At 54.0% G+C, this 115,343-nt stretch carries 95 protein-coding genes (2 of these 95 cut by a window edge); 57 read left to right on the forward strand and 38 right to left on the reverse strand.

All coding sequences use genetic code 11. From position 1 onward, the window contains the following. Positions 1 to 377: the final stretch of a succinate--CoA ligase subunit alpha gene (sucD, locus tag HNQ64_RS17345; protein ID WP_184211330.1), read on the forward strand. The gene continues 529 nt to the left of window position 1, outside the view; only the last 377 of its 906 coding nucleotides appear in the window; the start codon falls outside the window, past its left edge; its stop codon occupies positions 375 to 377. Positions 378 to 467: 90 nt separating this feature from the next. Here the strand turns inward: sucD and HNQ64_RS17350 are convergent, their stop codons facing one another. Both HNQ64_RS17350 and HNQ64_RS17355 read right to left on the reverse strand, forming a co-directional pair. Further along, on the reverse strand, positions 468 to 3,380 hold the full coding sequence (locus HNQ64_RS17350) for a PAS domain S-box protein (protein WP_184210968.1): 2,913 nt from the start codon (positions 3,378 to 3,380) through the stop codon (positions 468 to 470). A gap of 137 nt (positions 3,381 to 3,517) precedes the next feature. Next, positions 3,518 to 7,300 carry a PAS domain-containing protein gene (locus HNQ64_RS17355; RefSeq protein ID WP_184210976.1) on the reverse strand — a complete coding sequence of 1,261 codons (3,783 nt, stop codon included), beginning with the start codon at positions 7,298 to 7,300 and terminating at the stop codon, positions 3,518 to 3,520. Positions 7,301 to 7,752: 452 nt separating this feature from the next. Here HNQ64_RS17355 and rplM point away from each other — a divergent pair, with 452 nt between their 5' ends. From rplM to HNQ64_RS17375, 4 genes are all read left to right on the forward strand, one after another. Continuing rightward, positions 7,753 to 8,187 carry a 50S ribosomal protein L13 gene (rplM, locus tag HNQ64_RS17360; RefSeq protein WP_184210978.1) on the forward strand — a complete coding sequence of 145 codons (435 nt, stop codon included), beginning with the start codon at positions 7,753 to 7,755 and terminating at the stop codon, positions 8,185 to 8,187. A gap of 22 nt (positions 8,188 to 8,209) precedes the next feature. Next, positions 8,210 to 8,602, forward strand: coding sequence for a 30S ribosomal protein S9 (gene rpsI, locus HNQ64_RS17365; protein ID WP_184210980.1), 393 nt, complete (start codon positions 8,210 to 8,212; stop codon positions 8,600 to 8,602). Positions 8,603 to 8,735: 133 nt separating this feature from the next. Beyond that, the gene (locus tag HNQ64_RS17370; protein ID WP_184210982.1) at positions 8,736 to 9,941 is read left to right on the forward strand and encodes a PQQ-like beta-propeller repeat protein; all 1,206 of its coding nucleotides are present in this window, start codon (positions 8,736 to 8,738) and stop codon (positions 9,939 to 9,941) included. 117 nt (positions 9,942 to 10,058) lie between these two features. Then, positions 10,059 to 10,538 (forward strand): glycine cleavage system protein H, encoded by a 480-nt coding sequence (locus HNQ64_RS17375; protein WP_184210984.1) that lies wholly within the window; start codon positions 10,059 to 10,061, stop codon positions 10,536 to 10,538. Between the two features lie 10 nt (positions 10,539 to 10,548). Here the strand turns inward: HNQ64_RS17375 and argA are convergent, their stop codons facing one another. Together argA and HNQ64_RS17385 are read right to left on the reverse strand one after the other, a co-directional pair. After that, the gene (gene argA / locus HNQ64_RS17380; protein WP_184210986.1) at positions 10,549 to 11,865 is read right to left on the reverse strand and encodes an amino-acid N-acetyltransferase; all 1,317 of its coding nucleotides are present in this window, start codon (positions 11,863 to 11,865) and stop codon (positions 10,549 to 10,551) included. Positions 11,866 to 11,937: 72 nt separating this feature from the next. Continuing rightward, complete coding sequence (locus HNQ64_RS17385) at positions 11,938 to 14,067, reverse strand: SGNH/GDSL hydrolase family protein (protein ID WP_221305485.1); 2,130 nt, start codon at positions 14,065 to 14,067, stop codon at positions 11,938 to 11,940. Positions 14,068 to 14,241: 174 nt separating this feature from the next. Here HNQ64_RS17385 and HNQ64_RS17390 point away from each other — a divergent pair, with 174 nt between their 5' ends. After that, positions 14,242 to 14,826, forward strand: a complete 585-nt coding sequence (locus tag HNQ64_RS17390) for a sugar O-acetyltransferase (RefSeq protein WP_184210990.1) — start codon at positions 14,242 to 14,244, stop codon at positions 14,824 to 14,826. Positions 14,827 to 14,941: 115 nt separating this feature from the next. Here HNQ64_RS17390 and HNQ64_RS17395 read toward each other — a convergent pair whose 3' ends face one another. The 3 genes from HNQ64_RS17395 to HNQ64_RS17405 are packed head-to-tail and all read right to left on the reverse strand — an operon-like array spanning position 14,942 to position 16,851. Then, positions 14,942 to 15,535: a polysaccharide deacetylase family protein gene (locus HNQ64_RS17395; RefSeq protein ID WP_184210992.1), complete on the reverse strand. Its 594-nt coding sequence runs from the start codon at positions 15,533 to 15,535 to the stop codon at positions 14,942 to 14,944. A gap of 6 nt (positions 15,536 to 15,541) precedes the next feature. Continuing rightward, on the reverse strand, positions 15,542 to 16,210 hold the full coding sequence (locus HNQ64_RS17400; RefSeq protein ID WP_184210995.1) for a hypothetical protein: 669 nt from the start codon (positions 16,208 to 16,210) through the stop codon (positions 15,542 to 15,544). Continuing rightward, positions 16,207 to 16,851: a transglycosylase domain-containing protein gene (locus tag HNQ64_RS17405; protein ID WP_184211003.1), complete on the reverse strand. Its 645-nt coding sequence runs from the start codon at positions 16,849 to 16,851 to the stop codon at positions 16,207 to 16,209. The genes HNQ64_RS17400 and HNQ64_RS17405 overlap by 4 nt, the downstream gene beginning before the upstream one ends. Before the next feature lie 256 nt (positions 16,852 to 17,107). Between HNQ64_RS17405 and HNQ64_RS17410 the strand changes: the two genes are divergently transcribed. After that, a complete protein-coding gene (locus HNQ64_RS17410) occupies positions 17,108 to 19,123 on the forward strand; it encodes an ATP-dependent helicase (protein WP_184211005.1) in 2,016 nt (671 codons plus the stop codon). Between the two features lie 30 nt (positions 19,124 to 19,153). Here the strand turns inward: HNQ64_RS17410 and HNQ64_RS17415 are convergent, their stop codons facing one another. After that, a complete protein-coding gene (locus HNQ64_RS17415; protein ID WP_184211007.1) occupies positions 19,154 to 19,879 on the reverse strand; it encodes a YebC/PmpR family DNA-binding transcriptional regulator in 726 nt (241 codons plus the stop codon). 177 nt (positions 19,880 to 20,056) lie between these two features. Between HNQ64_RS17415 and wecB the strand changes: the two genes are divergently transcribed. The 7 genes from wecB to HNQ64_RS17450 all read left to right on the forward strand — a co-directional run bounded on the left by wecB (position 20,057) and on the right by HNQ64_RS17450 (position 27,595). Beyond that, positions 20,057 to 21,178, forward strand: coding sequence for a non-hydrolyzing UDP-N-acetylglucosamine 2-epimerase (gene wecB / locus HNQ64_RS17420; RefSeq protein ID WP_184211010.1), 1,122 nt, complete (start codon positions 20,057 to 20,059; stop codon positions 21,176 to 21,178). A gap of 27 nt (positions 21,179 to 21,205) precedes the next feature. Continuing rightward, positions 21,206 to 22,156 carry a polysaccharide deacetylase family protein gene (locus HNQ64_RS17425; RefSeq protein ID WP_184211012.1) on the forward strand — a complete coding sequence of 317 codons (951 nt, stop codon included), beginning with the start codon at positions 21,206 to 21,208 and terminating at the stop codon, positions 22,154 to 22,156. Positions 22,157 to 22,175: 19 nt separating this feature from the next. Beyond that, the gene (locus HNQ64_RS17430) at positions 22,176 to 22,961 is read left to right on the forward strand and encodes a glycosyltransferase family 2 protein (RefSeq protein ID WP_184211014.1); all 786 of its coding nucleotides are present in this window, start codon (positions 22,176 to 22,178) and stop codon (positions 22,959 to 22,961) included. An 18-nt stretch (positions 22,962 to 22,979) separates the two neighbouring features. Beyond that, positions 22,980 to 24,296: an FAD-dependent oxidoreductase gene (locus HNQ64_RS17435; RefSeq protein ID WP_184211016.1), complete on the forward strand. Its 1,317-nt coding sequence runs from the start codon at positions 22,980 to 22,982 to the stop codon at positions 24,294 to 24,296. A 78-nt stretch (positions 24,297 to 24,374) separates the two neighbouring features. Next, positions 24,375 to 24,890 carry a hypothetical protein gene (locus tag HNQ64_RS17440; protein ID WP_184211018.1) on the forward strand — a complete coding sequence of 172 codons (516 nt, stop codon included), beginning with the start codon at positions 24,375 to 24,377 and terminating at the stop codon, positions 24,888 to 24,890. A 63-nt stretch (positions 24,891 to 24,953) separates the two neighbouring features. Beyond that, positions 24,954 to 26,381: an adenylosuccinate lyase gene (purB, locus tag HNQ64_RS17445; RefSeq protein WP_184211020.1), complete on the forward strand. Its 1,428-nt coding sequence runs from the start codon at positions 24,954 to 24,956 to the stop codon at positions 26,379 to 26,381. Between the two features lie 182 nt (positions 26,382 to 26,563). Then, positions 26,564 to 27,595 carry a methionine synthase gene (locus HNQ64_RS17450; protein ID WP_184211022.1) on the forward strand — a complete coding sequence of 344 codons (1,032 nt, stop codon included), beginning with the start codon at positions 26,564 to 26,566 and terminating at the stop codon, positions 27,593 to 27,595. A gap of 295 nt (positions 27,596 to 27,890) precedes the next feature. Here HNQ64_RS17450 and HNQ64_RS17455 read toward each other — a convergent pair whose 3' ends face one another. After that, a complete protein-coding gene (locus HNQ64_RS17455) occupies positions 27,891 to 32,030 on the reverse strand; it encodes a S8 family serine peptidase (RefSeq protein ID WP_184211024.1) in 4,140 nt (1,379 codons plus the stop codon). Between the two features lie 215 nt (positions 32,031 to 32,245). Here HNQ64_RS17455 and HNQ64_RS17460 point away from each other — a divergent pair, with 215 nt between their 5' ends. From HNQ64_RS17460 to HNQ64_RS17470, 3 genes are all read left to right on the forward strand, one after another. Next, entirely contained in the window at positions 32,246 to 33,832 is a 1,587-nt protein-coding gene (locus HNQ64_RS17460; RefSeq protein ID WP_184211026.1) for an ArnT family glycosyltransferase, read from the forward strand. Between the two features lie 112 nt (positions 33,833 to 33,944). After that, positions 33,945 to 36,413 (forward strand): DUF1592 domain-containing protein, encoded by a 2,469-nt coding sequence (locus HNQ64_RS17465; protein WP_184211028.1) that lies wholly within the window; start codon positions 33,945 to 33,947, stop codon positions 36,411 to 36,413. 87 nt (positions 36,414 to 36,500) lie between these two features. Continuing rightward, positions 36,501 to 37,820, forward strand: coding sequence for a DUF1552 domain-containing protein (locus HNQ64_RS17470; protein ID WP_184211030.1), 1,320 nt, complete (start codon positions 36,501 to 36,503; stop codon positions 37,818 to 37,820). A 33-nt stretch (positions 37,821 to 37,853) separates the two neighbouring features. On the opposite strand, the gene HNQ64_RS24495 is transcribed toward HNQ64_RS17470, so the two are convergent. Genes HNQ64_RS24495 through HNQ64_RS17485 form a run of 3 tightly spaced genes read right to left on the reverse strand, consistent with a single transcriptional unit; the run spans position 37,854 to position 40,472 of the window. Beyond that, entirely contained in the window at positions 37,854 to 38,009 is a 156-nt protein-coding gene (locus tag HNQ64_RS24495) for a FeoB-associated Cys-rich membrane protein (protein ID WP_184211032.1), read from the reverse strand. Between the two features lie 49 nt (positions 38,010 to 38,058). Next, positions 38,059 to 40,239, reverse strand: coding sequence for a ferrous iron transport protein B (gene feoB / locus HNQ64_RS17480; protein WP_184211034.1), 2,181 nt, complete (start codon positions 40,237 to 40,239; stop codon positions 38,059 to 38,061). Next, complete coding sequence (locus HNQ64_RS17485) at positions 40,236 to 40,472, reverse strand: FeoA family protein (RefSeq protein WP_184211036.1); 237 nt, start codon at positions 40,470 to 40,472, stop codon at positions 40,236 to 40,238. Before HNQ64_RS17485 ends, feoB begins: the two co-directional genes overlap by 4 nt. 379 nt (positions 40,473 to 40,851) lie before the next feature. Between HNQ64_RS17485 and HNQ64_RS17490 the strand changes: the two genes are divergently transcribed. The 3 genes from HNQ64_RS17490 to HNQ64_RS17500 all read left to right on the forward strand — a co-directional run bounded on the left by HNQ64_RS17490 (position 40,852) and on the right by HNQ64_RS17500 (position 42,880). Continuing rightward, positions 40,852 to 41,397 (forward strand): ABC transporter permease, encoded by a 546-nt coding sequence (locus HNQ64_RS17490; RefSeq protein WP_221305486.1) that lies wholly within the window; start codon positions 40,852 to 40,854, stop codon positions 41,395 to 41,397. Positions 41,398 to 41,490: 93 nt separating this feature from the next. Further along, positions 41,491 to 42,018, forward strand: coding sequence for a DUF5069 domain-containing protein (locus HNQ64_RS17495; RefSeq protein ID WP_184211040.1), 528 nt, complete (start codon positions 41,491 to 41,493; stop codon positions 42,016 to 42,018). Between the two features lie 19 nt (positions 42,019 to 42,037). After that, positions 42,038 to 42,880: a sterol desaturase family protein gene (locus tag HNQ64_RS17500; RefSeq protein WP_184211042.1), complete on the forward strand. Its 843-nt coding sequence runs from the start codon at positions 42,038 to 42,040 to the stop codon at positions 42,878 to 42,880. A 12-nt stretch (positions 42,881 to 42,892) separates the two neighbouring features. Here HNQ64_RS17500 and HNQ64_RS17505 read toward each other — a convergent pair whose 3' ends face one another. Next, the gene (locus tag HNQ64_RS17505) at positions 42,893 to 43,090 is read right to left on the reverse strand and encodes a Trm112 family protein (RefSeq protein ID WP_184211044.1); all 198 of its coding nucleotides are present in this window, start codon (positions 43,088 to 43,090) and stop codon (positions 42,893 to 42,895) included. A 10-nt stretch (positions 43,091 to 43,100) separates the two neighbouring features. Continuing rightward, complete coding sequence (gene moeB / locus HNQ64_RS17510; RefSeq protein WP_184211046.1) at positions 43,101 to 44,234, reverse strand: molybdopterin-synthase adenylyltransferase MoeB; 1,134 nt, start codon at positions 44,232 to 44,234, stop codon at positions 43,101 to 43,103. 126 nt (positions 44,235 to 44,360) lie between these two features. On the opposite strand from moeB, the gene HNQ64_RS17515 reads away from it, so the two are divergent. Continuing rightward, positions 44,361 to 44,813: a cupin domain-containing protein gene (locus HNQ64_RS17515; RefSeq protein ID WP_184211048.1), complete on the forward strand. Its 453-nt coding sequence runs from the start codon at positions 44,361 to 44,363 to the stop codon at positions 44,811 to 44,813. 67 nt (positions 44,814 to 44,880) lie between these two features. Here the strand turns inward: HNQ64_RS17515 and HNQ64_RS17520 are convergent, their stop codons facing one another. From HNQ64_RS17520 to HNQ64_RS17535, 4 genes are all read right to left on the reverse strand, one after another. After that, on the reverse strand, positions 44,881 to 46,857 hold the full coding sequence (locus HNQ64_RS17520) for an amidophosphoribosyltransferase (protein WP_184211050.1): 1,977 nt from the start codon (positions 46,855 to 46,857) through the stop codon (positions 44,881 to 44,883). Between the two features lie 224 nt (positions 46,858 to 47,081). After that, positions 47,082 to 47,993: a DUF502 domain-containing protein gene (locus HNQ64_RS17525; RefSeq protein ID WP_184211052.1), complete on the reverse strand. Its 912-nt coding sequence runs from the start codon at positions 47,991 to 47,993 to the stop codon at positions 47,082 to 47,084. Between the two features lie 97 nt (positions 47,994 to 48,090). Beyond that, on the reverse strand, positions 48,091 to 49,194 hold the full coding sequence (sucB, locus tag HNQ64_RS17530; RefSeq protein ID WP_184211054.1) for a dihydrolipoyllysine-residue succinyltransferase: 1,104 nt from the start codon (positions 49,192 to 49,194) through the stop codon (positions 48,091 to 48,093). A 42-nt stretch (positions 49,195 to 49,236) separates the two neighbouring features. Then, on the reverse strand, positions 49,237 to 52,008 hold the full coding sequence (locus tag HNQ64_RS17535) for a 2-oxoglutarate dehydrogenase E1 component (protein WP_184211056.1): 2,772 nt from the start codon (positions 52,006 to 52,008) through the stop codon (positions 49,237 to 49,239). A gap of 182 nt (positions 52,009 to 52,190) precedes the next feature. On the opposite strand from HNQ64_RS17535, the gene HNQ64_RS17540 reads away from it, so the two are divergent. Then, positions 52,191 to 53,441, forward strand: coding sequence for a competence/damage-inducible protein A (locus tag HNQ64_RS17540; protein WP_184211059.1), 1,251 nt, complete (start codon positions 52,191 to 52,193; stop codon positions 53,439 to 53,441). Positions 53,442 to 53,450: 9 nt separating this feature from the next. Here HNQ64_RS17540 and sugE read toward each other — a convergent pair whose 3' ends face one another. Beyond that, positions 53,451 to 53,774 carry a quaternary ammonium compound efflux SMR transporter SugE gene (gene sugE, locus HNQ64_RS17545; RefSeq protein WP_184211061.1) on the reverse strand — a complete coding sequence of 108 codons (324 nt, stop codon included), beginning with the start codon at positions 53,772 to 53,774 and terminating at the stop codon, positions 53,451 to 53,453. Positions 53,775 to 53,901: 127 nt separating this feature from the next. Here sugE and HNQ64_RS17550 point away from each other — a divergent pair, with 127 nt between their 5' ends. Further along, the gene (locus tag HNQ64_RS17550) at positions 53,902 to 54,876 is read left to right on the forward strand and encodes a ThuA domain-containing protein (RefSeq protein WP_184211063.1); all 975 of its coding nucleotides are present in this window, start codon (positions 53,902 to 53,904) and stop codon (positions 54,874 to 54,876) included. A 132-nt stretch (positions 54,877 to 55,008) separates the two neighbouring features. On the opposite strand, the gene trxA is transcribed toward HNQ64_RS17550, so the two are convergent. After that, on the reverse strand, positions 55,009 to 55,389 hold the full coding sequence (trxA, locus tag HNQ64_RS17555) for a thioredoxin (RefSeq protein WP_343075907.1): 381 nt from the start codon (positions 55,387 to 55,389) through the stop codon (positions 55,009 to 55,011). 75 nt (positions 55,390 to 55,464) lie between these two features. Between trxA and mazG the strand changes: the two genes are divergently transcribed. Next, positions 55,465 to 56,253, forward strand: a complete 789-nt coding sequence (gene mazG, locus HNQ64_RS17560; RefSeq protein ID WP_184211067.1) for a nucleoside triphosphate pyrophosphohydrolase — start codon at positions 55,465 to 55,467, stop codon at positions 56,251 to 56,253. Between the two features lies 1 nt (position 56,254). Continuing rightward, positions 56,255 to 57,031, forward strand: coding sequence for a YdcF family protein (locus tag HNQ64_RS17565; RefSeq protein WP_184211069.1), 777 nt, complete (start codon positions 56,255 to 56,257; stop codon positions 57,029 to 57,031). A 25-nt stretch (positions 57,032 to 57,056) separates the two neighbouring features. Here HNQ64_RS17565 and menD read toward each other — a convergent pair whose 3' ends face one another. Continuing rightward, entirely contained in the window at positions 57,057 to 58,598 is a 1,542-nt protein-coding gene (menD, locus tag HNQ64_RS17570) for a 2-succinyl-5-enolpyruvyl-6-hydroxy-3-cyclohexene-1-carboxylic-acid synthase (protein WP_184211071.1), read from the reverse strand. 22 nt (positions 58,599 to 58,620) lie between these two features. Beyond that, entirely contained in the window at positions 58,621 to 59,640 is a 1,020-nt protein-coding gene (locus tag HNQ64_RS17575; RefSeq protein ID WP_184211073.1) for a chorismate-binding protein, read from the reverse strand. Between the two features lie 88 nt (positions 59,641 to 59,728). On the opposite strand from HNQ64_RS17575, the gene HNQ64_RS17580 reads away from it, so the two are divergent. Beyond that, complete coding sequence (locus tag HNQ64_RS17580) at positions 59,729 to 60,361, forward strand: hypothetical protein (RefSeq protein ID WP_184211075.1); 633 nt, start codon at positions 59,729 to 59,731, stop codon at positions 60,359 to 60,361. Next, positions 60,361 to 61,107 (forward strand): TlyA family RNA methyltransferase, encoded by a 747-nt coding sequence (locus tag HNQ64_RS17585; RefSeq protein ID WP_184211077.1) that lies wholly within the window; start codon positions 60,361 to 60,363, stop codon positions 61,105 to 61,107. The genes HNQ64_RS17580 and HNQ64_RS17585 overlap by 1 nt, the downstream gene beginning before the upstream one ends. On the opposite strand, the gene HNQ64_RS17590 is transcribed toward HNQ64_RS17585, so the two are convergent. Both HNQ64_RS17590 and HNQ64_RS17595 read right to left on the reverse strand, forming a co-directional pair. Further along, positions 61,096 to 61,530 (reverse strand): hypothetical protein, encoded by a 435-nt coding sequence (locus tag HNQ64_RS17590; RefSeq protein WP_184211079.1) that lies wholly within the window; start codon positions 61,528 to 61,530, stop codon positions 61,096 to 61,098. The genes HNQ64_RS17585 and HNQ64_RS17590 overlap by 12 nt on opposite strands. Positions 61,531 to 61,721: 191 nt before the next feature. Next, positions 61,722 to 62,921 carry a right-handed parallel beta-helix repeat-containing protein gene (locus tag HNQ64_RS17595; RefSeq protein WP_184211081.1) on the reverse strand — a complete coding sequence of 400 codons (1,200 nt, stop codon included), beginning with the start codon at positions 62,919 to 62,921 and terminating at the stop codon, positions 61,722 to 61,724. A 77-nt stretch (positions 62,922 to 62,998) separates the two neighbouring features. Between HNQ64_RS17595 and HNQ64_RS17600 the strand changes: the two genes are divergently transcribed. The 3 genes from HNQ64_RS17600 (at position 62,999) to HNQ64_RS17610 (ending at position 65,877) form a co-directional block, all read left to right on the forward strand. Then, the gene (locus HNQ64_RS17600) at positions 62,999 to 65,002 is read left to right on the forward strand and encodes a sulfatase (RefSeq protein ID WP_184211083.1); all 2,004 of its coding nucleotides are present in this window, start codon (positions 62,999 to 63,001) and stop codon (positions 65,000 to 65,002) included. A 42-nt stretch (positions 65,003 to 65,044) separates the two neighbouring features. Further along, positions 65,045 to 65,410, forward strand: a complete 366-nt coding sequence (gene queD, locus HNQ64_RS17605; RefSeq protein WP_184211085.1) for a 6-carboxytetrahydropterin synthase QueD — start codon at positions 65,045 to 65,047, stop codon at positions 65,408 to 65,410. A 125-nt stretch (positions 65,411 to 65,535) separates the two neighbouring features. Further along, a complete protein-coding gene (locus HNQ64_RS17610; RefSeq protein ID WP_184211087.1) occupies positions 65,536 to 65,877 on the forward strand; it encodes a hypothetical protein in 342 nt (113 codons plus the stop codon). On the opposite strand, the gene HNQ64_RS17615 is transcribed toward HNQ64_RS17610, so the two are convergent. Together HNQ64_RS17615 and HNQ64_RS17620 are read right to left on the reverse strand one after the other, a co-directional pair. Continuing rightward, positions 65,874 to 66,371 carry a hypothetical protein gene (locus HNQ64_RS17615; protein WP_184211089.1) on the reverse strand — a complete coding sequence of 166 codons (498 nt, stop codon included), beginning with the start codon at positions 66,369 to 66,371 and terminating at the stop codon, positions 65,874 to 65,876. The genes HNQ64_RS17610 and HNQ64_RS17615 overlap by 4 nt on opposite strands. Before the next feature lie 166 nt (positions 66,372 to 66,537). Continuing rightward, positions 66,538 to 67,311: a ParA family protein gene (locus HNQ64_RS17620; protein WP_184211091.1), complete on the reverse strand. Its 774-nt coding sequence runs from the start codon at positions 67,309 to 67,311 to the stop codon at positions 66,538 to 66,540. Between the two features lie 54 nt (positions 67,312 to 67,365). Here HNQ64_RS17620 and HNQ64_RS17625 point away from each other — a divergent pair, with 54 nt between their 5' ends. After that, positions 67,366 to 70,500 (forward strand): DEAD/DEAH box helicase, encoded by a 3,135-nt coding sequence (locus tag HNQ64_RS17625; protein WP_184211093.1) that lies wholly within the window; start codon positions 67,366 to 67,368, stop codon positions 70,498 to 70,500. Between the two features lie 146 nt (positions 70,501 to 70,646). Next, positions 70,647 to 70,970, forward strand: coding sequence for an H-type lectin domain-containing protein (locus HNQ64_RS24180; RefSeq protein WP_281382957.1), 324 nt, complete (start codon positions 70,647 to 70,649; stop codon positions 70,968 to 70,970). A 90-nt stretch (positions 70,971 to 71,060) separates the two neighbouring features. On the opposite strand, the gene HNQ64_RS17635 is transcribed toward HNQ64_RS24180, so the two are convergent. Both HNQ64_RS17635 and HNQ64_RS17640 read right to left on the reverse strand, forming a co-directional pair. Beyond that, positions 71,061 to 73,136 carry a DUF6600 domain-containing protein gene (locus HNQ64_RS17635; protein ID WP_184211097.1) on the reverse strand — a complete coding sequence of 692 codons (2,076 nt, stop codon included), beginning with the start codon at positions 73,134 to 73,136 and terminating at the stop codon, positions 71,061 to 71,063. Positions 73,137 to 73,423: 287 nt separating this feature from the next. Further along, a complete protein-coding gene (locus HNQ64_RS17640) occupies positions 73,424 to 74,098 on the reverse strand; it encodes a spermine/spermidine synthase domain-containing protein (protein WP_246431097.1) in 675 nt (224 codons plus the stop codon). 163 nt (positions 74,099 to 74,261) lie between these two features. Between HNQ64_RS17640 and HNQ64_RS17645 the strand changes: the two genes are divergently transcribed. After that, the gene (locus HNQ64_RS17645) at positions 74,262 to 75,482 is read left to right on the forward strand and encodes a hypothetical protein (RefSeq protein ID WP_221305487.1); all 1,221 of its coding nucleotides are present in this window, start codon (positions 74,262 to 74,264) and stop codon (positions 75,480 to 75,482) included. Between the two features lie 29 nt (positions 75,483 to 75,511). On the opposite strand, the gene HNQ64_RS17650 is transcribed toward HNQ64_RS17645, so the two are convergent. Both HNQ64_RS17650 and HNQ64_RS17655 read right to left on the reverse strand, forming a co-directional pair. Continuing rightward, a complete protein-coding gene (locus HNQ64_RS17650; protein WP_184211101.1) occupies positions 75,512 to 76,258 on the reverse strand; it encodes a LamG domain-containing protein in 747 nt (248 codons plus the stop codon). A gap of 112 nt (positions 76,259 to 76,370) precedes the next feature. Further along, a complete protein-coding gene (locus HNQ64_RS17655) occupies positions 76,371 to 77,738 on the reverse strand; it encodes a cytochrome-c peroxidase (RefSeq protein WP_184211103.1) in 1,368 nt (455 codons plus the stop codon). 103 nt (positions 77,739 to 77,841) lie between these two features. Here HNQ64_RS17655 and HNQ64_RS17660 point away from each other — a divergent pair, with 103 nt between their 5' ends. Further along, positions 77,842 to 78,234, forward strand: a complete 393-nt coding sequence (locus HNQ64_RS17660) for a YciI family protein (RefSeq protein ID WP_184211105.1) — start codon at positions 77,842 to 77,844, stop codon at positions 78,232 to 78,234. A gap of 52 nt (positions 78,235 to 78,286) precedes the next feature. Next, positions 78,287 to 78,862: a hypothetical protein gene (locus tag HNQ64_RS17665; protein WP_184211107.1), complete on the forward strand. Its 576-nt coding sequence runs from the start codon at positions 78,287 to 78,289 to the stop codon at positions 78,860 to 78,862. A 124-nt stretch (positions 78,863 to 78,986) separates the two neighbouring features. On the opposite strand, the gene HNQ64_RS17670 is transcribed toward HNQ64_RS17665, so the two are convergent. Next, positions 78,987 to 80,993, reverse strand: a complete 2,007-nt coding sequence (locus HNQ64_RS17670) for an ATP-dependent helicase (RefSeq protein WP_184211108.1) — start codon at positions 80,991 to 80,993, stop codon at positions 78,987 to 78,989. 186 nt (positions 80,994 to 81,179) lie between these two features. Here HNQ64_RS17670 and HNQ64_RS17675 point away from each other — a divergent pair, with 186 nt between their 5' ends. Both HNQ64_RS17675 and HNQ64_RS17680 read left to right on the forward strand, forming a co-directional pair. Continuing rightward, a complete protein-coding gene (locus HNQ64_RS17675) occupies positions 81,180 to 82,094 on the forward strand; it encodes a DUF58 domain-containing protein (protein WP_184211110.1) in 915 nt (304 codons plus the stop codon). A 13-nt stretch (positions 82,095 to 82,107) separates the two neighbouring features. Next, a complete protein-coding gene (locus HNQ64_RS17680; protein ID WP_184211112.1) occupies positions 82,108 to 83,949 on the forward strand; it encodes a vWA domain-containing protein in 1,842 nt (613 codons plus the stop codon). Between the two features lie 6 nt (positions 83,950 to 83,955). Here HNQ64_RS17680 and HNQ64_RS17685 read toward each other — a convergent pair whose 3' ends face one another. Beyond that, positions 83,956 to 85,083, reverse strand: coding sequence for an Lrp/AsnC family transcriptional regulator (locus HNQ64_RS17685; protein ID WP_184211114.1), 1,128 nt, complete (start codon positions 85,081 to 85,083; stop codon positions 83,956 to 83,958). A gap of 206 nt (positions 85,084 to 85,289) precedes the next feature. Between HNQ64_RS17685 and HNQ64_RS17690 the strand changes: the two genes are divergently transcribed. From HNQ64_RS17690 to HNQ64_RS17740, 11 genes are all read left to right on the forward strand, one after another. Then, on the forward strand, positions 85,290 to 86,528 hold the full coding sequence (locus HNQ64_RS17690; protein WP_184211116.1) for a nucleoside permease: 1,239 nt from the start codon (positions 85,290 to 85,292) through the stop codon (positions 86,526 to 86,528). A 135-nt stretch (positions 86,529 to 86,663) separates the two neighbouring features. After that, positions 86,664 to 87,620: an inorganic phosphate transporter gene (locus HNQ64_RS17695; protein WP_184211118.1), complete on the forward strand. Its 957-nt coding sequence runs from the start codon at positions 86,664 to 86,666 to the stop codon at positions 87,618 to 87,620. A 26-nt stretch (positions 87,621 to 87,646) separates the two neighbouring features. Then, the gene (locus HNQ64_RS17700; protein ID WP_184211120.1) at positions 87,647 to 88,321 is read left to right on the forward strand and encodes a hypothetical protein; all 675 of its coding nucleotides are present in this window, start codon (positions 87,647 to 87,649) and stop codon (positions 88,319 to 88,321) included. 21 nt (positions 88,322 to 88,342) lie between these two features. Further along, on the forward strand, positions 88,343 to 89,266 hold the full coding sequence (locus HNQ64_RS17705) for a sulfurtransferase (protein ID WP_184211122.1): 924 nt from the start codon (positions 88,343 to 88,345) through the stop codon (positions 89,264 to 89,266). A gap of 176 nt (positions 89,267 to 89,442) precedes the next feature. After that, a complete protein-coding gene (locus HNQ64_RS17710; protein ID WP_184211124.1) occupies positions 89,443 to 91,236 on the forward strand; it encodes an arylsulfatase in 1,794 nt (597 codons plus the stop codon). Between the two features lie 74 nt (positions 91,237 to 91,310). Continuing rightward, complete coding sequence (locus HNQ64_RS17715) at positions 91,311 to 92,309, forward strand: tetratricopeptide repeat protein (protein ID WP_184211126.1); 999 nt, start codon at positions 91,311 to 91,313, stop codon at positions 92,307 to 92,309. A gap of 92 nt (positions 92,310 to 92,401) precedes the next feature. Continuing rightward, complete coding sequence (locus HNQ64_RS17720; RefSeq protein WP_184211128.1) at positions 92,402 to 94,135, forward strand: arylsulfatase; 1,734 nt, start codon at positions 92,402 to 92,404, stop codon at positions 94,133 to 94,135. Between the two features lie 2 nt (positions 94,136 to 94,137). Continuing rightward, positions 94,138 to 95,637, forward strand: coding sequence for a sulfatase (locus HNQ64_RS17725; protein WP_184211130.1), 1,500 nt, complete (start codon positions 94,138 to 94,140; stop codon positions 95,635 to 95,637). Between the two features lie 13 nt (positions 95,638 to 95,650). Continuing rightward, entirely contained in the window at positions 95,651 to 97,051 is a 1,401-nt protein-coding gene (locus tag HNQ64_RS17730) for a sulfatase-like hydrolase/transferase (RefSeq protein ID WP_184211334.1), read from the forward strand. Positions 97,052 to 97,122: 71 nt separating this feature from the next. Beyond that, entirely contained in the window at positions 97,123 to 97,515 is a 393-nt protein-coding gene (gene bamE, locus HNQ64_RS17735) for an outer membrane protein assembly factor BamE domain-containing protein (RefSeq protein ID WP_184211132.1), read from the forward strand. Between the two features lie 202 nt (positions 97,516 to 97,717). Beyond that, positions 97,718 to 98,062 carry a LysM peptidoglycan-binding domain-containing protein gene (locus tag HNQ64_RS17740; protein ID WP_221305489.1) on the forward strand — a complete coding sequence of 115 codons (345 nt, stop codon included), beginning with the start codon at positions 97,718 to 97,720 and terminating at the stop codon, positions 98,060 to 98,062. A 54-nt stretch (positions 98,063 to 98,116) separates the two neighbouring features. Here the strand turns inward: HNQ64_RS17740 and HNQ64_RS17745 are convergent, their stop codons facing one another. Next, on the reverse strand, positions 98,117 to 98,797 hold the full coding sequence (locus HNQ64_RS17745; protein ID WP_184211136.1) for an ABC transporter ATP-binding protein: 681 nt from the start codon (positions 98,795 to 98,797) through the stop codon (positions 98,117 to 98,119). 84 nt (positions 98,798 to 98,881) lie between these two features. Beyond that, positions 98,882 to 99,763 (reverse strand): AraC family transcriptional regulator, encoded by an 882-nt coding sequence (locus HNQ64_RS17750; RefSeq protein WP_184211138.1) that lies wholly within the window; start codon positions 99,761 to 99,763, stop codon positions 98,882 to 98,884. Positions 99,764 to 99,912: 149 nt separating this feature from the next. On the opposite strand from HNQ64_RS17750, the gene HNQ64_RS17755 reads away from it, so the two are divergent. Continuing rightward, positions 99,913 to 102,366: a hypothetical protein gene (locus HNQ64_RS17755; RefSeq protein WP_184211141.1), complete on the forward strand. Its 2,454-nt coding sequence runs from the start codon at positions 99,913 to 99,915 to the stop codon at positions 102,364 to 102,366. A gap of 11 nt (positions 102,367 to 102,377) precedes the next feature. Here HNQ64_RS17755 and HNQ64_RS17760 read toward each other — a convergent pair whose 3' ends face one another. From HNQ64_RS17760 to HNQ64_RS17770, 3 genes are all read right to left on the reverse strand, one after another. Further along, a complete protein-coding gene (locus HNQ64_RS17760; RefSeq protein WP_221305490.1) occupies positions 102,378 to 102,947 on the reverse strand; it encodes a DUF4112 domain-containing protein in 570 nt (189 codons plus the stop codon). Positions 102,948 to 102,986: 39 nt separating this feature from the next. Continuing rightward, positions 102,987 to 103,652 (reverse strand): RNA polymerase sigma factor, encoded by a 666-nt coding sequence (locus HNQ64_RS17765; RefSeq protein ID WP_184211145.1) that lies wholly within the window; start codon positions 103,650 to 103,652, stop codon positions 102,987 to 102,989. A gap of 108 nt (positions 103,653 to 103,760) precedes the next feature. Continuing rightward, positions 103,761 to 105,440: a ribulokinase gene (locus tag HNQ64_RS17770; protein WP_184211147.1), complete on the reverse strand. Its 1,680-nt coding sequence runs from the start codon at positions 105,438 to 105,440 to the stop codon at positions 103,761 to 103,763. A 127-nt stretch (positions 105,441 to 105,567) separates the two neighbouring features. Here HNQ64_RS17770 and HNQ64_RS17775 point away from each other — a divergent pair, with 127 nt between their 5' ends. After that, entirely contained in the window at positions 105,568 to 106,326 is a 759-nt protein-coding gene (locus HNQ64_RS17775) for a HesA/MoeB/ThiF family protein (RefSeq protein ID WP_184211149.1), read from the forward strand. Between the two features lie 12 nt (positions 106,327 to 106,338). Here HNQ64_RS17775 and HNQ64_RS17780 read toward each other — a convergent pair whose 3' ends face one another. Beyond that, positions 106,339 to 107,628 (reverse strand): hypothetical protein, encoded by a 1,290-nt coding sequence (locus HNQ64_RS17780; protein WP_184211151.1) that lies wholly within the window; start codon positions 107,626 to 107,628, stop codon positions 106,339 to 106,341. Positions 107,629 to 108,707: 1,079 nt separating this feature from the next. Between HNQ64_RS17780 and HNQ64_RS17785 the strand changes: the two genes are divergently transcribed. The 7 genes from HNQ64_RS17785 to atpE all read left to right on the forward strand — a co-directional run. Then, positions 108,708 to 109,538 carry a hypothetical protein gene (locus HNQ64_RS17785; RefSeq protein WP_184211153.1) on the forward strand — a complete coding sequence of 277 codons (831 nt, stop codon included), beginning with the start codon at positions 108,708 to 108,710 and terminating at the stop codon, positions 109,536 to 109,538. Between the two features lie 48 nt (positions 109,539 to 109,586). After that, positions 109,587 to 110,918 carry an exodeoxyribonuclease VII large subunit gene (xseA, locus tag HNQ64_RS17790; protein WP_184211155.1) on the forward strand — a complete coding sequence of 444 codons (1,332 nt, stop codon included), beginning with the start codon at positions 109,587 to 109,589 and terminating at the stop codon, positions 110,916 to 110,918. 89 nt (positions 110,919 to 111,007) lie between these two features. Continuing rightward, entirely contained in the window at positions 111,008 to 111,841 is an 834-nt protein-coding gene (locus HNQ64_RS17795) for an EF-hand domain-containing protein (protein ID WP_184211157.1), read from the forward strand. A gap of 135 nt (positions 111,842 to 111,976) precedes the next feature. Further along, a complete protein-coding gene (locus HNQ64_RS17800; RefSeq protein ID WP_184211159.1) occupies positions 111,977 to 113,266 on the forward strand; it encodes a polysaccharide lyase 6 family protein in 1,290 nt (429 codons plus the stop codon). 58 nt (positions 113,267 to 113,324) lie between these two features. Then, positions 113,325 to 114,113 carry an SDR family oxidoreductase gene (locus HNQ64_RS17805; RefSeq protein WP_184211161.1) on the forward strand — a complete coding sequence of 263 codons (789 nt, stop codon included), beginning with the start codon at positions 113,325 to 113,327 and terminating at the stop codon, positions 114,111 to 114,113. A gap of 155 nt (positions 114,114 to 114,268) precedes the next feature. Continuing rightward, a complete protein-coding gene (gene atpB, locus HNQ64_RS17810; protein WP_184211163.1) occupies positions 114,269 to 115,174 on the forward strand; it encodes a F0F1 ATP synthase subunit A in 906 nt (301 codons plus the stop codon). Between the two features lie 92 nt (positions 115,175 to 115,266). After that, positions 115,267 to 115,343 carry the 5' portion of an ATP synthase F0 subunit C gene (atpE, locus tag HNQ64_RS17815; protein ID WP_221305491.1) on the forward strand. 172 nt of this gene lie beyond the right edge of the window, so only the first 77 of its 249 coding nucleotides appear in the window; it begins with the start codon at positions 115,267 to 115,269; its stop codon lies beyond the right edge, outside the window.

Genomic DNA, 115,343 nt, shown 5'->3' on the forward strand with positions numbered 1-115,343 from the left:
CCACCCGTGGTTACGGCCAGAGCACCTGTGTCGGCATCGGCGGAGATCCGGTAAATGGCACCAACCATTTGGACATCCTGAAGATGTTCAATGAAGATCCTGAGACCGAGGCCATCATCATGATTGGCGAGATCGGTGGCAATGCTGAAGTCGAAGCCGGCCTCTGGGCAAAAGAAAACGTGAAGAAGCCTATCGCGGCCTTCATCGCTGGTGCCACCGCTCCTCCAGGACGTCGTATGGGCCACGCTGGTGCCATCATCGGTGGGGCAGATGATACGGCAGAGGCCAAAAAGCGTATCTTGGCTGAGTGTGGAATTTCCGTGGCTGATTCCCCGGCCGATATGGCTGCGGCTCTGCTCAAAGTGTGGGGCAAATAAGCTCCATTTCGGCAGCCTCAATGCCATGTTTTCAAGGCGCATCCTGGTTTTCAGGATGCGCTTTTTAGTTAGGGTTAGGTCATCAGATCATCAACTGGGAGATTCTGTGAGAACTTGCCGCAGCTTTGTCAGTAAAGTCTCGGCAGTGTAGGGTTTTGGGATGAAATGTTTGACACCTGCATTCATGGCATTGGCCACCATGTCGCTCACATTAAGTCCACTCGCGGCAATGATCTGTGCGTGAGGATTGATGCGTAGCAAAACGGGGATGGTCGTCGGGCCATCCATGACGGGCATCATCATGTCCGTCAGGATGGCGGAGATGGCGTCTTTCTGCATCGCATAATAGGCTGTGGCTTCGGCCCCGTCATTGGCTAGCAAGACACGGTAGCCGAAAGCTTCCAGTGTCTGCCGGGTGATCTGGCGCACGGCATCTTCATCATCCACCACCAGGATCAGCTCTCCCTGGCCACGGGGGAGATCTACAGGTTGGGCCTCGCTCAGTTCAGGGGGGGGATCCGTCTGAGCTGGGAGATAAACATGGAACTGGCTACCGATGCCCAGCTCACTGTGCACACGTATGAAACCGCCGTGGCTTTTGATGATAGCCAGTGTGGTAGAAAGGCCCAGACCGGTGCCTTTACCGAGTTCCTTGGTCGTGTAAAAGGGCTCGAAGATGCGCTCGATGGTTTTGGTGGTCATCCCTGTTCCTGTATCCATCACCTTCAACACGATGTAGGGGCCGGGCTCAGCCTGCAGGTTCATTCCCGCAGAAGTCTTTTCTAAAACTTCGTTATGGGCCGAAAGGGTTAGCGTTCCGCCATCCGGCATCGCATCGCGTGCATTGACACAGAGATTCACCAAGACTTGGTGCAGTTGAGTCGGGTCTCCTTGGACGATCCATAAATCATCTGGCACATGAGTCTTGACCTGGATGCTTTTGAAGAAGGTTTCGTTCGCGATTTTTTCGACTTCCTGAATTAGGTGTCCGATGCGCACGTCAAGTTGTTGGCTTTCAACTCCACGAGCAAAGGAAAGAACTTGGCTGACCATGTCAGCTCCTCTTTTGGCACTGCCTTCGATGGTCGAAAGAATGTTGAGGCGATTGCTGTCAGACTCATGAAGCTTCAACAGCTCGATGGCCATCATGATGGGAGCTAGCACATTATTGAGATCATGCGCGATGCCGCCCGCCAGTGTGCCGATACTTTCCATTCGTTGGGCACGTAGGAATTGTTGCTCCAGTTTTTTGCGTTCAGTGATGTCCGTATTGATGGCCAGGATCGCCTTCGGTTCGCCACTCTCACTACGCACGAGCGTCCAGCGTGCTTCGACGATGATGTCCTGCCCATCTTTATTTGTCTGCTGAAGTTCGCCATGCCACTCGCCTTTTTTGATCGTGGCAGCAGTGGCTTCCTGAAAGGCTGAAGGGTCTTTATACAGCATTTCTTGGATGGACTTGCCCAGGGCTTCCTCCTTCGTCCAGCCATAGAGTCGTTCGGCACTGTGGTTCCAGTAGAGGATATGGTGTTCCAAACTGCGCATCAGGATGGCATCTTGGGCCTTGTCCAGCAGCGTGGCCTGTTCTCGCAACTTGATCTCCGCCGCTTTGCTGTCGGTGACATCGCGGGAAATACCGATGAGGCCGATAACGTTGCCTTGATTATCCCGGTAGGGGGCCTTGGTGGCACTGTAGGTACGTGTCACCCCTGCGGCCGTCAGGATTTCTTCGGTGATGAGCACTTGATTCGTGGACATGACTTGACGGTCACTGTCCCTGACCACACGGGCTCCCTCCGGCCCAAAGAGGAAGAGGTCATCTTGGCCTAGCACTTCTTCGACAGATCTTCCTACGAGCTTGCAGGCTCCTTCATTGAAAAGGAGATAACGACCTTCGAGATCTTTTACGAAAACAGCATCGGGCGTTCCTTCTGCCACTGCCCTTAGAAGGTCGGTGGTCAGTTGCATCTTGGTTTCTGTTTCCACCTGTTCCGTGATGTCCCGGCAGGTGCCGAGGGCGCGCTGGGGCTGCTCATTTTCATCCTGGAATACTTGCCAGCGCTCCTGGATGTATTTAATCCTCCCATCTGGCATCCGTAGCCGGTGCTTCAACTCACATGGCGTTTCAAGGTGCAACGAATTTAAGAAGGCTGCATTCACGGCCTCGCGGTCATCTGGATGGACGATCTGAAGAAAGGCCTCATGGGTCGGGTGGAAAGTCGCTTCATCAGTCTCATGAATGCGGTGAGCTTCTGCGGACCATTGCACCTCGAAAGTCTGGAGATTGGTTTCCCAACTTCCGACCTTGGCTACTGCTTGGGCGGTCACCAGCCTCAGCCGCTCCTTATCGAGCTCTTTGGCGAGCAGTCGCAGTTCTTGTTCGCTCTTTTCAAACGCTACCTGAGATCTGTGCTTGTCCGTGATGTCGTGGGTGGTGCCAATCATTTTCAGAGGTGCGCCCGTGGACTCATCGAATAAAAGGTGAGCAATCTCCTGCACGATGCGTTCTTCACCATCTGGGCGGATGAGCCGATGAACGACAGAGTAGGGTTTTTTCTCTCGAAGGGCTTCAGCGACAGCCTCACGAATAGCCTCATGGTCATCAGGATGCACGAGGCGGAAAAAGAGCTCATTGGTCACCTCAATGCTTCCAGGTTCATACCCGGCGAGGCGGAACATTTCATCGGACCAACGCATCGGATTGGCCGCGCGATCTTCGAGGTCTTTCAAATCCTGCTCCCAACTCCCAAAGTGACCGATTCTCTGCGCTGCGGCTAGGCTGGCCTCATTCGCACGCAGAGCTACTTCTGTTTCGCAGTGTTGCTGAAGGGTCTGTTTGAGCTCTAAGTTCTCCTGCTGAAGTTTGAGCCATGCCTCATCCTGCTCGAGGCCAGATGCTGAGGTGTTGTTCACCCATTTCACTGTATGACCCTTTTCCCTCAGCAGAGCCGCCACCTCGTGGAGGTTGGTTTTCTTATCATCAACGATCAAGACAGGAGTCATGGGCGGTGGGGTGATGGTCAAATCTACTGTTCCGTGGATCAGGCAGACTGGCGGTGTGGCTGGGGCTGCTTACTGAATGGAAGTCATGGCAAGGAGGATCCACCGGTCTTGATCGTGCCAAACTAGGTCGAAGGGACTCATGAAAGGGGGGGAGATAAAGGTTCCTCAAGCACTTTCTTCAGCATCTTCAGCAGAGTGTCCGCCGTGTAGGGTTTGGGTAAAAAGTGCCGGATACCAGCACTCATGGCCTTGGCTACCATGCCGTTCGCATTGAGACCACTGGCGGCAATGATGCGCACTTGAGGATTCATGCGGATGAGGACAGGAATGGTCGAAGGGCCATCCATCACTGGCATCATCATGTCTGTGATGACTGCGGCGATGTTTTGCTTTTGCACGGCAAAAAGTGCCGTTGCTTCAGCTCCGTCAGCGGCGGTGATGACTTTATACCCAAAGGCCTCCAGTGTCTGAGTGGTAATATTGCGCACAGAAGCTTCGTCATCCACGACGAGGATTAACTCTCCTTGGCCTCGCGGCAGTTCGACCCGTTCCTCTGCGTCTTCTATGCCAGCACTGTGATCTAGGGCGGGTAGATAAACTCGAAAGCGCGTGCCCATGCCGACTTCGCTGTAAACCCGGATAAAGCCACCGTGGCTTTTGATGATGGCTTGGGTTGTGGAGAGCCCTAGACCTGTGCCTTTACCCAGCTCTTTGGTGGTGAAAAAGGGCTCAAAGATTCTTTCGAGAATTTGTGGGGTCATACCCACACCTGTATCCTCTACCTGGATCACGACATAAGGCCCGGGAGTTGCATCCAAATTCATGGCGGCGTAGTGCTCATCCATTCTCTGATTGCAGGCAGAGAGCATTAACTTACCGCCTTGAGGCATCGCATCTCGCGCATTCACACAAAGGTTGATCAAGACCTGATGCAGTTGAGTGGGGTCTCCCTGCACTTGCCATAATTCGTTTGGAAAGTCCGTCTCCACCGTGATGCTTTTGAAGAACGTCTCGTTGGCAATTTTTTCCACTTCATGAAGTAGGCTGCCGATCTCAAGATCCAGGTGCTGGCCTTCCACTCCACGGGCGAAAGAAAGCACCTGCTTGACCATTTCAGATCCTCTGCGTGCACTCGCTTCGATGGTTGAAAGGATGCTAAGCCGGCGACTATCCGTCTCATCCATCTGTAGGAGTTCGATGGACATCATGATGGGCGCGAGCACATTGTTTAAATCGTGAGAGATCCCTCCGGCCAGAGTTCCAATGCTTTCCATGCGCTGAGCCCGGAGGAATTGCTGCTCGAGTTTTTTGCGATCACTCTGGTCTGTCATTCCCCCGATCATCCGGATTGCTTTGCCCTGAGTATCGTAAATGATGTGGCCACGATCCATCACGTCAGCATACTGTTCATCCTGCCGCCGAAAGCGATACTCTGCCGTCCAGGATTCTTCGCCGCTATCAATGGCGTGGTGGATGCTGGCGATCGTGGCTTCTTTTTCCTCAGGGTGGATACGATCGTACCAGGACTGAATGGTGGGATCAATCTGGTCACGCTGGTAACCAAAAAGGGTTTCAAATCCCTCATTCCACCAAATCATGTTTGTTTGGAGATTCCAATCCCAGATGGCGTCATTCGTGGCTTTAGAAAGCATGCGAAACCGCTCTTCACTTTCCCGGATTTGTTCGTCTGCCAGTTTGCGTTCCGTGATGTCACGCATGGTTCCCACGATGCGCTCCACGCGCCCGCTTTCATCTAAAACGGGCACGCCATGCTCATGTACCCAGCACTGGCTGCCGTCTGGGCGTGTGACACGGAACTCGACATTGGTGGCTTGGCCTGCAAGCTGAAGTTCAAAGGCCTTTTCCGCGAAAGGCAGGTCTTCAGGGTGGATGTATTTGAGGTAAGAGAGTGGGTCGGCATACACGCTTTCACAGGATCTTCCCCAGAGCTGAGCATACGCTTGATTCGTGTAGAGTAGGCGTTTTTGAATGACATCGTAATTGTAAAAGATCTCTCCGATGTTTTCTGCCATCTCATGAAAGCTCCGTTGGGTTTCTTGCAGCGATGTCTCCGCTTGCAGGCGGTGTTCCTCTTGCATGCGGGCCTCAATCGCAAAGGAGATGTTGCTGGCGAGGGCCCCCAGTAGAGCCAGTTCTTCTTCCTGAAAGCACTCAGCGTGGTCTCCATACACTGTGTAAACCCCGGAGATTTTCCCACCAATTCTCAAAGGGAAAGCCGCACATGAGCGATAACCGCGTCGCAGCGCTTCTTGGTGCCACGGCTTCGTCCCTGCTTCATGGGCAAGGTCATTGCTATATACGATGCGGTCTTCATGAAAGGCCTGAGTGGAGAGGCCCCCGCAAAGGACATCATCGCCTATGATCGTTCGATCAACGCTGTCTAAAAAACCTGCATCATGCCCATGTCTAGCTCGCACATCCAGGCGGGTGCCATCGATATTGACCATTCCGACCCAGGCCATTCGTAAGCCTCCTAACTCCGCCGCGATACGGCAGGCTTGCTCATAAAGTTCCTGGGTGCTCTGCAGGCGTACGATGGCTTGGTTGATACTGCTAGAAACTGCGTACAAGCGATTGAGCCGACGAATCTTATCCTCTGCTTGCTGGCGCTCAGTGATATCTTGAACGATTCCGACCATTTTGGTGGGGCAGCCCGTCTTTTCATCATAAGAAACCTGGGCGGTTTCATAGAGGATTCGCATTTGCCCATCTGCGCGGCGAAAGCGATGAACAATGGAGTAGGGCATTTTCTCCTGGATGGCTTTGGCCACAGCCAGGCGAATCGGTTCGTGGTCTTCTTCGGGGACCAAACTGAAGAATAGTTGGTTAGTCGGCTGGACTTCACCCAGAGAAAATCCCGCCATTCGGAACACCTCGTCAGACCATTTCAGGGTTCTCAATTCTTCATTTCCAATCGGGGTAAGATCCATCTCCCAACTGCCAAATTGAGCGATACGCTGAGCCGTGGCCAGAGTGGCCTCGCTGGCACGTAGAGCCTGCTCGGCACGTTTATGTTCGGTGATGTCAGTATGGGTACCTACCACTCTCAGAGGATGACCCTGTGCATTTCTGGAGACCACTTTACCACGATCAAGAATCCATCGGTAACTGCCATCTTTGGCACGTAAGCGGTGCTCTGACACATAATGTGGAGTCGCACCCTCAAAATGCTTTTGCACTAATGCTAAAGTGGCTGCCCGATCTTCTGGATGCAGTCTGCTGGACCATTCTTCGAGCCGGTTGCCAATTTCTGCCTGTGCATACCCGAGCATGCTACACCACAGGTCCGAGTAATACACCTCATCCGTTTCTGCATTCCAGTCCCAGACTCCGAGATCGCTCCCCAAAAGAGCAAACTGCCAGCGTTCTTCACTCTCTTGCAGGGCGATTTCCGTTCGTTCTTGTTGGCGCTGTTGTCGCCGCAGTTGCAGTCGGGTCATCACATGCTCTCCCAGAACGGTTAAGATGTGTTTTTGAGACTCCGTCAATTCACGAGGGACCCAATCCACCACGCAAAGTGTTCCTAGTGTCTCACCTTCCGGGGTGATGAGTGGCGTGCCTGCATAGAAGCGAATTTTGGGTTCATTTAAAACCAGTGGATTATTGGAAAAGCGAGAATCTTTGAGGGTATCTGGAACCAGCAGCAACCCTTCATTTTCTAAAGCATAAGCGCAGATCTTGGCGGCACGGGGGATATGGTCCACGGCCAAGCCTACCTTCGATTTAAACCACTGCCGGGTGCCATCCACCAGGGTGATGGTGGAGACGGGTGTCTGGCACAGATTGGCAGCCAGAGCTGTCAGCGCATCAAATTCAGGTTCTGCAGGGGTATCGAGAATCGCATAATCATGGAGAACTTTTAGGCGCTGGGCTTCATTAACGGGATATTGAGCCTTCATGAGAGCGATGGGGGGAGCTGGAAAACGAAGCGATAAATGGAGTGTCCGAGCGTGGAAACTTCGCAAAACCATTGGGCCAAGTCCGTGGCAAAAGGGCCTGAATCGCTTCCGTTTCTCTCAGCATTGAGAGACTTAGCCAGTTTAACCCGCTTTTTGCATCCTTTTTCGGTATCTAAAAAGTATGATTTTTTTCAGCTCCTAAGATTTTGAAGTGCGTTTAAAGCTTAGCAAAAGGACGCGAAACCGTGCTTCAGCCCACATAAAACCAAGATCCCTCTTGCTTCACCGACTGCTTACAGTCATAGAAAGAGACCGGAAGGCGACTTCATTTGCGATTCTTTGTGAATAAGACCGAGTTTCCGTTTGACACTTCGCGGGAAACTTTTACTCTCGCGGCCCTCATTTTAACGCGGCGGCTCGTTGCCACTCACCGCGCTTTTCTCAAGAACCTTATGAAGACATTCTCTGCCAAAGCCGAAGACATGAACCGCCAATGGTGGGTCATTGATGCCAAGGACAAAGTCCTGGGCCAGGTCGCCGTGGCTGCCGCTAACCTCATTCGCGGCAAGACCCGCCCTACCTTCACCCCCCACGTGGACACGGGTGATTTCGTCGTCGTCATCAATGCAGATAAAGTCCGCGTGACTGGCAAAAAAGAGCAGCAGAAGACCTACACCAGCAAGCGTGGTGGCTTCATCGGTAACCAGAAAGTGGAGACCGTGGAAAAAGTCCGTCAGCGTCGCCCTGAGCTTCTCGTTCACCGCGCTGTGAAAGGCATGGTTCCTCATAACCGCCTGGGCAATGCCATCATCACCAAGCTCAAAGTGTACGCTGGTGAAGAGCATCCTCACGTGGCACAGAACCCGAAGGCTTTCTCCGTCGCCTAATTTTTTCTTTAGATCACGTTTCATGAGCAAGCCCATCACCAATGCCACTGGCCGCCGCAAGACCGCCATCGCCCGCGTGCACATCCTGGCCGGTTCCGGTTCTATCACCGTCAACGGTCGCGACTTTGAGGAGTATTTCCCAACCGTCGCCCTTCAGAACCAGATTCTGACCCCTCTGGCCCTGACGAATACCCGTCAGCAGTATGATTTCAATGTCAATGCCTGTGGTGGTGGTATCACCGGTCAGGTCGGTGCTGTAAAGCTTGGCATTTCCCGTGCTCTGATCACCGTGAATCCTGAACATCGCGGTGTTCTCAAAAAAGCAGGCCTGCTGACCCGTGATTCCCGCGCTAAAGAGCGTAAGAAGCCAGGTCGCCCAGGTGCCCGCAAGCGTTTCCAGTTCTCCAAGCGTTAATCGCTGGTTATTCTTGGTTCCGTTGGTTGTTTTCAAAAGCCCCGCTTCTCGGCGGGGCTTTTTTTCGGTATCTGCCTACCCTTTACAAAGCTCTGTTGCCAGATGTCCTCGGTCGAACGTTAATCATTCTTATATGAAGGCTCCCTCGCTTTTCCCTCGCCTGTTTTTGATTGCCAGTGTTTCCACGGCTGCTTGGGCGGCTGATTGGCCTATCTGGCGTGGCCCTACCTTTGATGGGATCACTGCTGAAAAGGAGTGGCAATTGAAGGCGGATCCCAAAGTCGTTTGGGAGGCTGAGGTGGGCTTAGGATTTTCCTCTTTCGTGGTTTCACAGGGGAAAGTGCTCACCACTGGCCATGCCGAGGAACAAGACACGATTTATTGTTTTGACGCGAAGACTGGCAAAGAACTTTGGAAACACAGCTACGCAGCTGATTTGGGTGATAAGTATTATGAAGGTGGAACCTCAGCGACTCCCACCTTCGATGGCGATAAAATTTATCACCTCAGCCGTTGGGGAGATCTCTTTTGCTTGGAGGCCGTGACTGGTAAAGTGGTCTGGGAAAAAAACGTCCAGAAAGAGACCGATGCCAATATTCCTGACTGGGGTTTTGCAGGTGCGCCGCTGGTGCAGGACAATCTGCTCCTTCTGAATGTGGGTAAAGCTGGCATGGCGGTCGAAAAAGCGACGGGCAAGACCCTCTGGAAAAGTGAAGTGGACAATGCAGGATACTCGACCCCGTATCCCATCTCCCATGCAGGCAAAAAACTGGCCGTGATTGGCTCTGGAGATGTCTACATCGCCGTGGATGTAAAAAGTGGCCAGCAGGTCTGGTCCTTCAAATGGAACACCCGTTATGGTGTGAATGCAGCGGATCCCATTCTTGTCGGAGATAATCTTTTCATTTCCACGGGGTATAACAAAGGATGTGCTCTTTTGAAACTGGGGGAAGGGGAGCCGCAGAAAGTTTGGGAGAATAAGGCTCTCAAAAACATGTTTAATTCCAGCATCATCCTGGATGGCCATATTTACGGCATTGATGGAGACCACAACAGTCGCTGCGCCATGAAGTGTGTGCGCCTCAGCGATGGGCAGGAAATGTGGGCAGAGAAGGAAGTTGGTTTTGCCTCGCTCACCGCCAGTGTAGATGGCCGCCTGCTCGTTCTTACTGCCAAGGGTGAACTCATTGAAGTCAAAGCAAGTCCTGGGAAGTACATCGAGAACTCTCGCGCTCAAATCCTCAACGGGAAGTGCTGGAGCACGCCTGTCTTAGCCAATGGCCTCCTTTATGCTCGTAATTCTGAAGGTCATGTGGTCTGCCTAGAGCTCGGAAAATAAAGGGTACTAGTGGGATGTTCGCCTTGGAAATCTCATCGCGATTTCGCTCCGTTTTTCTGAAATACTTTTGACCGCTACCATAGACGGCACGCTTTCGTTCCGTTTTCTGCCGCTCGCATGTCTCTCCCGACCGTTCGATTCAAACACGCCCGTTTCTCAGCACGTTTTCCTGAGAGTTATCGTTATTCGAGATCGCATTATTGGATGGCTCCCGTCGAGGGCGAATCTGGTCTTTGGCGCGTAGGATTCACCAAGTTCGCCACTCGCATGTTGGGTGAGCTGGTGGACTGTGAATGGCCCACCCAGGAGGGGGATTTCATCGAGCCGGGGAAAAATATCGGCTGGGTCGAAGGATTCAAGGCTGCCTCAGATGTTTATGCCGTTATGCAGGGGCAATTTGCAGGCGGAAATCCCTACTTGAAGCAGGATGCTTGTGTGGTGCGCACGGATCCTTATGAAGTGGGTTGGCTATATGCTGTGCGGGGTGAGCCGGAGGCGGATCATCTGGATGTGCATGGGTACATCGAGTACCTCTCCGGCATCATTCAGCGGATGGCTGAAGAAGGCCACGGAGAGGAAGGCGCTGCGGAGGACTGAACTCCTGAAATCACTTCAGGGACTTCATTAACACTTTAGAATTACGACCGCTTTTGTCATACTTCATGCGCCTTGGGGCAGGGAGTGAGTCGGGTGTGGTGACCTCAAAGCCCATCTTTTCTTCAAAAAAGCGAAAGGCTTGAGTGCTCAGCGCGACCAAAACATCGCAACCACGCTGGCGGGCGATCTCTTCGGCGTAGGCTACCAGTTTCTGCCCATGACCGCGGTTCTTATGGCTGCGCCGCACAAAGAGGCAGGCCAGTTCGGCGATCTTTTTGCCCCCTTCATCGTAGCTATGAACGGCTACAGAACCGATGGGGTTCTCATCCACTTCGAGGACAAAGAAGTCCTGGATCTTGGCTAAGATTTCTTCCCGAGTACGTGGCACCAGGGCTGCATCATCCATGGACTGTTGCATTAGAGATAATAGCGCGGGCACGTCTTGAGCATAGGCCTTGCGGATCTGTTGGTAGTCATCGGCATGGATCATGGTGCCCACCCCTTCATTGCTGAAAAGCTCGGACAACAAGGCTTCATCCTGGCTGCCGTCCACGATGTGAACGCGGGGCACACCTTCCTGGCAGGCTAGGGCCGCGTAACGCAGTTTGGAAAGGAGATTTACATCATGACGTGGGTCTTTGCTGCGGTAGATCTCCCTTGCGTCGGCCACGGAAATTTGGGCTAGGCGAGTGCCATCGGGTGCTGTCAGGCCGGCTTCAGAAACAAAAATGACCTTGGCGGCCCGGAGGGCGATGGCTACCTCCACGGCCACGGCATCGGAGTTTAGGCGCAGGGTGGTGCCTCGGCTATCATAACCTAACGGAGGCAGAACGGGGATGATATCTGCTTTCAGCAAGGCGGTCAGTGTTTCCGTATCCACGCGCTCGATTCGTCCCGTGAATTCCTGATCGATTCCATTGATGACGCCGGCGGGATGGACGGCGAGTGCATTGGAAACGGCCACGGGCATTTCCAGTGCGGTGAGGTCTGCCATCAGTGCGCTGGTCTGGCGGGTGATGGAGTCCACAGCCACTTCGAGAGTGGCTGCATCAGTGCGGCCCATGCCATCGTCACTGCTTAGGGTCACTCCTCTCAGGTTGGCTAGATAGCGCAATTGCGCACGCGCGCCAAAAATGAGTACCACTTCAATGTTCAGTGACTGCAACACAGCCACATCCTGAAGCAGACTGGCAAAGCCGGGTTGATGCATCAGAGCACCATCAATCGCGATCACAAAGACTCTCTGCCGGAACTGCGGCACATAACGGAGGATGCCGCGCAAATCTTCAAAGCGCGGGGCGGGTTTGGTCTGGTCGTTCTCTGCCACCCAACAGTCTCGCGCAAACGCACGTCTCTGCAAGGATCAAGGGGCCACAGCGATGGCTCCAAGGTTTTTTTCTCAGTCCACGCAGACCGTTGCGCGTGCCGTAGGCTTGGGTGTTAGCTCCAAGACCACGAGGGCTTCCACATCGTTGGGGGATTTCGTCGTCAGCGGCAGATGATAAGTGACGTAGCCTTCCGCTCCGCGCAGGGTTAGCCGGACGGCGAGGCCTAACTGGCTGTTACCATTATCCAGCGCCCACTCATGGAGATAAAGGTAAGTGCGCGGAACCGTCAGTGTGATCTGGCGGGAGTCTCCTCGGGTGATGAGTGCAGCCTGAAACTCTTTAGGATCAAACGCTGCTGCATAGCCATTGCCAAAGGCCCAAGCTGCCAGTGGATGGACTTTGCCAGGACCATCCAGGGCTTTGCCTGTCGCACGCACCGGGGAGGTGCTGCCTTGTTCCAGGCGTTTTCCATAACTGCGGGCATCCAGATTCATCTCGACTTGCCAGGAGGGGCCACTGCCATCTGGCGCATCTTGCAGGACTTCACCCGTGGGTAAGTTAAAAGTTAGCGTCAGGGACTTTGCCGTCGCTTGCGGTGTCAGAGTCACCAGAGCGGGGGATTTGACCTGTGCTGAGGTCTGGAGCGGCACACTTTGACCCAGGCCCAGATTGCGGGTCAAGGTCACTTGCCGTGTGGTCTTCACCGTCTCGCCTCCGGCTGTGACGGTCAGATTCAGCGGCACTCGGTTGACTTGAAGGCCCTCTTTGGGCAAATCAAAACGCAGATTCAGAGGCAGTGTTCCTTCTGGAGGCAGATCCATTCGCCCTTCTAATTTTTGACCGGCGAACTCTGCCTGCCAGCTTCCTTGAATGGCTGAAGAGCCGGGGTTCACCACTTGGCAACCCGCCAGAAATCCCGTTTCCTGATTAAACTGCGTTTCCAGTCCCCAGACGATCCCCACGGGTTCCATCTTAGCACGCAGGGTTTCCACCTGTGCCAGTGTGCCATCACACATTAAAACAGGCAGGCGAAGGAGGGCTTCTTGCAAGGGTGGAGCCTCGCCTTGAGATGCATAGCTCACTGTCATTGTTTGGGAGGCTCCTGGTTCCAATACCACGTTGGCTTTGGCCTCCACGGGTTTCCAGCCGTTGGCAGTGAGGGGGAGGGCGGTTAGCTCCAGTGCCTTGGCCCCGGTATTTTTTAAGGTGTAAGTCAGTGTGAGCTGGGTTGCAGCCTGGACTTTCACTTTCGCCTCAAGGGTTTCCCAGGGCAGCTTAATGGGCGCATCCAAGAGATCCTGATAAATCCGTCCGCCCAAAGCTCGGTGCAGACTGGCTCGTGGAGTGAATTGACCACCTTCGTCCAGGTAGAAAAACTCTCGATAACTCCGTTCAATTCTCTCAAACAACTGTGCTTCATCTTGAGTCTGAGGAGTTGGGATGGCTAGCAGGCGAGAAAGATCCCCCAGGTCCACATGCAGCACTCCCAATTCTTGCGCTGACTCTTGCAAAGCATCTGCTAGGGGTTTCGTCACGCCTAAGACGCTCTCAGATTGCCCTGCAACGGGTAACCAGGGGCTGCATAAAATGACTTCGGCACCCAGAGTCTGGGCCCCTGCCAGCGCGGCCTGGATCGCCCTTGTGAAAACGGGGGCCTGCATGCCTGCATCTGCCTGCCCGTAACAGATCAGGACCACATCCACGGGGGCCTGGCGTGCCGTGGATTCCAGAATCGCGGCGGCATCCAAAACACTCCCCTCTGGCTGGGCGAGCACTCTGAGGTTGATGGTGGGCACGCCCGTGGCGCGACTAGAGGGGTTCATTTGAAGACCCCCGGGGTAAAAAAACTGGGTGGCCAGGGCTTCAGCAAACATTCCAGGGAAGGTCTCAGCCTGTTTGCCTTCGTGGATCTTGAGCGCACTCGCATCGCCTAGAACCAACAGATGGACCGACTCACGCTGGGAGAGTTTGCGAAACAGTTTGGGCAGGAATTTTTTGAATCGTTCTTCTCGCGCCGGGCTCAGGTCAAAACTAGCTCGAGGGGTCAAGGCGGGCACGGGCAGCCGCTTTTCCAGCGCTTTGGCCTGGGCGTGTTTCTCTGTCAGATCCGCTGCCGTTTGGCCCTGGGCTACCGTCGCCAAAAAGCCTAGCCACCCCAATGCTCGCGCTGCGTTCCAGATCTGACGTTTACCTGCAATCATCATCCGTTCACTTCAGCGAGTTGAGCCAGCTTTTCCAGTGCGAAGATAAGCTTGCTCGACTGAAGGTCCGCAGCTTTGAGAAAAGTCTTGCGGGACTTCGGTTTGGCCCGCTGTCAGCAGCCGGACTCTCCTTGAAAAACGATCTGGGAGTACCTTGTTTCCTTTCGCCCCATCATGACCCTCGAAGACCAGCGCCAGCATATCCTTACCGGAGCGATGTACAACGACCTCACGCCTGAACTCATCCAGGCCCGTGAGACGGCTGTTTTTGCCGCTACCACTTACAATGCCAGCTTTGGCCAGCCCTCCGCCGAGCGCGAAACCCTCCTCCGTCAGTTCCTCAAAAGTGTTGGGCAAGGAGTTCACTTCGAGCCCCATTTTCGCTGTGAATTCGGTTTTAACATCTCCCTGGGAGACCGATTTTATGCCAACTTTGATTGCGTCATCCTGGACGGGGCCTCGGTGGAGATCGGAAACAATGTCCTCCTGGGACCCCGTGTCAGTATTTATACCTCCAACCACGCCTTTGATCCCCAAGAGCGGAACGCGGGTGGCTGCTTTGCCAAACCGGTCAAGATCGGGAACCATGTTTGGATTGGCGGTGGGGTCCACGTCACCCCAGGAGTTACGATTGGTGAGGGGGCCATCATCGGTGCTGGCAGTGTTGTCACCCGTGACATTCCACCCCACGTCATCGCCGCAGGCGTCCCTTGCCGAGTGATTCGGGCGATTACGGAGGCAGATCGGACTGGGTTTTAGATGAAAATAAATACATATAAAATATATTTAGATGCTTTATATTAAAAACACATAATCTTATTGCTTGATTTGGAAGAGATTGAAGATTGGTTGATGCGATAAATGTATATAGTTATTAACTATTTGAGTAAGGCTTTAATAATCTGAGCCGAATTTCAGAAGTAGTTACAAAATTCGATTTGTTATAAAATGTTGACGATAAAACTTGATTCACAGCATTAATGCTACTTTCATGTGTTTCGTGCATTAATATAATTTGATCACTTTCTAAGTGATTTTGTATTTCTTTTGCGAGTATCGATTGATTAGGCTGTTTCCAGTCTTTAGTGTCAAAATTCCAAAGCACAGTCTGATATCCAAACAATTCTTGGGCTATTGATCGTTGTGCCTTTGTTATATAGCCGTAGGGAGGACGAAAAAGAGTTGGTGTTTTACCTGTTGTGTCGAGAATTATGCTATGGGCCTGTTCTAGTTCTTTAATAAACTCTTTGTCAGTTAGATGAATAAGTTGAGGGTGGGACCATGTGTGATTGGCAATTTCATGACCTAAATTTGCTGCTGATTCAGCTAATTTAGGGTAACGCTTCACCATTTTTCCAATAAAGAAAAATGTTACTTTGACTCCATACTGATAAAGTAAGTCCTGTAGTCTTGAGGAATACATCGTGGGGCCATCATCAAAGGTTAGAGCCGTTAATTTGGTGGTCATTTTTTATTACTTTAGGGCGCTGCGCAAGTTTTGAGTGAGTTGGCGTTCCATTGAGCATTGATCTCTATAAACTCGATATGATGCTTTAGTAAAGTTCGGGAAAATCTTGATTGAGTGAAGTATAGATGAAATTTGATCGAATATATCTTCAAGTTTTTGTGTGGCTGTATATTTATATAAAGTAGGAACTTTACCGCTTTGAATAAATCCTTTTGGTATATTGTTTTTTATATACTTAATATCCTCTGTGCGTTCATTTTGTAGTGCGGGGTTATGTGTAAATAATTTACCTGATTCCACATCCTTTATAAAAAGATTAGACGCTTCGACGCATTCGTTAAATTTTGATTCTGAAACAATTAGAAAATCTAAGTCGGATTTCTCGCCAAATATACGGAAATCTTTTGACTTGAGGGAATATCCAAATCGTCCGCTTCCGACTAGCGAGATTTCGTGAGGCTTTACTTTAACTTGATCAGCAATCCATTCTCGGCACTGTTGATAAAGAAAAGGAAATTCTTTAAATGCATACGGGATACCTTCTTTCATCCAAAGTCTTATAAATGATTTCACTTCTTCTCCTCGTCCATTCTCTATAAATAACTTCAAATGTTGACATGAGGGATACTGCCCGACCAAATTTACTATATGTTTTTCTCGGTATGATGAATTCATTTGATTAGATGCTTATTTATTTTAACCCAATTGGGATTATCATTTAACTTTAGAAGATACTGTGCTCTGTTTTTTATTTGTATTTCACGTTTTAAGCTATGATTTTTTGGTTGCGGATATTTAATTCTTGCTATCAAGGCGGCTGCTTCAAAAATGCTTGCCTGAGAGTAATTTAAATTTAAATTTCTTGCCGCTGCCGACAGTCCGTTCATATCTGTCCCATAATATGCTATTTGGAGGTAGATATGTGCTAATTGTAATGCTCCGAAATGGTTAGTCGCAAGAACAGCTAAAAGGATTTCCTTTGTTTTACGTTGAAATGTATGATCCCGCCTATTAGTTAATGTTCTTACTAATTGCTGCGCAATAGTGCTGGCACCTTCTATTTTACTTAAACTTACTTTACGCCAAATAGCCCTAGTTATACCAATTATGTCAAAACCTGGGTGAATGCCGTGACGTCGATCTTCTCCAATTATCAAAAATTGTAGAATATTGGGATGCGGTTTTGGTAGAGATGAGTAACGAGTGGCTTCACTTACTAGTAGCGATTTTAAGTTTATCCATTCATCTTTGACGGCTATTGATGCTATTATATTAAATATATAATATAATGATTTATTGATATATTTTATAGTCATAAATATCTTATATTAAAACTATCTGGTCACTTTATTTGTTATATTTAACATTTTTAATTGATCATTGTTTATAAATATGATTCATGAAATGCTTTTCGAGTTAATGGTAGTCAACGATTTGGGGTTTAAAAATGAGGATTAATTGTATGTATTATTTTCATCCATCTTTAATTGTTGCTCTGCTATTCTCCAAGAACCTTTTCCGAAACCTGCTTGCATCCCCCGGCTCCCCGTCCAAATCCAGTCAGACACTTTCATGAGCGGATTCACAGGCACTCTCAATCCCCAGCAGCGGCAGGCGGCTACGCACATTCATGGACCTCTCCTTATCCTGGCTGGGGCCGGGACGGGCAAGACCCGTGTGGTGACGGCGCGTATCGCCCACATGGTCAATGAGGGGATCAAACCGGAAAACATCCTGTCTGTGACCTTCACCAATAAAGCGGCGGCTGAAATGCGCGAGCGTGTGAAGGACATGGTGCGTGGCTCCGCTGGTAAAAAGGTGGTCCTGGGGACTTTCCATGCCTTTTGCGCCAAGCTCCTGCGGGAATTTGCTGAGCATGTGGGGTACAAGAAGAACTTCGTCATTTACTCCCAGAACGATCAGATCAGCCTCATGAAGCGGGTGCTTAAAGGATTGCTCATCAAAGAAGAGAATATGGACCCCCAAGTGGCTCTGGGGCGGATCAGCAAGGCCAAAAACAATGACGAAGATCTAGGTGACCCCACAAAAGATCTCATTCCTGCTGTGGCTGAGAAGTATGCCGACGAAATGCGGGCGCTGAACGCCATGGATTTCGATGACCTCCTTTGCCTGGGAGTGAAGCTCCTCGAAGATACCGCCAGCGTGCGCGAGATCCTGCACCAGCGGCATAAATACATCATGGTGGATGAGTTCCAGGACACCAACTCCCTCCAGATGCGTCTCCTGCGTGCTCTCACGCCCCCGCCTTACAACGTCTGCGTGGTGGGGGATGACGACCAGTCCATCTATGGTTGGCGTGGCGCGGAGATCACGAACATCACCGAATTCGAAAACTTCTTCCCCAATCCTACCGTGGTGAAGCTGGAGGAAAATTACCGTTCCACCACCCCCATTCTCCATACGGCGAATAGCCTCATTACCAACAACATTGGTCGTCGGGTGAAGACGCTGTGGAGTCGCAATGTGGGGAATGATCTCGTCCGCCTCATTGCGACCGAAGAAGATGTGGAAGAGGCAGAGATGATCTCCAAAGAAGTCGAGACCGCTTATTATTCAAACAAGGAGCCTTGGGAATCCTTCGCCGTTTTGTTTCGCACCAATGAGCAAAGTCGCATGCTGGAGCAGGCCTTCCGAGCCCGTAAAATCCCTTACCGCGTCGTCGGCGCGCGTAGTTTCTTTGATCGTCGTGAGATCAAAGACACCCTGAGTTACCTCACCGTGCTGCACAATCCACACGATGACATCTCGCTGCTGCGCATCCTCAATACACCACCGCGTGGCATTGGTGGTACGACGGCGGAGCTGGCACGAGACCACAGCATGGAGAAGCAATTCAGCATTTGGGTAGCGTTGTGTGATCCAGATTTCCTCCGGCAGATCCCAGAGAAATCTCGCGCCGCTGTGCGTCAGTTTACCGACATCATTTCCAAATACGCCGCCTCCGCCGCTACTTCAGGGAGCCAGGGCACAGACCTTGTGACCATGACGGAGGCTCTGCTCAAAGAAGTGGAGTATATGGAATACCTCCAGAAACTCTCGAAAAAGCCGGAGGAATTTCATGCCTGGGAGCACGGCCTTTCGCTCTTCCTCACTCAACTTAGTAACTACCAGGAGCGCAACCGCAAGGATGGCCTGGGCGGCTTTTTGGATGAGGTGTGCCTCAACGATGAGCGAGAGGATAAGGATGACATCGAGAAGAAAAAAGGCGTCTGCCTCATCACCCTCCATGCCAGCAAGGGACTGGAATTTCCCATCGTGTATCTGCCAGGTTTGGAAAAAGGCATCCTTCCGCACAAACGCAGCTACGATGAAAATCGCGTGGATGAAGAGCGTCGGCTTTTCTATGTGGGTATCACCCGCGCTCGCCAGCGCCTAACCATCAGTTATGTGCGTTATCGCACCAAGTGGGGCCAGCGCCAAGCCGAACTGCCTAGTCCCTTTCTAGACGAGCTGGATCGCACTTATGTGGATGAGATGGACTACACCAAACACATGAAAGAGGCCCCTTCTGTGGAAGAGACCACCAACATGTTTGCGGGCCTCAAGGCGATGCTCAATCAGGAGTAGCCCAGAGACCCGACGGCGGTGGGGAAGTCTTTACTTCAGCGCTGCATACACGCGGTGTACATCTGCGTGTCCATCCAGTCCCTGGAGGAAATTGGCCACAGACTCATGCTGCTCTTCAGAAAGGGCAGGGTAGTCCTTCGGGTGATAATGTAGCTCTGAGGTGGTGATCTGCCAACCCGCAGCCTTCAGGGCTTTGGTCACGGTGTCCAGCGATGTCGTAGCGCAGAAAAAACGGGCCCCGATGTGACCTGCGGCTTCTTCTTCGTCTAGGTCCAGCGGCTCCACGTTGTCAGCCTCGGCTTCCAGCGCAGCGACTTCGATGTCCAAAGATTTATCGGTATGCTGCCCTTCGATGAGGCCACAATGTTCAAACATCCAGGCCACGGAACCTGGCGTCCCCATGCTACCCGCCTTGAAGAGCACACGCACTTCGGAGGAAGTGCGGTTGTTGTTATCCGTCAGGCATTCCACCATTACAGGCACACGGTGCGGGGCGAATCCCTCGAAGACCACCGTCTGATAGTTTACCTGCTCACCGCCGATTCCGGCACCTTTAGCGATCGCACGCTCAATGGAGTCACGCGTTACGCTCTGTTTGCGTGCAGCGGTGATGGCAGCATAGAGGCGGGCATTGAGATCTGGGTCTGCCCCACCTAAACGAGCGGCGACTTGAATTTCACGTGTCAGTTTACCGACGATTTTGCCCTTCTGATCGGCGGCCAGTTCCCGCCACTTTTGTTTCCATTGTGCACCCATGATTCTGTAAAAGTATGAATCTACATGCAAAGGCAGGCCGCATGAGAATGCAAGGCTGATCAACTTGCAGGCGGCAGGTGATCCAGCGAACGTGGGGGAGTAACTGCCTGTCAGAAATCCTCAGGGTGGTTTATAGAAATTATTGCTTAAATGATCATGGATGTTAAAATTTCCAGAATGAACGAAGCCTCCACAAACAAACGCCTGCTTTTTGTCTTAGGCACTCGGCCTGAGATGATCAAAGTCGCGCCATTGATTCTGGAGGCACGTCGGCAGGGAGCGGAGGCTATTCTCGTGAACAGTGGTCAACATGCCGACCTATTGACGCCGCTGTTTGATCTTTTTGGAGTTCATCCGGCGCATGACTTGGAGGCCATGGTGGCCGGGCAGCCTCTCAATCGGCTGCTTTCTCGTGTCATTGATCGCCTGGATCCCGTGCTAGAGCAGGTGCAGCCAGATTATGTGCTGGTGCAGGGAGATACCGCGACGGCTTTAGGCGGTGCACAGGCAGCTTTTCACCGGAAGATCCCTGTGGGCCACATTGAGGCAGGTTTACGTTCTGGCAATCCTCTGAGCCCTTTCCCTGAGGAAATGAATCGCCGTTTGGTTTCCCAGATTGCGACCCTGCACTTTGCAGCAACTCAGCGGAATCGCGCGGCTTTGTTGGCGGAAGGGATTCCTGATTCTCAGATCATCGTCACCGGAAACACCGTGGTGGATGCACTGCATCACACCTTGGCCAAAGCTTCTCCTGGAACTGAAATCGCAGCGCTCAGAGAAAAGATCGCTGGGCGCAAAGTAGTGCTGTTAACGACGCATCGGCGAGAAAATTTTGGCGATACCATGCGCACTCATCTGCGCTTGTTGCGCCGTTTTGCTGAGGCACATCCAGAACTCTGTGTGGTTTTCCCAGTGCATCCAAATCCGGCGGTGAAGGAAGCGGCCGCCGAAGAGTTAGGCGGCTGTGACCAAATTATCATCACCACGCCGATGGGTTATGCCGACTTTGTTCACCTGCTCTCGGATGCATGGCTGATTGTCAGTGACTCCGGCGGTATTCAGGAAGAAGCGGCCTCTTTGGGGAAACCCATCCTGGTGCTGCGTGAAAATACCGAAAGGCCTGAAGGGGTGGATGTCGGCGTGGCTCGCCTAGTGGGTGAGCAAGCCAGCGGTCTGGAAAGTCTTTTAAGCGATGCCGTGGCGGACGTGGCTTGGTTTGAGCATGCAGCCAAGGCCGAAAAAGTTTTTGGAGATGGCCGTGCTTCAGAGCGCATCATCGCACGACTCCTACAATCTTAATTCCTTGTGTCTTTTCCTTTGAACCGCATGCCTGCCAGCGTCTCGCTCGATCTCGATAACCAATGGGCTTACATGAAGACCCAGGGGCTGGATGGATGGCAGGATTTTCCGAGTTATCTGGACCGTGTCACCCCGCGCATTCTGGATACGATGAAGCGTGCAGGACTGCGCATCACTGTCTTCGTGGTGGGAAAGGATGCCTCATTGGAAAAAAATCATGCAGCTTTGCGCAGTCTAACCGAAGCAGGGCACGAAATCGCCAATCACAGCCACATGCATGAGCCCTGGCTGCATCTTTACAGTGCGTCTGAATTGCTGGCAGATTTCGAAGCTGCGGAAGTAGCTATTTTGGAAGCGACTGGACAAAAGCCGCAGGGGTTTCGGGGGCCGGGTTTCAGCACTTCACCTTCTGTGAGAGACTTGTTGATACAGCGCGGTTACACTTATGATGCCAGTCTTTTTCCCACGGTTATGGGGCCCGTGGCGCGAGCCTATTTTTTCATGACTTCAAAGCTCTCGGCGGAGGAGAAAGCAAAACGCAAAGGGCTGTATGGAAGTTTTTTTAGTGCCTTTTCACCGCTGACTCCTTACCAGATTCAGCCAGGGCTTTTGGAGATGCCAGTCACTACCATGCCTCTGTTGCGCACGCCCATTCACCTGAGTTATTTGCTCTTTCTAGCGCAGTACTCTCTGCCACTGGCGCGTGCCTACTGGAATATGGCCATGGTGCTTTGCCGCCTCACGCAAGTAGCGCCTTCATTGCTCCTGCATCCCACAGATTTCTTGGATGCAACGGATGTGCCTGAACTTAGTTTTTTTCCTGCTATGCAAGTGCCAGCGGAAAAGAAAATCGAGCTTGTGCGCCACACTCTCAGCAGTCTGCGCGGGCACTGGGGCACTGCCACCATGGGGCAGATCGCCCACCAATTAATCACGCCTACCACCCCTGAGCAGCGAGTGCTGCCTTGTGCTCTTTAAAATCCCGAATCACCAGATCATGAAACGCATCGAATCCGTCGCCGTTGTCCTGCCGGCTTTTAATGAAGAAAAGGACCTGCCTGCGCTTTTGGCGCGGATTCAAGAAACGCTCACAGCTCAATCCTTTCGTTACCAAGTCATTGTGGTGGATGATGGCTCAAAGGATCGTACGGCTGAGATTGCCGGGGAAGCAGCAGGTAAAATGCCGCTCACTCTAATCCAACACGAGGTCAATAAGGGGTTGGGAATGGGTATTCAGACAGGTCTGTCTGCTGCTATGAAGGTGGCTGATGTGGTGGTGGTGATGGATTCAGATAACACCCATGATCCTATCTATGTGATGGATATGGTGCGTCGTTTGGAGACAGAGGATTTGCAGTTGGTGATCGCCTCTCGTTACCAGCCAGGCAGCGTCATCGTGGGGCTTTCGGCCTTTCGGAAAATGCTCAGCCTGGGTTGCTTTCTTCTCATGAAGACCATCGTGCCATTCCGAAATGTGCGTGATTATTCGACAGGGTTTCGAGCCTATGACAGTGCTCTGCTCAAGCGCATGGCCCAGGTCTATGGCGAGGATAAACTCGTCGAGGAAAGTGGCTTTGTCTGTATGCTGGAAGTACTGCTGAAATTGCGCAGTATCGGGACTAAAGCTGGGGAGATTCCCTACACGCTGCGTTATGATCTCAAAGAAGGGGTGAGTAAGTTGCGAATTTGGAAAACGCTGAAGCGTTACCTGGCTGTTGTGAATCGCTACCGTGCCACGAGACCTGAGGCTGCAAACATCGTCGCCCAGCAAGTCAAAGCTTAATAAGGATCGTTTCGACTTATGGCTTCCGCTACTTCACTTCCGCGTTCAGTTCTCATTTTGGGGGCGGGTATCAGCGGTCTCACTTGCGCATTGCGATTGGCAGAGCAGGGGCATGACGTGACGGTGATGGAGGGATCTGATCAACTGGGTGGACTGGGCACTTTCTTTGAGCACGATGGCCGTACCTTTGAAAAATTTTACCACTGCATGCTGCCCAGTGACGGGCCTTTGTTAGGCGTGCTGGAACATTTGGGTTTAAAGGAGGAAATTTATTGGCGACCGAGCTCCTTCGCCTACGCCCATGCTGGCCGTATTTACCCGCTGAATACGCCTGTAGATCTGCTGCGTTTTTCACCGCTGCCCTTCCTGGATCGGATTCGTGTCGGCATCACCGGAGCCTGGGGGCGAGTCTGTTCAGACAAAGGTCTCGATGACGTGACCACATCCCAGTGGTTGCAAGGGCTCTCAGGGAAACGCGCTTTTAACACGTTCTGGAAACCGATGCTGGAGGCGAAGTTTGGGGATCGTTATCATGATGTCCCAGCTTTGTGGTTCTGGACGCGATTCAATCGCGAAAAGGGCGAGAGTAAAGGCGAGGTTAAAGGTTACATCCGAGGTGGCTATAAACGCATCACGGAGACCTTTGCGACTCGCTTGAAGGATTTGGGTGTGAGTTTGAGACTCAACGAGAAGATCGAGAGCATTGATCTGGATGCTAACGGAACACCTTTTGTTCAGACGACTCGAGGGCAATTTCAGGCGGATGAGCTTCTCATCACTCTTCCTTGGCCGACCTTGACAAAAGTAGCGACTGTCGGCTTCAAGGAACGTGCCTCAGTGCCGACCTGGGACATTGATTTCCAGGGTGTGATCAATCACGTGCTTTTCCTCAAGCGTCCACTGACGAAGCATTATTGGTTAGCGACGCCGGAGCCGACGCATCCTTTTGATGGTGTTGTGGAGACCTCCACATTGACGGATGAGGAGGATCGGGGGCAGGGGCGACATGTGGTTTATCTCACCAAGTATGTGCATCGCACAGATCCCCGCTTCACTCAGCCTGAAGAGGAGATCAAACAGACGTGGTTCAAAGCTTTGCAAAAGCTTTTCCCTGATCTAAAATCGGAAGATCTGGAAGCGGATTATCTTTTCCGCGCACCATTTGTCGAACCCATCTACACACGTGGTTTTAGTCGCAAGCGCCCCCCTGAGGTCTTGATCCCGGGTCTAGCAAGCTTGGCCACCACTGCTCAGGTTTATCCCGTCGTCACTTCATGGAATGGCAGCGTAATTCAGGCCGATAAAACGGTGGAGCTATTAAAGAATGCATCGTGAGTAGTGCTGGTGTGATTTCACCTGTGCGGTGTCTAAATTTCAATCTCGGAAGTATTTAGCTTTGGCATGCTGGATGTCATGAATCGCTTCTTGGGGTACTTCGTTTTAACATTTGTATTCGCTGCGATTGTGTGGTGGTCAGATCCGTTTGTGCTGCGGGCACTTGCCTTCCTGGGGGCCGCCGTGGGGGTGCCAGTGGCTCTTCTGGCTACCTTTCTGCTCTGGTGTGCCAGCCGCCAGGGGCGCACCCGGCCTGCCCTGGTACAGGTGCTGCGTGTCTTGGCCTATGCCGCCGTTTTAGGCGGTGTTGCTCTGCCGTTGAATCACCAAGTGTTCCAGCGAGCCATCGCAGAGGCCAAAGCCTGGCCCCTTGTTTTGCGACCTTACCTGGAGGGCTACCGCACCGTACATGGCACTTACCCGCGCAGGCTTCAGGACCTGTCCTCGCACCCGCCCTTGCCGCGCCTCATCGGGAAAGATGGCTATGGCTCTGACGGTCGAAATTTCACCCTCTGGTTTGGCGATCCCATCGGCGGTTTTTTTGACGCCTGGGTTTACGAAAGCAGCACAGGCCAGTGGCATTTCTCCAGTTAGAGATTCCCTTTGGATGCGGCCCCGGCTTGACTCCCCGCCTCTCCCCGGCAAGTTGGGCGGCCCATGACTGATGCCATTTCCAATGTCCTTGCCGAACGTTACGCCACCCCCGCCATGCGCGCCCTCTGGTCGGGCGAGGGCAAGGTGAAGCTGGAGCGGGACTACTGGATCGCCGTTCTCAAAGGTCAGCGCGACCTCGGCATCCCTGTGCCCGATGGCGTCATTGAAAGCTACGAAAAGGTGAAGGACCAGGTCAACCTCGCCTCCATCATGGAGCGCGAGCGCGTCACCCGTCACGATGTCAAGGCCCGCATCGAAGAGTTCTGCGACCTCGCCGGGCATGAGCACATCCACAAAGGCATGACCAGCCGCGACCTCACGGAAAACGTGGAGCAGCTCCAGGTCTTCCGCGCCCTCCTGGAAGTGCGCAAAAAGAGCATCGCCGCCCTTTCCGGCTTTGCCAAACGTGCCGCCCAGTGCCGCGACATTCCCATGACCGCCCGCACCCACAACGTGGCCGCGCAGGTCACCACGGTGGGTAAGCGCATCGCTATGTTCGGTGAGGAAATGCTTCTCGGGGTCGAGGCGCTGAATGCCCTCATCGCCAGCTATCCCGCTCGTGGTTTGAAAGGCGCTGTCGGCACCCGCCTGGATCAGATCACACTCTTCAATGGCGACTCCGCCAAGGCACGTGCTCTGGAGGAACGCATCCTGCATCACCTCGGTATCCATGCCTCCCTAGATGCCGTTGGCCAAGTCTATCCCCGCAGCCTGGACATGCAGGTCGTCTCGACCCTGACCCACGTGGCCAGCGGTGCTGGCAGCTTTGCCAAGACTCTCCGCCTCATGGCCGGGCACGAGCTCGCCAGCGAAGGTTTCGCCAAAGGCCAGGTGGGCAGCTCCGCCATGCCGCACAAGATGAACAGCCGCTCCTGCGAGCGTATCAACGGCTTCCACGTGATCCTCAAAGGTTACCTCGCTATGGCCGCAGGCCTGGCTGGCGACCAGTGGAATGAAGGCGATGTATCCTGCTCCGTGGTCCGCCGCGTCATGCTGCCGGATGCCTTCCTGGCCATGGACGGCCTGCTGGAAACGCTCCTCACCGTACTGAACCAGATGGAAGTCTTCGAAGCCGTCGTCGAGCAAGAACTCATGCGCTATCTGCCCTTCCTGCTCACCACCACGGTGCTCATGGAGGCCGTCAAAGCCGGCGCTGGCCGCGAAGCTGCCCACGAAGCCATCAAGGAGCACGCCGTCGCTGTCGCCCGCGACATGCGCACCGGCAAAGTCAGCCACAACGACCTCCTCGCCCGCCTCGCCGCTGATGAGCGCCTGGCCCTCAAGGCCGATGCGCTCGATGCCATCATGGCCCAGGGCAAGGCCAACTCCGGCGATGCTCCCCAGCAGGTGGACCACTTCGTCTTCCGCGTCTGCGAGCTCGTGGCCAAGCACCCCGAAGCTGCCGCCTACGAACCCGGCAGCATCCTTTAAGATGCTGAAATTGGCTTCAGCTTTCCAATGATCTTGATAGGACCCGTGCGACCCATGGGTCCTATTTTTTTAGTTCGAAGCCAAACGGGTCATCTTTTGGTAAGATGCACTATCCCACTCTAAAAATTGCCAGATACGGGTCCAGGTTGACGCGGGTGGTCATCACACCGTAGCCTTGCACCATGAAGGATCAACCGCTCCGCACCTCTGTCATTGGCAGCTACCCGTTTCCCGGCTGGTTGGAGTTTTCTGCTCAGCATCTGGACCAGTTTGGCACTACCGACCGGGCCGAGCTGCAGGACGATGCGGCCATGGTGGCCATTCAGGATCAGATCGCCGCCGGGCTGGATGTCATCACCGATGGCGAGCAGACCCGCTTTGACTTCAACCTGTCCTTCTACGGCTTCATTGAGGGTATTGCGCTCGAGCCCGCCAGCCCACGCCGTTTTGGCCCGCCCGCTCATGATCAGCGTGGTAAGCATGAGATCGTGGGCGAGCTACGCGCTCCACGCGGCCTCGGCGCGGTCGAGGAATTTCAGCGACTCAAGCGTCTGGCTGGAGGTTCGGGCAAACGCCTCAAGGTCAGCGTGCCCGGCCCCTACACCCTCAGTGGTCGTCTCGCGCCTAACCAACAGTATGCAGATCGTTACGCCATCACGGAGGCCCTGCTGCCCATCGTCCGCCAAGAGATCGCCGATCTCGTCGCCGCCGGTGCGGAGGAAATCTGCGTGGATGAGCCCAGTATGAGCTGCTACGGCTTCCGCGAAGACACCCGGCGTTTTGTGGATCTCTTCAACCGCACCGTCGAGTCCGGTTACGGCCGCACCCGCATCTGCACCCACCTTTGTTTTGGCAACTTCAAGGGCCACCCCGTCGGCTACCGCAAATACGCCCCGCTTTTCCCCGCCTTTTTCGACCTCCACTGCGACGAAGTCCACGTCGAGATGGCCAACCGCGAATACGCCGAGCTGGAAATCATCGGCCAGATCGCCAAGCGCACCGATGTCGCCGTGGGCATCATTGATGTGAAAAGCTACTACGTCGAGACCCCTGAAAACGTGGCCGAAAGCGTGCGCGCCTGCCTGAAACATGCCCCGGCTGACCGCCTCGTCTTTGCCCCTGACTGCGGCCTCAGCCAGACCGCCCGCTGGGCCGCGAAGCAAAAGCTCGCCAACATGGTCTCCGGCGTTTCCCAGGTGAAAAAGGAGCTCTGATGGCAGCGCCTCGCTGCTGAAACGTAGGCCGGATGTGTTTGGCGGAAGAGCACTTAATTCGCTCTGCTATCTTCCATCGCCAAATTATCCGGCTCTCTCTGAACGCACGGCGTTCAACGCATCTCCACTTACTCTGAGATCGTCCGTGAAACGAAAGTCCGCCTACGTCTCCAAATCGCTCGGGCCGGGTAATTTGGCGAACAGCCCACCTCACAAACAACCTCCTTCCCGCCAAACACACCCAGCCTACGGTTCAGTATTCGTTCTACCTTTCAAGAGCCTAACAAAAAGCAGGTCAGTTGGAGGCGGATCTCAGGACGAAGTGGCCTGAATAAATCGGTGATTCTGGTGCGCTGCTGCCGGGGAGAAGGAAGTAGCCTTCAGCACGGTTTAAATGGGGGATGATGAGACCGCTGAATGTGCCAGGGCGTTGGCGGTTCAGGCCCGGATTCAGAGGGTCAATATCTATCTTGGTGCCACTTCCGGTTACGAGACCTGTTTTTGCATTCAGCGTCATTTTGAGCTGGTGCGGATTATTAGCTCCCGTGGGGAACTGAGCGATATTCCCTGAGGCTAACGTGAAGTATTGAGTGAAATCCGTGTACAACCCCCCTTTACTAAAATCGAGCTGTGCATTGATGGAGTTCATCGGAAGATCAAGCAGCAAGCCGCCAGCGACAGGAGGCGTGTAGCGAGAGCCCAGGCCGTTCAAAGGGTGGCGGGGAAATCCAGTGCCGTAATTTCGAGTGCCTGAAGCTTGCTGGGACTTGACCCATTCTAGCTGTGCTTCAAATCTGGAAAGACCTTTAACGAGGGCTAGCGTGCCTTGCACGGAACCTGTGCTGGAATACAAGAGATGATGGATCGGCAATAAGCCCGTGCTAGTGCCGGTGCCTCCTCCGCTAAGAGTGGTGCCATCTGCCAGACGGCCCACATAACTCATGCGGCCACGCTGGGTAAGCGATAGGGCCAAATAACCGCTGCCTTGAGGGTAGTTCAGAGTGGTCTGTTGGGTGATCAAAGGCAGATGATAAGTGCCTGTGAGGCTACTCATTTCCTCGGGCAGAGCCGTCCATTCCCGCTGCGCCCAGAGGGCGGTATATTCTTCCTCTGAATGCCCTACGCTGCCGTCTAAGCGGCCACTGTCCACGGTGAAGGTGAACTCTAAAGGTGGGGCTGAGCCAGGGCGGGGGAGACTGAGATTGACCGTGGCAAAAGTTTCCCCTGGATACGTATCCAGCCAACCTTTGAGGGGTGTCCTAGCCTTGCCTTGGATAAGGGTTCCTGTGAAAGCTCCGGTTTTACCAATGTTGACCACCAGAGAGCCTCCGTAGCCGTTGTTATAAAGGTCGTTAGGCTCCACCAATCCTCGGTAAGTGCCGATAAGACCTGTGGGTAGATCTTCCACCACCCAGTCAAAGCTCATTGGTGGGCTGGCGCCTGCCGCGTTGCTGGCGATGATCGTGATGCGATAAGTGCCTGCGACGGCAGGTCGGCCAATGAGGCGGCCATTGCGCGCATCCAGCTTCACTCCTGGGGGCAGACCTGTGACGCGGTAACTGGTGGCTCCATTGTCAGCTAGGATGGGTAGATCAAGATAAGCACTGACGATGCCAGTTTCTGGCGGCACAAAATCCTCCAGCGTGGGTGGTTTCATGATGCTCAAACGCCCGCGCAAAGTATCCAGCGGGGAGAAGTCTCCCATACTGATTCGGCAGTAATAATCTTCAGCATCGGTGGTCTGAACTCGGCGGATGGTGAGAGTGGGCGTGCGCGAACCTGTGATGCGACCATCATCTCGCAGCGCGAGGCTGCCGATGAACCACTGGTACCGCAGGGCTGGTCCGGCAGCCGTCACCTTAAATGTGGCGGTTTTCCCTGGTAGCAAATGCTGAGGAGACAAGGTGCGGCGCACCACCCCTATAACCACAGGAACTTCGATGCTGGTGGTGAGGTTTTCAGCCGTGTAACTGTAAATACCTGCATCGCTCAATTGCACAGGATTCAGTGAAAGGGTGCCACTGTTCTGACCTGAAATCGGCTTGTCGGCTTTCAGCCACTGCTGTTCGGTTTTGCCATAAGTGGTGGTGGCTCCTTCGAGAGCTAATGCACTTCCTTCGGCCACAATCTGGCTGGTGGGTCTGCTGGTGAGCTCAATGCCTGGGTAAGAAATGCCGTGCAAGGTGATGGTGACGGCTCCCAGTTCGCCATCCACATCATCTTCCGGTTCGCTGGCCACCAGGGACCAGATGCCCCGGGAAGACTCACCCCAGTGCCGCACGCTGCTGAATGTCCATTCGGAGTAGTTTGCTCCGATATCGAGTTTGGAATAACTGGCCAGTGTGCTGACTGTGCCACTCGGAGATACCAGTTGCAGAGTGAGGTCACCACGGCGGCTGTGGGTGGCGCTGAGCTTGACCGTCACGTTTTCAACTCGCAGTGGGGCTTCTCCTGAGAAGTCCACATTTACGCGAGTGGCTTTGGTCTTTGCCTTCGTTTCTTCGGGTAATGGAATGATAATGCTGGTACCTCCAAGAGGTGCGATTTTTTGCCCTTCGATCGGCAATTCTGGCGTCTGGGTGCGTTCGATAGAAATCATGGTGCCTAGACCCGGCCAAGCCTGCGCCATCGCCACAGCTGACGGGGCGTGAATCATGCCACCGCCATAAAAGTGGTGATGCTTGATCGGGGCAAAACCCTGTTCCCACACATCGCGGTTAGGCCGTTGCAGCCAGCCTTTATCTTTGGGCTGGATTTGGGTGGAACTGCGCAGCAGGATCTCCTTCACGTCACGCCAGTTGAGGTAGGGATTGGCCTGCAACATGAGTGCAACCACTCCCGAGACCACTGGCGTGGCTGCGGAGGTGCCATTGAAATCATTGGTGTAATTCACTTCCGAGAGATTCTTCAGGCTGCCTGTATTGTAACCGGAAATCCCAGTGATGTCTGTGGTCACGATGCCTCCCTTCGTTTCAGCCGAGGGTGCTACCACGCAGAGATGACTGCCTGTTTCACTGTAAAAAGTCAGCACTCCCTTGTGCGTCACTGCCCCTACGGCGATGGTGTGCATGTTATTGCTGTAGGGATCTTTATTGCCTTGCAGGCCGAGATGTCTTCCGTTGCCTGAAGCCCAGACGGAGACCGTGCCACGCCCTGAGCGCCCAGTGGTGGCCGCGTAAGCCATGGCTTCAGCCATGAGCGAACCTGAGTTCACTAAATCAGAAGGGCTCCCACTCAGGCCCCAACTGTTATTCTTGACCTCAATGTAACTTGCGCCACGCGTGGCAGACTCAGCCTCAGTTTCATCAGTGACTAAGCCTGCGATGAGTCGAAAACCCACTAGGGTGGCTTGCGGGGCGACACCGCTCACACCCAGATTGTTATTACCACGTGCCGCCACCACCCCTCCCACCGCCGTGCCGTGAAAGTCCACACTCGTATTTGGATTCGGGTCCAGATCACCTTCATTCCAGTCATAATGGTTAGGTGCAGGGTCCACGTTTTCAGCCAGATCGGGATGTGTCAGCTGCAGGCCATCATCCACAATAGCAATGCGAATGCCTTGACCTTGAAAGCTATCCCAAACGCCCTCAATGCCGATATCTACCCCGACCTTCCCCCCAGACTGGCCTGTGTTTTTGAGATGCCACTGATCCCTCAGGTAAGGGTCATCCAGCAGCACTCGGCGCATCCGCTGCCGCATCAGTAAAGGTTCGACAAGAGGCAACGTTCCATCTAGAGCAGCGATGGCATCCACGGCTGCGAGGGGATCTGCGGCATCGGCGATAAAGTGCTGTTTCGCATACTCTGGGCGTTTGGTGATCTTTAGCCCCTGGCTGTTAGCCAGTTTTTCGGCCGCTTTTACATCGGCCGCTTTGACTAAAACTTGCTCTGTCAGCACCCGGCGGTGAGCGGCATCCGCAGGTCTGTCTTCGGGATAAATCACCAGCCCTGGCCAGCGTCCCTGCCGTTCGGCTTCGTTCTGCGCGAAGCTCAGCAACTGCCCGACACTAGACTGCGTGGCTATTTTGCGGAGACGCTGATGCACCGGAGCTGTGGCATCGTAGAGCTCATCCAAAGCAAGGCGGAAGCGGGCTAACTGGCCATGTTCATTCATCGCAAAACTCCGCCCAGCGCGCAGATCTTTCCCGGCTCTCTGGCGGGCCAAACGGGCAACTTCCTGCGGCTCTGAAGTGTTTTTATCTCGCGGTCCCGCTGCACTGATAGGCAAGCCAGGGGAGGACTGACGGCCTTCTTCAGGCAAAGGGGAAAGCACTTCCTGAGAGTTAAATTCGGCATCCGGGGGAAGCACTGTCTGCAAGACATGCGACAGTCTTGATGTCAAAGAAGGGCCAGACCAGAGACCAACGCCCAGCAGCCCTAACAAGGATAGCAGAGCCAGTAAGCGGCGTGAAAAATGGGGCAGGCGGACCATGGCAAGAAGGCAAGTCCTGAAACATCCTGCATGGAGTCCTGTAAGCCAAGTTTAATTTATGGAAATTATGAATTATAATGATTGTTTGAGTTTCTGTTTCGCTTCGTCAGTGAACCATTCTCGGGAAATCTCTAAACCGTCTCGTCATAAAAGCGCTTTTCTTACGGGCCTCTCGTTTGCCTTTCGACTGGTTTTGCTTCACCATCCGCCCCTTCATGTCAGATCCTGATCCGTCTCCTGTTTCACTCCTTTCGCGATACCGTGCTGGCATCTTGTTCTTGGGGGTAACTTTGGGCATCCTCCTGATTCAAAGTCTCACGGGTGTGTGGACCTCTGACATTGGGGCGGATCCAGATGAGCCGGCCCATGCCGTTACCAGTCTGATGGTGCGGGACTATTTAGCCAAGGGCCTTGGCCAGTCCCCGCTCACCTTTGCTCAGCAGTATTATGAGGCTTTTCCAAAGGTCGCCCTGGGACACTACCCACCGGGTTATTATGCCATGGCGGGTCTTGTGCTTTTGCCTTGGCCACAGCCTCCAGTTCTATTCATGTTACAGGCCGTTTTCACGGGTCTGCTAGCGCTCCAAGTCTATTTCATAGGGCGGCGCATTTTGCGAGATTTCTCCGCCATGGCAGCAGCCATCCTCAGCGCGGCATTCCCGGTGACCTTGAAACTTACGCAACTGGTGATGGCAGATCTCATGCTTGCCTGCCTATGTCTGTTGGCGGTGCAATTTTGGGTGCGGTTCCTGGAGAAGCCAAATTTTCGCTGGGCTCTGCTCTTTGGGGGCACCGCTGCCGCTGCCATTTTGACCAAGGGTTCGGGCCTCGCTTTGGCCTTAGTCCCTGCCGTGACTGTGCTGGCGCTGCACCGTTGGGACCTGCTGAAAAAGCCCGCCTTTTGGGCCGCCGGCCTACCTGTGGGTCTCTTGGCTGGCCCTTGGATGTTGTACTCCTCGAAGATTACCAAAGAGGGTATGGTGTCCTCTGGGGTGATGGACTTCGCCCTCGGTGCCGTGACCTATTACGGCTCTGTCCTTTCGACTTCTTTTGGATTTGTCACGGTCATGATGGCCGTTCCAGGTTTGGCGCTGTGGCTAGAGTTGACCAAGTTTAAGCTCCGTCCAGATGCCCGGCGTACGGCTTTGCTCGGCCTGCTTGTTGGCACGGTGCTCATCATGCTGTTCATTCCCACAGGGTATAGCAGCCGCTATTTTATGCCGGTGGTGCCCGTTGTGGCTTTACTGGCAGTCTCGTTTTTTGATTTCACTTTATCAAAGACCCCGCTGGGCCGTTTTGGCATCATTAGTCTGGTCTTACTGGTCGTTTTCCAGGTGCCTTATCTGCTGGTGAAAAACGTCCATGGTTTCCGCAGCGCCATCATGCAGGCTCTTGAAAAACCGACTTCAGGCGGCATTACCCACTGGCTCGTTTGCGCAGATCCTCGTGGGGAAGGGGCTCTCATCGCCTCGGCTGCTTTTGCCCTTCACTCCCGCTCACCTTCCTCACTTCAGATGCATCGGGCCAGCAAAGAGCTCGCGGCCACAGATTGGCTGGGCCGAGATTATAAACCTACTTTCGACAGCCCTGAGGCTCTTTTGGCCTACTTGGACCAAACCGCCATCAGCCACGTTTTCGTGCACGTCACAACCGAAGGCGAAAGTCCGAGCGCCCACGAGGAGCTCCTGCTCAAGGCCCTGCGCAGCCAGCCTAGTCGCTGGACTCTGGAGAGCAGCGTCGCCATCACTCGCCCCTACCAGCTTGCCCCAGGTCCGCTAGAAGTCTATGTCCGCAAGCCCTGAGTACCCAGCTTGTCTGGCCGTCGCTTGAAAGACGCAGCCTTTATTGGGGGTAATGTTCTCACTGGCACGTTTCGGGCTCCCCCCATCTCCTGAGACGTATCCAGCTACTCGCATGGTCATTCGATATTCTTTTTTAGCCCTTTTGGCACCCTCGCTTACCTTTAGCCTGGGAGCATTATTGCAGGCCGCCGATGGTCCACATCCGGGAAAAGTGATCTATGAAAAGCTCTGTGTGGAATGTCATGGCGACAAAGGTCAGGGCGTAGATGGTAAGTATGACGAGCCTCTTATCGGCGACCGCACCCTGGAGGCGCTGGCGCGCAAGATCGAGCGCACCATGCCGGAGGAAAACGTGGGTGCTTGTGTGGGCGAAGATGCCAAGCAGGTAGCCGCCTACATTTACGAGGCCTTTTATTCTCCCGAGGCCCAAGCAATCACCCGGCCACCGGCTAAGGATCTCACCCGTCTCACCATCGCACAATACCGCACCAGCGTGATGGATCTCATCGGCCGTTTTCGCATGGGGCCGGGGTTCGATCGCCCAATTTCTCAGGAAATGGGGATCAAGGGCTTTTATCGAGGTTTCGAGATTCCACCCCCGGAAGAAAAAAAGTCTGAAGAGAAACTGCCAGAGCAGGTCAAACTCGATGAACTTGTGGCAGCGAAAGCCGATGCCAAAGTCATCGCCAATGCGCGCAACGAACTCCGCAAGGCCGAGCAAAAACGCCGCCAGCAAGAGATCGAGAAAGCCGAGGAAAAGCGTAAGAATCGGAAGCAATTCCGCTTCGAGCGTGTGGATGGCCACATCTCTTTTCACTGGGGTAAGGACAGCCCAGATGCCGCGAAAATGATCGGTGAGGAATTCAATAACCGCTGGGACGGCGGTGTGGTGGCGGAAGAAACCGGGGTGTATGAATTCATCGTCAAAAGCGAAAACGGCGTCCGCCTTTTCGTTAACGATGACCAGGAAGCCCTGATTGACGGATGGGTGAGCAATGGACCCAAAGTCCGTGAGGAGCGCAAAAGCATCTACCTTGTCGGGGGGCGCACCTACCGCTTGGTGCTGGAACATTTCAAATTCAAGGAAGACTCAGCCTCCGTGGAGCTGTGGTGGAAGCCTCCTCATGGCGTGGAGGAACTCATCCCTCAACATGCCCTGCGGACCGACCGTTCCCAGCAGCTCATGATCATCAGTACGAATTTCCCCGCCGATGACCGCAGCGTAGGTTATGAGCGTGGCTCCAGCATCAGCAAAGCCTGGGATCAAGCCACCACAGAGGCTGCCATTGCGACGGCTGAACATGTGGAAAAGCATTTGGCACGCCTCGCCAATGTGAAGCCCGAGGATCCTGAGCGCCCGACCAAGCTCAAAGCCTTCGCCCACCTATTTGCCGAAACGGCCTTTCGCCGTCGTCTCAGTGAGGAGCAAAAACAACTCTACGTGGAATCCCACTTTAAGACGGCAAAAACTCCGGAGCAGGCTGTGAAGCGTGTGGTGCTATTTGCCCTCAAGTCTCCCCATTTTCTTTACCCTGATTTGCGAGAAAACGAGCAAGTCAGTGACTTCGATGTTGCCTCCCGCTTAGCTCTTGCCCTGTGGGATTCCATTCCGGATAAAAAGCTCTTTCAGGCCGCCTCTGAAGGCAAACTTCATACCCGCGAGCAGGTGCAGGCCCAGGCTTGGCGGATGATTTCCGATGCTCGCACTAAAGCTAAGTTACACGGTTTCTTCCATCATTGGTTAGACCTTGAGCACGCTGAAAACACCTCAAAGGATCCGAATGCTTTTCCAGGCTTCAATCAGGAGGTGCTGGCAGATCTGCGTGAGTCCTTGCTGCGTTTCATTGATGATGTGGTCTGGAGTGAGAAGTCTGACTATCGCGAGCTGTTGCGTGCTGATTATCTGCTGCTGAATGACCGCTTGGCAAAATTCTATGGCCAGACGGTGCAGGGCGGTGAGTTCCAGCGTGTCTCCTTTGATCCGAATCAGCGCGCCGGCGTCGTTACGCATCCCTATTTGCTGGCCTCCATGGCCTACAGCAAGCAAACCTCACCGATCCATCGCGGTGTCTTCCTCACCCGTAACATCGTGGGTATCTCCCTGAAATCACCGCCCATGGCTGTCACCTTTGATGAGAGCCACTTCAATCCCAGCCTGACCATGCGGGAAAAAATCACCGAGCTCACCCGCAATAGCTCCTGCATGTCTTGCCATTCCACCATCAATCCTCTTGGGTTCAGCTTGGAAAACTTCGACGCCATCGGTCGCTGGCGCACGAAGGATAACAATAAGCCAGTCAATGCCACCAGTGAGCTCGCGACGGAAGAGGGGAAAAACATCCGCCTCACTGGACCGCGTGACATCGTCAACTACGTTGCGGATAATCCCGCTGGGCACCGCGCTTTCATCCGCCACCTTTTCCATCACACCGTGAAACAGCAAATCCCTGCTTATGGGCCGCAGGTCATGGACAACCTTCAGCGCAGTTTTGCCGCTAACGGTTGCAGCATCAAACAACTCCTCGTTGAGATCACTCTGCTTTCTGCCCTTGAGGGGGTGCCCGTCGAAGTTAAGAAATGAAGACGTCTTAGTCTGGGCCTATATCGTTTTATCCCAGACTGCCAATCGCAAGAAAACTTCCCCACGCTGCGTAGCTTTATCCCCCTCATGAAATCTCTGAATCGCCGTCAATTTCTTCGCGACCTCGGCATCTCCGCTACGGCCTTGCCGTTCCTGGCGGGTCTGCCTAGCATCACGGGAGCTCCGGCACCGCAAAAGCGGCAGCGGCTCATCGTCATGTTCTCCCCCAATGGCACGCTGCCGGGTGAATTTTGGCCTGATAAAGAGGGGGAGGGAATTGAGTTCAAATCCATCCTTAAACCGTTGGAAGCCTTCAAGGAAAAGACCCTGATCCTTCATGGTATCGCCAACAAGGTGCAGGGTGACGGAGACAGCCACATGCGCGGCATGAGCTGCCTGCTTACCTGCGATGAATTGTTGAAAGGCAATATCATGGGCGGTGGTGGCAATCCTGCTGGCTGGGCCAGTAATATTTCCATTGATCAGGAGATCAAAAACTTCCTCCAAAGCCGCCCAGAGACCCGCACTCGTTTTGGCTCGCTTGAGTTCGGCGTAGCGGTGCCTGATCGTGCCGATCCCTGGACTCGCATGAGTTATGCCGGTGGCAATCAACCCATCGCCCCCGTAGATGATCCCCACCAGATGCTGGGCAAATTGTACGGCCGAATGAAAGACAAGGAAAGTCTTGTCAGCATCTTGGATGACGTGCGCGATGACCTAAAGCGTGTTTCCTCCAAGCTGAGTGCTCGCGACAAAGCTTTGCTGGACCAACACATGACTTTGGTCCGTAGTCTGGAACAGGATCTGGAGAATGCCGATAAGCAAGGCCAGCTCGCCCATCCAGTGCCGCAGATTGACCCCAGCATTGAACTGGTGAATGACAATACGCCCGAGATCAGCCGTGTGCAGATTGATCTCCTGGTCAACTCCCTGGCCAATGACATGGCCCGCGTGGCCACGCTTCAATACATGCGCTCTGTGGGCATGGCCCAGATGCGCTGGCTGGGCATCGAAGAAGGTCACCACTCTCTTTCGCACGATCCTGATGACAATAAAGACAGCTACGCCAAGCTGATGAAGATCAATACCTGGTTCGCGGGAGAATTCGCTTATCTGGCCAAGCGCCTCAGCGAAACCCCTGAGCCGACAGGGGATGGCAGCATGCTGGACAATACCTTGTTAGTCTGGACCAATGAGTTAGGTAAGGGCAATAGCCACACCCTCAATGACATTCCTTATGTGATGGTGGGTGGTGGGGCAGGATTCAAAATGGGCCGTACCTTGAAGTTTGACAAAGTCGCTCATAATCGTCTTTGGATGAGCGTGGCACACAGCATGGGCCACACGGGGCTCAAAACGTTTGGCAAGACTGAACTTTGCGAAGGTGGAGCCCTGAATCTTGTTTAAGCCAGGCTTGGGTGTTGGCAATTTCGCGGTGTCTTAACGAACATGCTTTTTCAGAGCCTGGGGCTTTTGTGCGCAGCCACAGGCTCCGCCACAACCACTCTTTTTACGGTTTTTCAAAGAGGAATAGAGAAAGCATGCTGCCGTCACTAAGACCACTGCGGGAGCTGCCCAAGATTGCCAGTCGTTCATAAGAATGGTTTAGACTGAAAGGAAGAAGGCAATGTTGAGTTTACGGTCGTCAATATCCCAGCGCGCTGCCGACTTGGAAGATAACAAAAGATAGAAAGTATGCGGTTCCTGTCATGAAGCCAAGCTGGAAAAACATCCAGCCCCAACTGCCTGTCTCGCGCTTGACTATGGCCATGGTGCTCACGCATTGCATGGCAAAGACGTAAAAGACCAAAAGGCTGATGCATACGAGCGGAGTATAAACAGCAGAGCCATCCGCACGTTTTTCCTCACGAATGCGATCCCTTACAGGAGCAATGTCTTCGTCATCCTGGGCCTGCACGGCATAGACCACGGACATCGTGTTCACAAAGACTTCACGGGCTGCAAAGCTACCGATCAAACCGATGCCGATCTTCCAGTCATAGCCGAGGGGTCTAATGGCAGGCTCAATGAAGTGACCGGCGCGCCCTGCCAAACTCTGGGCAAGATGCTGGGAATTGAGCGACGCTAGCTCGGCTTTCGCAGCCTCCAGTTGTGGGGCCACAGCTTCATTCTCAGCCTGCGGTTCAAGCTCCGCGATGCGTTCTTCTACTGTGGTTACCTGCGCACTGATGTCGTGATTTTTAGGGTAGGTAGAGGCGGCCCAGATCAAGATGGAGATACCGAAAATGATCGTCCCTGCACGGACCAAGAAGGCCTTGGCCCGTTGCCACACAAGAAGGAGGATGGATTTCAACGCGGGCATCTTGTACGTCGGCATTTCCAATATCATGGGGGCGTTTTTCCCGCGCATAATGCCTTTGTTTAGCACCCAGGCGAAGAAGAAGGCCCCGAGTGTGCCGAGTGCATAAAGACCGACCATGATCCCCGCCTTGGCCCAGGTTGAGACAGTATCTGGCATGAAGACACTGATGAGCAGGACATACACGGGAATACGGGCCGTGCAGCTCGCCAGTGGGGCGATGAGGATGGTGATGAGACGATCCTTTGGACTGTCAATGGTACGCGTGGCCATCACCCCGGGGATGGCGCAGGCGTATGAGCTGAGGAACGGAAGGAAGGCTTTACCGTTGAGGCCCACGACGCCCATCACCCGATCCAAAATGAAAGCCACGCGGGCCATGTAACCGGTGTCCTCCATGATACCGATAAAGAAAAAGAGGATCAAAATCTGTGGGAGGAAAATGACCACACCACCGACGCCTGCAATGGCCCCTTGAACGATCAAATCACGCAGATCTCCTGCCGGCATGATCCCGGTGACCCAGGTGCCCAAAGCTCCAAAGGTCTCGTCAATCAATCCCATGGGGATCTCAGCCACGGCAAAGATAAGATAAAAAAGAAAGCCCAGAAAGGCCAGCATGGTGAGGCCGCCTAGTATCGGGTGGAGGAGGATGGCATCCAACTTTTGAGTGATGGTCGGCAACTCCTGATCGGGCCTTTGCAGTACTTCGCGGGTCAGGCTTTCGATCTTGGCATAACGATCTGCCACAAGCTGATCTTCCCAACCTGGATGAGTGGCGTTCAATGCATCCCGCCCCCGCTGGATCTGGCCCATGTATGCATCCTTGATACTGGCGTGCAGCGGATCGTGGTCTGAAAGCAAATAGAGCGGTTCGAGAAGAGTCGTTTTATCATGAACTGCCCCTGTCAGTAGCAGTTCCGCTCGGGTCGTCTGGAGAGTGGCACGAATGTCATCAGGCAACGGTGCCGACTGCCATCGGGGAAGGGGGATATCTTCGCGACTGATCGCGGATTTCAGTTCCAGAAAGCCTGTTCCGGTGGTCGCTTGCATGGGGACCACCGGAACACCGAGTTCGTCTGAGAGCTTTCTGAGGTCAATACGCCATTCCTTGGACGTGGCGATGTCCATCATGTTCAGTACCAGGATCGTCGGCAGGCCCAGTTCTAGAACTTGAGTGAGGAGGTAAAGATTGCGCTCTAGATTCGCAGCATCTGCGATGAAAACGACTCGGTCTGGCCGGGGGGTATCTGCCTGACGGCCTAACAGCACGTCGCGCAGGACAGCCTCATCTGGGCTGCGGGCATTGAGGCTGTAAGCACCCGGAAGGTCAATGAGACGAAGTTTTTTGCCATGTTGGCTGTAGCATTCCCCAATCTTTTTTTCGACCGTGACGCCTGGGTAATTCCCCACCTTCTGCCGCAGACCGGTGAGTTGGTTGAAAATGGTGGTCTTTCCCGAATTCGGGTTGCCTACGATGGCCAGCAGGGGCGATTCGGCGCTCATGCTTGGGAAATGCAAATGTCTGCCGCCTCATGATTACGCATGGCCAGGTGAGAACCGCGCACGGTGATCTCAATGGGCTCTCCTAGCGGGGAACGCCGTACCATGGTGACACGTGCACCTGGCGTCAGGCCTAGCTCGCGCAGGCGAGTGAGTCCCGTTCGGCCCGTAGGCATGGACTGAATGATGCCGGATTGGCCGACAGGGAGCTGGGAAAGTGTGAAAGGGGCGTGCATGGCTGAAGTGCAATTGAGACGCGCTCGCAGAGTAGAACGCTAGCGGAGGCATGAACCTTTGCAACCAAGACAGGGTATTTATGCAGAATTAGGTCGGATTCGTCTCCTGATTAACATCCCCTGCGCCACTATTGCGCTGGGAGGAGGTTTCGTGAATCATCATGTGCCCATGCTGTCACGCCTGCTTACCTCCCTCGTTCTTGTTTTTTTGCACGCTCCGTTAATGGTCCTGGTGGTCAATTCTTTTAATGAATCGCGCTTTGGAGGGGAGTGGGAAGGCTTTACATGGAAATGGTATGAGCGACTTTGGAAAGCGGATGAGGTCTGGTCCTCTCTGTGGTTGACTATAAAAGTCGCCTCTCTGTCGAGTGTCACAGCCATGATTTTAGGCACCCTGGCAGCATGGACGCTGCATCAGTTTCGATCCCGTCTGCAAAGCGTGCATCAAAGCCTGGTGACGCTGCCTCTCGCCCTACCAGATCTTCTAATGGGCATGTCGCTGCTGGCTTTATTCGTAGCGGCTGGGGTAGAGACAGGATTCATGACCCTATGGATCGCGCATGTGACGTTTTGCCTGAGTTACGTCACGATGGTGGTGCTGGGGCGATTGCAGGATTTTGACCTCACGCTGCTGGAGGCGGCTCGTGATTTAGGCGCTACGCGTTGGCAGGCGATGCGTCGTGTTTTACTGCCCTTGCTACTTCCAGGGATCTTAGCCGGTGGGCTACTAGCTTTTACCCTTTCGATGGATGATTACGTGATTTCCTTTTTTGTCTCTGGCCCTGGAACCACGACGTTACCCCTGCGAGTCGCCAGTATGATGAAAACCAGCCGCAGCCTGCCCATGATCAATGCCCTGAGCACACTCATGATCGCATGCACCTTTCTTCTCGCAGCGGCCAGTTTTCGTCTGCAAAAGAAATAGGAGACCCTGGCTCGATCTCACTGAAACGCATCTGGTCTTGTTTCAAACTTTTCGCGTGCCCAAGGCTGAGGTGATGGTAAAGCATCCATCACTATGAAGCATTACATTTGGGACTCTTATTTCGTGGAATTGTTCGACGCCTGCGTGGACGAATACGATGACGGCAACAAGGACTTCGAGAGCTGGTTTAGCGATGAGGACCAAGACTTTCTAAAAGCCATCGGCTGCCGTGAGCGCGAGTTCTTCGACTTTGTGGAAGATAACGTCAGCTCAGGTGGCGAAGACCCCACCGCCATCACGGCCCTTTTGGTAGCGGCTGTGCGTCGGGATTATTTCCTGACGATCCAAAAAGGAGTGGAGAGTGCACACGTCATTGCCCCATCTGAACTTCCTGCTAAAACGGCCGACTTAGGTGGATTTGTCTGGCTACCGCGGATCATCGTAAAGGCACGTGCAAAACTGCGTGGGGAGATGGACCCTGACACGATGTTTTGCTGCGGTGGCGATCGTGCCTTTTTGTCCAAGCATGACATTCATCCGGCAGACTTCCTGCGGGTGGTTTGGGCAGCCGGAGATGACGATCAAAAAATCCTCGACTACGTTAAATCACGCCAAGCTTGAGGCTGAGGCGCACTGAATCATGGAATTGTTTCGTGAACAGTTGCTGCTGCTCGTCAGTGTGCCGGTGATCTTGGGGGCCATCCTTCTTGAGATCATCGTCACACACTTCCATGGCATCCGGGCTTATACCCGGCGGGAGACTCTGACGAATTTTTACATGGCTGCTTTGAATGGCAGTCTAGACTTAGTCTTGCGCGCGGTGCTAGTCCTACCCGTAATGTTGTGGGCATGGAATCATCGCGGGATGGATCTGGACAAAGGCTGGTTCTACTGGATCGCCTTGTTTATCCTCCAGGACTTGGCCTATTACGTCCTGCATTACGTGGACCATCATTGCCGCCTGTTTTGGGCAGTGCATGTCACACATCATTCTTCGGAGGAGTTCAATCTCACCACCGGGTTTCGTTCGTCTGTCTTTCAGCCTGTTTATCGCACGATTTACTTCCTACCTATTGCTTGGTTGGGCTTTGAGCCGCTCGATATTCTCTTCATGTATGCGGCCACACAGATCTACGGCAGCCTCATTCATACCGAGCGCATTCAGTCAATGGGTTGGCTAGAGCATGTTTTGGTGACGCCGAGCCACCATCGCGTACATCATGCTTCCAATGGGCGTTACCTGGATAAAAACATGGGCATGTGCCTGATCGTCTGGGATAAACTTTTTGGTACTTTTCAGGCTGAGTTGCCGGATGAACCTGTGCGTTATGGCCTAACCAAAAGAATTGAAGATCGAGGACTGCTGAACATTGTTCTTCATGAGTGGAAGGACATGCTGAGAGATGTGAGGCAGAGCGCTTTGCCTTGGAGAAAACGCCTAGGCTACATCTTCCGAGGGCCAGGTTGGAAGGCTGAGGAGTAATCTCCCGTGCCTTTAGACTTCCTGCGGCAGCAGCACCGGAATGCCATTGTCTATCGTATAAAGACGTGTCCCATCTTCACTGACGAGAGCTTTTTCTTCGGCTGCTAGGCCGTGGCGTTGTAAGTCTTCAGCCAGAGCCCAGCGGAGCGGCTGATGTGTGTGGGGACAGCGAAAAGTCAGTAAAAAATCGTTGATCCAGGTAAGGTCCATGATGAGGGGATTAGATGGCGGGTACGGTTGGATCAATATCTTTGGCCCAGGCTAGAATACCGCCCGCAATATTCCAAACCTGGGTGTAACCCAGGTCTTGCAAAGTTGCTACAGCCTTAGCACTGCGCATGCCCGATCGGCAATGCACGAAGACGGGCTTGTCCTTGGGGATTTCAGCCGCACGAGCGGTGACCTGTCCCAGAGGGATGAGAATGGAGCCCGTGATGCGTGCGTTTTCATACTCATCAGGCTCGCGCACATCCAGGAGGAAATGGTCTTCCCCCTGCATGCGTTTGTCGTGCAGTTCCTGAACCGTGAGAGTAGGTACATTGGGAGGAGGTGTCATACCGCAAAAGCCTTGGTAGTCGATGGGTTCGGTGATGGTGGGATTTTCTCCACAGACGGGGCAGTCAGGGTCGCGCCGGAGATTGAAGGTGCGAAAGCGGAGACTCAAAGTATCCACGTGAAGAAGCTTGCCTAACAAAGGTTGCCCCATACCGGTGATGAGCTTGATGGCTTCAAGCGCCTGCATGGTACCGACGAGGCCTGGTAAAACGCCAAGCACGCCACCTTCTGCGCAACTGGGAACCAAGCCTGGCTTGGGCGGGATAGGGGACATGCATCGGTAGCAGGGCGCGCCCAGGTGGGGAGCGAAGACGGCCACCTGTCCCTCAAAGCGTAAAATACTGCCATACACATTCGGCTTACCCAGCCAGACAGCGGTATCATTGGAGAGATAACGTGTGGGGAAGTTATCAGTTCCATCAATCAAGAGATCATAATCGGCGGCGATTTGGCGAGCGTTCGTTGCCGTGAACATCTCACGGTGCATTCGCACTTCGAGATGTGGATTGATGTCTAAAAGCCGTTCGCGTGCGGCTTCGAGTTTTGGGCGTCCAACATCGCTTTGGCCAAAGAGCAACTGTCGTTGTAGGTTAGAAATCTCTACCACATCTGGGTCCACAAGGCCCAATGTACCCACACCTGCCGCAGCCAAATACATGCTGATGGGAGAGCCCAGACCTCCAGCACCGATGCACAAGACACGTGCGGCTTTTAGTTTTCTCTGAGCTTCGATACCAAACTCAGGCATGGCGAGATGCCGTGCATAACGCTGGAGTTCGGCAGGGGAAAGATCAGTCATCAGCAATGACCTACAGGGGAGCATTGCCGGTGCGCCGAGGCAAATGGTTGTGTGAAATCCCTGAATCAAAAAACGCCAGACAAGTCAGGGAATGGGTGTTTTTTACTGGGGTCTCATTCATTCTATATGGCCAATAAAGCTACTATTATACCGGCAGGCCAAGGCACCATCATCCGTGCTTTTGGTCAAGAATCCCATTTTCATCTCACTGGGGAGCAGACTGGTGGGGCTTACACGCAGTGGGTAGAAATCACTCAGCCTGGAGGTGGTCCACCTCCCCACTTTCATACTCGAGAGGATGAATGGTTTTATGTTTTGGAAGGTCAGATGAGCTTTTTAAAAGAAGGGCAATGGAACGAAGGGGGCCCAGGCACCGCTGTTTACATGCCTCGGAATGTACCTCATGCCTTTAAGAACACAGGGAACATTGTTTCCAAGATGCTCATCACCACGGCTCCCTCGGGCTTTGAAAACTTCTTTGCTCGTTGTGCTGAAGTGATGAATCAACCTGGAGAGCCTGATATGCAGCGTATCATTGAGATCAGCGCTGAGCATGGAATCTATTTTGTAAATCCCTAGCTCAGAGCCAACGCTGGCGCAGTGACCAGTTTTTGAAAAAACAGGTCACTCATTTCTTCTGCGTTTTTTAGAGAAGTGTGTCGTAGCTGCGCCCACCCTTGCCTTCAAAGAAATTCATGAAGGCACGATTCACAGTGTAGAAGCCGCCCGGGGTCGGGTAGTCACCACTGAAATACCAGTCGCCATAATCAGGTCCGAGCGCCTTGTGAAGTCCGTCAATGGATTGGAAAATCACGTGAATGTCACCCTGCCACGCGGTGTGCTGGGGATAGACTAACTGGCTCACTTTGGCGGAGATCTGCGCATCGCTGAAAGGAGCGTAGATGGCTTTGACCGCATTACGCATTTCAGATTTAGGCTTATTTACTTCGGCTTTGCAGGCATCGTAAGTTTCCTTCACCACATGGCGCAAGCCATGTTCATCCAGAAGCGCAATAGCGGCCTGGAAGGCGATGAATTTGCCCAGTTCAGACATGTCAATGCCATAGCAGTCAGGGTAGCGGATCTGCGGCGCGGTGGAGCACACGATGATGCGGCGCGGATTGGTGCGGGCCAGGATGCGTAGCAGGCTCTTTTTGAGCGTGGTTCCACGGACGATCGAATCATCAATGACCACCAGATTGTCATTCGGGGTCACAACTCCGTAAGTGATATCATAAACACTGGAGACAAGCTGATCACGGCCACTTTCTTGGGCGATGAAGGTGCGCATCTTGATGTCTTTGTGCGCGATCTTTTCCGAGCGGGGCCAGTTACGCAGGACGAGATCATCCAGTTTGTTTTCGTCAAAGGTACCACTGTGTACCATCTCGACGATGGCATCCTTCACTTCTTGGCGACGCCGATAACGCAAGCCATCCAGAAAGCCATGATAGGCTGTTTCTGCGGTGTTTGGGATGAAGCTGGTGACGGTATGTTCCCAATCGTTTCCGATGGCTTCGATAAGCTGTGGAACCATCTGCTCGCCCAGTGCTTTGCGCTGGCGATAGATGACCGAGTCGTTGCTTCGAGAGAAGTAAATGCGCTCGAAAGAACAAGGTCGCAAAGGCTCAGCTTGCGGGGCAAAGGCGGTGGTGGTGATGGCTCCAGAAGATTTGATGACGCAAACGTGACCTGGGGCCAGCTCCTGAACGTCGTTTTCATCGACTTCAAACACGGTCATGAGGGCGACGCGCTCCGAAGCAAAAGCAACGACCTCATCATCTTCATACATGTGGCATGGGCGAATGCCGAGGGGGTCCCTCATGATGAAGAAATCCCCGTTGCCAATGGTGCCGGCAATGGTGTAGCCGCCATCCCAGAGTTCGGCCGATTTACGAATGATGTGGGCCACATCGAGTTGCTCGCTGATGTGACGGGTGATATCTTCCAGCGGAACGCCGGAATCTCTCATTGTGTGATAGAGATCAGTGTGGGCTTCATCGAGCTGAAAGCCGATCTCTTCGAGCACCGTTTGGGTATCGGTATCGAAGACAGGGTGCTGGCCCCGTTTCATCATGATTTTATTCAGCTCACCCGAGTTTGTGAGATTGAAATTACCCATCACCATGAGGCTCCGAGTGGGCCAGGTGCTGCGGCGGATGTAGGGGTGTAAGCTCCCTTTTCCGAAAGCACCGCTGGTGCCATAACGGAGATGTCCCATGTTCACTTCCCCAGCCAGTTCAAACTCACGTTTGATCGCCTCGGGATCGTCTTCAAACTTCGTATATTCCAGGCCAGATTCATCGCGGCGCTCTTTGCGCTCAGCATTCACCCTGCGGGCGATTCGGCCAAATTCCTTCATCTCATCTGCGAGGACTTCTCCGATCGCCTCTGCGGACTTGGTGGAGCGGACGCGAAACATGTAAGGCGCTCCTGGGGGCATATCCAGCTTGCAGCAGCCAATGCCGATGCCGTCTTGGCCACGATTGCGCTGTTTGGCCATGAGGCCAAATAGGCGCTCCAGTCCATAGAGGGCAGTGCCATACTTGTCCTGGTAATAGGCCAAGGGTTTTTTCAGCCGGACTACGGCAATGCCGCACTCGTGTCGGATGGGGTCGCTCATGTGTTGGGAGCACTCATCCTTGGCAGACAATGCGGGGAGTGCAAGACGTGGCCGCAGCTTTTTCTCAAGTCTGGGCTTGTTCTCAGGGATTCAAAGGTCAAAAGCGGGAAAGCAAAGTTTTTTCGGAATCTGTGAAGCAGAAAAAAACCGTGTGGGTAAGGGTGTTTTTTCTGCTTCTGTGTCGTCGGATCGCAACAAAACACTCAGGAGTGATGAACTCCATGTTATTTTTTACGCCATGAAAGGGCGCTGAGGATGCGCCGACCTGGGGAATGAGTCCCTGCGAGTTCGGCGGCTTCCACTTCACTGTCACTCAAAATATCTGGATCTCCTGAATCAAAATCTTCAGCACGAGGTAGGCCCACGGGCAGATCAGGTTCGGACTCCGGTTCATGTGCTTCTTCTGCCACAGGCAGAGGGGCTGGGCTGATGTCAGGCTTCGATGCGGGTGCCGCCAAACTGGATGGGACGATAAGTCCCCCTGAAAAGATGAGCTTCATGGCATCCTCAACCGTCAGAGGTGCATCTGTTACTTGCTCAATCGGTACGACCAGAAGTAACCCTGTCATCGGGCTCAGTGCTCCAGGGATGAATACAGCCGCGAGAACCTTGTTTTGCTGAGGATCGAGATATTGCCCAGTGACAAAGCCCAGCATCTTCATATCGCCAGAAGGGTAGTCCACATAGACAACACGTTTGAAATTTTGCCTTCCACCCAGTCCTTTAAAACCATCAATCACCTGCTTCAAAGATTTGTAGATGAAAGAGACGATGGGCACACTGAGCAGCAGCTTATCCATGGCCATAACCACCCGTACCCCCAGCACGTTGGTTGCCATGGCGCCTAAAGCCAAAAACACCATCAGGGGAATCAAGAAACCCACGAACGTCAGCACATGCTGGTAAGTGGGCGAGCTGGGATCTACGATGATCCGTCCCGTCAATTCATTGATAAAACGAGCAATGAAATCCACCACAGGCACGCTCCACCCGTGCAGCAAGTGATATGCGCTCTGGAGAATCCAGAACGTGATCAGCAGTGGCAAAGCCACGGCGACTCCCGCCAAGAACTTATTGCGCAGCCACACAAAAGGACTGCGCGGATTAGGCGGGGGAATGGGGGGGAGAGAGGACATGAATAGGTGCAGGCCCTTGGGTATGCAGAGAATTACTCTCTGCTATAGAGAACCTAACACCAATCTGCGTTCAACGAACAGAAAAGTTCGTGTCATTTCATGCACCGACGAGCATCCGGGCCGGATTCTCAATGCAGTCTTTGATACGGATCAGGAAGGTCACAGCTTCTTTGCCATCGACCACACGGTGGTCATAGCTGAGGGCTAGATACATCATCGGACGGATCACCACCTGGCCATCCACCGCAATCGGGCGCTGCTGGATGGTGTGCATGCCTAAAATAGCACTCTGAGGAGGATTGATAATCGGCGTGCTGAGCAGGGAACCGTAAACGCCACCATTGGAGATGGTAAACACGCCGCCGCTAAGGTCTGGAATGGAGATTTTACCCTCTTTGGCCTTGGCTGCATAACCCAGGATGTCTTTCTCAATGTCTGCAAAAGACTTTTGATCTGTGTCACGAAGAACTGGGACGATGAGGCCTTTTTCAGTGCCTACAGCGACGCCGATGTCATAGAAATGATTCTGGATGATTTCATCTCCTTCGACACGGACATTGATCGCTGGCACGGCCTTGAGGGCTTCAACGACTGCTTTGACAAAGAAGGACATAAAGCCCAGCTTCACCCCGTGGGTTTTCACAAAGCTATCCTGTAACTTAGAGCGCATGGCCATGATGTTGGTCATGTCACACTCGTTAAAGGTGGTGAGGATGGCCGCTGTCTGCTGAGCGCTGACGAGTTGGTCAGCGATCTTTTTGCGCAGAGGCGTCATCTTTTTACGCGTGGTCCGACCTTCCTGTTTGGCTGCGGCAGGAGCAGGGGCAGGTTTAGGCGTAGGGGCGGCCTCTGCTTTGGGCGCAGGGGTAGGCTTGGCTTCAGGAGCAGGTGCTGCTGGTTTGGCGTCTTCAACCTGTGCCACTGGAGGGGCGGGTTTAGGGGCTTCGGCTGCGGCAGCAGGTGCGGCGGCACCTTCTGCGATGCTACCCACGACGGCTCCCACTTCCACATCTTGCCCTGCCTGGCTGCCGATGGTGAGAATGCCTGAAAATTCGGCAGTGACCTCTGCAGCCACTTTATCGGTTTCCAGGGTCAGAAGGATGTCGCCAACTTTGACGGCATCGCCATTGTTGAAGTGCCATTTGGCGATTTGACCTCCGGCGACAGATTCGCCGAGTGCGGGGATTTTGATGTCAGGCATGGCTAAGGAAAGGTGTCAGTTCAGATGCGTGGGCCGCGTGGTTTAAACAGAGAAGGCGTCTTCAACGAGTTTCTCCTGCTCCAGCACGTGGATGGCCTTGGAGCCTGCTGCAGGACTGGAACTGCGCTCGCGGCCCGCGTAGCGCACGCGGTGGCCGGAAATATCGGAGAGGCGGTTACGGATGTAACTGAAGGCACCCATGTTGCGAGGCTCTTCCTGGCACCAGACCCACTTCTTCTGAGCACGAGGATAACGGGCGACGATTTCTTTGAGCAGGTCTTCGTGGAGAGGATAAAGCTGCTCCACACGAATAATCGCCGCATTTTTGATTTTGTTCTGCTCGCGGAATTCTAAAAGGTCATAATAAACCTTGCCCGTGCAAAGGATGAGACGAGTAACACGTTCCGCAGGTCCCAGCAGATGTTCGTCGTCCAAGATCTCTTTGAAAGAGGTGCCTTCAGACATGTCGCTAATCTTCGAGACGCACTTCGGATGACGAAGCAGGCTCTTTGGTGTCATCACAATGAGCGGTTTGCGGAAACCGCGCTTCATTTGACGGCGAAGGGCGTGGAAATATTGGGCCGGAGTGGTGAAGTTACACACCTGCCAATTACGGCCAGCAGAAAGCTGGAGAAAGCGCTCCAGACGGGCGCTGGAGTGCTCAGGGCCTTGGCCTTCATAGCCGTGGGGCAGCAGCATGGTGAGCTGACTAGGACGTTGCCATTTGCTTTCTGCACTGGCGATGAACTGGTCAATGATCACCTGGGCGCCGTTGACGAAGTCTCCAAACTGAGCTTCCCAGCAGATGAGAACATTGGGTGCTAGTAAGGTATAACCATAGTCAAAGCCCAGCACAGCGGCTTCTGAAAGAAGACTGTTATAGACACAGAATCGGCCCTGGTCTTCCGACAGATTGTTCAACGGGATGTGACGTTCGCGGGTCTCCGTATCATAAAACACGCAATGGCGCTGGCTGAAGGTTCCACGACGCACATCCTGGCCAGAAAGGCGGACTCCGAGGCCTTCGGTCAAAAGAGAACCGAAGGCAAGAGATTCGGCATATGCCCAATCAAAGCCTTCACCTGATTCCACAGCTTTTTTGCGGGCCGCTAGGAACCGCTTAGAAATGGTCGGGTGGAGGCGGAAGGTTTCGGGAGTTTGAAGCAACTTCTCCCCCAGAGCTTTCAGTTCAGGCTCAGCAACGCCTGTCAGCACTGGGTCGAAGTTAAACGGAGGCTGAGGCTCTGCGGTTGAGCCTTCATAGGGATTATCCCCCATTTTGGCTTCGCGTTCCGCCAGGGTTTTGACGCCTTCCTCCAGTTCGTCTTCAAGCTCTTTTTGCAAAGCCGCAGCGCCGGCTTCATCCAAGACACCTTTCTGAGCTAGCACGCCTTTGTAGATAGCCGCAGTCGAAGCATGGGCGGCGATGGAGCGCGCCATGTTGGGCTGAGTAAAAGCAGGCTCGTCCGTTTCGTTGTGGCCGTAGCGACGATAACAAACAATATCAATCACGATGTCGCGGGCGAATTTTTGGCGGAACTCGATGGCCAGTTTCGCTGCATGGGCCACTTCCAGCGGGCAATCACCATTCACATGAATGATGGGGGCATCCACCATCTTAGCCACATCGGTACAATACTTCGTCGAGCGGGCATCTGCCGGAAGCGTCGTAAAGCCGATCTGGTTATTTACGACCAAATGAATCGTTCCTCCGGTGCGGTAGCCAGGAAGTTGGGAAAGATTCAGCACTTCCGTAACGATGCCTTGGCCTGCGAATGCAGCGTCTCCATGGACGAGGATGGGGATCACTTGTTTGCGGTCAGCGGTATCTCCGAGGAAACGCTGGCGTGCGCGGGCCATGCCTTCGACGACAGGATCCACCGCCTCAAGGTGGCTCGGGTTCGGTGCCAGCATCACGGCGACTTCATGGCCATCGCGGGTCTTGCGAATGGTTTCAAAGCCCAAGTGATATTTCACATCGCCATCACCTGCGACCATGTTAGGCACATAGTTTTCCGTGAATTCGTAAAACAGTGTCTCCAGCGGCTTGCGCAGGAAATTGGCTAGGACACTGAGGCGACCACGGTGAGCCATGCCCATGACGATCTCTTTGCCGCCTAGGCGGGGCAGATTTTCTAGCACGGTTTCTAGGGCTACCAAGAGAGATTCCCCGCCTTCGACGGAGAAGCGCTTTTGACCAACATAACGGCGGTGAAGGAAACGCTCAAAAGTCTCTGCTTCAAGCAACCAACGAAGGGCGTCCACCTGTTCTTCAGCCGCAGGGGCGGGCTCGAAAGGCCTATTTTCAATGCGCTCCAGCAGCCAGTTTTGGATTTCTGGAGTATGGATGTGCATGAACTCATATCCTGCTGTGCCACAATATATGCGGCGCAGTTCCTCAAGCATGGCCTGCAGTTTCATCGGCTGGCCATTCCTGAACATATGAGTTTGTACCTCTTCATTCAGTTCGTCATGGCTAAAGCCAAGGCCTTCGACTGAAAGCGATGGAGCATCAGGCGCGGAAGCGGAGAGCGGATCTACGTGAGCTGCTACATGGCCTAGAGAGCGGAAGGCGAGTAGGGCGTTGGTTACGCGCATGCGGAAGCTCAGGGTCTTCTCAGAAAGGGCCTCCCCGCAGCTTGATCCGGCTTTGTCTGTCTTCGCTTGGCGTTTAGTCAGTTCAGCGAGGCCGAGCTCAAAGCCCTCGAAGAAAGAAGCCCAGGTGGCATCCACGGAACGTGGATCTTTTTTCCAGTCTGTGTATTGAGCGTCGAGAAGGTCAGAATTTGCCCGGAAGGGCACGGTGGCAGTCATGGCGTTGGAGGTCAGGCAGAATGAGCCCTTTTGCTACGCTTGCAACTTTGTAAAGGACGTAATTCGAGGAATCTTCATGCAACTGGGCTTGAAGATCATTCGAAGATGCAAATGCATGATGAAATGACCAGCCTTCTGCTGCCTCTTGATGTCACGCTTTCCTGCCTCTATCTGCTGCCACCATGCGCCTAGAACTCGTCAATACCGGTACCGAACTCTGCCTCGGTGACACCATCAATACCAATGCGGCTTGGATAGGCCAACGAATGGCGGCTTTGGGTATCGAAGTCGCTCGTCAGACCATTGTTCCTGACGGTGGGGCTGTTCGAGAGGCGATCGAAGAGGCGGCTTCGAGGGCCGATGTCGTTTTAGTCTCGGGCGGATTAGGACCGACGAATGATGATGTAACGCGGGAATCTACGGCTGAGCTTCTCGGCCTGCCTTTGGTGCAAGATGCTGGAGTGACGGCCCAGCTTAACGCCTATTTTGCTAAACGGAACAAAGTGCCGGCTGTCTCGAATCTCCGCCAGGCGATGGTGCCGGTGGGGGCAACCGTGCTCGAAAACGCTTTTGGAACAGCTCCTGGTCTCTATTTCCCCGCAGAACTCGGGGCTGCTAAAGGCTGGAATAGCCACATTTTCCTGCTGCCTGGGCCACCGCGCGAAATCAAACCCATGGTGGAGAACTGTGTGGAGCCGCGCCTACGAGCACTTTTACCCGATGGTGCCAATCGTCGCGTAATTTATCTCAAACTGACTGGTATTGGCGAGTCAGAGATCGTCGAGAAAGTCGAAAAAGACCTGGAGGCCATCGCTGGACTGGAACTGGGCTACTGCATCGGCAAAGGGGATGTGGATGTGCGTCTCGCAGGTCTTGCCGGACCCGTGGATGCGGGGGCTGAAATCGTTCGGGATCGTCTAGGCGAATTCATTTTGTCCGAAGATCGGCGTGTTTTGGAGGAGGTGATCATCCAACTTTTGGCTGAACGGGGTGAGTGGGTCGCTACCGCAGAGTCCTGCACGGGAGGGTATCTTTCCAGTCGCCTCACGGATGTGAGTGGATCCTCCAAGGTCTATGGGCATGGTTTTGTGACTTACGCGAATGAAGCCAAGGAAAAACACCTCGGCGTAGCGGCCGATCTCCTGCAACTCCACGGGGCCGTGAGTGAGCCTGTGGCGCAAGCCATGGCTGAGGGCTGTCTGCGCACATCCGGTGCGGATTATGCACTGTCCATCACAGGCATCGCAGGCCCCACGGGCGGAACTGAGGAAAAGCCAGCGGGCACCGTGTATGTCGGGCTGGCTTCCAAAGGACACGAGACGGTGGTGCGGAAGTTCTTTTACCCCATCTCTCGTGATCGGTTCAAGCTGCTGACTACGCAGGCTGCGTTGGATCTCCTGCGGCGGCAGATTCAGGGATTGCCGTTAGGATGATGCGAAGCCTCATGAGGTGGGCGAGCTAATCTTGAGACCGATGATGCCGACCAGGATGCAGGCAATGCAGATCAACCGTACGACGGTGCGCGGCTCATCAAAAAAGACGATGCCGATGATGGCCGTGCCCACCGCACCGATACCCGTCCATACGGCATAACCTGTGCCGATGGGCAGCGTCTTCAGGGCCTGAGAAAGCAGGCTAAAGCTGATGACCATGAGACTGGCTGTGAAGACACTGGGCCATAGCCGTGTCCACCCTTGGGTGTGTTTCAAGCCAATTGCCCAAGCGATTTCCGTGAGTCCCGCCAACAAAAGATAGATCCAAGCCATTTTAAACAAGTGTTGCCAGGGTCGTCCCTGCTGTGAAAAATGGAGCTGCGAGGTCGTCCTCGCGTCCGTGGTGGTAAGTCTTGGTATTTAGCCCACGTTTGGTCTCTGTCAACCCAACCCCAACTCTATGATCCGTCGTACATTTTTGACTCTCACTGCCGCGCTGGCGGGCTTCACAGCCCAGGCTGCTGATGCACCTAAAAAGCTCCTCGTTGTCACCGTGACCACTGGCTTCCGCCATTCTTCCATTGAAACGGCGGAAAAGGTCTTGGCTGAACTGGGCAAATCGTCCGGCGCTTTTACCGTGGACTATGTTCATCAGCCAGAAGGTCAGCCTAAAAATCCAGGCAAAGCCCCAGAGAAAAAGCCGAATGAAACGGATGAGTCTTTCAAAGCCAAGCAGGAGGCTTACAGCACAGCTCTGGCTGATTACAACACAGCCAATACGGCCTGGAATGAAAAAGTGAAGGCCTACATGGCTGAGAACATGGCCATTGAGAAAATCAAAGGTTATGACGGTTTCATCTTTGCCAATACGACAGGCGATCTTCAGTTCCCAGACCGCGATGGTTTTGTGGAATTGATCAAGGGGGGCAAAGCCTTTGTCGCCATGCATTCCGGTGGGGATACCTACCATCCTTTCCGGGGTTATGTGGACATGCTGGGTGGTGAATTTCAAACTCACAAGGCCCAGGTGGAAGTGCAGCCAGTCCTTCATGACCCGGCTCATCCAGCTACTAAACCCGTGCCCACAGGTTGGCGTGTGTTTGACGAGATTTACCTCTTTAAGAGCTATGATCCCGCCCAGGTGCATGCCCTCATGGGACTGAACAGCCATCCGAATGAAGGTACCCCTGGCTATTATCCAGTTTCCTGGTGCAAAGAGTTCGGTAAGGGCAAAGTCTTTTACACCTCCCTCGGCCACCGTGAAGATGTTTGGGATCCGACCTGGAAAGAAGGAACGAAGGATCGCAAAAACTCTCCTGAGATCGCCAAAACTTACCAGGAACACATCTTGGGCGGCATCAAATGGGCTCTGGGCCTCGTCGAAGGCGATGCCGAGATTGGTAACCTGAAGGCGGAGTTGGGTCCGGTGAAATAATCAGGATTAACCCAAAGTTTGTCTGAAGCGGATTTGAAGGGCGTCCTGCCGAAGGACGCCCTTTTTTAGTCAACAAAAAGCCAGTCACCTCGCGATGACTGGCTTTTAAAAATTAAGGCTCTGCGTGTTAGATCAAGCCAGGGCATCCAGCTTGCGAGACAATGCATCTTTAGACTGCACGCCCACGACGGTTTCCTTCACTTCACCGTTTTTGATGAACAGCAACATTGGGATGGAGCGAACGCCGTATTGGGCGGCGAGATTGGGGTTTTCGTCCACGTTGACTTTGGTGACCTTAACGGCCGCGCCTTTTTCGGTCGCTAACTGTTCCAAGATCGGCGTAAGCATGCGGCAAGGGCCGCACCATTCAGCCCAGAAGTCCACGATCACTGGAACCGTGCTGCTGGAGATTTCCGTCTGGAAGTTGGATTCGTTCAGATTGAGGACTGCTTCGGAGGCCATAGTTAAGTGGGGTTGGAAGGATTTACGGGAGAAAATGCACTGACGATGCATGAGGTAGGCGCGCACGTCTGTGAATCAATCATTTTCACGTTTCATCTGGCGCTTTTGCGGCTATCGCGTGCAGATATGAGCCTTGACCATCCCGATCCCATGACCCGTTTGCGTTACGTCGTGCATCGTCTGCGTGCACCCGGTGGCTGCCCCTGGGATCAGGAGCAAACGCATGAAACCCTCATCCCTCACGTGCTGGAAGAAGCTTATGAGGTGGTGGACGCCATCCGCAGTGGTGACAGTGCGCAGATTTGTGACGAGCTGGGAGACCTGCTTTTGCAGCCCGTGCTACATGCCGAGATCGCCGCTGGGGCAGGGACCTTTGATTTGGATGCCGTGGCGACGGGATTGACGGAAAAACTCATCCGCCGCCACCCTCATGTTTTTGGAGACGCGAGTGCGAGTGATTCTGCCGCCGTATTGACGCAGTGGGATGCCATCAAGAGGCAGGAAAAAGGCACTCAAAAAGAAGGTCTCTTGCATGGTGTCGGCGGAGGGCTGCCCGCTCTGATGAGAGCGCAAAAGCTGCAAAAGAAGGCTGCAAGGGTAGGCTTTGATTGGCCTGATACGGCACCTGTCTTTGAAAAAATCAGGGAAGAGGCTGCTGAGTTGGAGGCGGCATTAGCTTCGGGAAAGGCCATTGAGATTGAAGAAGAGCTGGGTGATTTGCTGTTCAGCGTAGTCAATCTAGCTCGAAAAATAGGGGTGGAATCTGAGGCTGCCTTGGCTGCGACTAACGAAAAGTTTGTTCGTCGTTTTCATGCGGTTGAGCAAGCCATCACCCGTGAAGGGAAAAAACTAGAGGAAGCAACTTTACAGGAAATGGATGCTGCCTGGGAAGCTGCTAAGACGGTCCGTCAATGATATGAACGCCATCCTGCGGGAACTCCTCTACCTGCTCCAGCCCTTTTGCTTGGCCTGGCTACTGCTCACTGTTTGGCTGCTGCGCATGCTGTGGAAAAGGCTTTGGCGTTGGTCCCTCTTGCCGATGAGCGCATGGTTGATTTTGACGACCATCTCCTGCACTTCAATCCCATCGTGGCTGATGGCCGGTCTGGAATCTCGTCATTCGCTGCCTGCCGCCGCAGAGATGCAGAGCGCAGACGCGATTGTTTGCCTGGGCGGCGGCGTGGAGCCTTCTCTGATGGAGCCGACGGGGATGCACTTGGCTCGTGGGGCGGACCGCATTGCCACAGCTTTATCCATGGCTATTTCAGGAGTGGCTCCAGTCCTGGTGATCGGCGGCGGCGGTTATGAGCACGAAGGTCGGTTCGTTTCCGAAGCCGATGCCATTTTTGACAACTTGGCCAATTACCCCAAGCTGAACTTTGAGCAAATCAGTCTGGGCGTTTGTACCAACACTCGAGATGAAGCACTCAAAGTCGCCGAATTGATGGAAAAACGTGGTTGGAAAAAGATTCTCCTCGTTACCTCGGCCAGTCACATGCCACGTGCAGTGGGTACGTTTAAGAAAGCAGGCATTTCAGTCGTGCCTGTGCCTTGCCATTACATGAGCAGCTTTCACCGACTCGGAGAAGTGGATTGGATCCATCTACCTTACGTGGGTTCGTTCGAACTGTTTGATGCTTGGCTGCACGAGTGGATCGGCAGCCACATCTATTCATGGCGGGGTTGGTTGTGAACGCACTCTTAGTTAGGTTGACCTATCACTTAATTGCGGCGTAGAAGGCATCCGTCTGCTCCGCATCTGGCACGATCTCAATCAGGAGGGGGCCTTCCGGAAGGTCTTCCAGTTGGTCTGGATGTGTGACTTGCAGGTAATTCATCCCCCACATCTGAGCCCAGGGGGCGAAGGTGACACGGTGGCGATTTTCGATGATGTGGCGGGCCTGGCGTGACAGGCTACGCAAGGAGGAAACCTGGGAAAAGATTTTACCACCTCCATTGTTGATGACGACAAGCTTGCGATTCCCCTGAGGAAGTTGGGGCATGATCCATGGAGCTGCGAGATCATACAGAGCGCTGAGATCGCCAATGACAAGCCAACTTTCACGAACAATAGCGCTCATGCCTAACCAAGTGGAAACGATGCCATCAATCCCATTGGCCCCGCGGTTGGAGAAAAATTCCACTTCATGCTGAAGGGAACTTACCCCCAGATTGAATTCACGAATCGGTAAGCTATTTCCCAGAAACACGCGAGCCATCGCTGGGATATGCATGGCCAGCTCTCGGATCCAGGCTGGTTCTGAAAGTGGGTAGTCACTCATGCAGGCCTGCACATCTGGGGCTTTGCTGGCGACAATCGCAGGAGGTAGCTGGAATTTAGCCAAACCCTGAAGGCAAGACCAAGGAAGGGTCTGCACCCGCTGCTGGCGGGCTAGACCGGGAAAAGGGAGGCGTGAGATGTTGGTCACATGGATCTCTGGTCGGTCCTCAAGATCTCGCCACCAGCGAGCAGTCGGCACGCCACCGATGCGGATGATCTGCTGAACGTCCAGTGCCTGGAAGTGAGACTCTGCAGCTACATGCAAGAGGTGGTCCAGCTTGGGTTTATCTGCCCATTTGCCCCATAGATTCGATGTGGCTTCAGCCATGATCGGTACCCCTAAATTAGCCAATACTGGAGCGACACTCTGGGCCTCCGATTTGGTCAAACCAGAGACCAGAATGGCCGTGGGCAGAGATTCGACCGCGAAAACGGGGGCCGTCGGTGCTTTGGCTGCGGCCGGGCCATGGTGGGCTAGGAAATCCACGCCGTTGTGGTTGGTATCTAACGGCTCGTCCAGGCAAATATTGATGTGTAAGGGGCGCGGACCGATGCGGGTGGGCCATGACATGCTGATGCCCACTTCCACATCCAGACAGGCGGAGACATAGTCACCAAAAAGATTTTTTTGCTCGATCGCCTGAGGGGCTCCCGTGCCACGAAAACGGCGTGGCCTATCCGCCGTGATCAAGACCAGAGGGAGGCCTTGATAGTGTGCCTCAATGGCTGCGGGCAGTAGCTCTGCCGCAGCGGTCCCCGAAGTCGTCAAGACTGCGACAGGGGCCCGATCTGCCAAGATGCGCCCAATGGCGAAAAAGGCTGCACTTCGTTCTTCGAAAAAATTCCAAAGCTTCACACCTTCACTTTCGGTCAAAGCCGCGATGATCGGTGCATTGCGTGCTCCCGCAGCCACACAGACCTCCGCCACTCCCATACGGGCGAGTGCGGTGATGAGAGAGCGGATGATGTGAGTATTCATGTAGAGGGCAGGGGGACAAAGGTTAAAGCCCCAGCATCGCAATCACAGATTCCCGCTTCAGCCTGAGCTCCCGCCATTCGTGGTCAAAGGCACTACCGCCCACAATGCCACAGCCAGAAGGGAGTTGGGCTTGGTTACCTGCCCAACTCATGCCACGGATGGCCACAACTACATGGCAAGTGGGGATTTCCCCAGGCTCGATAAAACCAAAAGGAGCCCCAAAGAAACCAGGAACATTCAATTGGCTGCGATACTCCCGCAGACGGGCCAGCCAGGGTTCTTCGCGGGGCAGGCAGCCGACAGCAGGTGTGGGGTGGAGTTCCTTCACCAAAGCCCCTGGCTCTGACGGGCGCTCTAGGGTCACACGCAGATGACTTTGGAAGTGCAGCAGTCCAGTCGTCTGGCATAGCCCGCGTGGCTCACGCTGTACCTGGCCCAATGTGCTAAGCCGATCTGTAAGATAGCGCACGACGATCTCATGCTCTTCGATCTCTTTAACATCAGTGAGAAAAGCAGCCTGGTCCCCAGGTTTGGCCGTTCCAGCGAGGGCCATGGTCTCCACCGTTTGGCCCTGCAGCCGAAAGAGCAATTCAGGCGTTGCACCCAGATAGCCGCCCTGGGCATTTACCCAGCCGTAGCCCCAGGTATTGGTGGGGGCTGACATCACACGTTCTAGTAGCCGCACAGGATCACCTTCAGTGATGGTCCCACTTTCCGTCAAGACGGGCACCATTTTTTCAAGCCGACGAGCTAGCACCTCGCGCCGAATCCTGCGAAAGGCCATTTTGAACCATTCGGTCGCAGGCTTCGCCCACTGGATGTGGGGGGGCTGTGCGCCATTCCAGCCCGTGGTTGTGGCAAGGGTTTCTGGAGCTACTTCAATAAGTCGTGCGGGCTTCTTCCAAGGCTTAGCGTCGGTGAGGTCGAAATCGTTGACATAGAACACCCCGCCCCCGGCTGGGGCCTCTGCGAAAGACTCAAAGGGGCCTTGGCCGATCCACGCCCGTCCACCGGGCAACCTGAAAAATGCGATATCCGTCATGTGCATCGTATAGTGAAACGCATGTGCGGAGGTGCAAGGGGCGAGGATTTCGCTTTTCGGTTTTCTCAAACCGAGTTTACATAGGGATATGCGACTGACTCACTTTGCTCTGGCACTCACCATCATCCTTCTGGCCATCACCAGCTACCTAGCCTGGGAAGGGCAGCAAGAGATCAAAGGGCTGAAGCGCGAGCGTGAATTTGATAAAGAACAACTCCGTGCGGAGAAGACGGCGAAACCAGACCAGGGATCTTTGATCCCTCTCCCATCTGCTCCTGCGGCTAGCATCACGCCGCCTCCATCCCCAGGCACCATCGCGCTAGCCCCAACGGCACCGCCTGCCGAAGCTATGGCGGGCACGAGCACACTGCCTGGCGGCGGGTTGACGATTCCTAAATCTGTCGCCGAGGCCGAGTCTAAAGGCATCTCCACGAACACCGTCACACCTTTACAGAAGCAAATCCTGGCATCGCTACCCATCGCAAAAGTGAAAACCGTGGTCAAGGAGCAAGGCTTCGTGGTCCTGGATGCAGGTTCCAAACAAGGTCTAAAGAGAGGTCAGAAATTTGAAATCCGCCGGGCCAATGCGGTGCTGGCCAAAATCACGCTGACCGACGCTATCGAAGAAGCCGAAGCGGTGGCCGACCTGGATTTTGCCTCCATTCCTTCAGGGGTAGAAGTTGAGCCTGGAGACGAAATCATCGCCCCTGTGGTCCGCTAATGGCCAGGATTCGTCTTGATCTCGCCCTCGTTCAGCGTGGGCTGGTACCTTCCCGTGAACAGGCTAAAAGGCTCATCATGGCAGGGGAGGTTTTCCTTGGGGAAGAACTCATCACTAAACCGGGGTGGCTCATACGGCAGGATGCGGTCTTGAGGGTCAAGGAACCACCTCGTTTTGTGAGCCGAGGTGGGTTCAAAATGGAGGGGGCCCTCGAACATTTCGGGATCCATGTCGCCGGTTGGGTGGCAATGGATGTGGGTGCATCCACCGGGGGATTTACAGATTGTCTGCTCCAGCGCGGGGTTGCCAAGGTCTATGCCTTTGATGTCGGCACAAACCAGATGGTCTGGAAGTTACGCAATGACCCGCGCGTGATCTGCCGTGAGAATTTTAATGTCCGTCATCTCGTGCCTGCCGATGTGCCTGAGCAGGTTGATTTCATCGTTGCGGATGTCTCATTCATCTCGCTCACATTGGTTCTTCCTGGGGCGCTTTCTGCTTTAAAGCCGGGTGGCCAGGCCCTGGTCTTGGTAAAACCTCAGTTTGAACTCAGCCGCGAGGAGATCGGCAAAGGGGGCATCGTGCGTGAGCCAGAACTTCATCTCAAAGCCTGCGCCCGCATCCAGACCTTTGTGGAAGGGTGCCCAGATTTAGAATGGCGTGGGATCGTAGAATCCTCCATCCAAGGAACCGACGGCAACCGCGAGTTTTTAGCTTGGTTCGCGAAACGCGTCTTACCAGAGTGAAAATCCGATAGTTACGGCCTTGCGCACTTTACGATGCATCATAAGGCACACCCCAGCGACAGCGTAGAGTAAGTTCAGCGTTCCCAACCAAAAAGGCAGGAAATCATGAGGAATCAAAGCCTCATTTTCAGTATTCAAAGAGGGGGCGACTTGCGTTAAAAAGAAAACTCCGGTGGCGCTAAAAAGCAAAAACATCAAGCCTAACAAATGACGGCAAAAGCTGTTGGCGGACATCATTCCCACGAGAGGGAGAATGGTTAAAATGTACCACAAAGCTGCCGCTACGGCCCACAACAACAAACCATGACTGATCAATAAGGCCACTATGGAAATGCCGCACAGAAGGTGAGCAATCAGAATACGTCGGGTGAAGTGAACTTCATCCCGTAAAATGGCAGCGCGATTGCGTTGTACATCCAGCATCTTACTTACGGATTGTAGAGGGTTGCCTGTTTTGGTCAATCTGCATTTTCTATTAAGATTAAACAAAGGGGGGCAAGGTGGTTCTTCGGATCTGAGAGACTTGATTCTTAACGATTTAATTTGGGTTTCTGGATTCTTAAATTTGCGATCAAGGGATTCAAATCTCCCCAAACTGCCTCTGGAAGCGTCATTTAGCGAGATTCCAGGTTGTCTTTGACCAGACTGGATTTGTCTGTCTCCATCACAAACCACCCCTGACCTTCTGACAATTTTCGTCCACAATCGGTGGCCAAGTTTTGAGTGATCATCATGCCTTTGCAGGGCTTGGTACTCCAAATGGCGGCAGAGGAAAGTCCGCTGAAGGTATTCGCACTCAGGGTGCAATGAGAGGGGCCTTCGAGTAGAATGCCCGTGCCTTCATCGATGCTCATGGGCGTTTTACCTTCGGCAGGGCGTTTATCCTGCGCGGCTCCGATGTGGGTGTTGCAGAAGTTGTTTCCAGAAAGGGTATTGCGCCCAGAGTCAGCGCTGATACGCACGGAAAACTTGTGGGCGATGGTGAAGGTGTTGGCGCTTATCGAGCAGCCGTGAGCATCGCGAAGGTCAATCCCACCTTCCAAATGGTGAGCGATGACGTTGGCGCTGAGGGTGATGCCGTAGCAATCACGATCTAGGATCACGGCCGTACCATTGCACTCTTCAATCATGTTGCCACTGACCACGGAACCATAGGTGTTTTCGATCACCACTCCGTGACGCAAGTGATCATCCACGTTATTGCCATTCATGCAAAGGTTGAAGGAATCGGTACAGTGCAGGGCATCTTGATTCTCCTCAAAGTGGTTGGCATTCACGACGATGTCGTGACAGTTGATGATCTCAATGCCACACTTTTTGTTATAGGTGAAGATGCATCCATTGATGCGTGGGTCTTCAAAACAATCCAGCAATTGTACGCCGTGGCCTCCATGGTGGTCCACCGACATCCCGCTGAGATAGATCTCTTGGATGGATTCGGCAAAGATGCCATCTCCACTCTTCTCCTGCCCCTGGATGCGGAAATCTGCCAACTGTATGCGCCATAGTTTGGCCTTTTTATCCTGATCCAATGTGGGTGGGCGCAGAATTAGGGCAGGTTTGCCCTCCTCGTTTTTATTGATGATGCAGGTAGCTGCACCAGCTCCTACGATACGGGTATCCTCCGTGTGAATTCGCAAAGGTTCGGTGATTTCAAATTTACCAGGTGGTAGCATCACAATCCCTCCGGATAGAGGAACGGAGTCAAAGGCAGCCTGCAGGTTAGGAAACCGGGCGGCATCCACGGTGACCGGGGTGACATCGGCCGCGAAGGTGGTCGCGGCCAGGAGACAGAGGAGGGGAGTGAAACGCATGGCAAACCTACGTATTGCCGGAGAGGGATTGTGCGAGCGAGTTGCAAGTGATGGCTGGGAATGCTCCATTGAGTGAGATGTTTTTCCCCGTCCGGTTTTTTCTCCTTGTTTTTTGTCTCGGCTCCATCACCGCCGTGGCGGCTCCTAAAGCCAAAACCCGTAGTGCGGCGGGTAAGCCGAATGTGCTTTTCATCATGGCTGATGATCTCAAAGACTATGTAGGCTGGATGGGCGGGCATCCGCAGGCGCAGACACCTAACATGGATCGCCTTGCCAAAATGGGCATGCGTTTCACTAATGCCCACTGCAACTATGCGCTGTGCAATCCCTCTCGCACAAGCTTACTGACGGGGCTACTGCCAGCCTCCAGTGGCGTTTTTGGCAATGAGCAGGATTGGCGGCGCAGTGTGCAGGTGATCGGCAAACCGACCTTGCCTGAGCATTTTAAAACCATGGGGTTCGCCACAGCCGCCGGGGGCAAAATTTTTCATGCCAATCATGGCGGGCCTGAAGGTCGCCTCGCGGGTTGGCATGGGGGCCGGCGTGGTTTCGAGCAGGATGCCGCCTGGGATACCCGTTTTCCTGAGACGGGAGTGCAGATTCCTGACCTGCCTGTGCATACGGGGCAAAATTTTAATGGCATGAATTCCTGGCATTGGGATTGGGGCCAGATTGATGTGCCGGATGAATTGACGGAAGATGGTGCGGTCACCACTTGGGCGGCAGGGTTTCTTAAACAGAAAGCCAAAAAACCCTTTTTCCTTTCTGTGGGCCTGTATCGTCCACACTCGCCCTGGTATGTGCCTCAGAAGTATTTTGACCTGTTCCCGCTGGACAGCATTCAACTGCCAGAGGTGAAGGAGGGAGATCTGGAGGATGTGCCTGAATTTGCTCGCTCCTATAATAAGGCAGGAAGTCATCACGATGAAATCGTGACAAAAAATCAGTGGCAGGAAGCGGTGCGCGCTTACCTAGCCAGCGTGGCTTTCTGTGACGCCATGCTGGGCCAAGTTCTGGATGCGCTGGCCACTGGCCCGAATGCAAAAAATACGATCATCGTCTTCACTTCGGATCACGGCTGGTATCTTGGCGAAAAGCGCCTGTGGCATAAAGGCAAACTTTGGGAGGAGGCCACCCGTGTGCCCCTGACGATCTACGCCCCAGGTTTGACAAAAGAAGACACTGTCAGTGATCAGCCTGTGTCGCTGGTTGATCTCTATCCCACTCTTTGTGATTTGGTTAAGATCGCCAAACCTGAGCACCTGGACGGCCACAGCCTGCTGCCTCTTTTGAAAGATCCCTCCAGCATAAGCGAGGGGCCTGCCATTACCACCATGGGGGGAGGCAAAAAGGTAAGCTATGCGGCGCGGAGTGATCGCTGGCGTTACATTCGATACGCAGATGGCAGTGAGGAACTCTATGATCACCAGTCTGACCCTCATGAGTGGACGAATGTGGCAGCAGAGCCTTCTCATGCTGCATTGAAACAAGAACTAGCTGCCTATTTCCCGAAGGAATTTAAACGTGCCTCTCGCATGCCCGAAGAGGTGGGCACTAAGCCCAGTGATGACGGCAGTGTGCATCTGAAACTGCAAATCGGTGATGAGCTGAGCGCTGAGGAATCTCCAAGCATTCAGGGAAGGGGGCTGTTTGTGGACGCTGTATTTGATTATAATCCGCGAGTGGATGCAGACAGCACCCTTGTTTCCCAGGGTCATGCAAAGATGGGCTGGGCTTTACATTTGGTCGCAGGGAAGCCGACGCTGAGCCTCTTCCAAGAGGGCAAAGTTACTTCCATCACGGGAGATGGTTTAGTCGCTGGCTCCTGCAATGTGAGGGCGATGATTGATGCCGATGGGCTTATGTCGTTGGCTGTCCCTGGCCGGAGTGAAGTTTTGGGGGTGACTCCTTTTGCCGATGGTTTTCCTTCTCAGCCTACTGAGGGCTTGAGCGCAGGGAAAAGCTTTGGCCCCCTGAGCGTGTCGGATTTTCCTGATAGCACTCCCTGGGATGGTCAAGTTCAGCGTCTTCGTATCACCCTTATGCCACCTAAAGAGACCGTGGCGAAGCCAGGGAATTGACCTGCAAGCAGAAGCGGGTTAATGGCTATCCCTTCAAATCTCATGCGCTGCCGCATCATTAAAGACTTCCGCTTCGAGGCTGCTCAAACGCTGCCTAATCTCCCTGGTAATCACAAGTGCACCCAGATGCACGGTCATAGCTTTAAAGTGGAGATTGCTGTCGAAGGAGAGGTGGACCCCCATATCGGTTGGGTTTATGATCATGCCGAAATCAGCAAGGCCATGAAGCCGCTGCTGGACCGCATGGATCATGCTTATCTGAATGAGATCGAGGGGCTGGAGAATCCGACCATCGAAAACATGGCGGCTTGGCTCTGGAAAAAACTGTCTCCGCAACTTCCAGGCCTCTGCGAAATCGTCATTTACGAGACACCGACGGCACGCTGCGTTTTCCGTGGAGAGTTCTGAGGTGAGATAACCTCATGCATTGGACTCGCCCTTTTCAGGTCCTGGCATTGGCAGGATTCAGCGTCAGTGTCACCTCTCACTTTCTAGCCATCACGGGAATGGTGGAGGCGTTCCCTTCCTCAGTCATGCTGCTGCATGGTGGAGTTTTTATCGTCTTTATTCCTGCGGTCATTGTGGGAAACCGGGTCGCCAAAGGCATCCCTCGAAAAGATGTTTGGAAGGTCATGTTGGCCGACAGTCCCGCGTGGGTGAGGCAGGTTTTCTGGAGCGTATGTATTTACGCCGTCCTGAACTTTGTCACCTCTATCTTCAACCATCCTACAGGAATAGATTCACCTTCGAATGTGGATGTGGCTACAGTTCGTGACTTCTCAAGCCATTGGATGGTCTTTTACCTCGCAGCTTTCGTAATTCTTTATTCTGAAGAATGCAGGAAGCGCCAGGCAGCAGAAGAGACTGTCCATTAACGAAACACCGGCGAAAGCAGGAACGGGCTGGACTCACGGATGGCCGAAGCTTCTCGGCGCTTGCCGGAGCGTTGGCTTTCGAGGTGAGCTTTTTTGCCACGGATGTTTTCCACCCGAGTCGAGGTCAGGAAACCGCTCATCGAGAAACGCGGGGTCAGACGGCTGATCTTGCTATCCATGGTGCGCAGGCTCTGGACGAGCAGCACAATCAAGGCAGAGTTCAGAACGCTTCCAAGAAGCAACAGGACATATTTTCCAGCCACCTTGGCCAAAGCAGGCAGCCAGATGGATGTTTCGGCAAGGAATTCTAAGGCTGCGCTGTCTTTGCCAGAGCTATGAGCAGAGGCGAGATCGAGCATGAAGAAGCAGCCCACAAGAACAAAGAGGGCCGCCGTAACAATAAAGGCAAAATCAAAGCCAGACACGGATGTCCGGGATGCGGAGCGGGCAGGTAGCTCTGCCAAGTGCATGATCGGGGTGGCAGGACGGATCATAATAATTGGAGCGGATAATAGACTCCATACGCTAAGTGCCAACTAAATATTTAGGTAAGTTAATATTTTTATAATTACGTGTTCTTTAGAACATCTAAGTGAGGCGTGAGCCCAATCTACTTTTGGGTTCAGTAACGGAACCTTCTCAAGTGGAATTGTCTTCCAACTATTTGTTGGCACGTCTGGCCATGAACTCTTCTGCCAGCGCGCGATAAGCCTGAGCACCACGACCAGAAGATTCATATTCAATGATCGTCTTTCCGTAACTGGGGGCTTCTCCCAGGCGCACGGTTCGCGGGATAATGGTATTGTATATGACCTCTGCAAAGTAGCTCTTCACGTCATTGACGACTTGATTGGCCAGATTGGCTCGCTGGTCGTACATCGTCATGACGATACCTTCTAACAGAAGGTTCGGGTTTACCCCGCAATCGCGGATTTGCTGAACGACTTGTACAATGCTCGATAACCCTTCCAACCCGAAGTACTCACATTGGATGGGCACCAACATCTCATCCGCTGCCGCGAGGGCGGAAGTCATCAGGACTCCCAGCGAGGGGGGGCAATCAAGGAAGGCATAGTCAAAGTGGTTTGACTGACGGAGTTGATCCAGCACTTCACGAAGGCGGGTGAGGTGATTTCCCCGCTGGGCTAGCTCGATCTCACAGCCAGCCAGTTCTTGGTGGCTGCGGATGATGGAAAGATTGGGCAGACGTGTGCTGCGGATAACGTCGTGCGGGTCGCTGCCTTCAACCAAGGCTGAATAAATGCTGCCACCTTCTTCTTTAGCCAAACCGAGTCCACTGGTGGCATTGCCCTGAGAATCCAGGTCAATGAGCAAGCAGCGAACGCCTCGCTGGGCGAGACAAGCAGACAGATTAACAGCGGTCGTGGTCTTACCCACTCCGCCCTTTTGATTGGTGATCGCGACTATCCGCATAAGTTGCCTTGACGACAGACATTGAACGGGAACCATGCCCCGCGCCAGAAAGAAATGGAATTCACGGAGAAATGGTTGGGAGAAATCGGTGGCTGGCAAGCCATGAAGGCCGCGCGTGGCCTCGTGGAAGCTGGTCTTGTAGAACTGCAAACGGTAGAGGCCAGCCTTGTGCGTGGCTTAGCCGGGAGCGGTAAGGTGAAATTTGCCTGCGGCCTCCGCATCAAAAGCCGCAGCGATGTGGACAACCTCTGCACCTGTCCAGCAGCCCGCCGAAGCATGATCTGCGAGCATTCGCTCGCGGTCGCTCTTTTGCATCTGCGCCCGGCTCCGGCTCGCTCGGTCCCAGGGGCTTCGCGTCCAGTGGGCGCACCCACGCCGCTAACGATGGGGGCTCGTTCAACCTCGGCTCCAGTCCAGCCAGCACCTAAAGTGCGCCAGCCCCGGCGTGTACCTGGACGATACACCCTGTTTTTGCCGGAAGGTCTTTTTGGCGGAGGTGTGAAGGAACCTTTGGGAGCTTATGTGAAGTTTGTAGCTGGTGGTGAAGCGGAGGAATCGCTGTTCGCCGCATGGCTGGCTGAGCAGGGGATTCAGGCCCAAAGCGCCCCGATGTCTCTTAATGCCAAAGTTTTGGCAGATGTGCTGCCCCTTTTGGCTGGGCATCCTCGTGTCATTGCGGGAAAACCGTCTGGAGGTGGCGTGGGGGTGGCTGTGGCATTTGAGCCGATGCGCCTCCCTTTGCTGATCGAATCTGCAGGTGACCAAGTAACGCTGAAATTAGAGGGAGTCGGCCAGCAGCCGCTTTTCAAGACTCAGCCCGCAGGGTGGTGGACCTGCCGTGAGACTACGAGTCTCTTTTCGATTCCCGCTGTTTCAGCAGATGTGGTCCAAATATTGGCTGAGCTTCCTACACGTCGACCTCTGACTTGGCTGGTGGCTCATCGGGAGGCTTTATCTGAGGTGTTCCAAGTCGAAATGCGGGGGGCGACGTTGGAGAAGTTCCATGTTGTCCCGGTGCCTTGTCACTTCGTTCTTCACCTGGATGGTTCATTCCAGGCGGCAGATGTGACCCTCTCCGCCGAATATGCAGGGCATCGTTGGAATCTCACCTCGGGTTCCACCTCAGTGGCGATTGAAAAAATATTTCCTATTCAGGATCAAGATTCTCCCGGTACTTTTTACGTTTCTAACAGACATGCTGAAGCGCGGTTATTAGCGCGTCTTCAGTTTCTGGGTTTCAAAACGGCAGGTATCAAACTTGGGACGACAGATACGGAAGTGTTTCGCCTTATGGGGCAGGACAATGTCATGCGGTTTTATGCTTCGGAGTTGCCTCGTCTTCGTCATGAACTGCGAGTGGTCGAGGGGGAGAAATGGCGTGCAGCTACCCGTGGCGTGGCCAGAATTCAGCCACAGGTCCGGCAAGTACCAACTGAGGGGGAGCGCGGGGCGGGCTCGGATTGGCTTGTGATGGAATTTGGTTATGAATCTCCTGATGGATTCCGTTTACCGCGTGCTGAGGTGTTACGGTTAGTCCGCTCTGGGCAGCGTTCTGTGCAGGGGAAGAATGGGAAAAAATACCTGCTAGATCTCCAGGAAGTGGAGGAATTTGAGGACACTCTGAAGGACGTTCCTCTACAAATCACTCCCGATGGTGCCCGCATCAGCTCCCTGCATGCGGGGTACTTTTTGCCAGAATCTGAGGCGACTACCCCACTTCCAGATGAAAAGACTACCCTTACGCAGCTTGGGGAACTGGGTGGGCGCTTGCGACCCTATCAGTTGCTCGGGGTGCGCTGGATGACCTCTTTGGTTTTGGCTGGGCGCGGTGGGCTGCTGGGAGATGAGATGGGGCTGGGTAAAACCGTGCAAAGTATCGCGCTTGTGACCAGTTTCCTGTCACAGAGAAAGGCTCAAGAAACGATACTCATTGTCTGTCCTAAGTCACTTTGTGGGAACTGGCTGTCTGAATTTGAGCGCTTTGCACCCCAATTGAGGGTGGCAATTTCTCAAGGTAGTAAGCGTGATTCATTGCTGAATAGTATTGACGCATGGAACGTGATAATTACCACTTATCAGTTGATTGTTAGAGATATTGATAAATTAAAGATTAAAAATTTTGGGCTTATTTTATTGGATGAAGCTAGCTACATCCGTAACCCGGATACGGATGCGGCCAAAAGCCTGCGGAGTCTGCGAGCGCATGCCCGAGTGGCCTTAACGGGAACTCCGGTGGAGAATAGCACCCGAGATCTTTGGTCCATTTACCAATTTCTTCTGCCCGGTTACCTCGGCAGTCGTGAAAATTTCAAAGAACGTTTTGATCAGCCCATCCAGACCGCATTGGGCACACCTGCGGGGCAGGCGGCGAGCGAGCGCCTGAAAAAGCTCATTCGCCCCTACTTTTTGCGGCGAACCAAACGCGAAGTGCTCAAGGACCTGCCCGATAAGATTGAGCAAGTACTTTGGTGTGATCCCTCGCCTGCACAGGGTGAGGTTTACCGTCGTCTTCTGGAAGAAGGGCGCGAGGAGATCAAGGCTGCCCGTAAACGTTCGGGACAAGGTGGGGCGAAGATGACCATGTTCACTGTTTTGCTGCGTCTGCGCCAAGCCTGCTGTGACCTGCGGCTGACTGGGCTGCAAGGTGATACACTGGGTAAACTGGAGCGTGAAGACCTGTCTGGAAAATGGCCAATGCTTCAAGAGCGGCTGGATGGTATCATTGAAGGAGGAGGCAAGGTCCTGATATTCAGTCAGTTCGTCCAGTATTTACGCCTGGTTCGTGATTACTTGGGGGAGCAAAAAACACCCTATGCTTATTTGGATGGCAGTAGCCAGGATCGGGATGCCCAGGTGAAGACCTTTCAGTCACATCCATCCTGTCGGGTTTTTCTCATCAGTTTAAAAGCAGGTGGTTATGGTCTCAACCTGACGGCTGCAGACCATGTCATTTTGCTAGATCCCTGGTGGAACCCGGCGGTGGAATCGCAGGCGATAGATCGAGCTCACCGTATTGGCCAGCAGCGGGTGGTGACGGCCTACCGTCTGGCCATCCGTGGAACGGTGGAGGAGCGTATCCTCGCTCTCCAAGCTAAAAAAAGAGGTTTGGTGGAGGCGGCGCTTGATGAGCAGTCTCCTCTGATGGCCGGGTTACAAGAAAGTGATCTGGAGGCTTTGATTGAGGGATGAGAATGTTATCCCAAGGGAGAAAGTTCTGAACACACCAGAATCCGTGTCTGAAAAGTTGCTTACCCAGACTGTCTTCTGAAACGGGTGAGATTTCAATTCACCGCCCAGAAATGCGGCCCAGATACTGCTCACACACAGAATTTATGATGACTACTCCTACCCCTTGGAAGATTCTTTCTTCATCTGCTTCTTTCAGTCTTCTTTCGGAATGTTGGTGTTTAGCAACCCTAGAACCAGGGGAGGAACAAACGCGCAATTTCGTGGTAGAGGTGGTTTTTGACACACCCTTTATGACGATTCCGGTCGTGCAGTTAGGGATCACCAGTTTTGATATTGACCAAAGAGATAGCGCACGGCTGACGATTAACGTTACCCAGATTAGCGAGGCAGGTTTTACGGCTGTCATCTCCACCTGGGCCAGCACTCGGGTGTATGCGGCAGGGTTCAATTGGTTCGCGATTGGAGCTTAGGGATACAGGTCTGTCTTGTGGAGGCTTCCTGCATAAGACAAAAAATGCGTGCGCCTGGTCCAGGCGCACGCATTGCACAGAAAGACTTAATTATCGTTCGCGACGCTTTTGCTCAGCCTCGGCGCTAGCGGGCTTTTTAGCGGGCGTAGGTTTTGGGCGTGCCTGAGGAGCGGCCTGTTTAACTTGTGGACGGGGTTGGGGGGCTGCCTCTTTCACCTCAGGTCGTGGGGAGGGAGCCGCTTGCTGAACCTGTGGGCGGGGCTGCTGGGCAGGTTTTTTCACCTGAGGCGCTGGTCGTGATTCGGGGCGCGTAGAGCGAAAAGCGGCTTCTTCTTGTCGTTTCGTGGCAGGTGTAGGGCGGGCTTCAGGTTTAGGCATCGGAGCCGGCTTAACTTTTGGTGCGGCAGGTTCTGGCATGCGCTTAGGTTTGGCTTCTGGGATGCGCTGAGGTTCCGGCATGGGGACTGGGCGCGCATTTGAGGGGGCACTTGGGACGCCACTTGGACGGCGGGTGTCAGAATCCCGATCTGGACGCATGTTAGGAGATTCCGGGCGAACCTTGGGTAGATCTGAACGATCTTTTGGCAGATCGGGAGCTTTTGGGATCACTTTGGGAGCTGGTGGAGCATCCTGGGTTTTAGGGGGAGTCATGGGAACACCTCCGCGGCGGGGCACCTCATCATTTGGGACAACGCCTGGGGCTAATCTTGGGCGTGGTGCTTCATTAGGTTTGACTCCAGGACGGCGGTCTGGGCGGTCATCTCCATCATTCATTCCTGGGCGACGATCTGGACGATCATCTTTATTCATTCCCGGGCGATCAGGTTGTTTGTTGGGTTGGTCACGGTCGGGTTGTTCGCGTGGATTGATGCCGGGCATACGACCTTCATCATTGCGAGCATCTGGGGTGCGATCACGAGGCATGCGATCATCTCTTGGGCTATCGCCAGGGCGGCCATCACGGTCTGGCATTCCTGGACGGTTTGGCGTCCCGGGGGTAGGCGGCATATCTTTAACATCGGGTCTGCCGTCTCTTTCGCGAGGGTCACGAGGTTTTCCATCTGGACCTAAAGGCATGGCCTTGCGCACTTCTTCATCAATCCGACCTGGGCTAGGGCGCTGGCCGGGGCCACGACGTTCTTCGGGCTTTAGCAGGCGTCCTACGGCAGGAGGTGGAACTTTACTTGTTACCAGATCAATCGCCTTGTCGGGTAGATTGGCAGGCCTATTTTTCGAAAACTCTTCGCGTTGACGCTCGCGCAGGCGCTCCACGGCCTGTGTGTCGCTGCCCCGCCAGCCTCGGTCAATTTCAGGGCGCTCAAGCCGTTCTTTTACACGAGAAGGAAGGCGAAGGGAGTTATCTCTGCGGATGGATGGGGCCGCGACGATCAATTCGTCGCGCTCAATGCGTGAAAGACTATCGAAACCACGCGGGCGTTCACCGCGCTCATTTTGCCACTCATTGCGGAAGCGGTCGTCATCGCGACGCAGGCTTAAGCGGCGGATGCGGTTTTCACCTCGATCAAAACGGGAGGGGTCAGGCCCACCGACAAAAATGTTATTCACCACATTCTGCCGATAGGAGATGTTGGTGATGTTTACCGAACGGTCAATGTAGGTGTAGTTGCGGCTGCGATCAATGATGACGGGCCGCAGGGAGGTGCGGCGAGCAAAGAGATTGAACGGCACGAAGTTGTAATAGGAGGGACCCACATCGTAGTAGCTGTCGGTCCACTGATTGAAGCCGATGCTGACGGACCAGCGTGCTTCAGGGGGCAGGGGGGCCCAGCCGATGTGGTCGTCGGCTTGGCGCCAAGAGACCCAGGCGGGCGCCCACTCATAACCAGGCACCCAGACCCAGCTTCCGCTCATGCGGATCCAGCGTCCATAGTGATAAGTGGCCCAGCCGAAGTCTTCGTTCGAGATCCAGGTCCAGCCTGCGTCCGTGTAGGCCCAGTAGCCATCGGAATACGGAGCCCATCCAGGCTCTTGTGAAACTGCGGGCTGGAAAACATAACCGTAATCGTCGGCATAGATCCAGTCGCCATGGGGGCTCAAAGCATCAAAGAAGAAGTCAATGGAGACATCCACGTCAGCACGCGCCGACTGAGTCGGCGCAGCCACCGCAAGTAGCGTGGCGCATAAGAGGAGATAGAAGTGTTTCATGGTGAGGGTGGTTAATTGGAATCAAAATCTTTCGATGCGGAACTGATGTCGTTCATTCGATCGAATTGAGGGACATCCCTTCGCGCAGCCGAAAGAGGCTGATTGACACCCTCCATCTTTGCATGCCGCTAGCCAGAGAGTCTGTTTGATTTAATGCGTTAATATTGAACGAATTAAATCACAGATCAGATTTTTGAATTCGTGCGATACGCAAGATGGTACGCGAATTTCATGCACGATGGGCAGTTTTTGCCCCTGACGAATCTTTTTGTTAGGCGGGCTGTTGGCTAGCTTCGGTCGCCCACAAAAATGGTATGCGTCTTTTTCTTCGCTTGAGGATAAGCTTTGCAGCCAACGATCTCCACTTTGAAGCCTGCTTTGGCCAGTCGGCGAGCAAAGGCTGAGTCCTGACTTGCGGACCAGAAGGTCACGCGGCCTCCAGGTTTTAAAACGCGGGAGATGGTGGCCAATCCTTGAGCTTGATAGAGGCGGCCATTGCCCTCCTTGACCATCGCGATAGGGCCATTGTCCACATCCAATAATATGGCATCGTAATGACCTGTGGGCGCTTGAGCAAGGATTTGAAAAACATCCATGACTGAAATTTCCACGCGTGGGTCATCCAGCAGCAGGCCATTGACGGTGGTAAGAAATTCGCGGTTCCAGGCGACGACTTCAGGTAATAATTCCGCGACTTGAACATGGGATTCAGGCCCCACACACTCCAGTACGCGACGCAGGCTGAAGCCGAGCCCCAAGCCCCCGATGAGAACACGGGGGGCCGTGTGCTGGCGCAGACGGCTGCACGCTAGTTCCGCTAGAACCTTCTCAGATTCGGAGGCATTCGTTCCCATCAAGGGCTGACGATTTACCCGAATGTAAAATTCTGAGTCGTGTGAATGCAGGGTCAATTCAGCTCCCTCGGGGGTGCGGGCTTGAGCGAGGGTGAGGAAAGGCTTCATGAAGGAAAACTAGAAAAAGGCTGCGCCACGTGCCGCCTCCATCTGCCAAAGGAGCGCGTTGCCGCTGTGGTGCAAGAGGGAAGCAGGCGCAGTTAACGGGATGTTTCCCGACACCTTTGAATGGTTCTTGTCGGAATGGATGCCTTGGTGGATGGGTGGGCCGATGAATGATTTTTTCAAGGACATGGGCCAAGCCGTTTTGAAGCGCTGGAAGCTGGCAAATTTCTCTTTGGAGAAGTTTCCTGGCATCGCACAAGCGGTGCTAGATGAGCGCCCGCCAGCCCAGCATGTGGACCTTCCAGCATTGATGAGGGAGTTCCTACTCAATGATGAGCAGCCTTTGCAAACTCAGTCCGGTTTTGGCCAGCCGGAGCTGGTGGCGTATGAGCATCCGCGTTTTTACATCCAACTGCTTTTCTGGATGGATGGGACGACGGACATTCATCAGCATGAGTTTTCTGGGGCCTTTCACGTGATGCATGGCTCCAGCATCCATGCACATTATGAGTTTGAAAAAAACCATGCCATCACCCCGCATCTACAGATGGGGCAGGTGCGGATGAAAAACATCGAACTGCTGGAGACGGGGCGCACGGTGCCCATCATCTCGGGGCACCGGTGCATCCATTCGCTCTTCCATCTGGATACCCCCTCGGTGACGGTGGTGGTGCGCACGCAGAATGATCCGGGCACGGGTCCTCAGTTTAACTACCTGCCTCCTCACGTCGCCCTAGACCCGATGTTCAGCGATTTCCTGACCATGCGCCGCAAACAACTGCTGGATGTCTTGGAGCAGACTGAAGATCCTGAGTATGCGGATTTCGTGATCGAGATGATCTCAGACTTGGACTTTGAGCGTGGCTTTTACATCTTGCAGCACTGCATGGGAGCTTTGGCAAATTTGGGCGAGTGGGGAACTGCGCTATCGGTTTTTGAAACCAAGCATGGGGAATTGGCCCAGGGCGTGGCCGCTACTCTGGAAGAGTGCGTGCATCGCGATGCCATCAAAGGCATGCGCAGCAGCATTGGCGAGCCGGAGCATCGCTTCTTTCTGGCCCTGCTGATGAATGTCACCAACCGGGCGGATCTGTTGGCCCTGGTGGCCCAACGTTTCCCGAATGTGACGCCTACGGATACCGTGCTGCGCTGGGCGGATGAATTGATGGACACTTCCGATGATGGCTGCGCCATTCTGGATGCCCAATTCCCAGAGTCCCTAGACATCGCCATCGAGGACCAAGAAGAGCTGTTCCTGGCTTCGTTAAAGCACTTGATGTTAGGTCAAAAGAAAGCTCCGGCCTCGCTCAAGCCCTTGGCTGCGACCGGACTGAAACAGGTGAAGGCTGCCCTGGCTGCCTCCAGCCTGCGCGTTCTGGTGGACTGATGGAACGCGCAGGCCGGGCTGTTAGAATTTTACTTGGCTGCTTCGGCATTCCAGACTTTCACGTCGTCGAAATAACCGTCTTTGCCTGCGACACCGAGTTCGATCTTCGACTTGGTGGCGTGGGCGATGCCGGAGGATTTGAGGAAACCTGCGGGTTTGCCATCTAGGGTGACGCGCATTTCATCTCCCGCGGTTTCAACGACCAGGGTGTACCACTTGCCCGTTTCCAGCTTGGCGGGGAAGGTGGCTGAGCGTCCTGCCAGCAGTTTGGCCACTTCAGCTTTTTTGCTGGGGTCGTTGCGCATCTCGCGGATGTCATTGCGCATGCCGCCGTCGCGCTCGTCAATGAGGGTGACGCCATTCAACCGAACCTGTGCGCGGCAGAGGTGGCCATAGTGAGCACCCGTGTATTTGCGGTCATCGAATTCGACATCAATCATCGTGGCCCCATCGAAACGGATTTTGGCCTCCACCACGCTGTCCTTTGTGGGGATTTCCAGGCCGTGAACGGCGGCATGGGCGCGGATTTCCGGTTTGCCATTGGCGGCCGGGATGGTCACATCGCGGGTCTGGGTGCCTTTGAGCGTGCCTTTCTCGACGACAAAAGTCGGCACCACTTTGTGCCAGACTTTATCAGGGGCGGAGCCTTCAAAATCATCACTGAAGAGCAGCTCTTTCTTATTGGCAATCGACTTGGAAGGGATGGTCGGCAGGTCGGCAGCCAAGGCTGCGGAGGTGATGGCAAGGAGCGGGGCGATGAGGATGCGGGGATTCATGGTGTGGGTAGAAATGATCTAAACGCACAAATTGGGGGAATCTGCCCACCCTTTTTTTAAGTTTAAAAGAACGACATGGAGGGAAAACTGGACCCATTTACCTTGGAATACTTCAGGGCGTCACCACATAAGCATAACGATAGAACTTGGAGTTGGTTAGGCTGACGCTGTGCTGGCAGAGACCATTGAGGTCGGCGGTCACCGTGGCCACGATGCTGTTCCAATTCACCAGATCCGTCGAAGACTGAAGTTGATAGGACAAACCTGGAACGGCCTGGCAGATGACGTTTGCCGTGTTGCTTGCCGTTTTTTGAATGGCGATCTCCGTGGGCGGGAAGACGATGAGGGTGAGATTGCCTTGGTCATCAAAGGGATCTGACCAGCGGGCATCGGTGTAAACGGCACTGCCGGTGAGTGTGCGTAGAAAGGCGATGAGGCTGTCTTTCTGTGGCTGGGTGAGATTGAGGTTTTGAGTTTGATTGCCGGGACGGCGAAGACGGTTGTCGAGGCCCGTATTCCCGTCAGGAGGGTTGGGTATGGCATTGTAATGTTCCACCACCTGGGCCAGTGAGGTGAGGCTGCCATCATGCATGAATGCCCCATTGGACTGGCCGCCGGGCCCTACAAGATCTCGCAGTGATGGAGAGCGTGTGTTCGTCAAATCGGTGCCTCCGCCGATCTTGGTGATGACGCCGTTGTTTCCGCTGGCGGGGTCAATGTCAAACTCACCGGGCCGATGGCACCCTGCACATCCTGCGCCTCCCGGAGGCGGGGCAAGGAAGAGCTGTTTTCCCGCATTTTCCTGCGCGGTGTAGTTTGGGAAGGCGGTGTTCGCGTTGGCCACCTGCACACGGCCAGCATCGAAACGAGAGTCAAAGGACTGAATGCTGCGGATGAACTGGGAGATGGCCTGTTGCACGCGAGCCTCGGTGATGGTGCTGTTCCCAAAGGTCATGGTGAACAGCACGCGATACTCTTCAATGGCAGCCAGCTTCACCAGCAGCTCAGAGAAAGCAGGATCTCCATTAGCCCCGCTGAATCCCATCTCGGCATGATCGCGGATGGGCTGGGTGGTCTGGTTTTCCAGCGAGGTGGCACGCTCATCCCAAAAGAACCGTACCTCCTGAGCAAAGCGGGCATTGATGAGCCGCATGGAATGCCGGCCCGTCGTGCCATTCACGCCCGTACTGGCCGTGGCGGTATCGCTGAAAGCATGAGCTTGCTGGTGGCAAGATGAGCAGGAGATGCTGTCATTCCGCGACAGTCGCTTGTCATAAAACAGCACGCGCCCCAGCGTGGCTCCCTTGTCCGTGATGGCGTTGCCTGGCGGGGTGTTGTTGCGGGTGATGTAGGCTGGCACCGTCTGATCGGCGTAATTGGCCAGACTCGTCAGGTCAATGACTCCATCTCCAGCTTTGGCGATGGGGGCCAAGCAGGAAGCAAGCGTTGTCCAAAGGACAAAAAGGGGAGAAATTTTCATGAGGCAGCGGCTCGTTTCTCATAAATGGGTTCAGGGGGCAATGCCCTTTACTTGGGCTTAACAATTCTCAAGACAGAGGTGAACGAATTGGTAAAATGAGGCCATGGATTCGCCTGCTTCCCCTTCCGAATATCTCGTCCTCTCTCGCGGCCAATGGGACAAAGACCTGCCGCCTGAAACCATCCAGGCGACCATTGATCATTTTTACTCTTGGATAGACCGGATGGTTGAGGAGGGTAAGATGCGTCATGGTCAGAGGCTGGCGACGGGAGGCAAAACGTTGTCGCGCAATCAGGGGATTACCGATGGACCCTACGGCGAGACCAAAGAGGTCATCGGTGGCTACTGGTTCGTCCTCGCTGACAGCCTGGATCAAGCGGCCGAATACATGTCTGGCAATCCCTGTCTGGCCTGCGGGCTGGTATTTGAGGTGCGTCCTGTGGAAACCATCAAAGCTTCGGCTTTCGCGGTGACGAATGAGACGCCGGGGGAGTGATTCGATACACGTGAAAATCTGAGGCTTTTCGTAGTCTAACAATTTTTCATCAATGCCCACCAAAACAGAGAATAAGCAGCTTCATTTCTCCGCAGCGTTAGCTTGTTCATTTGCTCTTGTAACAGGGGCGTTTGTTGTGGAGCAAGCAATCCGATACACGGATCATCTGGAAGGCCTTGTCAGCGGGCTTTTACACGTGTTTTTCACGGGGATAGGGTGGGTTGTTTATTTCTTGCCTTGGAGTCTGTTGGTCTATGCGATGTATGTTTGGGGAAAGTGGAACCGATTTCGAACGGCTTGGATCATTACTCCGGCGCTTCTCTGTTTTTTGTGGCAATTGTCGAGCTTGATCACGTCTCCGCCGACACCGCAGCATCGGCTGAAACAATACGCTAGTGCTACGTTACCTCTTGGTTCAGAAGGTCTCCGATATTACTTCCGGGGAGGTGGAGTGGCAGACTATTCCGATACCTATTATTTCAAGTGTTTGAAGGCAGATGTTGATCGCCTGATTCTAGAGATGCAGTTGGAGCGAGATCCATCGTTTGAACAATTAGAGGTGTGGGGGCCGATTGTGGCATTACCTGATGCCCCAGATCCAAAGACTTGGAAAGCCGCCAGAATGTAGCGACGGAATGACGATGGATGGTCTTATTATTTGTTAGTCAATGCAGATAGCACCGAAGTTTATATCCATTACGGATGCATCTGAGTTGGATCCAAGATGTATTCGGATACCATAAACTCCTCCCTCACCACCCGCTTCGCACATTCCATTTTTCCATGAGTTCCATGGGCAGCTCGGTAATGAAGCGGCTGGGTTTCATGAGGATGTCGCCATCGCGGGCCTGATGATTGATGAGTGGGTAGGTCAAGTACAGCTCGTCCTTGGCGCGGGTGACGGTGACGTAAAAAAGACGGCGTTCTTCCTCCAGGCCGGCATCGCTTTCCTCAATGGCGCGGGCGTGGGGGAACATGCCGTCGGCCATCCAGACGGCGAAGACGCTGTGCCACTCGAGACCCTTGGCCTGGTGGGCGGTGGAAAGGGTGACGGCTTCGCGGTCCTGCTGATCCGGTTTGTTGTCTGTATCGACGCCGCTGAGCAGCGAAAGTTGGCTGAGAAATTCGAGCGGATCGGTGAAGCGCACGCTGTAGTTGCTGAGCTGCTCCAGGTCCTGCTGGCGCTGCTCGGCGTTCTTAAACTTGGACTTCATGTATTCCTCATAAACACCATCATAGATGCTGCGGATCATCTCGGGAGGGGTGGCGATTTTGCCATCCACGATGAGTTCATCCAGGGTGTAGGCGAACTGGTCCCAGGTCTCGCGGGCTTTCTTGGGCACGCTCATGGGGATGAGCAGATCCGAGAACTTGCCGGTCATCACTTCGGCCTGGGCGGCTTCGGTTTTTAACCATTCACTCCAGACCTTGGTGGCGCTGGCTCCGCCGATGCCGGGGATGAGCTTCACCATGCGCATGAAGCTGACTTCATCCCGACGGTTGACGGCAAATTTCATGAAGGCGGCCACGTCTTTCACATGGGCCTGCTCAAAGAACCGCAGACCGCTGGTGATCTGGAAGGGAATGCCGCGGCTGGTCAGCTCCATCTGGATTTCCATGCTGTGGAAATGAGCGCGGTAGAGGACGGCGATTTCGTTTAGCTCCACACCTTCATCCTGAAGTTCCAGAATGCGCTGGGCGATGAAGGAGGCCTGGGCACTGCCGTTATCCAGCGGCACCAGGGCAGGGAGCTGGCCTTTGGGTTCCCTGGAAGGCTGCAGGTTCTTGCGGATCTGCGCCTTGTTATTGCCGATGGAGACATTGGCCAGTTCCAACACTTCGGGCACGCTGCGATAGTTGACTTCAATCTTGTGGACCCGGGCGCGCGGCCAGTGCTCGTGAAAGTTCAGCACGTTGGTCACATCCGCCCCGCGCCAGGAGTAGATGGATTGCGCATCGTCCCCTACCACCATGAGGTTGCCATCCTCACCGGTCAGCATTTCGACAAACTGGGACTGCAGGCCATTGGTGTCCTGATACTCATCCACCAGCACGAATTCGAACTGGCTACGGTAGCGCTCCAGCAGGTCCTCATTTTCTTTCAGTAGGCGGACGGATTGGGTCAGCAGATCATCGAAGTCCATGCAGTTGGTCTCTACCTTCTTGTCTTGGTAGAGCTTGCGAATGTGGATGATCTGGTCGGTGATTTTTTCGAAGTAAGGATAACGTGTGAGCAGGATCTCCTTCAGTGGCGTGCAGGTATTATCCGCCATGGAGTAGATGTCTCCCAGCACTTCGGCTTTGGGGAAACGGAAGCCGGCGGTGTCAATGCCGCTGCTGCTGACCACGGTTTCCATTAGGTCTTTCTGGTCCTCACGATCCATGATGGAAAAACCTTTGCGATAGCCCAGGCGTTCCGCATTCCAGCGCAGGAGCTTGTTGCCGATGCTGTGGAAGGTGCCACCCCAGAGACGCTGCGTATCCACGGGGACCAGGGCGGTGACTCGCTCCAGCATTTCACGGGCAGCCTTATTGGTGAAGGTGAGGAGGAGGATCTGCTCCGGCAGCACCCCATTGTCCAGCAGCCAGGCTACGCGGTAAGTCAGCGTGCGGGTTTTCCCCGAACCTGCGCCTGCGATCACCAGGGTCTGCCCCGGCGGGGTGGTCACGGCGGCATACTGCTGCTCATTGAGCTCCGCTTTGTAGTCAATGCGGGGTGCCGCGTGGGGCGCGGTGTGCAGGGTATAATTGCGGGACATGGAGAAGGATGGAACGTGCTCAGTGCTCAGGCGGTTGCCGGGAGTCAATAGGGAAGTTTGCTCTCAACAACGGGCCTGCTTGCGAGCAATCCTCGGTCGTGGGTCATTCTGGTGACGTAAATGCTTGTGCTAGCAGGTGTCCACATGGATAAAAGACCTGTTTTTGGACGTAAACTCTGCCTGCCCATGCCTTCCGAAACTCTTGCCCGCGATGACCTCTTCGATGCGGCCTTTCTGGACCGGCTTCGCTCACTGGCCGTGCGTCTGCGGAAACGGAGGTCACTGATGCGGCGTGGTTCACAATCCACCCCCGCCACGGGTTTTACCCGAGAGTTCAAAGACTACCGCCACTACACGCCGCGCGAGGACTATCGGGCCATTGACTGGCGGCTGTATGCGCGTCTGGATAAGCTTTTTGTTAGGCTTTACGAGGAGACGCAGGAGCTGAACCTGCACATCCTGGTGGATACCAGTGGCTCCATGGCGGAGCCGTTTGGGGAAAAGCGACGTCAGGCCCTGCGGTTCGCCGTCGCTTTGGCCTACTTAGGGTTAGCGGGGCAGCAAAGAGTAAGCCTGTATTCTCTGAATGACACCGTGCGCCAGGAACTGCCGCCGCTGAGAGGGCAGGGGAACATCGAGAAGATCATCCAGGCCGCGACGCGCCTGAAATATGGCGGATTCACGGACTTAGAGCGCGGTTTCACGGAGTTCCACCCGACGCGACAACGTTATGGGGTGATCTTTGTCATCTCCGACTTTTTTGGTCGCGATGTGAATACGGCGGCTGAGGCCGTGAAACGTGCTGCTGCTTGGCCTGGGGAGTGCCATTTTGTACAGATCCTGCACCCCGAAGAGAGGCAGCCTTCCCTAGAAGGTGAGGTGGAACTGGCAGAGGTGGAGACGGGGGAGAAACGTCGCTTTTGGCTGACACGACGGGACGTACAGCGTTATGTGGACAGCTTTGATGCCTTTTGCGAAAACCTGGCCCGTGAGTGCGCGGCCCACCGCATTGACTTCATGCAGTGCGGGGCGGAGGAACCTTTTGAGGACCGCTTCCTGGATCTTCTGAACCGTGGCAGTGCGCTGGCGGGCGGCGTCTAGAAGGAGCGACTGCATGCAATTCCTGAATCCCCAGCTTCTGCATCTGGCCTGGTTGGCGCTCATTCCGCTGGCACTGTATCTGTTTCGGAAAAAGGCGCGCCGGGTGCCGGTTTCTACACTGTTGTTTTTTCGTTCGCTATCGCGTGAACACCAAGAATCCGCTTGGCTGCGTCAGCTTAAAAAATGGCTGTCCTTGTTGCTGACGTTGCTGGTGATTTGGCTGGGCGTTTTAGCTCTCGGCAGGCCTGTGGGCAATGCGGGGAATGAATCCACAGGTGCCGTGATCGTGGTAGTGGATCGCTCAGCCTCCATGGCCGCTAAGGATGCTGCTGGCAAGACTCGGGTGGAGGAGGCGCGGCGGCTTTTGCGAGATCGTCTAAATCGCCTCCCTGATCAGGTGGTCATCTCCCTAGTCACTTATGATGCCAAGGCGCAGGTACTGCTTTCGCGAAACCGCAATCGTCGGGAATGCCTGCGACTGCTGGATGAAATCCGTCCTGTCCCGGTGGAAGGCCGAACCGATGCGGCGGTAACGGTGGTGCGGCGTCTGGCCGAGTTGGAGAAGGGGACTCAAGTGTGGCATGCGGGAGATACCGTCTGGGTAGATACAGCGGGCCTTGCTTATGAATTTACGGGCGTGGCCTTGCCCAGCCTGACGAATGTAGGCATCACAGGCTTTCAGATCCGCCAGGCCCCCCTGGCGAGAGATCGGTATGAAGGTTTTGTCAAAGTCACTGCGGCGAGTGCCAATGCAGGAAAAGTGACCGCAACGCTGGAAGTCACATTGGCTGGGAGATTGGCTCAACTTCGGGAGTTGGAGTTGGAACCTGGCAAATCCAGCACTCTCATTCTACCTTTGGAAGGTGTGCGTGGGCAGCGGGTGGAAATGCGGTTAAAGGCCGCTGGTGACTGCCTGGGCTGGGATGATGCTGTAGCTGCTCCGCTGCCCAATGCACGTCCTTTGGTCGTGGCCTGGGTCGCTGAGAAGCCCGATCCATTTACAGAACTGGCTATGACCTCCATGATCGAAGCTGGGCGGATCGAGATGCTGAAGGGAAGTCCCGCAGCCTGGCCCATGAAGGATAAGCCTGATGTGTATGTCTTTGAGCAATGGCTGCCACCTGAGTGGCCGACGGATCGGCCAGTGATCGCGCTCAATCCGCTCAAATCCATAGGGCCCGTGCAGGTGAAGCCTCTCCAAAGTGCGGGGCTTCCGCATGACAGCGTGCGCAGCGTGGCACCGGATCACCCGGTGCTATTCCGCGTTTCACCCACTCGGTTGGCGATTACTCAGACGGGTGTTTTGGATCTGGGCAGTTCTTTTGAGCCTTTGTGGATGGCTGGTGCAGAGCCGGTGCTCGCTGCAGGAGAGGTCAATGGACAGCGGTTGGTGGTGACGGCTTTTTCTCCAGCCAAGTCTGAGCAACTGGCCCTTTTGCCTGCTTTTCCCCTGATGCTTGGCAATGCTCTCTACTGGTGCACGGAAGGAGATGAGTCTGCAGCCGGGCTGAAAGTGCAGCGCCCAGGTGATTTGCTGGAAGAAGCTGGACTCATTCAGTGGACCGAATGGGACGGTACACAGTTTAGTGATGCGACGGATACCGCACCTTCCGGCTTGCTTGCCATCCAGCGGTTAGGGGCTTGGCAAACAGCCGAGGGGCATACGGGAGCTAGTGCGCTGGCTTCTGTACAGGAAACGGACATTCCTGGCTCCACCTCAGTTGCCTCCACAACGCCACTGCCTAAGTTATCTGGAGCCAGTCGTTTTAGCGACTGGTCGCAGATGCTGATTTGGAGTCTTCTGGGTGTGCTTTTGCTAGAGAGTTTCCTCTTCCATCGCAAAGCGGTATTTTAGAGTGGGCTAGACCACGGGGCCTTCTACAGAGTCCCACTTTTGATGCCACTCGCGGTAAACGAAGGGGCTGATTTCGCTAGGTTTGATCTCGCTGCGACCGCCCCAAAACACGTTGGTGTACTCGACTGGAATGCCGATGGAGGCGAGGTGGTCATCAATCGCTTCTTTGTGCTTCATGATGAGGTCTTTGTCAGTGCCATGCACCACGCCCATGATGTTCACATTGCCAAAGCGGGGACCACCTTCGCGCCAGTAGCAGTGGGTCATGATGGTGTGACGGCCGACTTCGGCGCCACCACGCTCCTGCATGCCCTCAGGCACTTTCCAATGGAATAGGCCGTTGAAGCGGGTCACACGCACGCCAGTCTGGCTGGGTTTCACGTGCTCCAGAAAGGTGGAAAAGCGACCGATAACGCCTTTTTTGTCGAGGTTTTTAGCGACTTCGCAGAAGCGTTCCAGCGTGGTGCCGGCGGCCATCGCGCGGCCTGCCCAGGGCTCCGGACTGATCTCTTCTAGCGAAAGCTCACCCTTCAGATTCAGCAACACGTTCCACTCTTCTTCATCCAAATCGGCGATGTTGGTGGTCATCATTTTGGCCGGTTCATCGGACTTCTCGCCCGGTTCCATTGTCTTGCGGCGGACATGGCCCACGCCGAGGGCAAAGATGCCATGCGCAGGCATGAGAAGGTATTCTTCCGCTCCGGTTAGCCGCTTCAGGACATCCGCATGCTCCGTCATATCCGTGCCTTGGGGCACTTTTAGTGTGGTCCACAACTTATAGTCACTGCCGCTGACTTCACGATCGGTCGAACGAAGAACGACATGTCCACTGAAGGGGTCTTCCTTGAACATGAATTCAAAGGCCGCGTCCAGTTTCTCATTCGGGACTTTCCAGGCGACTAGGGCACCTTCGGCCAGCTTATTGGCCAGCAGGGTCTGGCGCACCCGGCGGATGACGCCCCCGGCGACCATGGCGCGGATGCGTGCCACCACCGTCTCAAAAGGTAGGCCGCTTTCTTCGGCAATGAATTGGAAGGGGTGCTGATGAAAACCCTTCACCCGGTCTTCACTCACCGCCAGGATGCGGGCGTTGGTTTCTTCCGTGTGTTCGATGGGGAGGGTGTCGGCGGTCATGTGGAGAAAAGGGTCAGAGAGCATGGCAGGTCTAAACACGCCACGCGGGGAGCGATTCTTAGCGCGCTCCTGGTGAATGACAAGGACGGCGTGCTCTTGAACAAGGTGGTGCAAAGATGATGGGAATGAAAACCAAAGTGCTTTGCCAGGAATCCTGTCTTGCCAGCGTTTGTTCCGCTCCCTATTCTCGCTCTTTCTCTCCCGATATGAAATCCCCTGCTGCTAAGAAGCTGTTTGTCATGATGGTCTTGGAGTTCTTCATCTGGGGGGCTTGGCTGCCGCTGATCTGGGGGTATATGGGAAAAGATGGTCTGGCTTTCACCGACACTCAAATCACATGGGTGGGAACAGCTTTTGTTATTGCTTCTGTTCTGGGGATCTTCTTCAGCAATCAGTTCGCGGATCGCAATTTTTCTGCGGAAAAGTTCATGGCGTTTAGCCACCTCGTCGGTGGATTGGCAATCCTTGGGATGTATTGGGTAAAGGATTTTCCGACCTTTTTTGGACTGATGCTCCTGCATTCTCTCCTCTATGTACCGACGATTTCGGTCTCGAATTCTATCGCTTTTGCGCATCTAAAAAATGCACAAAAGGAATTCGGATTGGTTCGCATGGGCGGCACCATTGGCTGGATGCTGGCCGCTTGGCCGCTTTACTTCGTGCTAGAAGGCAAGGCAGGTGCTGAAGCGGTGGCTGCTAGTCGAAATATCTTCCTCGTCTCGGGTATCTCCTCTCTAGTGCTAGCAGTATTCAGTCTCGGCCTGCCGCACACGCCACCAAAGCCTGCAAAAGCAGGGGAAAGTGGTTTTGCTTGGCTGCATGCAGCGAAGTTCCTCAAAAAGCCCTTCCTGCTCGTTCTTTTCATCGTCACGTTTATCGATGCTACCATTCATAACGGATATTTCCTCATGGCTGGAAGCTTCTTGGGCAGTGAAACCGTGGGCATTAAGGCCCAGTGGATCATGCCCGTGATGAGCATCGGCCAAATCGCAGAAATTCTGACGATGGCGGTGCTCGGCTGGTTCCTCTCCCGCATGGGCTGGAAAACGACCATGATTCTGGGCGTGCTGGGGCATGCTGCCCGCTTCGCCGTGTTTGCCTTCATGCCACAAAACCAGACGATGATCATCCTGGTCCAGGTGCTGCATGGCGTGTGCTACGCCTTCTTCTTTGCCACTCTCTACATCTTCATTGATGCGGCCTTCCCCAAAGATGTTCGTTCCAGCGCCCAGGGGCTCTTCAATCTTCTAGTGCTGGGATTGGGAGATTTAGCGGCTAAGTTGATCTTCATTCCGTTGCAGGGTGATTTGACCACCAACGGTGTCGTCAACTATCGTGAGCTCTTCCTCTGGCCCACGGGCATGTCCTTAGCAGCCGCACTGCTCCTGCTGTTTGCCTTCTGGCCACCAAAGGAATTGGATGCGCCAGCAGAAGTCTCTCACTGAGTTCTTTTGACGACCTGAAAAATGTTTTCAGCTCGCCCCGTCATTTTTGACAGGGCGAGCTTTTTTGTGGGCCGAAGGCTTGAATTTTGGGTTATATTTGCTTGACTGCGCAAATAAGATAATGTTTCGAGGGGCGTGTTTTCACTCCTCATACTGACTGCTGCGTTTGCGGTTGCTTATGCCAACGGAGCCAATGCCAATTTTAAAGGTGTGGCTTCTTTGTTTGGCAGTGGCACCACGACGTATCGGGTGGCGGTGAACTGGGCTGCGGTGGCGACGGCTGCGGGAGCATTATGCGCGGTTTTTGCTTCGACACAGTTGTTGAAGGCCTTTTCGGGAAAGGGATTGGTGCCGGATACCTTGATTGCAGAGCCCGCTTTTCTTTTTTCTGTGGCTGCGGGCGCAGCTCTCACTGGCAGTTTGGCCACTTGGCTGGGCTTTCCCGTTTCCACCACGCATGCCCTTACGGGGGCTTTATTGGGAGCCGGTTGGCTGGCGAGTCCAGCCGGGGTAAATCTGACTCATTTGGGTAAGGTCTTCGCCTTACCTTTGTTTTTAGGACCGGTGGTGGCCATCATCCTTGGGGCCGTTCTCCATGGGGTGTTGCATACCTTGAAGTGGGTGCCAGATCATCGCACACGCACGCTGGATGTGGCCCACTTTCTCGGTGCGGGTGCTGTTTGTTTTGCCCGGGGTCTCAATGACACCCCCAAGATGGCTGCGCTGCTGGCTGGCCTAGCCTTTTGGGCTGGTCCTCAAGGTCTTCTACTGGTCACGGTGGCTATGACCCTTGGGGGGCTGCTCAGTGCCCGTAAAGTAGCCGAGACGCTGGCTCATAAAATCACGGGCATGAACCCAGGGCAGGGGTTTGTCGCCAATCTGACGACCTCCTTTTTAGGAATTACTGGGTCTGTTTATGGTCTGCCTCTTTCCACCACCCATGTCTCTGTGGGGGCTTTGTTAGGCATTGGCGTGGCCACGCATCAGGCGCGATGGCGCACGGCGATCCCCGTATTGCTGGCCTGGGTCATCACGCTGCCATGCGGGGCATTGTTGGCTGCGGCTGTGTACTGGGCTGCCCAGGCTGCTTGAAGTTTTATGGATTCTCTCGACCTCACATGAAAAAAACCATCTGCCTCCTGGCTCTAACCGTCGCTTCCTCCCTGTACGCGACGCCTACCGGACTCAATAACATCCCCACGGCTGATACGGTGCCTCACCGCACGGTTGCCATCCAAGCCTTCAGCAGCTTTGGCGGGGCCAATCAGTTTGCGGCCAATGGCGAAGGTCAGCATTCCTTTTGGATGGGATTTAAGACAGGCTGGGAACTGGGGCCCGCAAATCTAGAATGGGGCCTGGACAGCCCTCTCGGGCCAGATCTGAGCGGTCCACTTTTGTTCCAGACCAAGCTTGGCTTTCAGCCTTGGGAAAAGGGTGCCTTTGCCCTGGGTGTGGCTGGGGTTGCCCTGAGTGACATTGAGCGTGCGGGGGATCCTTTCACCTATGCCATGCTTGCTCATGATTTCGGTCTGGCTCGCTTCCATCTGGGTTACGGCGTTCAGACGAATGGCAACAGCTTACTGTTAGGGGTGGACCGCACCTGGAAACTTCTGGATCGTGATTTCAATCTCAATGCCGATTTGGTACAGGTGCGTGATCAAGAAGCCTGGTTGCCTTCTGTCGGGGCTAAATATGGCCTAACGAAAAACATCGTTTTGGAAACCTGGGCGAATTTCCCTGATCAAGGTTCCGTGAGTTTCATCGCCAAGATTAACTTCGTTTTCACTTTTTAATTTTAACCTATCCCACCGACCATGAAACCTCTCCACACATTCGTTGCTCTGCTGGCCCTTTGGGCACCCGCTTCTCAGGCAGACATCGGCCTCATTACTCCTGCTGAAGCCAAGGCGCTGATCGAGAATCCAGACGCTGCCAAACGTCCCATCGTGCTCGATACGCGCGGCGGTTATAAAGACTACTTCCGTGGCCATTTGCCCACCGCGCACCACCTTAATTTTGATACTCTCCGTGGCACCGACGCAGGCGTGCCTGTGCAATATCTGCCAGAGGAGTTGACTCAGGCGCTTCTCCTCCGGGCCGGAGCCCATAAGGATCGCACGCATCTCCTCTATGCCACTGGGGCCGTGCTGCCGAATGACGAAATCCTTAGCGCGACCATGGTGGCTCACGTCTTGGAAAAAGCCGGCATCAAGGACATTCGCATCCTGGATGGAGGGCTGCCAGGATGGAAGGCCGAAGGGAATCCCACCACTCAGCATTACTTTGGCAATCCAACGGGAGTTCTGCCTGAGAAAGGAGCTCCGGAAATCGCGGCTGACATCACGGCTGTGAAAGCGGAAAAAAATCAGGCTGGCGTGATCCTCGTGGATGCACGTCCGCTGAATGAATTCATCGGTGAGGACGATGTCTGGCTGCGCAAAGGCCACATTCCAGGAGCGGTCAGTTTTCATTGGGCTCGCCTCATGGAAAAAGACAATACCCATAAGTTCAAACCCTTCTCCGAAGTGAAAGCCGAGCTCGAAAAAGCAGGCATCACGCCTGATAAAAAAATCATCTGTTACTGCGGTACTTCCCGCGAAGGCAGCCTGGTGCGCTTTTACCTGAAGCATGTGGCTGGTTACCCCAATGTGCGTTTGTACGAAGGTGCCTGGAAAGAGTACGTGTGGCTGGAAAATCAGTCCCTGCCTGCTGAGACGACTCCCCCAGTGCAGAAATAGTTGGCTGTTTATTTGCATGTGAGACCGATGGTTGCACGGGCAGCCATCGGTCTTTTCATACCTTGGAAGACGAAACGACTTATGATTGGGCTGGTAACGATTCCATCACAAGAAAATGAAGGAATCTCCTTAGCACGGCGTTTTTCGTGCTCGGCCAACTCGCCTTACCTTTGATCATGAAACGTTTTCTGCTCGTTCTGCTTAGCCTTTGTTCGATGGCTCTGGCACAGTTACCCAAACCGAATGTGGTCGTCTTCCTGGCCGACGATGCGGGTTGGGGCGACTACAGCCAAAATGGCAATCAGATGGTGTCCACGCCACACATCGATTCCATCGCCAAAGCTGGGGTCACACTGGATCGCTTTTTTGTCTGTCCTGTTTGCTCACCTACTCGTGCGGAGTTTTTGACCGGTCGTTACCATCCACGCGGCGGGGTGCGGGGGGTATCCACCGGACAAGAGCGCCTAGACTTGAGCGAAAAAACCGTGGCCGATGCTTTTAAGGCGGCAGGTTATGCCACCGGTGCCTTTGGCAAATGGCACAATGGCAGCCAATGGCCATATCATCCCATGGCACGTGGTTTTGATGAGTACTATGGCCACACCTCAGGCCACTGGGGGGAATATTTTGACCCCCCGCTTGAACAGAATGGCAAGATGGTACGAGAGAAAGGTTACATCGTAGATATCTGCACGGACAAAGTCTTGAGCTTCATTGATCGGAATAAGGAAAAGCCCTTTTTCTGTTACGTGCCATTCACCACCCCGCACTCGCCATGGGCCGCGCTTGAGAAAGATTGGCAGCGTCTCAAAGATAAGCCCATCACACAAACTGCTACCGATGTCGCCAAAGAAGTGGCGGACGAAACTCGATGCGCTCTTGCTATGATCGAGAATCAAGATGGGAATGTCGGTCGGGTGCTAGATAAGTTGAAGGAGCATGGTCTAACTAAAAATACCATCGTCATTTATTTCTCCGACAATGGTCCGAATAGCCATCGCTGGACAGGCGGCATGAAAGGTAAAAAAGGCACCACAGATGAAGGTGGCGTCCGCTCTACTTTTTACATTTCGTGGCCTTCCTCGCTGCCCCAGGGACATACCGTCACTCAGATCGCTGGTGCCATTGACCTTTTGCCCACTCTCGTCTCTTTGGCGCAGATCCCACGAGTGGGGGATAAGCCGCTGGATGGCCGCGACTTGACGCCGCTTCTCAAAAAACAAGACACAGGCTGGCCTGATCGCATGATTTTCTCCACTTGGGGCTCCAATATCAGCGTGCGCACTCAGCAGCATCGTCTGGACAATGCGGGGCAACTTTATGATATGCGGGCCGACCCCGGTCAGACGAAGGCGATCAATGACCAAGAGCCAGCGATAGCCGCGAAACTAAGCGCGGCTGTGGCCACTTGGCGTGAAGAAGTCTTTGGAGTAGCCACAGAAGAAGTTAAGGCTAAAGGCAAAAAGAAGGGGGCAGGTAATGCCGTGGATCCCCGTCCCATTCCTGTAGGCTATCGCGAGTTTCCCATCACCATGTTGCCTGCTCGTGATGGCGATCCGCGCGGAGGTGTGAAACGCAGCAGTAACGCTCCTAACTGCTCTTATTTCGTCAATTGGACAAACAAAGAGGATCACCTCGTATGGCTGCTGGATGTCCATACGGCAGGGCGCTACGAAGTCACAGTGGATTATACCTGCCCGGTTGGCGATGCGGGTTCGACCGTTGAGTTGTCTTTCAAAGACAGCCGTCTTAAAAATCAGGTCACGCCAGGCTGGGACCCTCCACTTTATACCAATCAAGACACTCTTCCACGGCCTGATGGAGAGTCGCAAATGAAGGAGTTCCGCACGCTAAACCTCGGCCAAATGAAGCTTCAGGCCGGGCAGGGGCCGCTGACTCTTCGTGCTCTGGAAATCCCTGGAAAATCAGTCATGGACCTGCGCCGCATCACCCTCACTCTTTTAGACTGAGCTTTTTTGGGGGCTTCATGATTAGGCTTCACCACCAGGCTAGGATGTAGTATGATCATGAGATGAGTTTACCGATGTTGAAGTGGGCAGTCATGGGGCTGTTGTTAATTCAGAATGCTTTTGGCTGTCTCTGGGACAAAGACACGCTTGATGCTGAACGCGCTCGTTTCCCCGGTATCGGGGTTTTGATCAGCGGAAGCTTTGCCCGCCACTCAAAAGAGTTTCATCAGTGGCGCATTCAGCAGCGTGAGAAAGACATCGCTTCAGATCAATCCTTGCCAATTCACTTGGATGACTTGGCCGTTTCCCAACACAAACTGGGGGATCATCAGGCGGCCATTCAGACGATGTTACGTAAAGACAAACTGATCCCGGGTTTGTATGAGACGTACTCAAACCTTGGCACCTTTTATATTTACACCGGAGATCTCAAAGAAGCCCTCCGTTACATCGACAAAGCTCTCGCCATCAATGCCAATGCCCACTTTGGTCGCGAGAAGTATCAAAAGTGGTTAGTGGAATGGATTCTGGAAACTCGCGCCACGCCGCCCGAACCGGAAGGACCTTCGGAGATCGGTTATGGTGGTATTCCAGGGTTTGCCTCTTTTGTCGCCAGAATGGAAGCTGGAGGGATGCCTGCCAGCCGCACACAAAGTTTGACGCTCAGCACCAAACAACGGGCTGATGCCATCCGTGGCGTGACGGGCATGATCTTCTTTGCTGACTATGACAATCCATTGCTACAGGAAGCTCTGGGAGATCTTCTCATTGCCGGAGACATCCGGGATAATGCGGCAAACCTCGCCAGTCTTTGCTACATGCACGCCGCTTTGAAAGCCCCGAATGAAACGGAAAAAGCGCGTCTCATGAAGAAGTGTGAATTGAGTGGTCGTGTTTCTTATGGGTTCGATCTCAAGAAAGTCGAAACTAGCCTCAAGACTGCCCTCAAAAAGGGGGCGGAGTATCAGGAGTCCGTTCGCCAAGATGAAGTGAAATGGATTGCCGAGGGCCATGACGCCTCGGCTGAGTTTCAGAAAAAGTATCTGGTCCCGTCGTCACCAGAGGTGAAATAACAAGATGATCTAAATTCATGCACTTGCATTCCAGATAGGCAGCGGTGCCTTTTTCATTGGCAAGATGGGGGTAGATGCTTCGTGATAAGGAAATGCGATTCTTTCTGCTCTTCGGATTCTTTTTAACCATCCTGTCCACCCATGGGGCAGATCGGCCTAACATCATCCTCATCATGGCGGATGACATGGGTTACTCCGACTTGGGTTGTTTTGGCAGCGAGATTGATACACCGAACCTGGATGCTTTGGCCAAGGGAGGCGTGCGCTTCACTCAGTTTTACAACACCGCCCGCTGCTGCCCCACCCGCGCGGCTTTGCTCACCGGTTTGTATCCGCATCAGGCAGGCATCGGCCACATGATGGATGACAAAGGCCTGCCAGGTTATCGTGGCGAACTGAGCCGGGATGCCGTGACCATCGCAGAAGTGCTCAAGCCTGCAGGTTATCGCACCTACATGGCTGGAAAATGGCACGTCACCAAAAAAGTGAACCCTCTGGTTGCCGATGCCAAAGAAAACTGGCCTCTCCAGCGCGGGTTCGATCGTTTTTATGGCACCATTCATGGTGCAGGCAGCTATTTTGATCCCAACACGCTCACCCGTGATAACGAATTCATCTCCCCCTTTGCCGATAAGGATTATCAGCCCAAGTCTTTCTACTACACCGATGCCATTGCTGACCACGCCACACGCTTTGTGGCAGATCATGCGCGAGATCACCAGGCGCAGCCTTTTTTCATGTATGTGGCCATGACGGCGCCTCACTGGCCCATGCACGCAAAGCCAGAAGACATGGCCAAATACAAGGGCAAATATGATGGGGGTTATGATGCCATCCGCGCGGCCCGCGTAGAGAAGATGAAAAAACTGAGGCTCCTGCCGCCAAGTTGGCAGGTGACTGCGCAAGCAGGCGGATCTTGGAGCACGGTGAAAAATCGCGAGTTCGAAACCCGCTGCATGGAAGTCTTTGCGGCGATGATTGACTGCATGGACCAAGGCATCGGCCGTCTCGTAGCTGAACTCAAAAAGCAGGGGCAGTATGAAAATACTCTGATTCTTTTCTTCCAGGATAACGGCGGTTGTGCCGAAGGCATGGGGCGCAACGGCCCCCTTAAACCGCGTGCCTCACAACCCACTTTACCCGCAATGGCGGCTACCGATTTACAGCCAGACATGATCCCCAAACAAACCCGGGATGGTTACCCGATGCGCCAGGGTTATGGCATCCTTCCTGGGGGGGCGGATACCTATCACGGTTACGGTGAAGCATGGGCGAATGTCAGCAACACACCCTTTCGAGAATACAAGCACTGGGTGCATGAAGGCGGGATCAGCACGCCTCTCGTGGCTCATTGGCCAAAGGGCATCCCGGCTGGGCGTCATAATGCACTGGAGACTCAGCCTGCCCACCTCATTGATCTCATGGCCACCTGTGTGGATGTCGCCGGGGCTCGTTACCCCACGCAGCATGCTGGGCAGAAGATTAAGCCTGTCGAAGGCGTGAGTCTGCACCCGGCTCTCAAAGGTGAATCGATTGGCCGCAAGGAGCCCATCTTCTTTGAGCATGAAGGCAACCGGGCTGTGCGTGATGGTATCTGGAAACTCGTCGCCAAAGGCCCGCAGGGTGCTTGGGAACTTTACAATATGGAGGCTGATCGCACAGAACAGCATGACCTCGCTGCGAGTGAGCCAGAACGCGTGAAAGCTATGGCGAACCAATGGGAAACCTGGGCCAAACGTGCCCAAGTCATCCCCTGGATTTGGGGTTTGCCGCATGGTGACCCTTTGCCTAACAAAAAAGGTAAGAAGGGTAAAAAGAAAGTCTGAATATGCACCGCCTTCTTTGCTTTCTCTTCGTCCTTGCCACGCTGCATGCAGCGGCGAGTGCTTCTGAGCGCCCCCATATCTTGCTGATTTGTGTGGATGATCTCAAGCCTGCCATCGGCTGTTACGGTGACCCCCTCGCCCAGACGCCGAATCTCGACCGCCTCGCTGCACGTGGAATGAGGTTTGATCTCGCCTACTGCAATCAGGCCGTTTGTGCGCCATCGAGAAACAATCTGTTGTTAGGTTCTCGATCTACCTCCTTAGGCATTTACAATCTCAGCGATAACTTTCGCCAAGCTGTGCCAGGCGCGGTGACTTTACCCCAGTATTTCAAATCCCACGGCTGGCACACGGAAGCCATTGGCAAGATTCTCCACACGGGACATGGCAATCATGACGACGAGATTTCCTGGAGCGTGCCACCCATCAAAGAAAAGGTGATCGAATACCTGGACCCTGCGAATTCAGCCGATGGCAAACTCACTCGTGAAGAAGCCTACTTTACGAACCAAGAGCTTAACAATATCCGTGACTTACCACGCGGAGCTGCTTGGGAAAATCAGGATGTGCCGGACAATGCTTATGCAGATGGTCGCATCGCGGATGCCGCCATTCAGCGGCTGCGGAAAATCAAAGAAAAGCCAGAACAGCGCGTTTTCCTTGCCTTAGGTTTTGTGAAGCCTCACCTGCCATTCACAGCGCCCAAGAAATATTGGGACATGCATGATCGGGATGCTTTCACTCTACCCAAAAGGGTCACTCCGCCTGAGGGAGCACCCGTGTATGCTGGAAAGACTTTGGGAGAACTGAACAACTACGCGCCCATCCCTGAAAACCCACCTCTAACGCCAGAAATCAAGCGCACGCTCCTGCATGGCTATTATGCGGCCGTGAGTTTTATGGATGCCCAACTGGGCCGCGTCTTGGATGAACTGGATGCTCAAGGTTTAGCCCAAAAAACCATCATTGTGCTGTGGGGGGATCACGGTTGGCACCTGGGCGACCATGGCATGTGGACGAAGCACACCAACTATGAGCAGGCCAATCGCATTCCCCTCATCTTCATCGCTCCAGACATTGCAGCTCCCGCCTCTTCGACCCGCCAGCCGGCTGAGACGGTGGACGTCCTGCCAACATTGGTGGAGCTTGCTGGCTTGCCTCCCCACACAGGGCCCCAGCCTCTGGACGGAACCAGTCTTGTACCGGTATTGCGCGATCCTTCCATGCGTGTCCGCGACCATGCTACCCACGCCTTCCCGCGCCAACGCGAAGGGAAACCCATCATCGGCCGTGCCATCCGCACAGAGCGTTATCGTCTGGTGGAGTGGAAGCAACCTGGGGCTGCTGCAAACATGGCAGACATAGAGCTTTACGATTACCAAGAAGATCCGCAGGAGACCCGTAATATGGCTCCTTTGCAGCCAGCGGTTGTCGCAGAACTGCGCGCTATTTTAGACCGTCAACCAGAGGCGAAAATGAAGCCTAACCCAAAGAAGAAATAGATTTGTGAAAGTCATTGGTTTTTTATTATGGCTGTTAATCGTATCCACGGTTTCAGCGCAGGCGAAGCCCAATATCCTCCTCATTCTGGCGGATGATTGCACCTACAATGATCTGCCCGTGTATGGCGGTGTGAACGCCAAGACACCGAACATTGATTCGTTGGCGTCTCAAGGACTCACCTTTAATCGCGCCTATGTGAGTGAGGCTATTTGTCAGCCTTGCCGAGCAGAGCTATACACCGGCCAGTATCCCATGCGAAATGGCTGCGCTTGGAATCACAGTGCCAGTCGTCCCGGGACTCGCAGTCTGCCTCACCACCTAGCACCTCTAGGGTACCGCATCGGTTTGGCAGGTAAGTCACATGTGCTGCCTGAAGCATCCTTTCCTTTTGAATCCGTTCCAGGGTTCGACCCCAGTTGTGTCCGGAATCCCACCCAGGCGCATGATCTTGCAGGTGCCCGTGAATTTATGGGACGCAAACAGGATGAGCCCTTTTGTCTCGTCATTGCGTTGGTGGACCCGCATGTCCCTTGGGTCATGGGAGATGCCACAAAGTATCCTCCCAAGAAGATCCAACTTCCGCCTAACATTGCGGATACACCCAAGACTCGTGATGACTTCAGTCGTTACCTCGCTGAGATCACCTACATGGATGGGCAAGTCGGGGAGATACTCTCGCTGCTCAAAGAGTCCGGCCAGGAACAAAACACCCTGGTTCTGTTCTCGTCCGAACAAGGCTCCCAGTTCCCGGGCAACAAGTGGACGAATTGGGATACCGGTCTGCATACTGCTCTGATCGCCCGTTGGCCTGGGCAAATTCTGCCTGGCCAGCGCACGGATGCCCTGGTGCAGTATGCCGATGTGGCTCCCACCTTGGTAGATCTGGCAGGAGGGAAGGGGAGCGAGAACGCTTTTGATGGTCAGAGCTTTGCGGCCGTTCTTCGTGGCGAAAAAAAAGATCACCGCGCTTTCGCCTATGGCTTGCATAACAATATCCCCGAAGGTCCAGCTTATCCGATTCGCACGGTAACGGATGGTGAGTATCGCTACATTCGCAATTTGACGCCTAACGATCTTTATGTTGAAAAGCACATTATGGGGATTCAGGGCAATGGTGCTTTAAACAATGCCTATTGGCCTACCTGGGTCAATTTTGCTTCAGATAATCCGGCGATTTACGCCTTAGTGAAACGCTACGTCTTGCGCCCTGCTGAGGAGGTTTACCACACGGCTTCAGATCCCTTTGAGAGGATTAACCTCGCTGATGACCCTCCGCACAGAGCTATCCGCACACGCCTTGCGGGTGAGCTAGACCGCTGGCTTCTGGAACAGGGAGATCCAGGCATTCCGCAAGACACGAAGGAGGCCCATCAGGCCGCTAAACGTGGTGAGCACCTTTTCCCGAAGCCTTGAGAGAGTTCACGCTTTTATCTTGCTGAACGATTACCTTTGCGACAGCATCGCCGCCTTTCCCCCACGCTCTCATGCTCAAGAAAAACTGGTATCTCTTCACTCCTCTGTTTCTCATTGCCATCCCTGTGGCGATTTATTTCTATTATGCCTCCAGCATGGGTTACAACACCACGGATGCGATGAATGCGACCAAGTACTTCCTGGTTTCTGGCACACGCTACGCCATGGATTACAATGAGGTGAATTTCAATCGGTTGCAGCCTGGCATGGATGGTCGGCAGGTTTATCAGATCATGGGAAAGCAGCCCTCTGAACGGCTGGAAAACGATTCCCGGTGGGTGTATGCCCTCGCTAAGCCAGGGGCTCGTGCTTACCATGAGCGCGTCGTCATCATGGAGCGAGATAAGCAGAATGTGCCTCGGGTGAAGGAACTGGTGCGTCGTTTCCACGCACCCGGTCAGTAAACTCGCGCTTGCTCCCAGTTGCGGGGGAGCTCCATTGCGTCCAATCTTTGCCACGATGTCCTTTCTCCGTGTTACTTCTTTCCTAGGGGCTCTGGTCTTGCCTCTACTTATGGCCTCTTGCGGCTCTTCACAGCCACGTGGATTGCCACGCAAGCTGCCTGTGATTAATTTGAATGGTTCTCCGCAGACTCCGCCGCACTCCATGGAGAAAAAGGATTATCCCTTTGATCCCAATGGAAACTATGTGACGGCTTGGGCAGCGGAGGGGGAGCGCGCGGCTTCAGATGATGATGTGGCTCGATGGCAGTCCTCTCATGGTGGAAGTGTTTCTCGCAAACAGCCTTCTCCAGTGATGAAGGTGTCGTCCAAAAAGAAGACTGCCAGCACCAAATCCAAAGGTGGCAGCTCCTCTTACACCATCAAGGCGGGTGATAATCTGGGGGCGATCGCTCGCAAAAACAATACCACCGTGGCGAAGATCAAAGCCGCCAACGGTCTGAAGTCTGACATGATACGTGCGGGAAAAACACTGAAGATCCCGCGCTAATTTTGAGCCGGAGCCACCCTAGAATGGGTGGCTTCTTTTTTGAATACCCCTGCCTTATCGAAGGCTGCCTTCGTGGAGGTACAGGGTGCGTCCCATGCGCGCGGCTTGGGCGGGATGGTGCGTCACCATCACCAAAGTTGTTCCAGTGGTCCTCTGAAGCTCCAAAAGAAGACTGGTGAGAGACTCGGCATTCTTTTCGTCCAGCGCACCCGTAGGCTCATCTGCGAGGATCAGCTTCGGCTCATTGATGAGTGCCCGGACCACCGCCACGCGCTGACGCTCGCCGCCTGATAGTTGGGCTGGTTTCCAGCTCAGGCGATCTTGAAGACCGACTGAACGGAGGAGACCTTCTGCTCTTTTTTTTAGGGTGGCAGCATCCGGCTTGGTTTTGAGTGCAAGCGTAGGAAGAAGCACATTTTCCAGGACACTGCACTGCGGCATGAGATGATGCAGTTGAAAAATGAAGCCTATTTTTTCACTGCGTAGTGTGGCCAACTGCGCCGGGCTGCATCCAGAAAGAGGGTGCCCATCCAGAGTGTATTCTCCCTGATCGGGGATATCCAGTGTGCCTAGGATGTTCAGGAGCGTGCTTTTACCGCAGCCTGAAGGGCCCACAATGGCCACCGATTCGCCGGCCTGAATGTTCAAGGATACATCGCGCAGCACGGGCACCACATTGCCGCTACCGGGTTCGCGGTAAGACTTCGAAAGGTGGGTAAGGGTGATCAAAGACATGAGGCTAACACAAAGGTAGAAGGTGGCAGGGTGGCTGCAAAGAGGAAACGTTTGAAAAGCCCATGGAAGCACAAGCTTCTTTATTTACGCCCCTTCCAAGCCCAGCCCTTCACGGAAAGCCGTAGGAGTCATCCCCGCGTGTCTTCGAAACCAAGCCGTAAAATGGGGCGGATGCCGAAAGCCCAGGGCAAAAGCGATCTCTTTCAGTGCTGTGTCTTCATGGGTCAACCTTTGGCGGGCAAGTTCTAGCCGTCGTCTTTCTTGATAACGCTGGGCTGTCATCCCGAGTTCCTGCTTGAGCAATTCATGCACGCGACGAGACGTCAAATTCACTCGCTGCGCCGCTTCTTCAAGATCCAAGGGTCGATTCAGGGGAGCCGCTTGCAACCAACGATGTAGATGTTGCAGCCTTCGATCTCCAGCTCCGGGCCGATTCATCGGCTTGATACCCTGTTGATCCAATGTTCTCACATAATGGGCGAACCATGTACGAAAAGCTGCCTCCTGCATGGCCCAGTCCTTCAGTTCACGGTCTGCAACCTCCGTTGCTTTCGCATAGGAGACCCGCTTCTGCTGGCCATGAATCTCTCTGAAAAGGCGACGCGTTGCGAGGTGAAGGTCCTTGATCTCTTCGGTCGGCAGCGCAGAGTTTAGTCCCGTGAGATACACGGGTAACCCCTCAGGCCACAGGCTACGAAACCCCACCGAAAGCAGTCGGGTCTTGGGCTGAAACCACTGTTGGCGAAGGCCGGGAGCTGAAAAAAAGGCATAGCCCTCCGGCACCTCGGTTTCGATCTTGCCCACCCGAATTTTCACCCCGCCACTTTCCACAAAAAAGAGACCTGCAGGCACGGTGATCTCCTGCGACCACATTAGCACACGAGGGGCGATGCCGTGATACACCCAGAGCCATTCGCAGGTGATGCCCTGCCATAAGGCGGCTGGTAAAAGGGGCGAGTGAGGCATGGTTAAGAAACGGAGCGCAGGTGATAATCTCTGCAACCGTAGAGTGTTAGCAGAAGCAGAGCACCGTCGTGCAAAGCTGTAAGGGATTTCATCGCTGTGTAAGCTTCCTGTCTTGTCACGAGGTTAACAATCATGCCAAAAGTCTAGTCATGCGAGTTCTCCTCACCAGCCTTTGCTTTGTCTCCGCGCTCAGCCTCTTATCAGGGCAAGAGCCACGCCAGATCAGTGGTATCTATCCACACCTGGCCATGTTCAATGAGGAAGGGGAATGCGGAACTGGGGCCGTGGTGCCTTGGGCAGATCGGCTTTGGGTCATCACCTATGGTCCTCACTTGCCCTTTGGCTCTAGTGACAAACTCTATGAAATCACACCAGAATTGCAGCAAATCATCCGTCCGGAAAGCGTGGGGGGCACGCCTGCAAATCGTCTCATCCATCGCGAGTCTCAGCAGCTCCTAATTGGCCCTTACGTGATTAATGCCCAGCGTCAGGTCCGCGTGATCCCACCCAGTAAGATGCCTGGGCGTCTGACAGGCAATGCCCGCCATCTTAATCAACCCGCAGACAAGGTTTACTATGCGACCATGGAGGAAGGTCTTTATGAAGTGGACGTAAAGACCCTAGAGGTAACGGGCCTCATTCAGGACGGGAATAAACCAAAGCCCGGTTTTTCAAAAGAGATCGCGCCTGTGAGTCTGGTCTCTCAACTCCCTGGTTACCATGGTAAAGGTCTCTACAGCGGTCATGGCCGCGTCGTATATGCCAATAATGGTGATCGTGACAAGCGGGTCATCACAGACCCTGCAACGCCAAGTGGTGCTTTAGGCCAGTGGACCAGGCCCGGTAGTGATTGGCAACTGGTGCGCCGCAATCAATTCACGGAAGTCACGGGTCCTGGGGGCATCAGCGGCAATGAGCGGCCCGAGACGGATCCTATCTGGAGCGTGGGCTGGGATCATCGCTCTCTCATTCTCATGTGTCTGGCCAAAGTGGCAGACGCTCCTGAACCTCAGTGGCAGGCCTATCGTCTTCCCAAATCCAGTCACAGTTATGACGGCGCACACGGATGGAATACTGAGTGGCCACGCATCCGGGACATTGGCGAAAAATCTCTCTTGATGACCATGCATGGGGCCTTCTGGGCATTCCCTCGTGAATTTGCACCTGGGAACACGGCAGGTATCTCCCCTCGTAGCAATTACCTCAAGGTCATTGGCGATTTTGCCCGTTGGGGAGAGAAATTGGTGCTGGGGTGTGATGATTCAGCTAACAAAGAGTTTCTCAACGTCCGCAAGGCCAAAGGTGAACTGGCAGGCCCTGGAAAATCTCAGTCGAATCTTTGGTTCATTGACCCAACTCAGCTTGATCAGTTAGGGCCTGTCATCGGTCGCGGTGCCGTCTGGATGCAAGATCCCGTCAAGGCAGGAGAGGTGAGTGAACCTTATCTGTTTTCAGGTTACCAGCATCGTTCGCTGCACCTCGTTTCCAGTAGCGATAGCGCGGTTGAGGTGATTCTCCAAGTGGATGAGAGAGGAGACGGAGTCTGGCGGGAAAAACAGCGTGTCAAACTTGCGGCAAACGGCAGCCAGTGGATTGATTTTCCAGCCAGCGAGTCTGGAGTTTGGATCAGACTGCAAGTCTCCCACGCGGTGGATCGTTTTAGTGCGGTCTTTCACTATCGGCAGGAGGATACTCGTGAGGTTGCAGCATCCCCCGTGTTTGAAGGCTTGGCTCAGCCGGGCGATCATGACATTTCAGGTGGGGTTCTTCACGCCCGCGGAGCCGCATTTAAAAACCTGCGTTTCATCTCTCAGTCAGTCGGTCAAGTTCCCACCGTTTATGATTTAGGTCATGCCTTTGATCTCGTCGCCAAGGAAGACCCCGAGGGCCTAAAATGGACTTCCAAAAATGCGGCCATTCCTGAAGATGTTTTGAATCATGATGCTGCCTCCATTCTTTACGTGGATGACAAAGGTCGCTGGCGCCTACCACGCGGAGATGCTGCATTTGATCAGCCTGGGAGCTTAGGTGCAGAGCGGGTTTGCCGTGAGGTATGCACGGAGAGGGATCTCTTCAACGCTGGCGGTACTTTCTTTGAGCTACCGGCTGAAAATGCAGGCGGGTTTGCCAAGATCAGGCCCGTGACCACACACAATCGCCGCATCAAAGATTATGCCAGCTATCGAGGATTGATGGTGATGAGCGGCGTGAAAAACGAGGCTCAAGGCGAGCACGTTGTCCGCTCGACGGATGGCAAGACCGCTTTGTGGGTAGGTGCCGTGGATGACCTTTGGCAGTTCGGAAAACCTCGGGGTTTCGGAGGTCCTTGGAAAGACACCGCCGTGCAAGCAAACATCCCCAGTGATCCTTACCTCTTCACCGGATATGATCACAAGCATCTCTCCCTGAGCAGTGATAAACCCGTGAAAATTCGTGTGGAAGCTGATATCTCAGGCACAGGTCTGTGGGTTACTTACCAGGAATTTGAGGTCAAGCCCGGTAGTAACACCGAGCATACCTTTCCGGACTCTTATGGGGCCTACTGGTTGCGTTGTGTGTGCGACACTCCAGCCACTGTATCAGCCCAACTTCGGTATGACTGAGTGGCTCCACCTCACTTCACCAAACCCGTGGCTTGCAAAAGCCACACGTAAAAAGTGAAGAGTCCAACGAGGAGTGCGATCAGAAAGACCACCAGGACTCCCAGGAAAACGAACATACGTGTCGTGCTTCGTTTCACCGTCTGCTGCTGCCCTGCCTGCCAAGCTTGAAGCAAGCGCAGATTCCTGACGTTCGACTTAAAAAAGGCACTAACAACAGGCCCGCCCACCGGAAGGAAATCAAACAAAGTATTCAGCAGCATGTTCCCGCCCATTCTCAGCAGCACGGGAAAGCTGATGCCTGCACGGATGGATTCCACCAGGATCAAAAGCCCGCCTCCTGAGGCCAGGGCACTTCCCACCCCCGGAAAAAGAGCGAGGATCGGATCCAGCCCCACCTTAAAATTGGTGCCAGGAATGCGTAGCCAGTTATCCAACCATTTGGCTAAAAAACGGGCGACTTCAGATTCTTTCCCCAGATTGCTTCCAGCGCCAGCTTTGCCTGAAGGCCGCAAGATTTCGTCAATGACAGGGCGATCCGGTGGTGGAGGTGGCATGGCGATGAAGGGGAAAATGGTTCCCAAACTATACGCAGCAAACGCACCAGACACGGGTGCCAACCATTAAAGCATGGTATTTTCCAGGGCCTGTACCTCTTTTTTTACCAAGGCTCCGACACGATGTTTGGCCAAGTAAACTTGGGCTGCATTGATGCCTAGCGCCTCGCTGGTTTTCTTAACTCCCCAGCCTTTCATGACATAGCAGTCAAAGATTTGGAATTGACGCGGAGATACCTTGGCTTTCACACGCTCTAGAGCCGCTGCCGTGATGTTGTCCCGCCATTCTTTATCCCAAATATTTTCCAGCAGATTGTCCTTCTCATTGGAGAGCCGATCCAGGGCTAGATTGCTTGTCTCCTCGCTTTCGGAGTTGCCTTGGTCGGCCAGGGAGGGTTGGCGTTTGCGGGCGCGGAAGACATCCAGCACGCGCCAGCGGGTCATCTGTAGCAACCAAGCTTTGAAGGAACCGGCGCGGGGATCATACTGACCTTTCTGCACTTGGCGTGCAATTGCGATGATGGTTTCCTGAATGACATCGAAGGCTTCTTCGCGAGTAAGTCCTGCTTTGGTCGCCACGCTGTAAATGAGCCTCCAGTAAGTCTGGTAAAATTCATTCCAGGTTCTCTGGTCCTCCCAGTTGTTCAGACGTTCGATCAGGCTCTTGCGGGTTTTCTCCCACAGGCCTTTGTCTTTTTTCGCTTCTTCAGGGATGTCTGGCAGTTCCTCCATCACTGGGGATTGTCAACGTTTGCGAGGGACTGTCAAACCCCGTGTACAGGGGGTAGCCCCCCCGTCAGAAAAAAAACTGTCTTTCGCAAAAGATGCACAGAGATGATCTCAGCTCTGGCGGGCACGTATTTCCAGCAGCTTTTTCATCACATGGGCTAGATTTCCGCTCCAACGGGTGGTGCCAAAAGAGTCGTGTAAATCCCGGTAGAGCGAATATAACTCTGCATAAATCGCCTGGTTTTCAGGAATCGGGTAATAGACTTTTTCACGCGTGGCGGTGACTTTGGTTTGCAGATTTCCTATGCTATCCACCTCGGCGGCTGCCGCGCCAAAGATCGCAGCCCCAAGAGCACAGGTTTGCTCGCTTTGACTGACCTTCATTGGCTTACCGATGATGTCGGCATAGCACTGCATGAGCGTGGCATTTTTGATGGAAAGGCCGCCTGTGTTGACGATTTCACGCACTTCCACTCCGTAATCCTCGACCCGCTTGATGATCGTCAGCGCACCGAAAGCTGTCGCCTCGATGTAGGCGCGGTAGATTTCATGGGCCTCCGTGTGCAGCGTCTGACCTAACAGCAGGCCCGTCAACCGCACATCCACCAGCACGGTGCGGTTGCCATTGTTCCAGTCCAGGGCGAGCAAGCCCGTGGCACCGGGTTTCTTACCTGCCATGGCTTTTTCCATGGCATTGAATTTATCACCGATAGTGCTGCCGTAGCTTTCTGGAACAAGGTTTTTCACCAGCCAGAGAAAGAGATCGCCAACGGCGCTTTGACCCGCCTCGATGCCGTAATATCCCGGCAGGACAGATCCATTGACAATGCCGCATACACCCGGAATATCGGCCAAGGGTTGGCTGGTGGGGGTGATCATAAGATCACAGGTGCTAGTCCCCAAAATTTTGACCAAGGTGCCTTCCTTGACCCCCGCACCTACAGCGCCCATGTGCGCATCGAATGCCCCTACAGAAATGGCGATACCTTCGGTTAGGCCTAGCTTTGTCGCCCATTTGGCACAAAGGCTTCCGGCTTTCACGTCCGAAGTGTGAGCTTCATGGTACAGGCGGTCACGTAGCTCTGCCAGAGCAGGGGAAAGGTGACTGAGAAATTCTTTATCTGGAAGGCCTCCCCATTCATTGCTGAACATGGCTTTGTGACCAGCCGCACAGACACTGCGCTTGAGAGTCAGTGGGTTGGTATCGCCAGAAAGTTCAGCCGGCAGCCAGTCACAGTGCTCGACAAAGCTGTAAGCCGCCGCAAAGACCTCGGGATCTATCCGGCTGAGGCGCAGGATCTTGCTCCAAAACCATTCGCTGGAGTAAATGCCCCCACATTTGGCGATGATGTGCGGTCGCATCTCATGAGCTAGTTGAGTGATCTCTGCCGCCTCGGCATACCCGGTGTGATCTTTCCAGAGCCACACCATGGCGTTGAGATTGTTTTGAAAGTCTGGCAGGAGACCGAGCGGTGTTCCCTCCTGGTTCACGGGAATGGGCGTGCTACCCGTCGTATCAATGCCGATACCAATCACTTGTGCAGGATCAAATCCTGGGATTTTGACCACCGCTTGCTCCAGCGCACCTCTTGTTACGGCCACTAAGCCATCCAAATAATCCTGCGGGTTCTGCCGCGCTACGTGGGGATTTTTGGGGTCTAAAAGCACACCCATTTCGCCTGAAGGGTAATTAAAAACACTGGAGCCAATCTCTGCCCCATTTTCGAGATCAATCAGAAGGGAACGGCAAGAGTTAGTGCCGTAGTCAATGCCAAGGGCGTACTGGGTCATGGTCGGGAAAAATGGGAAATCTACGCAAGTGTAGAGACTGCATCCCACAGGGCCAGCAAAAACCGGACAACAGAACTGAATGATGGCAAGCTTCTGCCCGCCGCCGCGTTTACGCCCCCGATTTTTTATGCCAGACCTCCCTCACCTCACGGAAACTGATCGAGCACTCTACCAATGGCAGATGTGGGTACCCGGTATCGGCGAAGAAGGACAGCGAAAGCTCAAAGGTGCAACCGTCCTGATTTCACGCGTTGGGGGACTTGGCGGTCTCGTCGCACTCGAATTGGCAGCCGCAGGTGTGGGACGTCTCATCTTAGCCCATGGCGGTAAACTCAAGCTGGCAGACTTAAATCGTCAACTCTTGCAGACTCGGGATCACCTGGGTAAGCCGCGAATAAACAGCGTTGTCTCGAGATTGAAGGATTTGAATCCAGATTGTGAAATTGTCGGTGTGCCTGAAAATGTGAGTGAGGCCAATGGGGATGCTCTCGTCGCTCATGCAGATGTGGTGGTGGATGCTGCCCCACTCTTTCAGGAACGGTTGGCTCTGAATTCGGCTGCCGTGCGTGCTAGAAAACCCATGGTGGAATGCGCCATGCATACTCTGGAGGCCACGTTGACGACCTTCATTCCTGGCACCACCGGTTGCCTAGCCTGCTATGTCCCTGAAGTACCCGCATCCTGGACCAGGCAGTTTCCTGTCTTTGGCGCTGTATCCGGAACCGTGGCCTGTCTCGGGGCCATGGAGGTGATCAAACTGATCACAGGTATCGGCCAGCCTTTAGCAGGAGAAATGCTGTGCATGGATCTCAGCCGCATGTCATTTCGGCACCTGAAGTTACCTCACCGCCCTGACTGTGAAGTATGCGGTGCACAGGTTTTCTAGCTAACAATGGATTCAACGACCGACAGGCACTGCACGCTGGACTTCGTTAGGCAGGTCGGTTGCGTTTTTGCCGGACTTTCCTTTCGATTCCGCTGGCACGGAATACCAATTCAGCTGCGGCACCCCGACGAGTTGGACCCACTGCTGGGAACCAAGTTTCACCCATTCCAGTTCCACGATCGCCCAGACATGAGCTCCCCACGGGATGCGATCTTTGAGCTCGCGACCAATCTGAGAATCCTTTTCCACAAACACAGTGTTCAGATAAGGATTCGGCGGGGATGGACTGATGCGGAAAGCATCCTTGTTCTCTGAATTTGGCACCTTGTATTCAAAGTCATGGACACGGGTGATGCCCACATGAAAGCGGGCAGCGCCTTCTTGATACCCTTCAAAAAACTTTTCCAGCAATCGGTCCTTAAACTCGACAAAGGAGAGCCAATCCACTTGGAAGCCATCTTTGGTTTCCTCCAGCATGACAGGCACCGGGAACTCCCAGGTGCGGCTCTCGACGCCAAATAACGCATGGGCACCGCTGCCCATCTGGGGTTTAGGGTCCAGTCGAATGAGACCGATGGTATCCACACGGATCGGCCCATCAGGCTGGGCTTTGTAATACATCTCCATCAAAGGTTTCATGGAAGATGCTGCGAGCGTGTAACGCATGCGTTCTTTCATGTCCTTGGCGTTGAGGAATTTCAGCAAAGCCTCAGCCGCAGGCTTGGCCTCTTCGGAGACCTTCATTTGGACTTCCGCCGTGCTCGGGGCCAAAATACTTTGGGGGCTGCTCGGAGCCGCATCGTTCTGCAACGACGGTGTTAATGCTTTAGAAGGTACTTCTGTGAGAACTGGTGATTCCCCAGGAGACATCGGCGGACTTGGATTCAGAGCCGCCATTTCTGCGGGGGAGGGAGCCATGGCCTTTGGCGGCGCGGTTTCACCCGGATCAAAAGCTGGCTTTGGCGCAGGCTCCACGGGGATTTCCACGGGTGGTACTTCTGTCACCGTTGCTTTGGAGGACTCGCTAGATTCAGGTTTACCCACCGGCATGACCACGACTGGAGTCTCCGGCACTTCATCTTTCGGCGGCATGTAACGGTGAACCAATTCCATGATCGGCTCGCGAAACATCCAGCCCGCAGCGGCAAGGAAACCCACTAAAAAAAGCACCGCCAGCGCAAACATGAAAACATTTGAACTGCGGCTCGGCTTTTTGATGGCTCTAGCAGGGCGAGCTGGCGGCGTGGCAAAGTCTCGCCGTGGTTCAGGAATAGCCGCTGGGGCCGGCGCCGTAGCAGGCACTTCTCGGGATAAAAGAGAACTTTGGGGGGAGGAATCACCCATTCCCATGGATCCTAGAGTCGGGAGGGTAGGAGAACCTGGAATGAGGTTGCTGTGAGAGGGGGCCCCTGAGCCAGTAGCCTTTGGTGCGGGAAATGTAGGACTGCCACCGGCAGTGACAGGTTGATTGAGCTCCTGCGGTTGCTGAGCAGGCGGCAGGCCTCCCCAGGCTGCCATCGGTGTTGGAAGCGAAGCAGTGAGCGGCGACTGCCCCTCATTCCTTTTCGGTGGAAGACCTCCGCCTCCAAATCCCGTAGAACCTGGCATGCTGGAAGCAGAAGGAATACCTCCTAGCAAAGTCTGCCCTAAACCTGGCTGCTGCCAGGGGGGAGGAGACTGCTCCTGAGGGCTAGCGGGCGGCCCATTTAAAAAGCCAGGAATCGTAGATGGCGCAGGGAAGCCAGAATTTTGAGGCGGCGGATTAAACTCACCAAGCTGTTGAGGAGCACCCGGAAAGCCGTTGCCATGGGGGGATGATGGAAATCCTAAAGGCGCTTGAGGTAAGAGCCCCCCTCCAGGAATAGAAGCACTGCCAGCGCCTAAGGGAGTCAAATGCTGCGCAATCGAATTGGGCATGGGCATCACCAGGCCCTGGCCCGCAGCAGAATTCAGACTCGGAGGAGCGGCCAACTCAGGCTCCTGAGGGGGGCGGTAAGATGGCTGTACAGGGGCCGGAGTCGTGAAAAGAGAGACAGGGATCGCCGGAGGGACTGCGCTCGGAGACGTAACTGTTTGGCCGCAAATGGGGCAGGGCCCCGTGACCCCAGCCATGTGGGATGGCACGGTGAGGACGTTTTGACACGCACTGCACTGGAACTGAAGCACATCCGAACTCATGACAGGAAAAAAGGATTTCTCAAGATTAAGAAAGTATCACCCATTAGGGCTGTCTCGACAAGTCAGCTTTGGCTATTGTTTAAAAAAACTAGAATTTAAACGGTTTTTACTCGGGAGCATGAAAGTTATACCACAAAGTTCTACACATATAAACATCTCTGATTGTTAAAATGTCAGCATTTGTTAAATAACTGGGAATTCCTATGCCTCAGAACACTTTCCGTGCCAGCACTAAAGAACGCGCGCTGAGGCGCACGGATCGTGCCCAACTCACCAACCTGAGCAGGAATCCTCGTCAGCAAAAATTGAAACGAGTGAAGAGCATGAAGCGGATGCTGGGTGTTGTTCTGCTTTTCCCACTGGCTCTCATCACCGCAGTGACTCTTGGGGAGATGTTGTGGCGGGCGGTGATTCGGCTGGAATTCTGGCGCACAGAGGAGGTCATCTTTTTCTTAGTCGGGGGGCTTGCCTGGGCGGTCACTTATGCTTCGGGGTGGCGTCCGGTCCGCAGCTATGTTTTTGGCCATGAAGTAAGTCACTTGTTAGTGGCGCGGGCTTTCGGAGGAAAGATCCTAGATTGGGATTTTTCTGCGACGGGCGGTTACGTAGAAACCAATAAGTCCAATACCTGGATCACCCTGGCTCCTTACTTGCTGCCTTTTTATTCCCTCATCGTGTTACTCGCCTTCGGTGTGGTGGGGATGTTTTGGAATCTCCATGCCATGCATCATGTGGGAGCGGGGGCTGTGGCCTTGAATTTTAAACCTGTCTGGTTTTTTTACGCCATGTTAGGGCTGACATGGTGTTTCCACGCCACGTTTACTTGGAAAACTGTCTTCATCGAGCAAAGTGATTTGGAGCGGAATGGCGAGTTTTTTTCCATGCTGCTGATCTTCCTGGTGAATGTGCTGCTGCTGGTTGCCCTCTTCATCGCCGCATCTCCTTCACCCGGCCTCGGCATCGCAGAGGTAGGGCGCTGCTGGGTGTCCACCGCCGCCTCCTTGTCGAATTTCTTTCTGGGCCCCTTTTGGTGATCACTTAATGCTGGCGGCATGGGGCACCATCGCTACAAAGGGGGTGCCATGTCTGCTGAAAACGTTTTATCCGTTAGTGAACTCACCCGCGAGATTCGAGAGGTATTGCAGGGGCACATTGGTACCGTCTGGGTAGAGGGGGAGATCAGCAATCATCGGCTGCAAGGCAGTGGACATCAGTATTTTACCCTGAAAGATGCAGGCTCACAGCTTTCTTGTGTGATGTTTCGTGGAGCTCGGAGTTCTGTCCGCTTGTCGGATGGAGCCCTCGTTCAGGTGCATGGGGAAATCTCCGTGTATGAGCCGCGGGGGCAATACCAAATGGTGGTGAAGCAAGTGCAGATGAAAGGGCAGGGCAGTCTGCAGGCGCGGTTTGAGGCGCTTAAGCGCAAGCTCTACGAAGAAGGGCTTTTCGATGCGGATAACAAACAGTCCGTTCCCAAATATCCACGTGTGGTTGCCTTGGTCACTTCCCCCACTGGAGCGGCCATTCAAGACATGCTGAACATCCTTACCCGCCGTGCACCCTGGATTCACATTTTGGTGTTTCCTGTGCGCGTCCAAGGGCAGGGGGTCGAGCATGAAACGATTCGTGCTTTGGAAATGCTCAATGATGCAACGGCATACGGCCTACCGATCCCAGACACCATCGTCATCGGACGTGGTGGCGGCAGCATTGAAGATCTGTGGGCCTATAATGAAGAGGCCCTAGCGCGCGCCATTTTCGCCTCAGCCATTCCGGTCATCTCTGCCGTGGGTCATGAAATAGATTTTACCATTGCCGATTTTGTGGCTGATCTGCGTGCTCCCACTCCCAGCGCTGCGGCGGAGCTTCTGGCCCCGGATGTGACGGAGATCAAACGTCATTTCGATTCGCTCTCTCGACGCCTCAGCGGGCAGGTCACCACCTTCCTGGATCGGCACGAACAGACGCTGGATTTTATGGCGCGTAGTGCGCTGAAAACAGCTCCGGCTTATCAATTGCAAACGGCTGAGCAAGCCGTGGATGAAATGGAGGCTCACCTGAAGGAAGCCTCTCGAGAGCAACTTCGGACGCTGGTAGATGAAGTCCAAGAGCGTCAGCAAATCATTGCGGAGCATCATCCCCGCATCATGCTCATGGAGGCTGCTCATCGCCTAGAGCACCAAGCCCGACAGGTGCAGCAAAGCATGATGCATCGGCTAGAACGCCTAACCGACCAAGTTAGTTCACGCGCTCAATTGATCAAGCATTTGGGGCCGGAATCCATTCTCTCACGTGGATTTTCCTACACCACCGATGCCCATGGGAATGTCATCCGCGATGCGCGGGAAGTCGCCGCTGGTGAAACGCTCGTCACGCGTTTACAGCAGGGCACTGTCAAAAGCACCGTCGTGTAAAATCACGCTTTTTTCAATACATGCGCAACTGAACTTCAAGCGGTGGGTTGGAATAGCTGTCGTTGAAAAAACACTCAGCCTACCCAACTATGAAACCGCACAAGTCCGTCTATTGTCTTCTTGGTTTGCTCTCCTTAAGCGCAACCTTGGCCATCGCACAGGAGGGGGAACGCAAAGGTCCGCCTCCCGGTGGTGAGGGTGGCTCTGGCAACCGATTGGGCGAGTTTCTAAAGCGCGCAGACACCAGCGGCGATGGCAAGATCAGTAAAGAAGAATTCGGTGCCCTGTCGCGTGGAGGTGGTGATGAGCGCTTTGCCAAAATGGATGCTAATAGCGATGGTTATGTGGACCAAAATGAGATCGCTACCATCGCAGAAAAAATGCGTGAAGGCATGCGCAATCGCCCTGCTGGCGAAGGCGGCTCACGCCGTCCACCAGGAGACCGGCCAGAGGGCGGCCCAAGACCAGAGGGCGACCGTCCTGCGGGCGGACCGGAAGGTGGCCGCCGCCCGGAAGGTGGCCCTGGAGGTCCTGGGGGTGCCATTATGATTGATGAAGTGTTTGGTCGCATGGACAAAAACTCGGACGGCACCGTGGATAAAGCGGAATACTTGGAATTTTCCCAGCAGGAGATCGAGTCTCGTTTCAGCCGGGTGGATGAGAATACGGATGGTAAATTAACTAAAGAAGAAATGAAGGCAGGCATGGAGCGCATGCGTAACATGATGAGAGGACCAGGCGGGCCTGGTGGTCAGCGTGGTCCGGGTGGGGATGGCGGGCGCGGGCCTGGAAGTGAGGGTGGCCCCCGTCGCGGTTCTGACGGTGGCGAAGGGGGATTCCGCCGTCCACCTTCTCAAGAAGGTGAAAAAGCGTCCCCTCGTCCTGAATTTGAACAGCCGACCTCTAAAAAAGATCCAGCTTAATTTGTCTGAGTGAGGTCTCGACCTCCCTTTCATAGGCGGAATTCCTGATCGGGAATTCCGCTTTTTGTCTTTTGGGCATTGCAAGAAGCTACAGGCGGTGACGTCTATGCTTCGTGCTTGTGGCACCCTCATCCTATGCGCTACCTGACTGCTTTTTTTCTGCTACCGTCTTTGTTGCTCCACGCCAAAGATTTTCCTGTCGAAGATGTAGTTAGTCTGGAATCCGCTGCAAAAATAGCCTCGCCAGGGGATAGGATCGTGCTTCGAGAAGGAGTGTGGAAAGATGCGGTGGTGAAATTTCAGGGAAAGGGCACTGCCCAGGCGCCCATTACCTTATGTGCTGCGATTCCAGGAAAAACGATTTTCACGGGAGCCTCTGCTCTGAGGATGGCTGGAGAGTATTTAATCGCAGAAGGTCTTTGGTTTAAAGATCCTGATTCTTCCATTGGCGATAGCATTGAGTTTAGGGTGGATTCCAAGCATGTAGCCACGCACTGCCGATTAACCAATTGTGCCATCACCATGTCGCCAGAAGCAGCAAATAAAACGGACAAGGAATCGCGCTGGATCGGACTGTACGGCAGTCATAATCTCGTGGATCGTTGTCTAGTGGAGGGGAAAGTCACCAAGGGAACGACACTTGTTGTCTGGTTGGGGGGAGAAAACACAGGCCACCACATCATTGAGAACAACTACTTTGGTCCGCGTGAGAAACTTGGCAAAAACGGCGGGGAAACCATTCGTGTGGGAGATAGTAAAACCTCCATGGAGACAGCCTCCTGCATTGTGCGGCAAAATCTCTTCGTCAGATGTGATGGCGAGGCAGAATGCATCTCCAATAAATCATGTGGGAATCTGTATCAGGGAAACAGCTTCGTCGAAGTCAGTGGCACCCTGACGTTGCGCCATGGCAATGGCTGTATCGTCGAGAAGAATGGTTTTTTTGGCCACGGTGCCAAAGGCACCGGGGGCATCCGGATCATTGGGGAAGATCACATCGTGAGGGAAAATTATTTAGAAAGCCTCACAGGCGATGAAACTCGCTGCGGCATCACTTTGATGATGGGGCTGCCGAATTCACCCGCAAATGGCTATTTCCAAGTTAAGCGTGCTCGTGTGGAAAACAATACCTTGGTAAATTGTAAGCACCCGATTCTCATTGCGCTTGAGGGGGACAAGGTACCCGGAAAGCCCTCCTTACCACCCATAGAATGCGTCATCATCGGCAATAAAATTCATGGGGCAGAAACCCAAGTCGTCGAGGCTCGTTGTGACCTTGCGGGTATCCGGTGGGAGGCGAATCATTTCCATGGCAAAGCTTTAGGAATCCCTGAAACCGAAGGTATCGCATGGGGAAAAGAGCCAGACATTCAAAGGTTGAAGGCCCTAGACCGCAAAGCCGTGCAGCCAAGCTGGTGGGAATAGCTCTTCGAAGAGCGATGTAAGTGCGCAAGTTGGGGGGAAAGACACGCGTTTTTAACTCATGAATCGCAACGCTTCACCTTTCGATCTCACGGGTCAGCGTATCTGGGTCGTCGGTGGAGCAGGTTGGTTAGGCCAGTCCACCGTTTTACTGCTCGCTGAAATGGGGGCCAGTGTTTTATGTGCGGATCTGCCAGGGCGTAGTTCCGCTTTTTTAGAGAAAGCTGATTTTGCTGGGGATATTAGCCCTGTGGATTTGGATGCTCACGATACTGAGGCTCTGGAGCCATTCGTTCGTAAACATCAAATCAGCCATGGAGTGCCGCATGGGTTGGTCAACCTAACCTACGCGGCCACACCCAAGAGGCTATCTGAACTCACGACCGCTGATTTTGATCAGGTGAATCATGGAAATCTGACTAGCACCTTCATTCTCACTCGAGCTGTGGCGGAACTGATGGCTGCTGCGGGGCAGGGGAGTGTGGTGCTATTTTCCAGCATGTATGGAGGGGTGGCTCCAGATCCACGCATCTATGAGTCACCATTGAATACTAATCCGATCGAGTATGGTGTTAATAAAGCTGGAATACGCCAAATGGCGCGCTATTTGGCAGTGCATTACGGCAGTCGTGGCGTTCGCTGCAATTCCATTTCTCCCGGTCCCTTTCCCAATCCAGGAATTCAGGCAACGCAGCCCGAATTTATCGCGAGACTGTCGCAAAAGGTTCCTTTGGGCAGAGTTGGTGCTCCCGTAGAAATCGCCGGAGCCGTAAACTTTTTGCTGAGTGACGCAGCCAGTTTCATCACTGGAATTGATCTGCCCGTGGATGGCGGTTGGACGGCTTGGTGAGGCCTGTTTTTGGATTTAATTCGGAAAGATGAAAAGTCGTCGGATGCCTGTAAAATCAGGGTACGGATGACTTTGTGAAATTTTTCACAAATAAGTCTTGCCTCTCTTCTTCCCGCTGCTAAAACACACTCTGCCGACTCGGCCCGCTATTTGCTATGGACGTAAGTTTTCCCTTTTCCTCATCCGCCATCCTGCTCGCTGAAGTGAGCCGTAGGGCCGTGTCTTTGCTTGGTGGCGGAGATAAGGAAAGCTTTTGGGCTTTCGTGACAAACTCCTGTTTCGTTGCTGCTTTGGTTGTTGGAATCATCATTTGGGTGGCCAACAAGGCGACATCCAGGATGACGCTCATTCCTCATCCTTGGCAGAATTTCTTCGAGTCCATCATCGAGGCTGTTTACAATCAGGTGGAGGCTATTGTAGGGCCTAAGCAGGCTCCTCGTGCCTTCCCTCTCTTGGCGACCTTGTTCATCTTCATTTTGGTGGCTAACTATTTCGGCCTGCTGCCGGGCGTGGGCACGATTGGTTGGGGTCACGGTCACGGAATGCTGAGCTTGGATCATGTTAGCGCGCCTCTGCTTCGACCAGCGACGGCGGATCTCAACATGACTCTTGGCATGGCGCTCTGCTTCATGTTGATTTGGTTCTACCTGACCATTCGTGAGCTTGGTGTTTGGGGCTTTATTAAGCATACCTTCGGTCCAAAAGGTGGGGCAAAAGGCTTGATGGGCATCTTTATCGCGCTGGTATTCTTGCTGGTTGGAGCTATCGAAATCGTTTCCATCATGTTCCGTCCGGGTTCGCTTTCCTTGCGTCTTTTCGGTAACATCTATGCGGGGGAAACTCTTCTCCACACCATGATGACTCTAGGCGAGATGTTCAAGTTGGGTAGTGTTGGGCAGTTCATCATTGCTACGATTGCTCCCATTCCCTTCTATTTCATGGAGTTGCTCGTGGGCTTGCTTCAGGCCAGTGTCTTCACCCTCCTTTGCGCTGTTTATATCCAGCTCTCCACTACGCATGATGAGCATCATGGTGAAGAGCATGGGCACGATCACCACTGAAGCCTTTGACCGTCGGGACCATGCCTCTGAGTGTGGGCGGCGGCCAGAACAACCAAATACAGAAAGACTAATACACTATGATGATGGAAGTTATGACCCTGGCAGCTGAAGCTGCCGCCGCTGCTCCTGCTGCCGCTGCTGGTATCTCCGGTTCCTTGACACTGGGTCT

It is taken from the genome of Prosthecobacter dejongeii, assembly GCF_014203045.1.
In the GTDB taxonomy this organism is placed as follows: Bacteria; Verrucomicrobiota; Verrucomicrobiia; order Verrucomicrobiales; family Verrucomicrobiaceae; genus Prosthecobacter; species Prosthecobacter dejongeii.

What these genes read in the sequence shown, in the direction of transcription:
- HNQ64_RS17350 (WP_184210968.1), bottom strand. Translation starts at nt 3,380, where the DNA reads ATGACTCCTGTCTTGATCGTTGATGATAAGAAAACCAACCTCCACGAG.
- HNQ64_RS17355 (WP_184210976.1), bottom strand. Translation starts at nt 7,300, where the DNA reads ATGAAGGCTCAATATCCCGTTAATGAAGCCCAGCGCCTAAAAGTTCTC.
- rplM (WP_184210978.1), top strand. Translation starts at nt 7,753, where the DNA reads ATGAAGACATTCTCTGCCAAAGCCGAAGACATGAACCGCCAATGGTGG.
- rpsI (WP_184210980.1), top strand. Translation starts at nt 8,210, where the DNA reads ATGAGCAAGCCCATCACCAATGCCACTGGCCGCCGCAAGACCGCCATC.
- HNQ64_RS17370 (WP_184210982.1), top strand. Translation starts at nt 8,736, where the DNA reads ATGAAGGCTCCCTCGCTTTTCCCTCGCCTGTTTTTGATTGCCAGTGTT.
- HNQ64_RS17375 (WP_184210984.1), top strand. Translation starts at nt 10,059, where the DNA reads ATGTCTCTCCCGACCGTTCGATTCAAACACGCCCGTTTCTCAGCACGT.
- HNQ64_RS17385 (WP_221305485.1), bottom strand. Translation starts at nt 14,067, where the DNA reads ATGATTGCAGGTAAACGTCAGATCTGGAACGCAGCGCGAGCATTGGGG.
- HNQ64_RS17390 (WP_184210990.1), top strand. Translation starts at nt 14,242, where the DNA reads ATGACCCTCGAAGACCAGCGCCAGCATATCCTTACCGGAGCGATGTAC.
- HNQ64_RS17395 (WP_184210992.1), bottom strand. Translation starts at nt 15,535, where the DNA reads ATGACCACCAAATTAACGGCTCTAACCTTTGATGATGGCCCCACGATG.
- HNQ64_RS17400 (WP_184210995.1), bottom strand. Translation starts at nt 16,210, where the DNA reads ATGAATTCATCATACCGAGAAAAACATATAGTAAATTTGGTCGGGCAG.
- HNQ64_RS17405 (WP_184211003.1), bottom strand. Translation starts at nt 16,851, where the DNA reads ATGACTATAAAATATATCAATAAATCATTATATTATATATTTAATATA.
- HNQ64_RS17410 (WP_184211005.1), top strand. Translation starts at nt 17,108, where the DNA reads ATGAGCGGATTCACAGGCACTCTCAATCCCCAGCAGCGGCAGGCGGCT.
- HNQ64_RS17415 (WP_184211007.1), bottom strand. Translation starts at nt 19,879, where the DNA reads ATGGGTGCACAATGGAAACAAAAGTGGCGGGAACTGGCCGCCGATCAG.
- wecB (WP_184211010.1), top strand. Translation starts at nt 20,057, where the DNA reads ATGAACGAAGCCTCCACAAACAAACGCCTGCTTTTTGTCTTAGGCACT.
- HNQ64_RS17425 (WP_184211012.1), top strand. Translation starts at nt 21,206, where the DNA reads ATGCCTGCCAGCGTCTCGCTCGATCTCGATAACCAATGGGCTTACATG.
- HNQ64_RS17430 (WP_184211014.1), top strand. Translation starts at nt 22,176, where the DNA reads ATGAAACGCATCGAATCCGTCGCCGTTGTCCTGCCGGCTTTTAATGAA.
- HNQ64_RS17435 (WP_184211016.1), top strand. Translation starts at nt 22,980, where the DNA reads ATGGCTTCCGCTACTTCACTTCCGCGTTCAGTTCTCATTTTGGGGGCG.
- HNQ64_RS17440 (WP_184211018.1), top strand. Translation starts at nt 24,375, where the DNA reads ATGAATCGCTTCTTGGGGTACTTCGTTTTAACATTTGTATTCGCTGCG.
- purB (WP_184211020.1), top strand. Translation starts at nt 24,954, where the DNA reads ATGACTGATGCCATTTCCAATGTCCTTGCCGAACGTTACGCCACCCCC.
- HNQ64_RS17450 (WP_184211022.1), top strand. Translation starts at nt 26,564, where the DNA reads ATGAAGGATCAACCGCTCCGCACCTCTGTCATTGGCAGCTACCCGTTT.
- HNQ64_RS17455 (WP_184211024.1), bottom strand. Translation starts at nt 32,030, where the DNA reads ATGGTCCGCCTGCCCCATTTTTCACGCCGCTTACTGGCTCTGCTATCC.
- HNQ64_RS17460 (WP_184211026.1), top strand. Translation starts at nt 32,246, where the DNA reads ATGTCAGATCCTGATCCGTCTCCTGTTTCACTCCTTTCGCGATACCGT.
- HNQ64_RS17465 (WP_184211028.1), top strand. Translation starts at nt 33,945, where the DNA reads ATGGTCATTCGATATTCTTTTTTAGCCCTTTTGGCACCCTCGCTTACC.
- HNQ64_RS17470 (WP_184211030.1), top strand. Translation starts at nt 36,501, where the DNA reads ATGAAATCTCTGAATCGCCGTCAATTTCTTCGCGACCTCGGCATCTCC.
- HNQ64_RS24495 (WP_184211032.1), bottom strand. Translation starts at nt 38,009, where the DNA reads ATGAACGACTGGCAATCTTGGGCAGCTCCCGCAGTGGTCTTAGTGACG.
- feoB (WP_184211034.1), bottom strand. Translation starts at nt 40,239, where the DNA reads ATGAGCGCCGAATCGCCCCTGCTGGCCATCGTAGGCAACCCGAATTCG.
- HNQ64_RS17485 (WP_184211036.1), bottom strand. Translation starts at nt 40,472, where the DNA reads ATGCACGCCCCTTTCACACTTTCCCAGCTCCCTGTCGGCCAATCCGGC.
- HNQ64_RS17490 (WP_221305486.1), top strand. Translation starts at nt 40,852, where the DNA reads ATGATTTTAGGCACCCTGGCAGCATGGACGCTGCATCAGTTTCGATCC.
- HNQ64_RS17495 (WP_184211040.1), top strand. Translation starts at nt 41,491, where the DNA reads ATGAAGCATTACATTTGGGACTCTTATTTCGTGGAATTGTTCGACGCC.
- HNQ64_RS17500 (WP_184211042.1), top strand. Translation starts at nt 42,038, where the DNA reads ATGGAATTGTTTCGTGAACAGTTGCTGCTGCTCGTCAGTGTGCCGGTG.
- HNQ64_RS17505 (WP_184211044.1), bottom strand. Translation starts at nt 43,090, where the DNA reads ATGGACCTTACCTGGATCAACGATTTTTTACTGACTTTTCGCTGTCCC.
- moeB (WP_184211046.1), bottom strand. Translation starts at nt 44,234, where the DNA reads ATGACTGATCTTTCCCCTGCCGAACTCCAGCGTTATGCACGGCATCTC.
- HNQ64_RS17515 (WP_184211048.1), top strand. Translation starts at nt 44,361, where the DNA reads ATGGCCAATAAAGCTACTATTATACCGGCAGGCCAAGGCACCATCATC.
- HNQ64_RS17520 (WP_184211050.1), bottom strand. Translation starts at nt 46,857, where the DNA reads ATGAGCGACCCCATCCGACACGAGTGCGGCATTGCCGTAGTCCGGCTG.
- HNQ64_RS17525 (WP_184211052.1), bottom strand. Translation starts at nt 47,993, where the DNA reads ATGTCCTCTCTCCCCCCCATTCCCCCGCCTAATCCGCGCAGTCCTTTT.
- sucB (WP_184211054.1), bottom strand. Translation starts at nt 49,194, where the DNA reads ATGCCTGACATCAAAATCCCCGCACTCGGCGAATCTGTCGCCGGAGGT.
- HNQ64_RS17535 (WP_184211056.1), bottom strand. Translation starts at nt 52,008, where the DNA reads ATGACTGCCACCGTGCCCTTCCGGGCAAATTCTGACCTTCTCGACGCT.
- HNQ64_RS17540 (WP_184211059.1), top strand. Translation starts at nt 52,191, where the DNA reads ATGCGCCTAGAACTCGTCAATACCGGTACCGAACTCTGCCTCGGTGAC.
- sugE (WP_184211061.1), bottom strand. Translation starts at nt 53,774, where the DNA reads ATGGCTTGGATCTATCTTTTGTTGGCGGGACTCACGGAAATCGCTTGG.
- HNQ64_RS17550 (WP_184211063.1), top strand. Translation starts at nt 53,902, where the DNA reads ATGATCCGTCGTACATTTTTGACTCTCACTGCCGCGCTGGCGGGCTTC.
- trxA (WP_343075907.1), bottom strand. Translation starts at nt 55,389, where the DNA reads ATGCATCGTCAGTGCATTTTCTCCCGTAAATCCTTCCAACCCCACTTA.
- mazG (WP_184211067.1), top strand. Translation starts at nt 55,465, where the DNA reads ATGAGCCTTGACCATCCCGATCCCATGACCCGTTTGCGTTACGTCGTG.
- HNQ64_RS17565 (WP_184211069.1), top strand. Translation starts at nt 56,255, where the DNA reads ATGAACGCCATCCTGCGGGAACTCCTCTACCTGCTCCAGCCCTTTTGC.
- menD (WP_184211071.1), bottom strand. Translation starts at nt 58,598, where the DNA reads ATGAATACTCACATCATCCGCTCTCTCATCACCGCACTCGCCCGTATG.
- HNQ64_RS17575 (WP_184211073.1), bottom strand. Translation starts at nt 59,640, where the DNA reads ATGACGGATATCGCATTTTTCAGGTTGCCCGGTGGACGGGCGTGGATC.
- HNQ64_RS17580 (WP_184211075.1), top strand. Translation starts at nt 59,729, where the DNA reads ATGCGACTGACTCACTTTGCTCTGGCACTCACCATCATCCTTCTGGCC.
- HNQ64_RS17585 (WP_184211077.1), top strand. Translation starts at nt 60,361, where the DNA reads ATGGCCAGGATTCGTCTTGATCTCGCCCTCGTTCAGCGTGGGCTGGTA.
- HNQ64_RS17590 (WP_184211079.1), bottom strand. Translation starts at nt 61,530, where the DNA reads ATGCTGGATGTACAACGCAATCGCGCTGCCATTTTACGGGATGAAGTT.
- HNQ64_RS17595 (WP_184211081.1), bottom strand. Translation starts at nt 62,921, where the DNA reads ATGCGTTTCACTCCCCTCCTCTGTCTCCTGGCCGCGACCACCTTCGCG.
- HNQ64_RS17600 (WP_184211083.1), top strand. Translation starts at nt 62,999, where the DNA reads ATGTTTTTCCCCGTCCGGTTTTTTCTCCTTGTTTTTTGTCTCGGCTCC.
- queD (WP_184211085.1), top strand. Translation starts at nt 65,045, where the DNA reads ATGCGCTGCCGCATCATTAAAGACTTCCGCTTCGAGGCTGCTCAAACG.
- HNQ64_RS17610 (WP_184211087.1), top strand. Translation starts at nt 65,536, where the DNA reads ATGCTGCTGCATGGTGGAGTTTTTATCGTCTTTATTCCTGCGGTCATT.
- HNQ64_RS17615 (WP_184211089.1), bottom strand. Translation starts at nt 66,371, where the DNA reads ATGATCCGTCCTGCCACCCCGATCATGCACTTGGCAGAGCTACCTGCC.
- HNQ64_RS17620 (WP_184211091.1), bottom strand. Translation starts at nt 67,311, where the DNA reads ATGCGGATAGTCGCGATCACCAATCAAAAGGGCGGAGTGGGTAAGACC.
- HNQ64_RS17625 (WP_184211093.1), top strand. Translation starts at nt 67,366, where the DNA reads ATGGAATTCACGGAGAAATGGTTGGGAGAAATCGGTGGCTGGCAAGCC.
- HNQ64_RS24180 (WP_281382957.1), top strand. Translation starts at nt 70,647, where the DNA reads ATGACTACTCCTACCCCTTGGAAGATTCTTTCTTCATCTGCTTCTTTC.
- HNQ64_RS17635 (WP_184211097.1), bottom strand. Translation starts at nt 73,136, where the DNA reads ATGAAACACTTCTATCTCCTCTTATGCGCCACGCTACTTGCGGTGGCT.
- HNQ64_RS17640 (WP_246431097.1), bottom strand. Translation starts at nt 74,098, where the DNA reads ATGAAGCCTTTCCTCACCCTCGCTCAAGCCCGCACCCCCGAGGGAGCT.
- HNQ64_RS17645 (WP_221305487.1), top strand. Translation starts at nt 74,262, where the DNA reads ATGAATGATTTTTTCAAGGACATGGGCCAAGCCGTTTTGAAGCGCTGG.
- HNQ64_RS17650 (WP_184211101.1), bottom strand. Translation starts at nt 76,258, where the DNA reads ATGAATCCCCGCATCCTCATCGCCCCGCTCCTTGCCATCACCTCCGCA.
- HNQ64_RS17655 (WP_184211103.1), bottom strand. Translation starts at nt 77,738, where the DNA reads ATGAAAATTTCTCCCCTTTTTGTCCTTTGGACAACGCTTGCTTCCTGC.
- HNQ64_RS17660 (WP_184211105.1), top strand. Translation starts at nt 77,842, where the DNA reads ATGGATTCGCCTGCTTCCCCTTCCGAATATCTCGTCCTCTCTCGCGGC.
- HNQ64_RS17665 (WP_184211107.1), top strand. Translation starts at nt 78,287, where the DNA reads ATGCCCACCAAAACAGAGAATAAGCAGCTTCATTTCTCCGCAGCGTTA.
- HNQ64_RS17670 (WP_184211108.1), bottom strand. Translation starts at nt 80,993, where the DNA reads ATGTCCCGCAATTATACCCTGCACACCGCGCCCCACGCGGCACCCCGC.
- HNQ64_RS17675 (WP_184211110.1), top strand. Translation starts at nt 81,180, where the DNA reads ATGCCTTCCGAAACTCTTGCCCGCGATGACCTCTTCGATGCGGCCTTT.
- HNQ64_RS17680 (WP_184211112.1), top strand. Translation starts at nt 82,108, where the DNA reads ATGCAATTCCTGAATCCCCAGCTTCTGCATCTGGCCTGGTTGGCGCTC.
- HNQ64_RS17685 (WP_184211114.1), bottom strand. Translation starts at nt 85,083, where the DNA reads ATGACCGCCGACACCCTCCCCATCGAACACACGGAAGAAACCAACGCC.
- HNQ64_RS17690 (WP_184211116.1), top strand. Translation starts at nt 85,290, where the DNA reads ATGAAATCCCCTGCTGCTAAGAAGCTGTTTGTCATGATGGTCTTGGAG.
- HNQ64_RS17700 (WP_184211120.1), top strand. Translation starts at nt 87,647, where the DNA reads ATGAAAAAAACCATCTGCCTCCTGGCTCTAACCGTCGCTTCCTCCCTG.
- HNQ64_RS17705 (WP_184211122.1), top strand. Translation starts at nt 88,343, where the DNA reads ATGAAACCTCTCCACACATTCGTTGCTCTGCTGGCCCTTTGGGCACCC.
- HNQ64_RS17710 (WP_184211124.1), top strand. Translation starts at nt 89,443, where the DNA reads ATGAAACGTTTTCTGCTCGTTCTGCTTAGCCTTTGTTCGATGGCTCTG.
- HNQ64_RS17715 (WP_184211126.1), top strand. Translation starts at nt 91,311, where the DNA reads ATGTTGAAGTGGGCAGTCATGGGGCTGTTGTTAATTCAGAATGCTTTT.
- HNQ64_RS17720 (WP_184211128.1), top strand. Translation starts at nt 92,402, where the DNA reads ATGCGATTCTTTCTGCTCTTCGGATTCTTTTTAACCATCCTGTCCACC.
- HNQ64_RS17725 (WP_184211130.1), top strand. Translation starts at nt 94,138, where the DNA reads ATGCACCGCCTTCTTTGCTTTCTCTTCGTCCTTGCCACGCTGCATGCA.
- bamE (WP_184211132.1), top strand. Translation starts at nt 97,123, where the DNA reads ATGCTCAAGAAAAACTGGTATCTCTTCACTCCTCTGTTTCTCATTGCC.
- HNQ64_RS17740 (WP_221305489.1), top strand. Translation starts at nt 97,718, where the DNA reads ATGGAGAAAAAGGATTATCCCTTTGATCCCAATGGAAACTATGTGACG.
- HNQ64_RS17745 (WP_184211136.1), bottom strand. Translation starts at nt 98,797, where the DNA reads ATGTCTTTGATCACCCTTACCCACCTTTCGAAGTCTTACCGCGAACCC.
- HNQ64_RS17750 (WP_184211138.1), bottom strand. Translation starts at nt 99,763, where the DNA reads ATGCCTCACTCGCCCCTTTTACCAGCCGCCTTATGGCAGGGCATCACC.
- HNQ64_RS17755 (WP_184211141.1), top strand. Translation starts at nt 99,913, where the DNA reads ATGCGAGTTCTCCTCACCAGCCTTTGCTTTGTCTCCGCGCTCAGCCTC.
- HNQ64_RS17765 (WP_184211145.1), bottom strand. Translation starts at nt 103,652, where the DNA reads ATGGAGGAACTGCCAGACATCCCTGAAGAAGCGAAAAAAGACAAAGGC.
- HNQ64_RS17770 (WP_184211147.1), bottom strand. Translation starts at nt 105,440, where the DNA reads ATGACCCAGTACGCCCTTGGCATTGACTACGGCACTAACTCTTGCCGT.
- HNQ64_RS17775 (WP_184211149.1), top strand. Translation starts at nt 105,568, where the DNA reads ATGCCAGACCTCCCTCACCTCACGGAAACTGATCGAGCACTCTACCAA.
- HNQ64_RS17785 (WP_184211153.1), top strand. Translation starts at nt 108,708, where the DNA reads ATGCCTCAGAACACTTTCCGTGCCAGCACTAAAGAACGCGCGCTGAGG.
- xseA (WP_184211155.1), top strand. Translation starts at nt 109,587, where the DNA reads ATGTCTGCTGAAAACGTTTTATCCGTTAGTGAACTCACCCGCGAGATT.
- HNQ64_RS17795 (WP_184211157.1), top strand. Translation starts at nt 111,008, where the DNA reads ATGAAACCGCACAAGTCCGTCTATTGTCTTCTTGGTTTGCTCTCCTTA.
- HNQ64_RS17800 (WP_184211159.1), top strand. Translation starts at nt 111,977, where the DNA reads ATGCGCTACCTGACTGCTTTTTTTCTGCTACCGTCTTTGTTGCTCCAC.
- HNQ64_RS17805 (WP_184211161.1), top strand. Translation starts at nt 113,325, where the DNA reads ATGAATCGCAACGCTTCACCTTTCGATCTCACGGGTCAGCGTATCTGG.
- atpB (WP_184211163.1), top strand. Translation starts at nt 114,269, where the DNA reads ATGGACGTAAGTTTTCCCTTTTCCTCATCCGCCATCCTGCTCGCTGAA.